The sequence below is a fragment of the Kitasatospora sp. NPDC043949 genome, assembly GCF_056435365.1.
Genome location: NZ_JBWKEQ010000013.1, coordinates 21450 through 136792, shown reverse-complemented (window position 1 = coordinate 136792; position 115343 = coordinate 21450). Strand labels below are relative to the sequence as shown.

The following is a 115343-nucleotide window of genomic DNA, read 5'->3' as shown; positions in this document are numbered from 1 at the left end:
TGAGCGGGGCGTACTGGAGAAGTGGAAGCGCCGTAGCGCGAAGCTCAGACTCACCTCTTGACCCTGGAAGGGGATTCATTGGCTCCCGCCCTCGGGGACAAGAAGAAGACCGACCTGAAGCAGGCTCTTGAAGCCTCGCTGAATCGCTTCAATGACGACTTCGCTCGCCTCTCTTACATCGAGTCCTACCTGAACGGGGACCAGGACCCGCCGTACATCCCGAAGGGTGCGAGTAAGGAGTACAAGGCCATCCTTGACCAGTCGTGCATGAACTTCCTGCCGCTGATCGTGGATGCCGTCGCCCAGCAGCTCTACGTCGAGGGGTACCGCAAGCCGGACTCCCCCGACGATGACAAGTGCTGGGAGTACTGGCGGCGCAACGCCCTGGATGCCTGGCAGCACTCGGCGCATCGGGACGCCCTGTCGTACGGGTACTCATACGTCACCGTTCTTCCCGGCGACAAGGCGCCGGTCATCAAGCCAGTGTCTCCGCTGTCGATGGCGGCGCTCTACAACGATCCGATCCACGACGAATGGCCACAGTGGGCGATGCAGCACAGCATCGACTACAGCACCGGCAAGAAGCGTTCCCGGGTCAAGCTGCTCGACAACGAGAACGTGTACACCTACGTCGGTGACTACATCCACACCTTCACGAATCTCGACTCGTTCGAGCTGAAGGGGGTCGAGAAGCACGGCCTTGGCGTCTGCCCGGTCATTCGGATGCGGAACCGGTTGACGACTTCCCCGAACATCCCCGTACGGGGTGAGGTCGAACCGCTGATCGTCACGCAGGACCGGATCAACTCCTACACCCTGTCGGAGTCGATGATTGTGCACCTCGCGTCGTGGAAGCAGAAGTGGATTGCGGGCATCGAGCTTCCCGACGACTTCACCGACCCGGATTCCGGCATCACGGTCAGCGCCGCGCCGGATGCTGCGGTCAATCGCCTGTGGTCCACCGAGGACCCCACGACGAAGTTCGGGGAGTTCTCCGAGAGCGACGTGACGAAGGTGCTGGCAGCGACCGAGGCCACCATCAAGAAGATGTCCAGCGTCAGCCAGGTGCCGCCGGTCTACCTGCTCGGCGACATCGTGAACCTGTCAGCCGAAGCGCTGGCAGCCTCGGAGGCCGGCCTTCAGCGCAAGGTCCAGGAGAAGCGCACGGTCTTCGGTGAGGCATGGGCCCAGACGATGCGCCTGGCGGCCGTCGCCGATGACGGCCAGGGCGACCTGGACGACCTGTTCGACAACCGGATCGTGTGGCGGGACACCGAGGCCCGGAGCCTGGCTTCCACCGTCGATGCACTCGGCAAGCTGACGCAGATGCTTCAGGTGCCGCCGGAAGCGCTCTGGGAGCGCGTCCCCGGCGTCACATCCTCGGACGTCGCCGCCTGGAAAGAGCTCGCCAAGGAGGCCGATTCGCTCGGCAACATGCTCGGCATGCTCCAGGACCAGGCCGGCCCCGGTCAGGCCGCGGGGCCCTCCCCGAAGGGCCAGGACAACGCGAAGCCGGGCACCAACACCCCGGGCAAGTCCAGTACCGCAAAGGCCGGTTACGGGACGCCTTCCGACCGGAAGGACTACCACCGTTGACCGAGGTGGCAGACACCCTGTCGGCCGGGTACGCGGCCCAGCAGACCGCGATCCGGGCGGCGGCCGTCCGCGAGTTCGTCACCCTGTGGCAGCTGCTCAACCCGGACGATCTGACGGCCGCCTTTCCCGGCTATCACTCGGCGATGCTCAGTTTCGTACGGGCCTACCGCTCCGAGATGTCCGCGATCGGGAACCGGTACTACGCGGGCATGCGGGAGGCCGCCGAGGTGCCGGGCATCTGGACGGCCGGCACGCTGTCACCGCTCGATGAGGAGCACTTCGTCAAGGCCCTGGCCCTGCGCGGGCCACTGGCCATCAAGGCGGCCCTGGCGAAGGGCTGGAGCCTGGAACGGGCACTCGCCAACGCCTTCGTCGTCTCGGCCGGCACCGCCGCCGAGTTCATCCTGAACGGCGGCCGGGATCAGATCACCGACAACGCCCGCCACGACAGCGCGGCGCGCGGAGTCGCCCGGATCGCCTCGCCGAGGGCCTGCGCCTTCTGCCTGATGCTGGCCTCACGCGGCGCGGTCTACCGCTCCAAGCTGACCGCCGGCTTCAAGGCCCATCCGCACTGCCATTGCTACCCCAGGCCCGTCTTCGAGGGCGACAAGACATCATCGGTCACCGAGTGGGCCGAGGATCTGTACGCCGATTCGAAGGGCCGTGGCGGTGGCCACGCGGACGCCAAGCCGGAGAACGACCGGCTCAACCAGCTCCGCCGCGAGCTGTACGCCCAGCGCGGCGAGTAGGCCCGGCGCCTACTCCCCCCACCCACCTGCCCCGGAGGCATCCCCATGTCCGAGAACACCACCGTCACCGAGACCACCGAGACCGCCCCGGAGGCGGACGCGAAGGCCGGTGTCGAGTCCCTGCCCCAGTGGGCTCAGGACCAGCTCCGCAAGGCCCGTACGGAGGCCGCGGGCTACCGCGAGAAGCTGCGGGAGGCCGAACCGCTCGTCACCCGCGCCAGGGAGCTGGAAGAGGCCGGCAAGAGCGAGGCCCAGCGGCTCACGGAAGCACTTGAGGCGTCCAAGGCCGAGAGTGCCGCCCTGCGCCACCAGGTGACCCGCGCGAGCATCGTCCGCGAGGCCGGCCTGAGTGACGAGCTGGCTGAGTTCCTTGTCGGCGACGAGGCCGCGATGCGGGCCGCCGCCGCGAAGCTCTCCAAGCTCGCCACGGCCGCCAAGGGTGCGGCCCTGACGGGTCAGCCGGTCGAGGCGCTGAAGAGCGCCGGCCAGGCCCCGGACGACGACGGCGACGACTTCGACCCCGAGGCGTTCGCCGCGTCCCTCTCCCTCTGATCCGACCTGACCGAGACCCCCGCATCCGTCGGGGGTCTTCGCCGTTCCACAGAAAGAACACCTCTTCGTGGCAAACACCCCCCTCAACACCGTCGGCAAGAACAACGGTGTCATCGTCCAGAACGGCCGACTCGCCTCCGGCGCGGTCGCGGCGCTTCAGCGCGCCATCGTGCTCCCCGCGCTCTTCGACAAGCGCGGCGAGGGCGAGTTCAAGGGTGCGGTGAAGGACACCATCAACATCAAGCGGCCTACCGTCCTGCGAGCGAAGAGCAACAAGTTCCGCTCCAAGCAGGTGTACACCTTCGTCAACCAGCTCAACGAGTGGTCCATCCCCGTGACGCTCGATGACAACCTGTACACCACCATGGCCCTGCCGGACGACTTCGCCACCATGGATCTCCAGAACAAGGGCGATCAGGTCATCGCCCCCCAGATCCGCGCCATCGCGGAGGCGTGGGAAAACTACGTCGCAGTGAAGATGAAGGCAAGCTTCGCGACGGTCGGCACCGGCGGCGTGACCACCATCACCGCCGCCGACGACACCGAGGCCGGCAAGGGCATCCGCAACCTGATCACCAAGCTCCGCAAGCAGCTCAACGACGAGAACGTGAGCGCCAACGGCCGTTACCTGGTGGTCGGTTCCGAGGTCGAGCGTCTGCTTCTCAACGACCCGCACCTGACGAAGATGGACGAGTCCGGCTCGACCACCGCACTGCGCGAGGCCGTGATCGGCAAGCTCTACTCCTTCACCATCTACAGCTCGAACGCGGTCGGCGAGAACGACGTGTACGCCTTCGTCGGCTCGGCGCTCCAGCTGGTTTCGATGGCTCCGGTCAGCCCTCAGGGTGCTTCCTTCGCGTCCTCGCTGTCCGCCAACGGCGTGGCCCTGCGGTACATCCAGGACTACGACATCGAGACCACCACCGACCGGAGTCTGATCAACGTTTACATGGGATGCGGTGAGGTCAAGGACATCCCTGTCAAGGAGCTGGACAAGCTCTTCGACGCGGCAGGCAACTCCAAGAACGGCCTGGCGGCCGTCGAGGACATCGACCCGGCGACTCTCGCCAAGCAGATCCGCGGGCTCCAGACCAGCATCAAGGTCGTCGCTCCGCCCGCCAAGTAAGCCACTAGGGAGGCCAGTTGGACACGCTCGCCTCTCGGGATGAGTTCCTGGCCCGCACCACCGTCCCGGTAACGGAGTCGGATGAGGCGCGGGTTCAGGCACTCCTCGAAGACGCAACCACCGTCATCCTGAGCTATCTCGGGCGGGACGCACTCCCGAATCCGCCGCGCGCGGTCCGGCTGGTCTGCCTGTCGATGGCCCTGCGGGTCTATCAGAACCCCCTCGGGATCACATCGGAGACAGTGGGCGACACCTCCATGCGCCGGTCCGCCGCGAGCGTGGCCGGCATGACGCTGACCGACCCCGAGAAGACCATGGTGGACAAGGCGATGCGCCGATCCCCGCTGCGCTCGCACCGGATCGGCTCCGGCATCACCGATGAGGACCGCGCATACTGGGGCGCCCGGGTACCCGCCGATCGGCGGTACTACCAGTGATCTCCCGGCACCAACTGACGGATGCCGTCGTGGTACTGGAGCCGTCTTGGACGGCAGACCGGTACGGCAACAAGGTCCCGGTCTGGGACAGGCCACTACGGCGGCCGTACGTCGGCCGGCTGTTCATGACGGCCGCCCGCGAGGACGAGAAGTACCGGGATGCGGCAGTGGACACGTTCACTCTTCTGCTGCCGCCATCTGCGGTCATCACCCACCATGACCGGCTGCTCTGCGGCGGCCGGCGCTTCGATGTCCTCTCGGTACAGCCCCGGCACCTGCTCGGCCGCCCGCATCATCTAACCGTCCGCCTGCGATCCGTTGAAGGGTGGGACAGTGGCCCGAGTTGAGGTCAACCGCTCCGAGTTCCAGCGTCTTGCCCAGAGCCCCGAGGCGTACGCCGCCCTGATGGTCAAGGCCCGTCAGGTCCTCGCCCGCGCCCAGGCCACCGCGCCGCGTGGCTCCGGCGACTACGCCGGCCGCTTCCACATCAGCGGCGGAAAGACCCGCGAGAACACCGCGATCGTCTACGTCGGCAACGACGACCCCGCCGCCGCGCACATCGAGTGGGGCACCAAGAAGGGCGGCTGGCGCAACGGGCCGAGCAAGGCCCATCACACCATGTCCCGTGCGCTCGGGTCGGTGGTCGAGGAGTGAAGCCGGTCATCTTCGGCGATGCCGAGGCCGCCACGATTCAGTACCTCAAGGCCCACGTTCCAACGCCCTACACCTACTCCGCGGACTTCCCCGAATCGGAGTCGAGGACACCACACATCGTGGTGCGCCGGTACGGCGGGAACTTCAAGCAACGGGCCATCGACTACGCCCGATTCTCCATCGAATCGTGGTCCACGGATCGCGGTCTCGCCCAGGACGCCATTCAGGAAGTCATCGGCTGGCTTCATGTCGCCAACCACAAGAACTACGTCTCGTTCGACGGCATCGTGCTGGCCCGGGTCTTCGTGGAGTCCGCCCCGCAGTACTTCCCGGACAAGACCAGCGGTGAACATCGCTGGATCTCGACGGTAGCCGTCTACTGCCGCCCCAAATCCGCCTGACCGTAAGCCATCCAGCCCCCGTGACCACCTGTCGGCCGGGGGCTCCGGCATGCCCAGAAAGACTTCATGGCTGACTACAACTTCAATCCGGACTCCGTTCGCGTTGCGATCACCGGTAACGTCTTCTACTCCGAATCCCCCTTCGCATCGGTGAAGACGGCCGTCGAGGACGTGACGTTCGACCTGACCGCCGACCCGCGTTTCAAGTCCCTCGGTGTGCTATCGGAAGACGCGCTGGAGTCGGACTTCTCCGACGAGACCGAGTCCACCGGTTCCTGGCAGTCCGGCAATGTCCGCACGCTGGTCAAGTCGCGTGAGGCGACCGTCAAGCTGGCCGCCCTCCAGACCAGCCGCGAGGCCGTGTCCTTGTTCTACGGCCTGCGCCCGCAGGACATTCAGGGCAGTGTCTTCAACGTTCAAGCGGCGGTGGCCCGCCCGTCGATGGTCGTTGTCTTCGAGTTCAAGGACGGCAACCTTCGGGGCAGTTCGACCGAGCGCGTGTTCCGCATCGTGATGCCGCTCGCCCAGGTCTCCGAGGTCGAGAGCCCGAAGTTCACCTCCGGCGAGGCGATCACCTGGGGCATGACCTTCAGTGCCCTCGGTGGCGCGGCCGGCGCCTCCGGCGCACTGCTCAAGCTGGTCAGCAACGACGAGGCGATGCAGTCCCGCAACGCCGTCTCCCTGTGGGTGGACGACCAGATCACCACGGACGGCAAGCTCTCGGTCTCCGCGACCCCGGGCGCGACCGTGACCGTGGCCGGCAAGTCCATCACCGCGACGGCCGGCCCCGACAAGGTTGACTCCGGCCTGATCAAGGGCCAGGTGGCGCGCGTGCTGGTCACCGCCACCAAGGCCGGCCTGGACGACGCCCGACAGGCCGCCATCGTCGCCTACCCGTAAGACCCCTCCCAGGCCCCTAACTCAGTAACTTAGTTACTGAGTTAGGCCGCCCGGCTCCCCCTCGCTCTTCCCCGATCACAGGAGAACACCATGGCCTACTCCCTTGATGAGCTGCGCGCCCGCCAGGCCGGCACCGCCGCCGCTGACATCCCGTTCACCCTCGGTGCGAACACCTTCTACATCCCGACCCCGGAGCGCTGGCCTGACGCCGTGCTCCTGGCGGGCAAGGATGCCGATGTCGTCGCTATGGGCAAGGCCCTGCTGGGCGCCCAGTACGAGCCCTTCATCGCGGCCGGCGGCCGGTCCCTGGACCTCCCGCTGATCCTGGACGCCTACGCGACCGAGCAGGGCGCGACCCTGGGGGAATAAGGGGGCTCGTTGAAGACCTCCGGGAGTATGAGGCCGATATCGACGCCGATTTCCTCGCCATCTACGGCCTGGACATCCGCTATCTCGGTACGGCCTCCCTCTCCTGGGGGCGCTTCCGCGAGCTGCTGAAGCGGCTCCCGCCGGAGTCCAACACGCTCCGCGCGGTCGAGGGCCGGCACGGGCTTGCCTGGTCGGCCGAAATGCAGCTTCTTGCCGGGCTCACCGACTCCGTTCGGGTCGGCAACTACCTGACCGGCTTCCTCCTTCAGGCCAACGGGATGAAGAAGAACCCCGTCGAGATGCCTGAGCCCATTCCCCGGCCTGGCGTGCAGGCCCGTACGAAGCAGTCCGGTCTACGGGCGATCATCAGCAAGCTAGGGGCCGAAGGGGCTTATTAGTGGGTTACAAGCTCGCCACGGGTTTCGTGGAAATCCGGATCGGCAATGAGCAAGTCTTCATGCAGGCGACGGACGCCGCCGTGCGGCGTGTCATGGCGCGCGCCGAAGCGACCATGCAGTCCGGTTTCCAGCGGGCCATGAACAAGGCTGCGGATTCCGCAACTGCCTTCGGGCTCAAGGCGACTGCCGCTCTTCTGCCGGTCGAGATGGCGTTCAAGAACGCCGTGAAGCAGGGCTGGGACTTCGCTGTACTCGTGGGCCAAACGTCCATGATGTTCCAGCAGTTCGGTCTGTCGGTGAAGGATGCCGACGCGTTCGTTGGCCGTCTTCAGAAGAACTCGATCGCCTGGGGTCAGGACAACCGCAGCACCATCATGACGGCCCGCTCCCTTATGACCTCCTTCGGCGGGGATGTCAAGCAGGTCGAGTACGCGATGGCCGGTCTGGCAAACATGACCGGCAAGTACAAGCTGAACACGGAACAACTCAACGGCGTCACCCGGGCCTTCGTGCAGATGCAGCAGAAGGGCAAGGTCCAGGCCGAGGAGATGCTTCAGCTCGCCGAGAACGGCGTCAACGGCTGGGATCTCTTCTCCAAGGCGACCGGCAAGTCCGTGGTGGAGCTTCAGAAGCTCACGCAGGCTGGCAAGTTGTTCGCCAAGGACACCATGCCGGAGGTCTACAAGTACCTCAACGAGAACCCGGAGTTCGCTGGCAGAGCGACGGCCAACGCGAAGACCCTGAACGGCCAGATGAAGAATCTGGGCAACAACATGCGGGAGATCTTCGCCGGGCCGTTCATCGCCAACAACGACAAGCTAGTTCACGCCTTCCAGGCCATCAACAAGGCGCTTGCGAACATCCGGGACTCGGGGGTTGTCGATCGGTTCCTTCAGCCGATGATCGACGGCTTCGTGAAGCTCGCCACCTGGTTCGGGAACCTCAACCCGGTGACTCAGGCGTTCATTGCCAAGCTCGCCCTGGCGGCCGTGGTCATGGGTCCGCTGGCGCTGATCCTGGGCAAGGTGCTCCGCTCCGTAGGCTCCTTCGGGGCCCGGGTCGGCGAGGCCGCCGGCCGGGTGACCGGATTCGGGGCAGCGATCCAGCCGACAGCCGCTCAGCTTGAGCGCTGGGACTCGGTGATGCTGCGCGTGGCTAACGGAACGTACCGCGTTTCCAACGCCGTTGACCGGCTGCTGCACCCCTTCCAATCGATCCGTGATGCCGCGTCCGCCCTGGCGGACCGCTTCCCGGTCATTGGGCGGGCCATGGATGCCGTGCTGCATCCGATCACCGCACTCCAGGTCGGGGTTCTCAACCTCCAGCGGCGCTTCACCGAGTTCCGCAACGCGGCCGGAGAGGCGGTGTCGAATGCCTTCGACCGCATCCGGTCCAGTGTCCTCCAGCTCGACATCCGGTTCCGCAGCCTGCCGGCCACCATCGGGGCCGTGGCGTCCGCGCTCGGCTCCGGCCTGGCCTCCGCCGCGACCCGTGCGGCCGATGTGCTGCGGCACCCGATCACGTCCGCGCGCCTGCTCGGCCAGAGTCTTCGGGAGTACGCCGTTGGCGGCCTGGACGCCCTCCGGGGCGCGCTCGGTCGGGGCCTGGACGCCGGCCTTCGCGGCCTGGTGCGCGGGATGGACCTGGCCGGCCGGGGTGCCATCACGATGGGCAACGGGCTGAAGCGGCTCGGCGGTGGCGCGCTCGGCATGCTGAAGACGGGCCTTCTCGGTGCGTCGGTCGGACTGTTCGCCTTCGTGGCGTCGGGTCAGGACGTGGGCCCCGCGATTGACGGAATGGTCAATCAGATCACGTCTTTTCTTCGGAATCTCCCGGCAGTCATAAACGCCGTTTCGGCAAAGCTGCCGGGAATGGTGACCGAACTCGTTCAGTCGCTGACTTCGGCCATTCCGGAAATCGCTACGGCTTTCACGACGGCAATACCGGCTATAGCCAGCGCACTGACCGTTGCACTACCCGCGATAGCCAACATTTTCGGAACTGTCGTACCGCAGATCGTCACTCGTTTGGCTCAACTTTTGCCCGGAGTCGTACAGGCGGTACTCAGCGTCTTTCCGATGCTGATAGCTTCGATCACTTCCGCCCTGCCGGTTGTGATCAAGGCTTTTGCGGATATGGTCCCGCAAATCGTCCGGTCTTTGGGAATGGCGCTACCCGGCTTGGTTCAGGCTTTCGCTGACGGCCTGGTGAAAATCGTAGATGCGGTGGCCCAATCTCTTCCGGTCATCATAGCCGCGGTAGTGGGAATCATCCCGCCTTTGGTCAATTCCTTGACCGCTGCCCTACCAGCGCTAGTCACTGCTTTTGCAGAAGCTTTCCCGAAAATTGTAGAAGCGATTGTGAATGCAATACCCGGAATTGTGATGGCTTTTGCTGATGCAATACCGAAAATCGTAGACGCCTTGCTTCGAGCACTGCCTTCGGTAATCCAGACTTTCGCGGATGCCATTCCGAAAATCGTGACTGCCGTGCTCGTGGCGCTACCGCTAATCGTGACGGCTTTCGTAAAAGCGATCCCGCTTATCGTGACCGCGGTGACTCAGAATCTCCCGCAAATCGTACGCGCTTTCGTAGATGCCATTCCGCAGATCGTGAATTCTGTGGTTCAGAATCTGCCTCAAATCGCGTCGGCCTTCGTGAAAGCCGTGCCGCAGATTGTCAAGGCGCTGGCTGATGCTGGCGGCCAGCTATTCGACGCGGGCGTGAATATGGTGAAGAAGCTGATCGACGGACTTGGGTCGATGGCGGGAAGCCTGGCCAGCAAGGCGAAGTCCTTGGCGGGCAGTGTGCTCGATGCGATCAATCCACTGAAGGCAATGTCTTTCTCGATGCCTTTCAGCGCGGATTTTGATTCGGGCTTCGAGGGGTCGTTTGCGGATGCCGATTTCGCACCGATGAGCCTCGCGGCCTTCTCCGCGCCCGTGGCGATGAGCTACCACTCTGAGGGCCTTGCCGGGGCCGCTCAGGACCTTGGCGGGGCGATCACGTCCGGGTTCACCTCCGGCATGAGCGCGCGTGACTTCCGTCTGCCTCGCGCTCGACAGGAAGAGTCCGCCAGCAGCTCGTACAACGTGACGGTCAATGCCCGTACGGACGCGAATGCCACGGATATCGGCCGCGAGGTCGTATGGCAGATGAAGACGAGTGGAGTGTGATCCGTGGCGGCTCTTGAGCCATTCACGATGGAGTTTAATGGGGCCCTCCTCGGAGGGCCCTCCCCTATCTACCTCGAAGAAGTGGACGGCCTCCACGACGCCCCGGATATGCGGGTGTCCGATACCGGGCTCATGCAGCGGGACGGGATGATTCCCGGAGAGGACTACTACGGGGCGAGAACCGTCACGGTGACCGCCAATGTCCTGGACGATGGGAAGACGCTCGACGCTCTGATGCAGGCCCTCAAGCCTGGGCTTCAGAAGCCGCTGCGTTTCTCCTTCCCCGGAGTGGCCGGCGGCCGGACCGTGAGGCTTTACGGGAAGGTGCGGAAGCGCTCGATCAAGGCGGACAACCTCTTTCACAAGGGGCTGGCGAAGCTGATGGTCGAGTTCTACTGTGCCGACCCGTTCATCTACGCCGATGACCAGACAGCGGCCCTGGTCACCCCTCCTCGGGACAGGCCCGGAGTCCGGGCTTTCCCGATGCGCTTCCCGTTCAACCTGCGGACGAAGGATGCGAGCTATGCCGATCGGATGGTCCTGATCAATGAGGGCACCTCGGACACGTGGCCGCTCTTCCGGATGGTGGGGCCGATGGGCAATCCCGTGTTGCACAACACGCTGACTCAGCAGCGCTTGATCCTGAACCTCTATCTCGGGGTCGGCGAAATCCTGGAGCTGGACAGCCGCCGCCGTACCGTCCTTTACAACGGGGCTTCGAGGTACGGCGCTCTCGACTACACCTCGGAATGGTTTCCGCTGATTCCCGGGGTCAACCGAATAGAGCTGTCCGGGTCCGGCGTGCAAACCGATATGACTGCCGATGTGCTGTGGCGCTCGGCCTGGATCTAGGACGACTTCTTGGCAAGTGTGAATTTCCGCCCGCCCGCGCTGGTGACACAGGGCGAGTACGACGCCTCGGATTTCCGGCGGGCGTTCGCCGACCTTCGCGGCCGGCAGAAGGGCGTCATCTGGGAGGACAATCCGAAGGCGCTGAAGGTCGAGGCCGTTGCCGATGCGAACGCCCGGATCAGGGTGTACGCGGGCGACGCCTGGGTGCCTGTGTGGGTCGAGCACCGCGAGAACCCGAAGTCGATGGCGAGGGTCCGGCTGCTCAACGACATCTCGTTCAACCTGACGGGCTCCAGCACCAGCGGCGACCGGATCGACATCATCGTTGCCCAGGTGCACCCCAACGCCGACGACTCCACCACGGTCACGCTCGCCCCCGAGGCCCCGGCCGCCGACTACGACCCGGCATCGTGGGTGGCCCTGTGGGGCGTCAAGGTCATCAAGGGCAACGTCAGTGAGAAGCTGGCCGATGTCCAGAAGCGCATCCCCGAGTCCTGCATCGTCCTGGGCCACGTCACCGTGAAAGCCGGCACCGCTTCGACCCTCGGTGCGGCCTCCGTCCAGGACGCCCGCGGCCTCTACGGGCAGTCGGATACCACCTGCATGTACCCGGCCAAGACAGTCCCCGGACAGGCCCCCGTGGCACTGGCCGGCAGCCTGTTCCCCGGACAGCTCGTCTACCACACCGATTCGGGCCTGTGGTACCGCAAGGAGGCTTCCGGGGATGTCGCCGAGGCGTTTCCCCGGGCATTCCGCACGGACGCTTCCTATCAGGCCCCGGAAGGCGCGTGGGGAATGGAGGCGTGGCACACCTTCACAGCCCCCGCCGCCGCATACCCGCGACTGGTCACCGTGACCTTCGAGGTTTCGTATACCGGCAACTTCGGTGAAGGCTGGTATGCCCCTGTCGTCTGGGGACATGGTGAGCGACGAAGGGCCGGACGGCCGCAGTACACCCGGGCGAACGACGGCCGCGACGCTCGCGGCTGCGCGTCCATCCGCGTGCCCGCCGGCACGCCGCTGGCCGTCTACAGCGGCATCCAGTCGGATAACACTGCGGCTTACAATGCGAAGTTCACGGCGGCCTGGACTTCCTATGCCGAGGCCGTCATCGCTCCGGGCAGCCTCACGTGAGTGGCCAGTACCGGGTACTGATGGCGGAGTTCCGCACCGGAGACATCTGGGCGGAACTCCCCGTCTCTGACCTCACGTTCACGTCCATTCTCAATGCACCAGGCGCGGCCGAGTTCACGCTTCCGCTGGCCGGCACTCCCCTGGCCGGACTCAACTTCAACGCCCTCTCGCCCTGGCGAACGCTGATCTTCGTACAACGCGGACGACAGATCCTCTGGGGCGGGCCCCTGATCACGTACCGCGTGGACATGGAGAAGGAAGAACTCAAGCTCTCCTGTGAGGGCTTGTGGTCCTACTACCGGCGTCGGGTCATCAACTGGCAGTACCTCGCCACGAAGCGCGATGAGCTGGTAATCGCCCGCGAACTGCTGATGCGCTTCGCTGACGGCCAGGGCGCCAAGCTCGACGGCCAGCAGCCAGACCAACGCTGGTGGGACCTCGGAGCCCCGTACGGCAACGGAGTTGGCGCGCTCACCTTCGACACGAATGCCCGATCCGGCGTTCTGCGGGATCGAACCTACTGGCGCTATGAGTGGCGATCGGTCGGTGAGGCCGTCGAACAACTCGCCGCGATCCGCTCGAACCCCTTCTCTCCAACTCCAAGCATCCCCGGAGGCTTTGACTTCCGGATCGACCACCGATGGGAAGGCTCGAAGGTCCGCAATGACTTCAACTTCCTCGTACCCGTCCTCGGACAGGAATCCGGCATCGTGCTGGAGCATCGAGGCAACTGCGATGTCACCGGCGTCTCCGTGGACGGCACGGCGATGACCACCGCCGCCACCGTCACAGGTGCGGGCGAGGGTCACGATCAGCTCGTGAACTGGTGGTACAACCGCGACCTGGAAGAGGACCCCAACCGGCGCATCCCCCGCCTCTACCAGATCGAGTCTCACTCGAACGTAACCGAGATCGACACCATCAACGGGTATGCGCGCAAGCTCATTTCCCAGGGTCAGACCCCGATCACCATTCCCTCGGTCCGGCTGATCCCCGGCCTGTACCCCTCGGTGTCCGACGTCCATGTCGGCGAACTGGTCGAGGTCCGCGTGAAGACTCCCAACTGGCCCGGACTGTCGGGCAAGTACAAGGTCATGCAGATCCAGGCCAAGGCCGGAGAGGGAGCCGAAGACGTAACCCTCGAACTCTGTCCAGCGGAGGTATTCACCTATGTCGGAACTGACGACCCCCAGCCTGGCTGGTGAGCTGGCGGCGCTGAAGCGCCGCATCTCCACCCTGGAACGTACGCCGCAGCGCGCAGCCCGTCAGCAGCAGCTTGTTGTTGCCAACGTCCCCCAGGCCGCCGGCCAGATGCCGAGCCCGACCGCCCAGGGCTTCATCAACATGTGGGGTGTCTCCAGCCGCGCCATCGTCGCCGAGTTCGACATTGGCAAGCTCGGGGCGGGATGGATGGCCGGGTTCCAGGTCTACGACCCCGTGACGGGACGCTCCACCTCGCACTTCACCAATGAGGCTCTGGGCGCGAAGCGCCTTCGCCTGGCCTGGATTCACGGCCGCCCCGTGGGCTGGCAGACCAACCTTGCCAACTCTGCAACACCGATCGAGATCCGCATGTGGGGCAACACTACGGGCGATGCAGCCAATCAGCGCATGTCCCTGCGCTGGGCCGTCGCCCTCGCCCCGGAGGAATGGGACGCCGCCACCGATGCGGGAGCGTTCCAGTACATCTAAGGAAAACCTATGCAAGGACAGTCGTTTGACGTTTCCGTCGTCCTGACCGAAGACGACGTGAAGGCGGTTGCGAAGTACCTCGGATACTCCACCGCCGAGTACTGGAACCCGGACAAGAGCGTCGATGTGGTCCGTGAGCACATCCATCGACTCATCGAGTCCGAGGTGACGGCGCTTCTCACTCGCTCCGCCCCGTACCGTCCTCTCTCCGCCTCGGTACAGGTCATCACCCCGACTAGTTCGGCGAGTTGATTCGTGACCGTCTTCACGAGCTTCGCCGAGATGGCCACCGCGGCCTTCGGGCTCAGTGGCCTCTTCGCAGCCTGCTACGTCAGCTACAAGGCGCGCACGCAGACCGAGACTGTTCGTGTTCTCGCCGAGGAGCGAGACGCATTCAAGGAGCAGTCCGACCGACTGAAGTCCCAGCTTCAAGAGATCAAGGACGAGCTTCGGGCGCTCCGAGCGGAGAACCAGATGCTTCGCCGCGAAATCCTGCTGTTCACCATCAACCGAGGGGGCCTCAATGCCGACTCCGAATGACGTAATCACCCAAGCCCTCAAGCACGTTGACTACCACGAGGGCCCGAACAACGACACCGTGTTCAATCGGCGCTTCGGCCAGATCCCCGGCTACCCGGCGAATGGCTACGGATACCCGTGGTGCCAGTCGTTCCAGTCCATCGTCTTCAAGGACGCCGGCATGCGGCCGAACGTTGACTACCCCTGGACCGCCGCTTGCAGCGTGGCGACGCAGTGGTTCAAGAGCCGTGGCCGGTTCGACCGCACTCCCCGTCCCGGCGACCAGGCGCTCTTCGGCACTGACGGCGGCTCGCATGTCGAGCTGGTGATCGGCGTGTCCAACGGCGGCCGGGACATCGAGGTCATCGGCGGGAACACCAGCTCCGGGCAGTCAGCCAACGGTGACGGCGTCTACCGCAAGCGGTATACCAACTGGGCTTCCACCACCCGCATTCACGGCTTCGGACACCCCCCGTACGCAGAGGCCGGCGGAGGTCAGACCGCACCGCCAATCGGTCCCAGCACGAAGTTCAAGGTGGCCGCCGGCATGACCCTGCTCGGCATCGCCGCCGCACTGGGCGTACCCCTGTCCGATCTGCTCGCCGCCAACCCTGAGATCCGCAACCCGGACCAGATCGCCGAGGGCCAGGTGATCAACGTCCCCCAGAAGCCCGCGCAGCCGACTCCGCAGCCCACAGAGAAGCCAACCGAGAAGCCGACCCCCAAGCCGGTCGAGAAGCCCGCCGAGCGGCCCTCTGTCGGGTCTTACGCGGTCAAGCGGGGCGACACCCTCAGTGCCATCGCCCAGGCCCACCGCGTGAGCCTGGCGGCCCTACTGAAGGCCAACGCCGGACGGTTCCGCGACCCAGACAACATCGTGCCCGGCCAGACGGTCATCATCCCCTCGGGAACCCGTCAGGCACCGCAGTCGCAGCCGTCCGCACCGAAGCCGGCCCCCAGGAAGGCTGAGAGCGGCACCTACACCGTGAAGAAGGGTGACACCCTCTGGGGCATCGCTCACGCTCACGGCGTCGAGCTGCCCGCGCTCCTGGCGGCCAACGCCGACCGCTTCCCGAATCCGAACCTGATCTACCCGGGCCAGCGCGTCTTCCTGCCCGGCCGAGGCGGCGCGACGGCTCCCCCGGCCCAGCCGAATCCCCCGACTGAGCAGCGGCCGGCAACCCCGGCCCCGCCCGCACCGCCCGCCAAGCAGCCCACCCCGCACGGCGGAGCCACCGCGGATTCCCTCCTCCCACTCCCCCTGACCCACAATCAGGTGGGCTTCGAGTTCACGGCGGAGATGCGGGAGAACGCCGCGATCATCCGGCAGGAAGCTCACGCGGTCTTCGGCGCCGGCCTCGGTGACCGAGCGGCCGTGATCGGCATCGCCACAGCGATCCAGGAGAGCGGCCTGAAGAACCTGCGGTACGGAGACAAGGACAGCCTTGGCCTCTTCCAGCAGCGGCCTTCGATGGGCTGGGGCACGGTCGCCCAGGTGACCGATCCGCACTACGCGGCCCGGAAGTTCTTTACCACGATGAAGGAGCTGGCCCCGGCGAAGTACGGACCCGATTTCCTGACGAAGGCCCCGCTCTTCCAGGTGTCTCAGGTGGTCCAGCTCTCCGGCAGCCCGGAGGCCCCGGCCAAGTACGAGCGGGCCGCCGCCCAGCTCGTTTCCCAGCTCAGCGGAGGCAGCAAGTGAAGTGCCTGAAGAACAACCCCGCCTCGATCGTGAGCTTCGTCGGCGCGCTCCTGGCGCTGCTCGCGGTGTACGTCCCGGGTCTGCCGCAGGAAGCGATCCTGGCCGTCGTCTCCACCCTGGTCCTGGGCGGCGTGAAGGCACAGCGGATCGAGGACGAGAAGACCCGGGTCGCGCTCCACCAGATGAGCCCGTTCGAGGCCGCCGCGCTGGCTCAGCAGGCCCTCGCGGAGGCCGAGGCGGAGCGCACTGCCCTAGCGGTCACGGACACCGGTACGCGCCCGATCGTGACCGGCCTGGACCTGGACGACGGTAGCGCCAGCATCCGGTACACCGAGTGATCCGGACATGAAAGAACCCCCACCAGCCTTCCGGCTAGTGGGGGCCTTTCTGCGTTTCCGACGCTAGCTGTCCATCGCGTCGAGGAGTTCCTTCACCTGCGCCTGCCTGACTGCGATCTTGTGGAGCACCGGCACGGCATCGGCAGGCATCGTCTCGGAGGCCATCCACCGGGCGGCCTGCTCACCGCTCGCCCACCATCCGAGGACTTCCCCAGCCAGCTCCGGCTTGCCCTTCAGCTCGGCGAACTTTCGCTCCGCCATGGCCCATTCCACTTCGGCGATCTTCTGGGCAATCTCTTCGTCGGTCACCGCCGGTCAGCTCTCGGTCCGCGCGGCCGGCAGGCTGTACATCCTGGTCGGCCTTCCGCCTCGGGCCTGCTTCGTCTCGACCGCGCCCACACTGGCCATCAGCTCATCGAAGCGGTCGCCGCTGAAGTTGTAGTGCGTAAGCTTCATCAGCTCCATCCGCTTCATCCCCGCCTCGCCGGCCTCTTCCAGGTGGAGCCGGACGTTCTCCTTCGCGTTCTCCCACTGGCGGTTGACGGGGACGGCGCGATTCTTCCGCAGGAAGACGACGGTAGCGAGGCAGTAGTCGAGGACCGCCTTCGCGGCCTTCAGGTCCTTCACACCGATCTTGTCGCGCTGGTCCATCAGGGCGTACACGGCGGCCAGGCGCATGAGGTAAGGAACGTGCCGCTGGACGAACTCCTTGAGTACCGGATCAGTCTCGCCCCGGTAGGAGAGTTCGGCATAGAGCCTGTCCACGTACATCTTCTGTGCGGGGGCCGTCAGTGTGACCTCCGTGACCTTCTTGGCGAACTCCACCGCCGCGCGCAGCTCTTCGGCCAATGCATCCGTCGTCTCTTCCCATCCGGGAATGTTCGGTGGGATCGGCACATCCTTCTCCTTGTGGGTGAACCACGTCAGGAATCGGTTGTACGAGCCACCGGACATGTCGGCGGGCTTGACCTTGGCATCCCACTCCTCGGGAGTGATGTGCCCGAGGACGACGATGTGAGCGCCCGAGGCGGTCTCAGATTCCTTGGTCTTGATGACCAGGTTCTTGCCATCCCAGGCATCTCGCAGAACGCCGCCGAGAATGCCACCACCGGACTTCGACATCACGTTCACGTACTCGGTGGCGATGACCAGGATGCGCTTGTCATCGACGCCGCCGGTCAGCTCTTCTTCCCACTCGCCGGTTTCCGGGTCCTTCTTCTTCTTCATCCGGTGATCTCGGACCGAGTAGATCAGGCCCTCGCCAGTGTTCAGCGACGTGGAGACATTCTTCCCCTCGAAGAACTTCGGCTCCGCAACGCGAAGGAACTCTTCCATCTCATCGGTTGCCGTGCCCTTCCGCCCCTCACCGGTCGGGCCCATCATCAGCGACCAGATTGCCAAGCTCTGCCTGCGCCGGCCCACCCGGACCTTCGGGCCGTTCCCGATCATGGCGGAGAAGCCTGCGAAGAGACTCGCAAACATGCCGGCGTTGTCAGCTTCGGTCATCGGCTCCACGTGCCGGACGATCCTGCCGGCCAGACCGGCGTACACCTCGCTGGCCAGAACGGGAGCACCCACGGGCCTCAGATTCACTACAGCTCTCCCCAAACGTAGATGGGAAGGAACCGGGGCATCCATGACAGGACGAGCCCCGGCCCTTCAACACGTTGAACCTTACCAGGCGTCCGCCCGGCCCAGAAACTTAGTTACTTAGTTAGCCCCCGGCGCACCGGCGCACTTAGGCGGCTGCCTCTACCTCATCGCGCTCCAGGGAGCCGCCCCACTGCTTCGTGGTGACGACTCCGCTTTCGTCGGCCCCCAGCGCGATGGCGTCGGGAACCTGTCGCCCGTACTTCTGGACACGGGCAGCAAGGTCCTTCGGTATGTACCAGCCCATGACCTCCGGGGAGGCGAAGATCTTGACCCCCGCAGAGATAAGCAGCAGCCGCCGGCGCTCGGTGTCCATCTCAGCCCAGACATCCCCGTAGGTCCGGTCAGTGTCCTCTTCAACCCACTCCGAAGGCCGGTGAGGCATGGCTGCGAGCACCTTACGGCGCATCGCCAGGGCGGTGATGCGCTCCTTGTACTCCTCATCGCCGCCGGGGTAGTCGTAGGCCAGCAAGTCCTTCTCCTCTCGAACGTCCGCCATGGCTTGGACCACGGTCTCAAGCTCTTCGGTGTGATCCTCACCAGGGACGAACCTGCGGACAGTCAGCGGCACCCGGCCAAGCTCGAAGGTCATCACGGCGTCGATCACGGCGGTCAACTCGTCGGCCGCGAACGAGTAGCCAGGGCCGCACTTCGGCTTGCCAGCCGTCTTCACGCACCGGTAGTACTCGTAGATCTTGCCGTTCTTGGCCTCGTTCAGCTGACGGTAGAGGCGGTTCGCGCAGGTGTCGCAGTGGACCACCCCGAGGTACGGCGCAGTCCCGTTTGTACGCTCCTTGACGACCGTGCGCGTCTTCAGGGCCTCCTGGAGAGCGTCCCACTCTGCATTGGTGAAGATCGCATCCGCGATGCGGATCGGCATGCCCTTCTCGTCGCGGGCGATCCGCCTGTTCTGGGCGTTGGTCCCGAGGAGCTTGAAGCCCATGGTTGCCGGCGAGCGGAGGATCTTCCCGACGCTGGTCTGATTCCAGATGCTCAGCGGCGGCTTCTTCCGCTTGCTGCGCGAGTTCTCGCCCTGCTGCTTGATCACGTACTGCGCCGGGGTGAGGTGCCCGGCTGCGGTCAAGATCTCGGCAATGTGGTTGAGGCTCTTGCCTTCCAGGTAGAGCTTCCCCATGAGCCGGACGACGGCAGACGAGATCGGGTCGATCTCAAGGGTTCGGCCGCCGCCAACCCGGTCCACGATCCGGTACCCGTACGGCGGCTGCCCGCCCGCCCAACGGTCGGTCTTCCGGAGGTGGCGGTGAGCGCCGGTGACGCGGTTCTTGATCCGCTTGAGCTCCATTTCGGCGAAGATCGCCGCCATCATCAGGAAGACCTTGGCCATCATCGTGGCCATGTCGTCGGAACTCTTGGTGAAGTCCAGAACGATCCCGTCATCGGTGAAGACGAGGATCTTCTTGTTCACTTCTGCCCAGTGGGCCAGGTCAGAGCAGTCCTTCGCCGAACGGAACGCACGGTCCACCTTGGCCCAGACGATCGCGTCCCACTCGTCCTCACGCTCAGTGAGCCAGGGCCCGAGGTCCGGCCGCTTCCAGGGGGAGACCTGGGCGGACACGTCGAGGTCTTCGAACTGGCCAACGATCTCCCAGAAGCGAGCGGCGGCGAAGCGCTCGGCAGACTCGTGCTGGGTGTGGTGGGAGGTCTTCCCCTCGTCCCCGTGGGTATCGGAGACGCGGGCGCCGACGACAGCGCGGACAGTTCGGGTGGCCAGAGAGGTGCGCTCGGCCGTGGTGGTGCTCATCTAGGTAGCCTACGATCTATCCGACCGCCATCAGGTGTGACTTAGGTCCCCTGACCTGGGGACCTTCGTTTGTAAACCTGGCGCCATGCGCTGGCGGATCGACCTAATTATCGCTACTGGAATCCTCGCTAAGAAGTGCGTCGAGGCCTACGTCGAACGCGCAGCCACCCACGCCGAACGGTGGTCCGACCACGCACCGGTCACGGCAGTGTTCGATCTGAACAACTAGGCAGCAGAAACTGGTAGTTCGACGGAATTAAGAGGCGGCCCCGACGCGAGGCATTCCACACGTCGGGGCTTCCTCTCGGTAGCAAATACGCCAGCGGCGAAGGAAGTCGCACGGCACTCCCGGAGTGGATTTTTCAACAAAGCGATTTACGTGACCCTGCTTCCACAAGCGAAACGCCCGTCCGCCCCAGGTCAGCTCCCCCGACGATCCAGACCCAAACATCCCTCTAGATATGGCCACCGCCCGCAACCCCTTGCCCCCAGCCGCCCGGCCATAACCATCGCTACACGTCAGCCGGTAGACAGCCCGCGCTGTTCGTTCGCCGAAAGGCACCTCAGTGATAGTGGTGAACGACGCGTGGTCCCCAGCGAGTCCCCCCGACTCGATCTCGGCTACTCCAGGGAGCGATCGCCACTCTCGTCTCAGGGTCCAGCTCGGCACCGCACCGGAACTGCGATCCTGACCGCCCAAGAGGGCAACCGCCACCACCCTCCGGCGCTGGGTCGCGGACAGCGCGGCATCGCGTTGCGATCCTCGGCCGCCCGGAAAAGCGACCGCCACCGGCCCCGGGCAGATCACCGCCGCCTCGTCCAGGACGTTGCGATCCTCGGTCACCCTGGAGAGCGACCGCCACCCCGCGGCCAGGAGGTGACGCTGTACGTCGCGGCGGACTTGCGATCCTCGGCCGCCCCGAAAAGCAACCGCCACCGCCAGCTGGTCCAGGACGCAGCCGCCAGCCTTCACGTTGCTATCCTCGGCTGTCCGGGAGGACAACCGCCACTCCGTGCTGCCCGCGCGCTGTACGACCAGGCGTGCGCGTTGCGATCCTCAGCCGCCCCGAAGGGCGACCGCCACGACGCGGCGCCGGCCGCGACGGCGGTGACGTAGCCGTTGCGATCCTCGGCTGCCCGGGAGGGCGACCGCCACCCGCGCAGGTCGCGGATGCGGCCGTCGGCGGAGCGGGTGTTGCGATCCTCAGCCGCCCCAGAGGGCGACCGCCATGGCGCCACCGGCGAGCAGCTGGCCCTTGTAGGCGTAGATCTCGGGGTTGCGATGCTCGGCCGCCCGGTAGAGCGACCGCCACCAGGCCGTTGGTCAGCGACGTCGACGACCAGCGGTCATTGCGATCCTCAGCCGCCCAGGAGGGCGACCGCCACGCAGGAGCAGGGCAGCGCTCGGTGAGGGGTTGTTGTGATCCTCGGTCGTCTCGGAGGGCAACCGCCACTTGGCACGCCGTAAGGCTCGGCGTTGCGGAAGTGGTTGCGATCCTCGGCCACAGCGGGGAGCGACCGCCACCGATCGTCGTCCAGGATTGTGGTGCCGGTGCAGTGGTGGTTGCGATCCACGGCCGTCCGGGAGGGCGACCGCCACCTACCCCGTCGGCTCGCCAGCCTCATAGACATAGCGGTTGCGATCCACGGCCGCCCGGGAGGGCAACTGCTATGCCCGCGTCCTGAAGGTGTCCTACACGGCGTTTCAGTTACGATCCTCGACCGTCCCGGAGGACGACCGCCACGGTGTGGCGTGCGGCAGGCCCACCACCCGGCGGGAGCTGTGCCCCTCGGCCACGCCGGAGCGCGACCGCCGCACCGTGCTGTCACGGACAATGGGCGGTCACCGACCAGTTGCGACCCTCGGTCGCCCCGAAGGACGACCGCCACGCAGCTTGGGTGCTGAAGAGCAGGTTCAGGAGGATGCTGTGATCCTCGGCCGCCCGGAAGAGCGACCGCCACCCCAGCTCGACGGCCACCTTGTACGTCTCCAACTAGTTGCGATCCTCGGTCACCTTGAAGGGCGACCGCCACGTCCGGGATGTCGTCGGGAGCGGCCCCAGCGTCTTGTTGCGATCCTCGGTCGTCCCTGAGGGCGACCGCCACCACGCCTCGGTGGTGAAGCCAGCCCGGTAGATGCCGTTGCGATCCTTGGCCGCCGAAGGGCCAACCCGCCACCTCGGGGTCCTCGCCTGGCACCGCCGCGAGCAGCAGTTGCGATCCTCGGCCGCCCGGAGGGCGACCGCCATGGGGGCTCGATGTTGCGGACTCAGTCGATGCCGCCGTTGCAATCCTCGGTCGCCCCTGAGAACGACCGCACGCGGAAACCCGTCCAGTCGTCGAGGTCGAAGCCGTCGTTGCGATCCTCGGCCACCCCGAAAGGCGACCGCCACCCGGTCACGGCCCCGCTTGTCCGGGTCGTTCGCGATGTTGCGATCCTCGATCGCCCTGTAGGACGACCTCCGCCGGGTGTCGAGCGGCGACACCCCCGTGGCCGAACGTCGCGATCCCGATCGCACTCCGGGCCGACCGCCACGTCAAGCCCAGAACAATGCCGTCCGTCTCCCTCGGGCCGTTGCGATCCTCGGTCGTCCAGAAGGGCGAGCACCACGCTGGCCGCCGCGTACGCGGTCGCTAAGTAACGGCAGTTGCGACCCTCGGTCGCTCCGAAGGGCGACCGCCACATCGCCGGGAGCACCTCGTGCGTCGCCCACCGCTTGTTGCGATCCTCGATCACCCCGGAAGGTGACCGCCACGAAGTACCCGTCGTCATCGGAGCGTCCAGCACCAGGTTGCGATCTTCGGCCGTCCCGAAGGGCGACCGCCACGCCGATCCCGGCGGGCTGCCCCACCACCAGCGGGCGCTGGGATTCTCGGCCGCCCGGAGGGTGACCGCCACCTGGAGCGGGTCGAGAACTGCTCACGCAGTTCCGGTGTTGCGATCCTCTGCCTCCCCGGAGGGCAACCGCCACGCCGGGACGATGTGGCCCCGCCCGGATTCCAGCTGGAGTTGTGATCCTCGGCCGCCCCACAGGGCGACCGCCACTTGGCGCTGACGGTGACGGCGTAAATGTAGGCGTGGGTGTTGCGATCCTCGGCCGCCGGAGAGGGCGACCGCCACGCGCGGCAGGCTGGTCGCCGTGCTGCTCGATGCGTGGTTGCGATCCTCGGCCGCCCCGGAGGGCAACCACCACAAGGCAGCCTGGAAGCTCGGCCGGTTGCGATCCTCGCCTCCCCCGAAGGGCGGCCGCCACCAGCGACCGCAGCACGCGGTAGCTCTGGTTGTCCCAGTTGCGATCCTCGGCCACCCAAAGGACGACCGCCACTGCGCCAGGCCCTGGCCGTGCACGCGGACCAGCTGGTGTTGTGATCCTCGGCCACCCAAGAAAACGACCACCATGTGTCCTCAAGACGCGCTGGGTGAGGCGGAACTGCCGGTTGCGATCCTCGGCCGCCCGGGAAGGCGACCGCCAGCTCGCCAAGGGCCTGCTCCGTGCTTGGCGTCAGGCCGTTGCGATCCTCGGCCACCCCGAAGGGCCACCGCCACCCGCCCGCTCCACCGCCCAATGGACCTGGGCCTCGTGTTGCGATCCTCGGCTGCCAGGGAGGGCCACCGCCACTGACCAACACCACCGAGGACTACTCGGACATCGCGTAGTTGCGATCCTCGGCCGCCCCAAAGGTCGACCGACACTGCCCCGTTGATGCCCAGCTTCGCCGTCGGCGTCTTGTTGCGATCCTCAGCCACCCCCTAAGGGCGACCGCCGCAGCTGGTGATGGTCTCACCTGCGACAACGCGGTCCTTGTTGCAATCCTCGGCCGCCCGGAGGGCGACCGCCACGCCAGGGGGATCGCCTTGTTGGCGCCGCCCTTGGGGTTGTGATCCTCGGCCGCCCCGGAGGGCGACCGCCACGTTCGGGGTCCAGGGCGCGCATCGTGACGGCGACCTGGTTGCGATCCTCGGCCGCCCCGAAGGGCAACCGCCACCGGAGCGCCTCGGCAGTGTGCAGGCGAGGTGGAGGGTTGCGATCCTCGGCCGCCCGGGAGGGCAACCGCCACGTCGGCCCCCCACTCGGCGTCGGGGTCGATGTCCAGGTTGCGATCCTCGGCCACCCCGGAGAGCAACCGCCACGAGGCTGGTCTCGCCGCCGGCCGCGCCCCACATCGCGTTGCGATCCTCGGCCGCCCCGAAGGGCAACCGCCGCGAGATCCTGGACACCCTGGTCTGCGCGGAAGTCCTGTTGCGACCCTCGGCCGCCCCGAAGGGCGACCGCCACCCTTCGCTGCCCCTCGCGAGGTCGCGGATCGTCAGCCGGTTGCGATCCTTGGCCCTCGGCTGCCCCGGAGGGCGACCGCCACTTCGACCTCCGCCGTGTACGGGGTGAGGTCGCGAATGTTGCGATCCTCGGCCGCCCCGGAGGGCGACCGCCACGAGGAGCCCGGAGGTCTTCGCGGAGCCGGGCGGGCCGTTGCGATTCTCGGCCGCCCGGGAGGGCGGCCGCCACGTGTGCACGCGGCTGCGGTCCGGCTGACTGTTGGCCAGGTTGCGATCCTCGGCCCCCCGGAGGGCGACCGCCACATGAGGTTCCGCACGGCGTAGTCCTTGTGCTGGTTGTTGCGATCCTCAGCCGCCCCGGACGGCGACCGCCACCCATGACCAGGGTCCGCAGGCTCGCGGGCATGTCGTTGCGATCCTCGGCCGCCCCGAAGGGCGACCGCCACCCCGCAGGTCTGACGCCTTGCCGTCCAGCGGGGTGGAGTTGCGATCCTCGGCCGCCCCGAAGGGCGACCGCCACTAGCGTCGTTGACGTACATCTCCAGCTCGTCGTCGGTGTTGCGATCCTCGGCCGCCCCGAAGTGCGACCGCCACAGCCTGATCGTGGAATTTGGCCTCGGTCTTTGGGGTTGCGATCCTCGGCCGCGAGGGCGACCGCCACCCCCACGATCCGGTCGTAGCCGTTGTCGGTACTGCCGTTGCGATCCTCGGCCGCTCCGGAGGTCGACCGCCACACGGCGTGCAGGCGGGTCGGGTCGGCGTCGAGCAGCGTGTTGCGATCCTCGGCCGCCCGGAGGGCGACCGCCACACGGCGCCCGGCGAGTACGTGCTGATCAACACGGCGTTGCGACCCTCGGCCGCCCCGGAGGGCGACCGCCACCGGGTGGCGCGGACGGTGACGTCCGCGTCGGTCTCATTGCAATCCTCAGCCGCCCCGAAGGGCGACTGCCACCGGCTCGCTGGGCTACGTCCTCACGAATGACAACGTGTTGCGATCCTCAGCCGCCCCGGAGGGCGACCGCCACACCGCGCCAGCAGCGGCAAGCGCTTGGTCCTGACGTGGTTGCGATCCTCGGCCGCCCCGAAAGGCGACCGCCACACCGCTCCACCCCGATCTGACCCGGCATGGCCCTCATGTTGCGATCCTCGGCCGCCCCGGAGGGCAACCGCCATCGAACCGTCCGCGATGTTCGGGGGCATCTTCGGGGTGTTGCGATCCTCGGCCGCCCGGGAGGGCGACCGCCACACCCACGCCGCCGCGCCCGAGCCGATCCCGTTGCGGTCCTCAGCCGCCAGAGGGGTGACCGTCATGAGCCCCGAACGTGCCGGCATTGACTTTGCCGTGGCCCGAATGCGGTCCACTGTTGAGTTCTCAAGTTGCGAGGTAGCTGACTGGGCTGTGTGGCGTCTGGCTAGTCCACGAGCGCGGTAAGAGTGGCTCCTGCCGGGACGTCCGTGTCGACGGTGACCTTGTAGTCGGAGTACGAGCGTGCTGCGGTGTGGCCGAGCGGGGTGACGTGCACGCGATCGAGGAGCTTGTGGGCGGGGGTTTGGCCGTAGGCGTCGGAGTGGCTGAAGACCCAGAGGCCTCGCAGGGCCATGGAGGCGCGGGCGGCGGCGCGGTCGTGTTCCAGCATCATTTCGAAGGCCTGCCAAAGGGCGTGGAGGTCGTCGCTGGTGACGCCGGTCTTGGCGGCGAGCGGGGCTGAGAAGTGGCCGGCGCCGCGGTAGAGGCCGTAGGGGACGATGTTCTTGGTGCCCATCTCCGTCTGCTTGGTGGCCAGGTCCTCGACTCGGGTCGGGGTGACGCGGGTGATGGGGACTTCGATCGTGGTGACGGGGTCGATGGACCTGCTGAACGTGAGCTGCAGGGGGCCCTGGACGCGGCCGGCGGTCCGGTCGCGGTTCTTGCCGGTGGTCATGACGGCGCCCATCATGCGGACGTCGTAGAAGGTCTGGCACATCCAGTCGCGGGCTTCGGACTCGTTGGCGGCGCCGCCGGTATCGTAGGCGCGCTCGTGTTGGGCGTTGAGGGCGACGCCGGCTTCCACGTAGATGTCGTAGCCGGGGCGGCCGGCGTTCAGGAGGGCGACGGTGTTGCGGATCTTCCGCTTGAGGGCGACGTCGGTGACGTAGCCCTGCATGGTGATGGGGTCGGTGCGGGGGGCGCCGCCGTTGTCGGGGTCGCCGTTGGGGTTGCCGTCGACGATGTCGAAGAGGAACACGAAGTCGTGCTTGCGCGCGGGGTCGAGGTGGGCGGGGATCGTCATGGTGGGCTCTCGCTTTCCGGTGGGTGGGTGGTCAGACGGTTTCGGCATCGGCCGGGGAGGCTTCGACGAGGTCCGAGACGTCGAAGAGCGCGCCGGCCCCGGCGGGCTGGGGCTCGGCCGGCCCGGCGGCCTGCTCCTTGGCAGCCTTGTGGGCGCGTGCGGCGGTGATGTCGGCGGCACGCTGGTGTTCGTAGCCGAGGACGAAGCGGCCCTGCTCGGGGACGGTGAGCAGCAGGGGGACGTCGTTGAGGTGGTGGTAGATGTCGCGCATGCGGGCTTCGAGGGCGTTGGCGGTGGGCTGGTTACGGCGGCGGATGATGCGGAGGTGGTTCTCGGCGCCGGCGCGGAGGTTGGCGAGGACGGTGGCGGGGCTGCTCATGGCGGTGCCGAAGTATTTGTCGGTGATGGTGGTGTTGACGGTTCGTCCGGTGTCTTTGGCGGCGCGGCGTTGGACTGCGGCGAGGGTGGCGAAGAGGCGGCCGCACATGTAGGCGGGGTCGGTGGCGTTGGGGTCGAGGCCGGGCATGCCGTGCTCCTGGGCGTGGTGGCGGGTGAGGGCGAGGCGTAGGAGGGCGGTGCGGGGGCCGTCGATGCGGCGGTCGGCGCGGATGCGGGCGAGGAGTCGGGGGAGCATCCAGGCGGGGGGTGGTGTGCCGTGGAGGGCGCTGTGGAGGAGTGCTTCGTCGAGGCCTTCGGGGATGGTCTTGGGGTGGTATTTCTTGTCGGTCTTGACCCATCGGGCGCAGGCGAGGGTGAGTCGCCAGATTGGGTAGGCCTGGTAGCGCGGGTCGGTGTCCGGGGCCGGGTGGTCCTGGGTGGTGTGGGGTGACCAGGGGTCGAGGTATCGGTGGTCGCGGAACCAGCGGCCGAGGCAGTCTTCGATGACGGGCAGGGGGACGTCGATCCAGTCGCGTACGACGACGCGTGAGGAGTTCGCGCCGAGGGTGGCGGAGTAGAACTTGTTGACGTCGGCGGAGTATTCGGTGGTCCCGGTGCCCGGTTTGAAGATCTTCCCGATGAGGTTGGTGACGTCCTCGGGCTGTGGGTCGTCCAGGTTGCCGAAGTGGTTGCATTTGACGGGTTCGCGGGTCCACCAGACCGTCACCGCAGTGTCGGCGCGCCGGCGGTGTTTCGGGTCGGCGAGGAGTTCGCCGAGTGAGGTGGTGGCGGCCGTCCCGCACCTCTCGCACAGGGGCGTGGCGGCGAGTCCGGCGGTGACGCCGGCGCGGCCTTGTGCGGCGGTGTTCACGCTGACGAGTTGGGTGCTCTTGGCCTGCTTGGCGGGGATGGCGCCCATGGCGATCGAGATTGGAACGGTGGCGAGTAGCGGGCGTTCGTGTCCGCAGACGAGGCAAAGTCCGGTGTTGCCGGCTCCTTTGGAGTCGCTGACCTTGTCCGCCCAGAACTGGAGGGCGGTCGGCTGCTGGTGGGCCCACTGGCCGTCGATGCTGATGGCGACCAGGTCGCCGGCGGCCATGTCGGCCGGCAGGTCGATGGTGGTGGCGAGGAAGCGGAGGACGGCTTCAGCGGTGGGGTCGCCGGGGTTGGCGGCTGCCCACTGGCGGGCGAGGTCGGCGAAGGCCGTGCGGCATTTCGCCGCCCGGGCTGCGTCCTTTTCCTTGACCTCTCCGGTTTTGGGGTCGGCCTTCGGTACGCCGAAGACGTACTGGGCGTTGTCGGCGAGCAGGCACGGCGCGATGGCGACCGTGCGGGTGGAGGTCGGCACGGCCAGGCGGAGCGCGGGCTCGCCCTTGGGCATTCGCATGTCCTGGAGGTCCGCCAGGTCGCCGTCGAGGAACACGGCCCATTTGATCGTCGCCGGTTTCGTGTAGGAGTGTTCCTGGTCGGCGACGCGTTCAGTGAGGCGTTGCAGCAGCATGGTCAGGCTCCGGTTCGCCAGGAGCCGGCGGGCATGTGGACCTCGTCGTCGCCCAGAGGGCGTCGCGGAACGTGGAGCACGCCGTTGTCCAGGCGGGCGCGAAACCAGTGGTAGGTCTCCTGGCCGCGGTCGCCGTACCTGATCGAGTGCAGCATCACACCGAGTTCCTCCGTGCGCTCGATGGGGCCGGCCTTCGTGTCGGCGGGGCTGCCGGGCCATGATCCGCGGGGGCCGAAGCCCGCGGAGAACTCCCGGCAGCCGAGGAAGGGCTGCGAGAAGCACCCGCCGCGCTCGGTGCGGCGCCGCAGTTGCTCCCGGTATTTGGCGGCCGGTGCCTTGGCGCTGCGGGTCGGGATGATCTGGGTGTTCACCCGGTAGGCGACGTCGCGCAGCGCCACGGTGTTGCGCTGGTCCCGGTCGTGCTCGACGTCGTAGCGCTCTTTGTGGTCCGCGCGCAGGGCCTTGATGCGGGGTGCGGTGATGACGGACTTGACCTCGTTGCGTCGGATGTTGATCCAGTCGATCGGGGTGAGGATCTCGATCGACTGGATGACGTACTGCATCTCCGGTTTCCAGAAGATGGCGCTGAGCGCTCCGACGGCCGCGGAGGGCGTCATGACGGGGTAGCTGACCCGTTCGACTTTCAGTTCGGGTCGCGTGAAGCAGGCCAGTGGTCCCCACAGCTCGACGGTCACCGGCGGCTCCGGCCAGCGCGTCTGGGCATGGCTCGGCAAGGAAATCACCCTCTCCAGGGCAATGTGACGATGTGTCAGACACGGACCGTAGCATCACTAGCACTCCTATGAAGCTGCTTCCCGGGAGGGCTTGACAGCCTCGACGGCACCGTGATGCCCACGGCCCATGTCGTTGCCGAATGTGTATCAGGGGTCACTGACAATGACGCCCCCGCCGGCAAGCCGACGGGGGCGCGAACGTGCTGACAGACACCAGCACGCCTGTGTTTCGATCCTCGCCACCCCTCCGAGGAGGCGGCGCCACGGTCCGGGAGCCTACCCAACACGCGCGTTCCGACCCGACTGTCCTCGCCGGACCGCAGTCAGGCCTCCGCACGCTCAGGGCGAGGAGGCGCAGGGAGTCCCTCGCGACGTGGCCAGCCGACTCGCTTCCGGGCGAGAGTGGTCGGGGCCGGCAGCCGCCCGGGCACCGCTACCGATTCGGCGGCTCGATGCCACGCTGTGGATGGTAGGGACCGACCCACTCGACGAGGTCGTCGACGATGAGCTTCGCGTGGCCGGCTTCCAGCGCCGCGTCCGCCTCGGCCCTGGGGATGCCGGCGATGTGGGGCTGCAGGACGCGCTGGGTCTCGGGCCCGCAGGGCTGACCCGTGCGAAGCATGTCGATAGCAGCACGGGCCGCAGCCTGCTCCTCGGGCTTCAGCTCGGGCCGGACATGGACGACGCTCGCCGTACTCTCACCGATCATGACGAATTGCTCCGCCACGGCGGGGAAGTCGAGTTCCCGGCGCAGCGCCTCGATCGGGTCCCCGAGGTTGGCGAGGCCCTGGAGCCGGTAGCGGGTCCTGGAGTAGCGGGCGAGTGCGGTGAGGTCGTCCGGATCGGCCCTTCCGGGGCCGTCGCCGAAGCGGTTGGCGGCGATGCCGAGCGAGAGCATGTACGACGGGTCCGGGATCCTGCCGCTGTCGTGGGCTTTGAAGACGACGACCGTCCCGCGGTGCAGGCGGCCCTCACGGTTGCAGCGGCCGGCCGCCTGCTGGAGGTTCTCCGGCGGGGCCCAGGCACGGAAGACGATCGGGAAGTCGAGGTCGACGCCGGCCTCGATCAGCGACGTCGACACAACCCGGACACACTGCTTGGCTGCCAGGAGCGTTCGGATCTCCTCGATCGTCTCCCGGCGGTGTCCCGAGGTCATGCGGGTGGACAGGTGCAGGGCACCCTCGGGCAGTTGCTCGTGGACGGCGTTGGCGTCGCGGGTGGTCGAGACGATCATCAGCGTCTGCTCGTGCCGGGAGGCTTCGCTCGCCATGGCGGCCAGCGTGGTGTCCTCGCGCCACTCGTAGCGGACGCGTTCGAGAGCCGAGAAGAGCGGCGCCGGGTCGGGGATGACGTGCCGGTGCCCGGTGCCGTCGATGCTGCTGAACTCCGGCTGTGTCGCGGACGACAGCAGCACCGTCGTGCCGAACCGCTCGGTCAGACCCCGCAATGCGGACAGGATGGGAACCAGCAGCCGGTCCGGCAGCGCCTGGACCTCGTCCAGGACGATCACCGCTCCGGCCAGCCGGTGGAGCTTGCGCATCCTCGACGGCGAACGACTGAAAAGGGACTCGAACAGCTGCACCGTGGTAGTGATCACGAACGGCGCGTCCCAGTTCTCCGCCGCCAACCGGGCCCACCCCGCACGCTCGAGATCGACGGAGGAGTGGTGTTCGAGGACGTCCCGCTCACCGAGCATCTTCCGGTAGACGGAGGCGTTCTGCTCGGTGATGCTGATGAACGGCACCGCGACGATGATCCGCCGCTGACCGTTTCGCGCGGCGTGGCGCAGTCCGAACGCGGCTGCGGCCAGTGTCTTTCCCCCGCCGGTCGGCACGTGCAGCCGGTAGATCCCCGGCTCACCGTCCGCCGCGGCCACAGCCTGCTCGTAGATGCTCGTGCGGATCCCATCGATCCGCGACGGCTGCCGGCCGGCGAGCATGGCCTTCCGGGCCTCCTCGAACCGCTTGCCCAGAGCGGCCATGTCCGCGTCCGGGCGAACATACGGAACCCGGCCCAGGCGGTGCGCGCGGGTGTCCAGGCGATCGGCGTCGATGACGCAGCTGAAAAGCATCCGGACCATCAGGTCGACATCAGCGAAGTCGCTGTCACTGTCGGGGTCTGACAGCCACTGCGGTACCGCGATCCCCGCAGACTCGATCTCGGGAACCTCCGCCGCGACCCGGCGAATCGCCTCCTCCACAACGCCGGGCCGTGCCCGCAACTCCCTCAGCAAAGCACGCATCTCACCCCAGGACCGCAAACCCCCGTGATGGCCCTCCACCACCCCGGCAAGAGGCCCCGGCAAACACTGCGCCGCAAGACGGACCCCCGCCCTCTTGTGGTCGATCCCGACCGTCCCACCGGTACCAGCAACCTCCACCAGCCGGCCCTGCCACACACACCCGCCCTTCCCCACATCGTGGACCAACGCCAGATACTCAGCCGCGGCACCCGTACCGAACACCGCACCGAACCGGCCAGCCAGTTCAGCCGACCCACGAAGATGATCACCCAGCAGATGCCACCGGCCAGCACCATTGGGCGAATGGGCATAGAGAGGCTCGTCACGCATGACCCACAAGGCTACCCACCCGCCACGACACACGAGTTACGAATGCGACCAAGCCCCAGGCCAGGTCACTGCACAAGCCCAAACTACCTAGAAGAGAAGTAGCCATCCCAGGTGCTGGCGACCACCACCGGCGATGCGCTCGCCCGCCCAGACAGCGACCACCACGTTGGCCTTGCGGCAGGGCCGCATGACCTGGATGTCGTTACGATCCTCGGCCACCCCAGAGGACAACCGCCAGACGGTCTTGCTCCGGCCAGGACAGGCCCTCCTCATCGAGTTGCGACCCTCGGCCGTCCCGAAGGGCGACCGCCACTCCCCGCCCGGGCCCGGACAAGGCCGACGCAGAGGTTGCGATCCTCGGCCGCCCCGAAGAGCGACCGCCACTCGCGCGCGTCGACGGCGTGCGCGAGTGGCGATCCTCGGCCGCCCCGGAAGGCAACCGCCACCAGCGCCGGAGATGGGCGTCCAGCTCGCGCCCTCGGTGTTGCGACCCTCGGCCGTCCCGAAGGGCGACCGCCACGCGACGCCGATACCGATGCCCCACGGCCCGGTCATGTTGCGATCCTCGGCCGCCCCTGGAAGGCGACCGCCACCTGGACGTCCAGACCGTCCAGCGGGCGGACGTGGGAGTTGCGATCCTCGGCCGCCCCTGGAAGGCGACCGCCACGGTTTGTCCTTGGACTTGAGGTCCTTGACGGCCAGGTTGCGATCTTCGAAGGCCCCGGAAGGCGACCGCCACTCGGCAACGCGGGTGGCCTGGCTCGCCTTCATGGCGTTGCGATCCTCTGTCGCCCTGGAAGGCGAGCGCCCTGGTCGACCTCGCCCTGCACGTCGTTCTCGGCATGCAAGTTGCGATCCTCGGTCGCCCCGGAAGGCGACCGCCACTACGAGGTGGTCGATGTCGAGTTTGTTGGCGTCGGTGTTGCGATCCTCGGTCGCCCCAGAAGGCGACCGCCACAGGCCGCGCCGGCGATGTTCGCGGCCAGCGACGAGGTTGCGATCCTCGGTCGCCCCGGAAGGCGACCGCCACAACGTGGACGCGGCCGCAGCGGCCCGCGGAATAGCGGTTGCGATCCTCGGTCGCCCCGGAAGGCGACCGCCACGCCGCCCGAGCAGCGAGAACTTGGGTTCCGATTCACGATGCCGCGGCGTTCCGAGGCCCCGGATCCGTCGGAATCGGACACCTTGCTTCGGTGCGACCCGCGTGTCGCGTGCACACTTCGGGTTCCGAAGCATGCCGCCATTGCAGGCCTGGCAGCAGTAGGGTCCCGGTCAAGGGAGGTCTAACAGGTATGGAGGAGTCAAGCAGCGGTGTGACGCCCCTGTGGGCGCACAGCCGGAACCCATCAGGCCGGCGCCACACCCTGGAGGAGCACCTGCGCGGATCGGCAGCTCTGGCACGACAGTTCGGCGCCGCGTTCGGTTCTGCTGAGCCGGCCGGGTACCTGACCCTGGTGCACGACGTCGGCAAGGGCTCCTGTTCCTGGCAGCACGGCCTGAACACCGCCGAGGCCTGCGGCGGGAAGATCGGCGTTCCCCACAAGGAGACCGGCGCATGGCTGGCGGCCCAGCACGCGGGCCGCCCGTTCGCCGCCATCGTGCAGGGGCGCCACGGCGGCCTGGCCGCGTACCAGGACCTGCAGACACTCATCGGTTCAGTGAAAGCGCGAACCCACAAGCGCCGGGCCCTGATCGACGAACTACCGGAGGAGACCAGCGTCCGTCAGGCAGGCAGCCCAACAGCACCCTTTCAGGTTCAGTAGGACCGGGGGCCAGTTTCGGCGGACGGACTGGAGTGATTCGATACCGGGGTCCTGGCCTGGGCATCAGCCGGGTTGGCGGACGGCACGATTCGGAGCGACGTCCGCCAGCTGCAACAGCTCCCTGCCTGGGTGCTCAGCAATGGCAGGTGACGGCCAGCACCACAGTGTCGTCCGATAGGGCACCCAGGTAAGCATTGACGTACTGCCAATAGCTCGCGTAGTCATCACGCCAGTCGTCGGCATCGACCCAGGAGCCGTCAAGCCGCAGCAGTGCGGAGGCAGGGACAGCGGACGCGCGGGCCTTGGCGATGTTCTCGTCACGGTCCTCGGTGAACCGGAACCAATCCCACCTTGGGGCATCGCCGTTGCCGGCCCGCCAAGCGTCGTGGTCCTCGGCGGCGAGCCGGCCGAGGGTGTCGCGCAGGGTCTCGAGGTCGAGCAGGCCGAGCGGACCGCCGTCGCAACGGGCGGTGAGTCCGGCAAGAGGGCCCCGGGAGGCGAACTCCTCCGGGTCTTCAGTGATCCACAGGCGGGAGTCGCCGACAGCCTCCGGACGGTACGGGAAGTAGGGGCCTTCGTGCCGGTACGTGCCGTAGTAGTCCCACTGGCCGTTCGAGTTCCACTCCCGCAGCCAGTACCGTCGTTGCGATCCTCGGCCGCCCAGAAGGGCGACCGCCACGACGGCGTAGGCACGGGGCCGCCGTCCGGCCCGATGTTGTGATCCTCGCTCGTCCCGGAGGACGGCCGCCACTCCAGGGCCCGCTCGCCGTCGCGTGGGTGACGCTCGTTGCGATCCTCGGTCGCCCCACGTCTGGGCACCAACTGGTTGCGATGCCCGGCCGCCCCAGAGGGCGACCGCCACACGGCCCAGTCCGGTTCGACCCGATCGACCGGGACGTTGCGATCCTTGGCCGTCCCGAAGGCGACCGCCACGTGCCGCAGGATCAGGCCGGCCTCCCAGTGCTCGAGGTTGCGATCCTTGGCCGTCCCGGAGGGCAACCGCCACGCGATCGCCGTCCTCGCCGAGTCCACCCCTGGTGCGTTGCAATCCTCGCTCGCCCCAGAGAGCAATCGCCACCTCACCGACGCGCAGGAACAGCGGGCCCGTACGGCGTTGCGATCCTCGCTCGCCCTGGAGGGCGACCGCCACTACGGCTCCGGCCCGGGTCGCCGGGACGAGCACGAGTTACGATCCTCGGCCCGCCCCAAAGGACGACCGCCACGTCGTCGGCGATCGCGCCGACGGTGGTGAGGGCGTCATTGCGATCCTCGGCCGCCCGCGAGGCCGACCGCCACTCGCTACTCTCGGCATGGCCGACGTGAGCGTCTACCTATTGCTTTCCTCGGCTTCCCGGGAGAGCGACCGCCACGCCAGCTCGACGGCCACCTTGTACGTCTCCAACCCGTTGCGATCCTCGGTCGCCCCGGGGGGCGGCCGCCACGTCCGGGATGTCGTCTGGAGCGACCCCAGCGTCTTGTTGCGATCCTCGGTCATCCCGGAGGGCGACCGCCAGGCCCGGCCCCGTGCTCACCATGGCCGCCCTGGCCGAGTTGCGATCCTCGGCCGCCCCAGAAGGCGACCGCCACGAAGTTCCGGTACAGCGCGGAGGACACGTAGGTGGAGTTCCGATCCTCGGCCGCCCCGGAGGGCGACCACCACGGGGTCTCGATGTTGCGGACCCAGTCGATGCCGCCGTTGCAATCCTCGGTCGCCCCGAAAGGCGACCGCCACCCGGTCACGGCCCCGCTTGTCCGGGTCGTACGCGATGTTGCGATCCTCGATCGCTCTGTAGGACGACCTCCGCTGGGGTGTCCAGCGGCGACGCCCAGGTGGCCGAACGTCGCGATCCCCGGTCGCACTCCGGGCCGACCGGCACGTCAAGCCCAGAACGATGCCGTCCGTCTCTCTCGGGCCGTTGCGATCCTCGGCCGCCCCTAGAGGCGACCGCCACCTCGAAGTCGCCCGGGTGGTCACGAAGCCAACTCAGGTAGTTGCGAGCCTCGGTCGCCCAGAAGGGTGAGCGCCACGTGGCCGCCGCGTACGCGGTCGCCAAGTACCGGCAGTCGCGGCCCTCGGCCGCCCCAGAGGGCGACCGCCACATCGCCGGGAGCACCTCGTGCGTCACCCACCGCTTATTTCCATCCTCGATCACCCCGGAAGGTGACCGCCACGAAGTATCCGGCGTCACCGGGGCGTCCAGCATCAGGTTGCGATCTTCGGTCGTCCCGGGGCGACCCGCCACGCCGATCGCGGCGGGCTGTCCCCACCACCAGCGGGCGTTGGGATCCTCGGCCGCCCAGAGGGTGACCGCCACCTGGAGCGGGTCGAGAACTGCTCCCGCAGTTCCGGTGTTGCGACCCTCGGGTCGTCCGAGGGCGACCGCCACACACTGGCCGAGCAGCGAGAACTCGGAGTCTGATTCGGGATTCTGGGGCGTTCCGCGGGCACGGATGCGTCGGGGTCGGACATTTTACTTTGGTGCGGTCCGTGTGTCACGTGCACGCTTCGGGTCCCGAACCATAACCGCCGCAGTCGGACCAGCGGTAGTAGGGTCCCGGTCATGGGAATATGGAGGAGTCAAGCAGCGAAGTGACGCCGCTGTGGGCGCACAGCCGGAACCTATCAGGCCAGCGCCACACCGTGGAGGACCACCTGCGCAGATCAGCGGTCCTGGCATGGAGTTCGGCTCTGCGTTCGGTGCGGCAGAGCTGGCCGAGTATCTCGTCCTGGTACATGACGTCGACAAGAGATCCTGCTCCGGGCAGCATAGCCTGAACGGTGCCGAGGGCAAGCGGCGGAAAGGTCGGCGTTCCTCACAAGGAGGCCGGCGCATGGCTTACCTCGCCGACCAGTCAGCCTGCGGGACTCAGCTCAGCTCGGGCTCAGCCGCGCTGAATCCTGCGAAGGTCGGCGAGCGTGAACTCCTGCGTCGCGGTGCCTCCTTGCCGGAAGTCCAGGCCAGCAGGTTGCGATCGGGCTGCTCGTCGTAGGCACGGTCCAAGGGACGCGTGTCCCGGCCACCCGTCTCAATGAGCTGGCGAATATAGGAGGCCAGCGCACTCGGGCCGCCCCCGTTGTAGCCGACGCTGTAGCCGCTCGCCCGGCCTTCCAGAATGATCGACAGCAGACCGCTGCTCGTCCTGATCCAGATGTAGGCGCCCCCATCGATGATCAATGACGCGAACGATTCCCCGGCCCGGAGTCCGGCCGACGCGAAGGTGCGGTACGTCCAGTTCTCGATGTTGCCGCTGACGGTCCGGTAGTGGCGTGCGACAACTGGCAGGCCGAACTCCGGGTCCATGAAGGTCTGATGGCAGACGCATCCGTCCTCGGCGATCGCGGACGGGCTCTCGCGATCCTCGTACACGTATGGGTGGAACAGGCTCGGGATCTTGCTGTTCTCGACCAGCAGCGTATGCAGGGGGTTCTAAGAGGAGCTAACAGAACGGCTTCGTGCCCATGTCTGGTTGTCCATCGGCTTGTTGAGTAGGCCGTGGGGAAGAGACCGCCGTGGTTGGTGTCGGATGACCTGTGGGATCGGATCGAGCCGCTGCTGCCGGTGCGGCAGCAGCGGCTTCGCGGGATCGGCCGTCCGCCGCTGGACGACCGGGCCTGCTTGCAGGGGATCCTGTTCGTGCTGCACACAGGGATCCAGTGGGAGTGGCTGCCGCAGGAGCTCGGCTTCGGCTCGGGTATGACCTGCTGGCGCCGACTGCGGGACTGGCACGAGGCCGGGGTGTGGGACCGGCTTCACCAGGTGCTGCTGACCGAGCTGCACCGCGCCGGCGAGCTGGACTGGTCGCGGGCGGTGATCGACGGCTCGCATCACCAGGCCCGTCGCGGCGGCCCAAAACGGGACCGAGCCCGGTCGACCGCGCCAGGCCGGGCTCGAAGCACCACGTGATCACGGATGGCCGGGGCACGCCGCTGGCGATCACTCTCACCAGCGGCAACCGCCACGACGTCACCCAGTTGCTGCCGTTGCTGGACGCGATCCCGCACATCCGCGGGATTACCGGTCGGCCACGCCATCGGCCTGGCCAGTTGTTCGCCGACCGTGGCTACGACTTCGACAAGTACCGCCGGCTGCTGTGGAAGCGGGGCATCAAGCCAGTCATCGCCCGTCGAGGAGTGCCGCACGGCTCCGGGCTCGGAGCCGTGCGGTGGGTCGTCGAGCGAACGAACGCCTGGATTCACGGCTTCCGACGTCTGCGGATCCGTTGGGACATCCGCGACGACATCCACGAGGCCTTCCTCAAACTGGCCTGCTGCGTGATCGCTTACCGCCGCGTCCGGGCCTTGTGTTAGCTCCTCTAAGTCTGCGATGGAGCCGCACCTACGGGGTGCGGGGTGTGACACACGAGCAGTTCGACGTGGCGCGCGCCGTCATGCTGCGATGGTGCCAGACCGGGCGGTGCGGAGCGACGTGGGATGCCGCTCGTCAACGGCCGCTAGGGCCCGAAGCTGCGATAGTGCCGCACCCGGATGGTGCGGAGCGATATGTCGGTGCTCGTGTCGGGCACGTGTTCGAGCCGCCTACGCGCAGCCGAAGACGGCCGACGTCCTGCTCGCCGTCGGGATCAGCCGCCGCTGGGCGGGGGACAGCATCGTCGCCAACTCCTCTGAGCCTGGCTGGATCCACACCAACCTGACGCGCCGCCTCAGCCGGGCCACCATGCAGGCGGTCGGGACGAGGAAGGAAACCTGCTGACTTCCGACTACTGCAAGACTCCCGTGCAGGGGGCGGCCACCAGGGTCCTGCTGGCCGCCTCACCGCTCGTAAAGGGTGTCACAGGCCGCCACTTCGAGGACACGCGAGTCCGAAGTCATAGACCGAGTTCACTATGTCGGGCGTCGCGCGGTGGTCGATCGACCCGGTTCGCTGCGGACAGGCTGTGGGACTACGCGCACGGCCAGTTCGCATAGTACTCCGCTCCCCGGCTCGCGGAACGCCGCCGGTCACCGGTCGTCCCGGTCAGCGGCGTTTCGTGCGTCGTCGGGCTCCTCCTTGCTCAGCCACCGGGGGGTGGTTGCGATCGGCCCGCTCACGGCCCACGTACCTGGTCCGCATGCCGCAGCGCGCCTCGGGATCCCGGTACGCCTTGCGGATGTGCCCCGCCAGCACCGCGGCGACGACCGGCCTCATCCGCCCCCTGGAGTTCTGCGGGACCGCGCAGGAACAGAACCCGGCTTGCGCAGAGACCGTCACCGCGGTCGTCGGCGGCAGCACCTTCGACTCCTACTCAGGCTCGGCGGCCCCGTGCCAACCGATCGGCGGTGTACTCCTCCCCGCGCGCCGCACGGCTGGCGCGACCGACCTGGAAGTTCGCCGCCGCTTCCTCACTCCGGGGCGAGCAGGCCACGGTCGTTCCCGTGGACAGGTGGACCATGTGACTCAAGTCTTCCTATAAATAGTTGAATTGACCACGTGAAGGCAGTGGATCTAGCCTGGGCGTGTACGAGCCCTCCACGACCTAGTGACCGGCATTCGGCAGACGGCCGAACGCTACCCGGAAACTCTGACTGGCGGACCTCACAGACTCGTTGAGTCTCAGCAGGCCGTCGAGACAGGGCCCGGGGAGCCTGGTGGTGGGGAGACGCAGCACGTATCGCCCGAATCCGTGTGTCCGGCCGTGTCTCAGCCCGGTTGGTCGATCAGTTCGAAGCGGTGCAGCCGCAGATCGTCCTGATCATGTTCGGATTCGAGCGAAAGGCCGGGAACCACCATCAACACCCATCAGTCGGTCGACCGTTTGTGGTACGTCGACGATTCCGGGATCCCCAAAACCGGCCTCGCGCTCTACACCGCGATTGGGGCTTCCCCCGTATTGGCCCCTGAAGTCTTAGCCGACTGGCAGAACATGCGCCACCGGTGGAACCACGAGCACAGCGTGCCAGTTGGTTTCGAGCTGCACGCGACCGACTTCCTCGGAGGGCGTGGCCGTCCGGGCGGGTTGAATCCCCGCAAGATCGAGCGGTACCGCATGGCCCAGGAGGCCCTCTCCGTGATCGGCTCCTGGCCCTCGCTCGACATCGTGACGGTCTACGCCGAAGAGCCCTCGCACTGGGGGACGGCCAAGCGGCGGGCTTACGAGGGGCTGCTCCGTCGCCTGAACCGGCGGCTGGCCGAGATCGGTGAACCTGCTGGGCTGATCGTCGACGGGGACGGGACCGAGGGGCTCTACGAAGAGGTCCACCGGCTGGTGAACCCCCGGTGGATCCCACTGCCGGCCGCGCAGGCTCCGGCCGACACCTCGGAGTGGCTCCAGATGGCGGACCTGGTGGCACACGCTGCGTGCCAGTCGATTGCCAGGCAGGAGGCGAAGCGGATGATGTGGGGCTGGTTCGGCCGGTACCTGCCGAAGGCCCTGGCTCCGGAACGGAGTTGACCGAGGGGTCGGACAGGGCGGCGGTATGACGAGACCCCGGCCGTCGGCCGGGGTCCGTGAAAGCAGACCTGGCACGCGCACGGGGCGCGAGCCCTGACTGCGTTCCCAGTCTAACTGTCGAGGCAGTGGCCAGCCAGGGGAGCAATCGATGGAAATCAGTCAACTTTGACAGTCTCTTGAAAGGAAGAACATGTCTGACGTCAGCGAATCCCAGGCCATCGACGAGGAAGATAGCGATCACGGATCCAGTGTCGTGACACCGGCGAGCAACCCCGAGAGCATCTCGTTCCGCTTCGCGGGGGAGGAGTTCACGGTCTCGGGATTCGAGCGGACCCTGCCGACTCCCGCCACCGCGGGTGATCGTTCCGCACTGGTTCGAGCGGGTCTGGCAGCCGAGGGCGCTTCACTGGACGAGGACGGGTGGCACGTCGTGGCTCGTGCCGTCGTCTCCCCCGACACGGCGGCAGCCCAACTGCGCTCCTCCAAGGGGCAGGCGCCCGCATTGATCGAAGAACACGTGGAGGGGGCAACGCTCCGCTCGCTCCACGCCAGGGTATGGCTGACCGAACTGTTCCCGGGGCACCAGCCGCGGACCAGCCAGGGAGCACTGCCCGTGAACGATCCGGAGGTCCACGGCGATGTGGACGAGGACGGACGGCCGTATGCCCGTGTCATCTACCGCTACCGCGACCGCGATCATCTGCGGGACCACCTGACGCAGACGATCGAGCAGACTCGACACGCCAATCCGAATCCCTACGACCGGTCGATCCTGGCCCGGCGGATCACCCGTGCCGTCATCGCGCACCCGTGCCGGCTCGAGTTCGCCGACGGCAGCGAACACATCGACGTCCTCGCCGTACGCGACGGCATTACGCGTCTGACCAGTGCCTGGGCGCTGCTCACCGAAGGGGAAGCACCGTACGCCGACGACATCGCCGCGACTGCTCTCAAGGTGCTGACCGCCGAGAAGCCCCAGCGACGCGGTGCCAGTGAGAAGGCGCTCAGCCAGCGCATGGCGCTCGGCCGGCAGGAGGCACTCGCCGGCTTCCTGGCCGAATTCCAGCGCGGAGTGAACGAGGCACAGCCGACGGACCGCGCGGTGCGCCTTGGCCAGACCCTTGTCCTGCCGGCCCAGGTCACGGTCGGCGTCCACCGGCACAGCTCGGCCGGGCTCTCCGCGGAGGAGGTCTTTGATGACGCGATCCGCTCCATCCTCGCCTCGATCCACGTCGAGTTCCGGCATTGGGACGCGGCAGCGCAGAACGTCGAGGTCGGCACCCGGGCGATCAGCCGCATCCGCCTTCCCGGGCTGCCGCAGCACAATCTCCTGGAGGAGATCATCGGGCTCGCGATCGGTCGCCGGAAGCCAGCGGAACTACCCGTCGTGTTCCAGAACAACCGCATTCCGGGCACAGCACTCTGGCGGGCCGTCTACCTGGTGAACTTCCTCACCCGACCCGAGATCTTCGAGCAGGTCAAGCGGTTCGCCAAGGACATCAAGGGCACCAGCAAGATGAGGACGGCCGGGTACGCGGAACTCCTCGGGCCGGTCATCGACCTGCCCTGGCGCGGGTACAAGGCGGGATCGCTCCAACAAGCGCGGAACGCCTGGGCGAACGGCGGCGTGCTCACCAAGGGCGTCATGGGGAACTGGCAGCCGGTTCCCACGGCGGACTTCGCCGAACTCGTCCAACCCGCGTTGAACGGCAACGAGAGTGCGCGGCAGACCCTCGCGGTGGCCGGAGGGGTCGCGCTCATCACGGACAAACTCATCACGCGCAACGTCGGGTCGGCGGTGGGTCGGACGGTCCCGTTCCGCGCCAACGCGGACCAGATCATCGCCGGGCTCACGGAGTCCGAGGAGGGGTTGTGGACCCTGGCCTTCGCCGCCAAGGCCTTCGACCCGGAGCGGGAGTGCCTCAACGCCTTCACCGACACGCAGCTCCTCGGACGCAACACGGCCACGATGTACTCCGTCCCGGCGGTCGACCTCACGGCTGAGGACAAGATCCGCAAGGACGCGGGGGGTGTGGCCCCCGAAGCACTCAGCCAGTGGAGCATCGTGGTGCTCTCCGACCCGGGGAAGGCTCGCGAGGTCGAGGACGAGCAGAACTCGGAGAAGGAGAAGGCCAGCGCCGATCAGTCCATCCACGCCCAGTTGGCAGCCGAGCGGCGAGCCCTGCGCCATGCCGTGAACGACGCGCGGCAGGCCGTGAAGCGGCTGATGGCCCTCGCGGAAGCTCCTGAGGCACGGGCCACTACCTCGCACCCGTTCGGATCGGCCGAGGAGCAGAACCGCATCATCGACGAGGTACGCAAGTTGGGTGGCGACATCCTCGTGAACTCCCCGGCCGTGGATCGTCGAGATGACGAGGAGCACGAAGACGACGACGAGGAGTACGAGGACGTCGAGTAGCCGGGCCCCGCCGGGACGGGTGGGGTGGGGGTGAAATTGACGGAGTGGGGTGAGGGGTGGGCTGCTCGGGCTCGCCGCGATCGCGGTGGTCCTGATTACCGTCCAGGTAGGCGGCGCCCCGCTGCCCAACTCCACACTGGTTCGCACACGGCGTCACGACTCGGGCAACAGCGCTGACGGTCGGTCGGACCTGACGTATCCTCTGCCGCAAGCAAGCGACGGACCGATCGGGCGGTAACCCAGTGGCAGCAGTCGACAGTCGACGCGTACAGACGGCCGTCATCGGAGGCCCGGACTCGGACCGGCCCGTCATCGCCCCCGAGGAACCGCACAACTTGGACGAGTTCCGACGCCATTTCGGAACCGACCAGTTCTGGTGCGGCACGCACCTGGGTGGCTGCGGCGAGAAGCTGATGACCAAACGGTACGAGTGGAAGGTCTGCCACTTCTCCCACTACCCGGACCGCGACGGCAGCAAGCCCACGTGCCACCGCAGCGCAACCGGCGTGGAAAGCGCCGACCACCTCTTCATCAAACGCGATGTGAAAGCCTGGCTGGCCGACCAGGGTCACCTGGCCCAGGCCGACCTCCGAAGCCTGGGCAACGGGCCCGGGGATGCAGTGGACTTCTGGCTGCGCGCCACCGAACAGCACCTGCGATTCGTGCTCCATCCCGGCGACTACCACAGCTGGCGGCGAGCCGTGGAAAGTCTCGGCGCGAAGACCGGCCGGGTCGAATGGGTCTTCGGACGGGACGGCGTCGTAGTCAACGACATGGTGGCACGGCGCGGCTATGCCCTGCGGGTCCGCTGCGAGACACGGGGAACCGACCGCCGCGTCCTGATCGGGCTGGTGACCGCCAGTGCCGGGGCCATCCCGTGGGCGCCCCTGGAGTCGTGCCGGATGACCAGCGAGGGCCTGATTCCCCCCGCACTGGAGACATTGCGAGCCGAGGGCTCACTGCCCACCCGCGGTGTGGGACAGACCCCGTTCCCGGCGAGTCTGCCACTCCGGGGCGCGGAGGTCGTCTTCGCGGTCGACACGGCCGCGACTCCCCCGGCCGCTTCGCACTTCACCGTGCCCGGCCGTTACCTGATCCGGGCGTTCGTGAAAGCAGCCGCGAGCCGGATCGTCCGCTCCTACGTCTCGCTGCCCGATGCCGTGCCGACACCCACCGAGCAGTACGTCTACCGGCTCAACGGGGTGGCCCGGTTGCTGGTTGACGACCTCGACGCCTCCGGCGGAAACACCGGCTGGGCCGTCCGTGCCGACGGCGTCACCTGCCTGTCCGGGCTGGAAGCAGAACGAACCGGTCTCTGGCGCCCCGAGGTCGCACTGGAGGACCCTGCCCCCGCCCTCCCGCTGGCCCCGGCCGCGCCGAAGGCGGCACCAACCCGGGTCGAGACCACACCCGCCTATGCCCCGCGCAGCCGGCTGGCGGAACTCCTCCGACAGGCGCTGATCGAGGTCGCCCGAACGGGAGAGACCACCTCATGGGAGGAACTCTCTCAGCGGGCCAACTTCGATCTGTCACACCTGCCCGACCCAAAGCGGCGGTCCCTCCTGGTCGAGGTCGACCGACCGCTCCGCCCGGGCCGGGCCCCGCTGTGCGTCCTGGTCCAAGGCCGGTCCGGACGCGTCCTACCCTACCTGCGAACCGTGCTGCGCCAGCTCGACGCGGAGATACCAGTGGCGGAAGCCGCCTTCCAGCGCTGGTGCGAGCAGGCCGTCCGAGCGGCCCACGACCACTACCGGATCGCACCGCCCTCAGCCGCCGTACCGCACTCCCGGGTAGATGACGCGGAACCGTCGAGGATCCGGGAGCTACGACGGGTACTACGCGAGGCCCAGGACCTCCAACCCCGCACCCAGGGCAGACGGGCGGAACGACTGGCCACCGCGGTCCAGCAGGCGGAACGACAACTGCACAACTTCGAGACAGCCCGTGCCGGGGGCAGCCTCGTGCTGCCCAGTCCCGCTCTCCTCGAAGAATTCGCCCGGGTGCTCGGGCACACCGTCCAGGCACGGCTGGCGACCGCCCGCCCCAATCCGACCCGATCCGCAGGAACCACGGTCACCGGTCGGGCGGGCACCCCCGGCTCGGGGAGCCACCCGACCCGACCCGACAGCCGCGCTATCGAGGTGGCACGCACCACCAAAGCCGAGAACGCCGACCGGCCCGCACTCATCGCCAAGGCTGGAGACGCCGCAGGAGTGCGGCAAGTCGGAATCCCTGCCGCCCGCCAGGCGGAGCATCCCTCGCCCGGCCACGCCGCACGAGCCGATGACCTGGTGTCCCGTTTCGCGGGGGCCAAGGCTGCGGACGACGTATCTGCCGCAACCGAGATCCGCGAGGAGGCGGTGCGTGTCCTCGGCGCCCCCGGGGTGCCGGGCTCGACGGCCAGAACGCTTCGGCGGCTGCTGAGGGACCTACACAAGTGGATCAGTTCGCGCGAGGCGGACGACATCCTGGCCCGCATCCACGGCTTGCTGGAGAACGCCCGCCGGGCTGGCGAGAACGGGGACTCACTTGCCCTGCGCAGCGATCTCGCCCACGCCAAGATCCTCCGGCGCAAGCTCGTTGGTGGTGTCTCTAAGGATCTTCAGGAGCTGTTCGAGATCTGCTTTCGGCTGCAGGCCACTGTGGCGGGACCGACCTCCCCGCGCCCGGAACCCACCGGCTCGACGCCGCCGGCTGCCGCCACCACGGCGACCAGGGAGGTGAGCGTAACGGCCGAGGCGCCCTCCGGGGACGTGACACAGCGTCATGCCCTGACGCGAGCCGCGCTCAGCGAACTCGCGGGGGCCGTGGGGCACGTTCTCCGTGATGTCGCCCGTCACCAATCCACCATCACCTGGTCGGGAATCAGCCGCCGGTTGAATCGCGACCTGCCCTGGTTGCGGGGATCGGAGCAGTGTGAGCTGCTCATCCGCGTCGACGGTGACACGCCAGCTGGCGAGCCGTTGCTGTCCGCCCTTGTCGTCGCGGGTGACCACGCCCCGACGGGGGTCTACCGCGAGGTCGCGGCTGCGCTCGGCAGGGAGCTTCCGCACCCGCAGAACGGACTCCAACAGCACTGGCAGATGGACGTCCTGCGGCTGCACTCGCTGTGGCGTCACCGCTGAGCCGACAGCAACATGCACCTCACAAAGGTTCACTCGCACGTGCCTCATTTCTGCCGCTGTCCCCACGCTCCGCTGCCGCTGCCCAGCCTCACGTCTGATCATGAGACAGCCAATATGGAGAAGGATCCAGACCACCCAAGCTATGCCGGGCTTCCGGTGCACTCCAGTTTCGCTATTCGTGCTTCGAGTTCGGCGGGTAGGTACCAGCCTTCGATGGTGGGTGTCATGTAGAGGCGGGCCTTGAGGCCGAGAAGGAGTTGGCGGCGGGCTTCCTGATCGGCTTGGGTCCAGGCGTCGGCGAAGGTCTGGCCGGTCTCGACCTCGACCCAGGCGGAGGGGCGTTGTGGGAGGGCGGCGAGGCGGCGGCGTTCGTCGACGAGGAGTTCGAGGGCTTCGGCGTACTCGTCGTCGCCGCCGGGGTAGTCGAACAGGTTGCGGCGCTTCTCCTCGCGCAAGTCCTTCATGGCCGCCGTGACGTGGTTGAGCTGCTCGGTGTGGTCCTCACCCGGGATGAACCTGCGCACCGTCATCGCCAGCCCGGCCAGGCGCTCCACCAGGGCGGTGATCGCGGCGGTGACCCGCTTGCCCTTGACGGACTGGCCCTTGCAGGCGGGTTTGCCGGCCGTCTTCGCGCACCGGTAGTACTCGTAGATCTTGCCGTTCTTGGCGAGGTTCACCTGCCGGTAGAGCCGATCGCCGCAGCGGTCGCAGTGCGGCACGCCCAGCCAGGGCGAAGCGCCGTTCGAGCGTTCCTTCGTGACCGACCGCTCGTCCATCGCCGCCTGGATCGCCGCCCACACCTCGTCCGTGAACAGCGGGTCGGCCATCCGGATCGGAAGACCTTTGGCGTCGCGGGCGATCTTGCGCGCCTTGACGGAGCGGCCGGTCAGCTTCAGGCCCATCGTCGCCGGTGAGCGCAAGATCTTCCCCACGCTGGTCGGGTTCCAGTGGTTCGACGGAGCAGTCTTTCGCTTGCTCGAGTACGACTCGCCCTGGTTCTTGAACGCGTGCATCGACGGCGTGTCGAAGCCGGCGGCCTCCAGGGCCGCGGCGATCATCCACTGGCTCTGCCCCTCCAGCAGGAGCTTGCCCATGTACCGGACCGCCTCGGACGTGACCGGATCCGGCTCCAGCGTTCGGCCACCACCGGGGCGGTCGACGATCCGGTACCCGTACGGCGGCTGCCCGCCGGCCCACCGGTCGGTCTTACGCAGGTGCTTGTGCGCGGCCGTGACGCGGGCCTTGATCCGCTTGAGCTCCATCTCCGCGAAGATCGACGCCAGCATCAGGAACGTCTTGGCCAGCTCGTTCCCGAACGACGACTCTCGGCCCTCGCGGTAGTCGAGGGTGATGCCGTCGTCGGTGAAGACCAGGACTTTGTGGTTCTCCTCGGCCCAGTGGGCGACGTCCGCACAGTCCTTGGCCGAGCGGAACGCCCGGTCGACCTTGGCCCACACCATCGCGTCCCACTCGCCCTGGCGCTCGGTGAGCCACGGCCCCAGGTCGGGACGCTTCCACGGCGTGATCTGGGCCGAGACGTCCAGGTCCTCGAAGGACCCGACGATCTCCCACTCCTTCGACAGCGCGTGCCGGGTCGCCGACTCCGCCTGGACCAGGTGCGAGACCTTGCCCTCGTCCCCATGCGTGTCCGACACACGCGAACCAACCACCGCCCGAACCGGCGCCAACAACGTCATACTGCTCACAAGAGGCCCCTACCGCCCAGGCCAGCCGACACCCTCGAACAGCCCACACTCGAACGGGTGGACCTTTTACAAAAGGCGTCGTTCCGCTGGCGCATCGACCTCCAGGTCGCCACCCCGGGCCTCGCCGCCCGCGCCACTGACGCCCGCGTCGAACGCGCCGCCACCCACACCGAACGCTGGAGCGACCACGCCCCCGTCACCGCGGCCTACGACCTCGGCGACAACTGACCCACAGGCAGCCACAGTTGAGCAGAGCCCAGGGGCGGCCTCGACCGACGGCGCCTCCCCGGGTTCAGGGCCGCTCGCATCACCTGACGAGGCCTGCCAGCTCGCCCGGGCCGGTTTGACAAGTCGGTTCGTTTCACCGCTTCTCGACGATGGCAGCTTCAGACCGCCCGTCGTCCGACAAATCTCCCGCGCTCCGGACGGCGCCGCCGAACGGTCTACCCGGGTGCATCCGCCTGTTCGGGGTCGTCGCGGAGCCAGGTGCCGCGGTCGTGAATGGTGGCAGGCGGGGAGTTCGGCGGCGAGGACACCGACGTGGGGCGCGCGGTCGCCGATGACGTAAAAGCGGCGTTTGACGCGGCTGGCGGCGACGTCGAGGAGGTCGGTGGTCCAGGCGGTGAGGCTGCGGCAGGTTCCGCGGGCTTCGCGGCCGAGGGCGCGGAAGGGGCGATGACGCGCAGGCGTTCGGGGGTGACGCCGTGGCAGTCGAGTTGCCGAAGGGCGGACGGCGTCGGCGTCCTCGTCGTCTCCACGCTCGGGGCGTCCCACAGGGCGGATTCGTAGCGCAGGTCGGAGATCAGCTCGTCCAGTCCCCTGTGGGGCAGGCCGGCGGCGCGTTCGACCGCGATGTGCAGGACCAGGGACAGGGACAGTTTGGCCCAGACCCGGGCGAGTTCGGCGAGCTGGGCGGGGTCGCCCCGCGGCCGGTGGCCCGCGGTGACGGTGCGCAGCAGGGCGACGGCTTCAGGCCCCGGCAAGGTGCCGGGGATGAGGCGGCGGGCGCCGTCGCACACGGCGAGGCCGGAGAGCCGGCTGCGGCTGACAACGACTATCCGGCTGCTGGCGCTGCCGGGTAGCAGGGGGCGAACCTGGCTGACCGTGGCGACGTTGTCGAGGACGACCAGGACACGGAGTTCGGCGAGCAGGGAGCGGCAGAGGGCGGCGGCTGCGTCAAGGTCCTGCGGGGGGGACTGGGTGCGGCCCCCGAGGGAGGTGAGGAGGCGGTGGCGGCCCGGACAGATCCTTTCACCACGCCTGGCGAACAGCCGGCCCACCTGCCGAAGGCGCCAGCCGCAACAACCACTTCCGAAACCGCCACGGGAAGCACGAACTGTTCCCGATCGGACCCACGCCAACCCTGGTTCCGCGCACCTCACGTCACCTCCCCCACGGCCTCGCGCACCCGCTGCGCCCGGATCCCACCCGGCCCAGCAGGCGCAGTCCACACCTCCCAGCGCTTACGAAACTGGGCGGTCCGCGGGCCCGGCGGCAGCGAACCGTACGTATAGGGCGATCGGCCCCGCACGTCACCGACACGTGGGATGATTCGCAAGCCCTTTGACACCTCAACACCTCGCCAGCGACGTTGAGACGTCCCCACAACAACGCGCCAAGCCATGCAAAGAAATGGCAAAGCCGCCACAACGTCCCAGGTCGCGAAGGGTTCTCCCCGCACCCGCGGGGATGGCCCGACCGGTGTGACGGGGGCCAGGCATGCGGCCGCGCCCTGGGCGGGGCGCGGCGCCCTAGGCGGGCGGGGTGGTAGAGGCGGGTGTGGGGCGCTTCGGCGTGTGAGTGTCGGGGCGGGGCGGCGAGGGTTCATCCTTCGGGGGGTGTGCTGGAGCGTCGTGGCGCGTGATCGCGCGGGGGCGAACGGCGGGCGGGTTTGATTCGGGCTTCGGGGTGGTGTAGTTCGTTCACCCGGCGAGTCGAAACGGGCGGGTGCCGGGGCCGTATCTGCTGTTCATTGCTTGTTTATTGCCAGGAGCCAGAGTCATTCCTGATCTTCCTGACTCGGGCGGCCGGACGGTGCCCGGCAGGCAACTCTGGAGAACGTACATCATGCCGCGCACGCTACTTGGAGCCCTGGTCGCCGCCGCTCCGGCGGCCGCCGGGCTCTCGCTCGTCACGCCGGCCCGGGCCTCCGCCGCCGCCATGGGGTGGGACGTGTCGACGGAATCAGCGCGCCGATCGTGCGTACACCGACCCGGGTTCGGCGGCCGGCGGCGCCTTCTCGGAATCGACTTCGTGAAGCCGCCGATCGACGAGGCCGGAAAGAGCGCCGAAGTTCGCGGAAAACCGGCCGAATCGCGTGAGGGCGTGTCCGAATCGCCGCGACACCTCACCATGAGCGAGTACACCATCAGCGCCTTCCGGTGAGACGAGGGCTTCCCGTCGCGTCGCAGCCGAGGCGGAGCACCGACGCCAGGCCGATCGGGCCGACCCGCGCGCGTGAAGGGCCGTGAACCGGCCCCGGAAGCCCTCCGCCGATTCCCTGAGTCGAACCGGAGACTCCGCTTCCCGCCGTCCGTCTGACCGGCATTCTCCGAACGACCACGACGTTCCCGTACGTCAACACAGATAAGGCGACCGGCCCTCACCCCGGTCGTACCACCGGTCGACCGGGTTGCCTCCCCCACAGGCCTGGCCCGACCGACCCCGCCAGTGCGTTCGCATCCTGTTACCCCCACGAAGAAGGAGGGTTTCCAACATGACCGAGATTTCCACGCTTGCCGTCGTACGCTGCCTCGGCGGCTTTTCACTGGACTTGGGGGGACTCCCGGTCAGACGCTGGCGGGCCGGCAAAGCGCGCACACTGTTCCTTTACCTCCTCATCAACCGGGGCCGCACGGTCGACCGCGACGAACTGCACGCCGCGCTGTGGCCCGACCGCACCCGGTCGGCGGGCTCCAGTTCCCTCAAGGTCGCCAAGCACGCGGTGCACCAGATACTCAGCGGGCAGCAGGCCGCGGAGGAGCAGCCGGCCGCGGAGATCGTCTGCAGCGAGTACGGGTACTCCCTCAAACTCCACGACGCCTGGCTGGACTTCGAGGAGTTGGAGCGGCTGTGCAACGAAGGGCACCGAGCGGCGGCCCGAAGTGATCCGCGCGCGGCCGCGGAGTACTACCGCAGCGCACTGGATCTCCACGCCGGGGACTTCCTGCCCGGTGAGCCCGCCGACTGGGCCAGGGAGCAGCGGGACTGGGTACGGTCCCTCGCGCTGGGAGCGGCGGACTTCCTCCTCCAGGAGGCACTGGACCGGGGTGAGCTGCCGAAGGTCATCGACATGTGCCGCCGCACGCTGGACATCGACCCGTACCAGGAGGACGTCTACCGGACCCTGATCCAAGTGCACGGCGACCTGGGCCAGTTAGGGCAAGCCAGGTCCTGGTACAAGCTGTGCCGGGCCCGGATGTCGGACGGTCTGGACATCGATGTCAGCCCTGACACCCAGCGGCTCCTGGACCGGGTTCTGCGCACCCAGGACGCGCCCGCCCGGACTGCGGACCAGACCTCCGGCCCAGGCGTAACCAATGCATAACCCACGCATAACCAGCTCATAACCAGCGCATAACCGCCCTGTCTAGACTCCGAAAACCGCGACCGGTCAAGGAGATTGGTGTAACCGTGCTGGAGACGAACCAGGGTTCCGTTCTTTCGGTGGAGAATCCCGGTGTTGGTGCCCCAGCCGATGCCGGGCCCCTGATCGTCGGCATCGGGGGCACCGTGCGCTCCGGTTCCTCGACGGAACGGGCGGTCCGGGCGGTACTCGCGGCCTCCGCGGCGGCGGGGGCCCGGACCCTGCTGCTGGGTGCCGAGGAACTTCAACTGCCGCTCTACGCCCCGGGGGAGTCACTGCGCACCCCGGCGGCCCGGCGGCTGGTCGAGGCCGTCGCCCTCGCCGACGGCCTGGTGATCGGCACGCCCGCGTACCACGGGGGCGTTTCCGGTCTGGTGAAGAACGCCCTCGACTACCTGGAGGACCTGCGTGAGGACGCGCGTCCCTATCTGCACGGCCGCGCCGTCGGCTGTGTCGTCACCGCACGCGGGACGCAGGCTGCTTCGACGCTGGCGGGGCTGCGCTCCGTCGTGCACGCCCTGAGGGGCTGGCCCACTCCCCTGGGCGTGGCCATCAACACGGAGAGCGTCACCCTGGCGTCCGACGACAGCACCGGCGGCAGCACCGGCGACCCGCATCTCACCGCGCAACTGGCCACCGTCGGACGGCAAGTGGTCGAGTTCGCCCGGATGCGCACGCCGGCCGGCTGAGCGTCCGGGGGCCTACCTCCGACCGCTGCCGCCCCCGTACGTCCGCCGTCACGATCCCCGCCCACCCCTTTGGTTCCGGCTGCCCTGACACCGGATCCTTCGCATCCGCATTCCACGTCCGACCGTGATTCCGAATGGAGCGCGCCATGGAAGACACCGCGAAGTCCACCGCGAAGTCCACAGAGCCGGAGGAGACCGCCGAGGCTCTCGCCCTCGAAGCGGAAGCCCCCGAAGCGCAAGCCCCCGAGGTGGAAACCGCCGGGACGGAAACCCCCCAGGCGGAGACCGCCGGGACGGAATCCGCCGAGGACACCGAACTGGACGCGCTGGACGAGCTGGACGACGTCGACTTCGACCTCGACGAGGTCGAGAACAAGATCGCGCCGCTCGCCCTCGCCACCACCGAGCCCTCGCGATGGTGACGCGGGCGGCCGAGGTGAGCCGCGTATCCACCGACTCCGTCCTGGTCGACGTGAACACCGGCCCGGCCGCCTCGTACACGGGGCTGCGGGCGGGCATCGACGCCCTGCGTGCCGAGGGCGCCGACTTCACCGGCCTCGCGGCCGGGCACCCGTCCGAATGGGCGGAGCTCTTTCCCGCCGAGACCGCGCCCGGCACCGCGCCGCTGGAGGAGATCGCGCTCGCGCCCTCCGAGCGGCGGCTGCACCGGGAGAGCGAGCAGGTCTACCGCGTGCTGACGGTGGCCGCGACCGCCCTCTGCACGGGCACCGCGCAGTTGGGCAGGCCCCTGCTGCTCAGCGGGATGGGCGGCACCGACCTGTCCTCGCTGCGCGGTTTCATGCGGGCCTTCGAGCACGCGCAGCTCGTCGAGGGCGCCGAACTGCTGCTGGACGCACCGACGTCCGTGCGCGAGCCGGTCGGCCGGTACGCCGACTACCGCGGGGAGCGGGTGCGCTGTCTGCGCCGCATGGGGCTGCCGGTCACCGAGGGCGACCTGGCCGTGGACCTGGGTACGGCTCCCGACGCCGGATTCGAGCCGGTGTCCGAGGAGGGCGAACTCTTCCTGCGGGCAAGGGACTCCGAGGGCTCCGCCGTGGACCGGGTGGCCGCCGCACTGGCCTACTGCCGCCGGGCGTTCTTCTCCACGAACTGGGAGGGCATGGCGGTCGTCGCCGACGAGGCGATCGGGCTGCTCGCCGGCATCCCCGAGTCGGGCATACCCGGGCTGCTCGCCGAGGCGGAGCGCGAGGAGGAACTCGTCCACGCCATCGAGTTCGAGACGGCGATCCTGCGCGGCACCGCCGACGTACGCGGTTTCCTGCTCAAGGTGCTCGGCATCCAGGCGGGCTTCCGCGGGGACCAGGACACGGCCCTCGCCTGCTTCCGGGCCATCCGGGAGGACGCCGCCGGCCTGTCCCCGGAGCTGCGTGCCCAGTCGCACCTGTACTCCGCGCTCACCCTGTCCAAGCGCAAGAACCGGCTGGCGGAGGCCGTCGCCGAGGTGGAGCAGGGCTTCGAGGTCGTCGGGGAACGTCCGGGCGAGGCCGAGAGCGTACGCCGCGAGCGCGGCTGGCTGCACAACCTGCGCGGGCTGACCCTGTTCGCGGAGCGGCGCCTCGGGGCGGCCTTCGAGCACGAGAAGCAGGCGCTGGCCTGCATGGCGGGTCTGACCGACGCCAGTGCCGCGCATCTGCGGATCAACCTGTACTCGAACATCAGCGTGCTCCAGGAGAAGGCGGGCAAGCACGCCTCGGCCCTGACGACCTGGGAGAAGTTCAAGCAGGCCGCCGGCTCGTCGAACGCGGGCTTCCGCAAGCACCACGCGTACCGCAGCGCCGGGCTGCGGCTGCTCGTCGGCGAGCGGGACGCCGCCCTGGCGGACCTGGACACCACGCTGGAGAACGCGGCCGAGCTCGGTGACCGCTTCCACGAGACCGAGGTGCGTCTCGAACTGGGCATGCTGCACGCCTCCGGCGGTGACGCGAGGACGGGCGCCGAGCAGTACGAGCGTGCCGAGTCCGCGGCGCGGCTGCTGGGCGACCCGTACCGCATCGCGCTGGCCCAGGCGGGTCGGGTGATGACGACCGGCTCCGTGGCCGCGGCCGGGTCGGTGGCGGCCATGGCGCCGCTGAGCCTCACCCGTCCCGGTGCGGCGGACGCCCTCGCCAAGGCCGTCGCCGACGGCGGTGACCTGCAAGGGCTGCTGCCCAAGCCGCGGACCAAGCTCAACCGCCCGTTCGACCTGATCAACTTTCAGGACTGAGGCCATGACCGACCATGCGACCCAGGGGGAGACGGGACAGCGGGCCAGGTGGCAGCTCTACGATCGGCTGCTGCTGCGGAGGGCGGGCTTCGGCATCGGCCTGCTGACCGCTCTCGGTGACGGGCCGGCGGGTGCCGCGGCCGCGGAGTACCGGGAGGTGGTGGCGCGGTTCGAGCGGAGCCGCGCCCGGCTCCAGGAGGCGATCGCCAAGTCCGTCACCGGCGCCGACCGCGAGCGGGACCGGGCCGGACTGCGCGAACTGTCGAAGCTGCGCGGCCGGGTGGGCCGCCGGCTGCCGGTGGAGCCCGACCCGCGCGGCGGCGACGTGGCATCGGCGGTCGACGGCTACCGCGCGGCGCACTCCGCTCAGCAGCAGGCGGGCGAGCGGCTGACCGCCGCGCTGGGTGAGGAGGTGCTGCGGCGGCCGGAGCGGGTCCGCGACCTGCTCCGCGACGAGCGGGTGTGCGACGCCCTGCTCCAGCTGTCGCCGTCCTTCCACACCGAGGCGGTGCGCTGGGTCGACGGCTGGCAGCAGCAGGACAGCGCGACGGGCCGCAACCGCGCCAAGGACCGGTCCTTCTACCGCCGGGTCTACCTGTACGGCCAGCGGCTCGGCGCGAAGAACGAGACGACCAGCTTCTTCGGTCCGCTGGTGCACGGCCGGGTCGACCGTGGGGCCGAGGGCACCGTCCTCGGCCCCGAGACGGCCTGCGGCTACCACGTCCTGGAGGCGCAGACCGCGTTCTGGGCGGTGTGCGAGCTGGCCAAGCTCATCGGTACGGACCCGCAGGTGCGGGACCGCCCGCCCGTGGCCTGGATGCCGTCCTGCCGCAGGACACCGGGCAGGACACCGGGCAGGACACCGAGCGGGACACCGGGCGGGACACCGGGGTCGGGCGAGGTGCCGGGGACGGCGTCGGGGACGATCCAGTCCGCCGACGGCCGCCGGATCACCCTGTCCGGGGTGCGGTGGCAGCTCGCCGAGGCCGTCGACGGGCGACGTTCCCCCGTCGAACTGGCGGCGCTGGCGGGGCTCGACCTCGCGGAGACGCGCCGGGTCCTGGACCGGCTGCGGCAGGCCGGGGCCGTCCGGCTCTGGCCCGAGCCGCCGTCCACGGCGGCGCGGCCGCTGGACTGGCTGGTCTCCTGGGCCGACCGCTACGCGGAGGGCACCGCCTGGCCGGTGCGGCTGCGGGAACTGCGCGACCTGGGCGACGCCTACGCGGCGGCCGACGGCCACCGCGCCCGGGCGGCCGCGCTGGAGCGCGTCGAGGAGTGCTTCACCCGGCTCACCGAAGTCGACGCACGTCGCGCCGGCGGCCGGATGTACGCGGACCGGCTGGTGGTGTCCCTGGACGCCAAGGGCGACCAGAGCCCGGTGGTGGTCGGTGGCGACGTGGCCGGGCGCTGGGAGTCCGAGCTCAGCCCGGTGCTGGACGTGGCCGCCCGCTACGGCGAGCTCCAGCAGCACGCGGCGGCCGAGCTGTGCGCGGGGATCCTGCGCGAGGCGGGCGGCGGCGCCATGCCGTACGACGAGCTGATCCGCCGGATGCGCGCCTCGGTCGAGGCGGGCGGTCTGGACCGGCTCGCCGGGCCACTGATCGGGTTCAAGCGGGACTACGCGGCACTGGTGGAATCCGCCGTGCGGGGCCAGGAGGCCCGGCTCTCCCCCGCCGAGCTCGCGGGGTTCGCGCCCGAGCCCGGCCGGCCCCGTTTCGTCAGCCCTGACCTGATGCTGGAGAGCCGGGAGGACGGCGGCGGACTGCTGGTGCTGGGCGAGCTGCACCCGTACGTCTTCGCCTGGGGTTCACAGGGGCTGTTCAGCGACGAACAGGACCGGATGCTGGGCGACTTCGCGGCGGGTCTCGAACCGTGGGGCGGCCCCGAGCGGCTGGCCACGGTGATCCGCCGCAGGCGCCACAAGGGCCTGGTGGCCGACTGGTTCCCGGGCCGCTTCATCGAGATCACCTCGGTGGCCACCGACGACCGGGAGCGGACCGTGCCGCTGACCGATCTGAGCGTCGTCCTGGTGGACGGCACGCCCCGGCTGCGCACCCCGGACGGGGAACTGACCCTGTACGCCGGCGAGGACGACCACGTGCACCTGCGGGCCTTCGCCGCACCCGGAGTGGGGCTGCCGCTGGTGCGGATCGGGGACTTCGCGCCGAGGATCGTGGTCGGGGACCTGCTCGTGCAGCGGGCGCGCTGGTGGTTCGACCGGGCCGACCTCGGGGTCGACGCGGCGCGCGACCCCGCCGCCGCCTTCCTCGCCGTCCAGTCGCTGCGGGCCCGGCACGGAGTGCCCCGGTTCTGCTTCGCCTCCCTCGCGCACGAGCCGAAACCGGTCGGAATCGACCTGGACAGTCCGCTGGCCGTCGACGCCCTGGTGGCGATGGTGCTGGCCGGTGACAGCGCGACGGTGTCGCTGGCCGAGATGAGGCCTGCGCCGGACGCGCTGTGGCTGCGCCACGGCGGGGCCCCCGTGACCTCGGAGTTCCGGATCGCCATGAAGAGGGCATCGTCATGACCCACCGATCCCACCGATCCGACCGATCCCACCGGTCCGACCGATCCGACCTGTCCGACCGATCCGACCTGTCGCCGCAGGAGTCGGCGCCGGCGCCGCGGCGGCACGGCTGGGAGCTGCTGCCCACGGTCGTCCTGCGCAGCGCCGGGTTCCCCTGGCAGATGGTCGAGCGACTGGCCTGCGAACGGACCCGTCTGCTCATCGAGGAGCTGTTCGCCCTGGAGGCCCGGTCGGGCGACGTGGCGTCACGGCTGCACCCGGCGGGGCGGCTGTCCCGGGGCCAGCAGGCGAAGTTGCGCGGTCTGCGGCCGCTGCCCGCGTCGGACAACCTGCCCGCCGACTGGCTGGCCGAGTGGAACGCCGCGGCGGAGCGGGTGAGCGCGGTGCGGGAGCGGCTCGCCGCCACCGTCGAGGCCGACACGGCGGCGGTCGACGAGGCGCTCGCCGCCGTCCGCACCGATCCGCGGGTCAACGACGCCATCGTCTGCTCATCGCCCGCCGTCCACCGCGATCTCGCACGGGGTGCGACCGGCGGCCGGATCCGGCGCCAACTCGCCTCCTACGCACAGCGGCTGGCGTCCAAGAGCGAGACGATGAGCTTCTTCGGGCCCATCAACTACGGCAGGCTCAGCCCTGGCTCCGACGCCGCCACGGCGCTGGACTGGGAGGGCCACACGGCGATCCGGGTCCGCCAGGCGCACACCGCGGCCCGGGTCAACGACGCCGTGCAGGACCTGCTGCTGGGCGACCCGGCGCTGGCCGAGCGGCTGGCACCGGTGCGCAAGACGATGACGGGGCCGCCCCGCGGTACGGGCGTCGGCGCGGCGCTGCTGCGGGAGGCCGACGGCGTACGGACGGTGGCCGGGATCGCGTCCGGGTGCGGCGCCGGTGCCCTGGAGGCGGTGGAGGCGTTCGCGGCCGCCGTGGCGAAGGGGACGCTGACGCACACCCTGTGTCCGCCGGCGACCGTGGTCGACCCGCTGCGCTGGACCCTGGAGCGCATCGACGCCTCGGACACCGAGACGGCCGCCCGCGCGGCCGGGGTGCGGGCCCTGCTGGTGAAGGTGCTCGAACTGCTCGACGGCTACCCGTCGGCGCCGCCCGAGCGGAAACTGACCGTCCAGGCCGAACTGGAGTCGCTGCTGCCCGTCACCGACCGCTCGGCGGAACGCGGACGCTTCTACAACGACCGGGTCATCATCCACGAGGCCGCCGTCGGCACGGCTGGGCTGGAGGTCCGTGGACCGCTGGCCCGCGACATGTGCGACGCCGTCGCGCCGGTGCTCGACCTGCTGGCCCACGAGGCCGAGGCGACCCGCGTACGCACCAACCGGGCGGTCGCGGCCCGGCTCGGAGCGGGAAGGATCCCGCTGCTGCGGGCGCTGCGGGAGTGCGCGGACCTCGCCATCGAGCCGGGTGGAGAGCTCGGCGCCGAGCTGAGCCGGGTGGTCGAGGCCGAAGGCGCGGACCGGGCCGAACTCGACGTGGCGGGGCTGCTCGCCGCACCGCCACCGCCTGCCGCCCCGGTGCTGTGCTCCATCGACGTCCTGATCGCGGCGCCCGACCTGGCCGGGTACGAGCCGGGGGTGACCCCGCTCGTGCTCGGCGACATCCACGACGCGGCGCTGCTCACCCCGTGGGCGCTGCAGTTCCATCCGGACGCCGCGGCGCTGCTCGCCGAGCGGGACGCCGGGGTGCGCAGGGCCCTGGGCGACCAGCTGGCCGTCAACGTGATCTCCCGTCGTACGACCGGGCTGCCGCCGCTGGAGTTCCCCGGCGTGGTGCTCGAACTGGGCGGCAGGGCCGGCGCGGACCGGGAGCGGATCGGCCTGGACCAGCTGTGGCTGGAGAGCGACGGCGAACGGGTCGTCCTGCGCGGCGAAACCCACCCCGGCCGGAGCCTGCTGTTCCACAACGGCGAGCTCGACACCGCCGTGCACACCGCGCTGGCACTGCCCCGGATCCGCCGCCCGGTGCTGCCGGACCTGCCGCACGTGCCGCGGCTGCGCTGGGGCAACGTGGTGTTCTCGCGGCGCCGCTGGGCGCTGCCGAGCGCGGCGCTGCTGGAGGCGCACGGCAGCCGGCAGGAGGCCGAGCGGCTGCTCGCCTCGGCCCGGCTGCTCCGGGAACGGGGCCTGCCCGACCGCTTCTTCGCGAAGTCACCGGCCGAACGCAAACCGGTGTACGTGGACACCGCGAGCCCCGAACTCCTCAAGGGCATGGCCCGGCTGGCGGGCACGGCGGAACAGCTCCTGCTGTCCGAGACGCTGCCCGCACCCGAGGACGCCTGGCTGCGGGACGGGGAGTTGCGCTTCGCCTCCGAGCTGCGCTGTGTGTATCTGCGGGGCGGTGGTGAGCGGTGACGCGCCGGGTGGTGCTCCCTCCCCTGTTCGATCCGAGTCTGGAACCGGAACTCGGGCCGGACGACGAACTGATCGACGTGAACGCGCACTTCGTCGCACGCCTCGCGGGCACCGGGGCACTCGCCGCGCTGGCCGACGACTACGCCCTCGGCAGGCGCGGCGGGAGCGACCCCGCGGAGGACCGGACCAGGGCGCTGTTCGCGCGGGCCGCCGCACGGGTCACCGCGCTGGTCACCGCGCGGGGCGGCCATGGCGCGGGCCGGCTGCGCGCCATGGGCATGGCGCTGCGGCTGGCGGGCGAGGCCGATCCGGCCCTGCGGCTGGCCGCGGACGACGTGGAACTCGTCGACGGCACCACCGAGTGCGGCGCCGATGTGGTGCTGGCCGCGCAGCGGACCGAGTTGCTGGGGCCCGAGGCGCGGTGGACGCGCGCGGCGGCCCCGGACGGGCGGGTGCACCTGGTGATCGAGACCGACCAGCAACTCCCTGCGGCCGCGGTGCTCCTGGAGGCGCTCGGCCCCGGAAGGGTCGTGCTGTGCGGGCGTTTCGCCACCGCGCACCGGGAGGCGCTGCGCGCGCTCGCCCCGTTCTCGGCGGCGGCGGGCTTCGACGACTGGGCTCCGGCCTGGCGGCTGGGCAAGGAGTGGTCGGGGGACGACACGCCGGTCCGCTGGGTCCGCCGCGCGGCCGACTGGCAGGCCGGCGCCCCCTGGGCGGGCTGGCTGGCCCCGGACGAGGCGGCGGCGCTGCCCGCCGGGGCGTGGCGCGAGTGCCGGGGCGCGGCGCTGACCGTGGCACGGCTGGCGTCCTGGGCCGAGGTGACGGGGGCGGACGGCAGCCGTACCGATCTGCGGGCCGTCCTGGACGCTGCGGACGCGGTGGACGGGGCCCTGCTCCGGGTCGAACTGCTCGTCGGGGCGCCCGGGGTGGGTGCCGAGGAGACGACCGGCACGGCGCGGAGCCTGCTGTCCGGGCCCGGCCCCCGGCTCGCGGGGCTCAGCCCGTTCCGACTGCCGACGGCCGGTGGCGGTGCGGCACCGCAGGCCTGGAACGGCGTGCCGCTGATCCGGCACCCGGCCCCGGGGCACGATCTGCCCCGCTGGGACCGGTTCAGCGGGCCCGGGACGCTCGACGAAACGGCGCGCACCGCGGCGATCGGCGCACTCAACGGCGAACTCGGTGCCGTGGCCGATCTGTTCCCCGGCCGGTTCGCCTGCTGCGTGCTCGCCGCACCGGACGGGACCGCGGTGTGGGAGCCGTCGGCCGCCGTCGTGGCCGGGGAGGGGCCCGGCCCGGACGGCCAGGGCCCGGGTTCGTTCGTGGTGAACCTGCGGACGGGCAGCGCGTTCCGGCTGCATCCGAAGCTGACGCCGGTCGTGGAGCGGCTCTCGTCCGGCGACACCGCCGTCCTGGACCGGATCAGCGACGGTGCCCGAAGGAAACTGACCGACCGGCTGGTCCAGGCCGGTGTGATGCGGAGGAGCCAGTGAGCCGACAGTGGCGCATCGGGCGGGAGTTCATCCTGCGCCATGCGGGAATGCCGTTCGACTGGCTGGAGGAGCTGGGCGCGCCCCACTCCCTGCTGGAACTCGCGGACGAGCTGCTCGACCGCGAGCGGACCGTACTGGAGCTGGTGGAGGCGCAGTTCAGCGGGCCCCGCGCCGAGTCGCTGCGCTCCGACGTGCTGCGCGGACGGGCGCGGCAGCTGCCGGCGTCCGGCGGGGCGCAGTGGAGCCCGGCGGTGAGCGCCTGGGCCGACGCCTGGGAACGCTACGCGCTCGCCTGCCGGCAGGCCGACGACGAGGCCGGCAAGCGGCTGCGGGACCTACTGGCGGATCCGCGGGTCTCCGAGGCCGTGTTCCTGTCCAACCCGGACGCGTACCGCAACATGCTGCTCCCGCTGCTGGCGTACGAAGGCCCGCTGACCTCGCGCTGGCGCCGGGTGCGCCGGCAGATGTTCACGTACGTGCAGCGGTTCTGCGCGAAGAACGAGACGGTGAGCTTCTTCGGGCCCATGGCGTACGGCACGGTGGGCGAGGGTGAGGGCGCCGTACTGCGCGACGACGTGCCCCGCGTCCGCCGGGTGTTCTTCTCGCACTGGGCGACGCGTGCGCTGGCCACGGCGATCGCCCGGGACCCCAAGATCCTTCCGCATCTCGCGTTCCACTCCACCGGACGTGGTGACCCGGCGCGGGAGCCGCTGCTGCCGCTCGTGGCCCCGGACGGAACGGTGTTCCGCGACGTGGTGCGCGCCGCCGGGCAGCCGGCCCGCGACGTGGCCAGGACGCTGATGCGGCTGGTGGCCGAGGAGGCCGTCACCATCGGCCTCGGCGGCGGCGACTACGACCTGGAGCCCCTCGCGACCCTGCGGGACCAGCTCTCCGCGCTGCCCGCCTCGCCGGCCCGCGAGCTGTGGCTCGACCGGACAGCCGAACTCTCCTCCCTCATCGGCGAGTTGGCGGAGGTGCCGCTGGAGCGCAAGGCGGCCGCCGTCGCCGCCCTGGAGGAGCGGTTCACCGAGTTCACGGGCAGGCCGGCCAGACGGGGCGCCGGTGCGGCGTACGCCGACCGCGCGGTGTTCTTCGAGGAGTGCGCGTCGCCCTTCGCGCTGACCCTCGGAGCCGGGCTGGTCGGCGACTGGGAGCGGCAGCTCGCCCCCGTGATGGAGGTGTGTGCCGCGCACGGGCAAGCCGCCCAGCGCGCGGCGGCGGCCGCGGTGCGCGACGCCTTCACGGACGGCACCGCGGGAGGGGCGGGCGCCGAAGGCCGCGACGGATCCGGGCCACCGGCGGCCACGGAGTTGGACCTCCTCACGTACGCGACCCGAGCGGCCGCGAGCCGGTCCGACTCGACCAGCACCTTCCAGGCAGCCCACGCACCCGTCTACCCCGGCGCCGACTGGCGGGCCGAGGTCGAGCGGCTGACCGAGGAGGCCGGGGCGCTGGACGGCGACCGGTACGCGGTCATCGACCTGTGCCCCGCGGCGCCGGACGCCTCCGGGCTCGGCGCCGCCGCCCCGCTCGTCCTCTCCCGCGCCCACCACCACCTGCTGGTGCGCAGCTGGCTGAGCACGATGCACCCGGATCCGGACCGGCTCGGCGCGGACGCCGCCGCCTGGACGGCGGCGCAGGACGGCGCGGTCGTCGGCCTCGACTTCGGGCGCCGCAACAAGGGCTACTACCGCTTCCCCGGCCGTGAGGTCGCGATGCGCCCGCTGACCTGGACCGACCACGATCAGCCGGAGCTGCTGAAGCCGGAGGACCTCACCGTCCGCATCGGGCCGCACGACGTCACCCTGCACGATCCGGACGGCAAGGCGGTCAGCGCGTACGTCCCGCTGAGCGACTTCGTCAAGTACGCCCCGATCGCCGCCCTCTCGCATCCGCAGGTGCTCCACCCCACCTTCACCACCGAGGACGCGCAGCCCGAAGTGGCCCTGGGGTCGGTCGTCCTGCAACGGTCCCGGTGGCAGGTGCCCACCGCGGCGCTCGCGGCACCGGAACCCGAAGCGCGGTTCCTCGCGCTGCGCAGGCTCGCCCGGGAGACCGGAACGCGGTTCGTCTTCGGCCGCAGCGCCCATGAGCGCAAGCCGTACCTGATCGACCTGGCCTCACCGCTCGCGGCCGACCTGGTCAGCCATGTGGCGCGCGGCGCCGAGCAGTTGGGCGTGGAGCGGATGGCGCCGGGGCCGGACGAGCTGTGGCTGCGCGACGGCGAGGGCCGGCGCTACACCAGCGAGCTGCGGATGCAGATCATCGGCAGCAGCGGCAGCAGGAACAGCAGGAACAGCGACGGCAGCACCAACAGCGACGGGAGCAGCACGCGATGACGCACACCACGCTCTTCGCCGAGCACTCGCTGCGGATGCGGGCCGACGTGCTCCCGGACGGCGCCGTCTCCACCGAGCGGACCTCGGTGCGCGGAATGAGCGTCGAACGGCACCTCGACCGGGGCGTCACCGAGCACCGCTTCGCCGACGGCGACGACCTGCTGGCCTCGGGCGCCGCCGGAGCGGGCCCCGAGGCCGCCGACGCGCTGCGCGAGGTGCAGGAACGGCCGCTGTTCGAACTGACCCCCGAGCTGCGCGCCGAGCTCGCCGGGATCGCCGCCGAGACCGGCGCGGAGCTGACCCTGGGTGTGGCCCAGCAGCACGTCGCCGCCGGCAGCGCGGACCGCGTCGCCACCACGGAGCGGATCGTCACGACCCTGGAGACCAGGCTGACCGGCGACGACGGCACCGTCCACTCCCGGTCGCTGCTGTGCGCCCCCGCGGGCTCCGCCCCGGACGGGCTGAGGGACGCGGCCGTGCGGACGGCCGACGCGGTGCGCGAACGCCTCGCACTGCCGCTCGCCACCGAACTCCCGGACGGCGCCGACCTCGTGCTGCTGCCCGGTCTCGCCGGGGCGTTCTTCCACGAGATCGTCGGGCACCCGATGGAAGCCGACGTGGTCGCGTCCGGAACGAGCTACCTCGGGGCGCGCGCCGGGCGGCGGGTCGCACCCGCGTGGCTGTCGGTGGTCGACGGCGGTGCGCACGACGGGCCGGGCTACCGCAGTCCGTTCGACGACGAGGGCACCCCGTGCCGCACACTGCGGCTGATCGACCGGGGCACGGTGGGGCGGCCGATGACCGACCGGGCGCTCGCCGCCCTGCTCGGCGGCGGCCCCGGCACGGGCCACGGGCGCAAACAGAGCTACCGGCATCCGGCGATCCCCCGGATGACCCACACCGTGGCCCTGATCGAGCCCGCGGCCGAGCCGGAGCCGCCCTCGGGCGACTGGATCGCCCCGTACGGGCTGCGGCTGGACATGATGAACATCGCCTCGGGCGCCTTCGTCTTCCACGCCCCGTTCTCCCTGCTGCACCGCGTCGACGGCAGCACCGCCCGGCTGGGCCCGCTGACGGTGACCGGTGACGGAGCGCGGGTGCTCGCGGGCCTGCGGCCCTACGAGCACCGGGTCGCCGCCTACCTGCGGGCCACCGGAGGCTGCGGGAAGCTGGGGCAGTACCCGGTGCCGGTGTCGTTCGCCAACGCCGGATTCCGGCTGCCGGCCGGACTCGTCGGGCTGCGGGCGGTGGCCCGTGGCTGAGACCAGGACACGTGCCTCCGGAATCGTCACGCCCACCCGCGACGCGGCGCGGCTGACCGTCTCGCTCGACACCCTGCGCCTCGAACGGGACGCGAAGGGCCGGGTCACCGGCTCCCGCCGGGTCGCCGGGTCGCCGGACCAGGACGCGGGCAAGGAGACCGGGCTGCTGCTCACCGAGGCGGCCGAACGGACGGCGTCGGCCGTCGCCGGACTCCAGAGCGCGGTGGCGCAGGTCCACGAGTGGCGTGACGGCGACGGCCTGCCGGTGTCGAGGCGGGCCGAGCTGCTGGCCCGCGTCGAGACCCCCGGCGGTCCGGTGCTGCTCGGCACCAGCGGCCAGGGGGATCCGGCCGGGCTCGTGGAGGCGCTGCCCTGGGGCGAACTCGGGGCGCTCTCGGAGCCGTTCGTGCCGGCCGACCCGCCGGACGACTGGCGCGAGCGGCCACTGCTGCTGCGGCCCTCCGCGGCGGCGGTGCTGGTGGCCGGTGCGGCCTTCTCGCTGACCTCGCGCGGGGGTCGCGCGACCGCTGCCCGGCTGGCGGGGCGGCGCATACTGCCGCAGCTGACCCTGACCGATCTGCCGTCGGCGCCGCCCGAGTCGGGGCTGGACGACCGGGGCGACCCGGCGGCGGCCACCGTCCTGGTCGACGGCGGCCGGATCTGCCCGCCGCCCCCGCTCGCCGAGGGCATCGCGCTCGGCCGGGCCGTGTGGGACCACGACACCGGCGGGTTCGGCCCGCCGCCGCTGGCCCGGCTCGAACTCGGCGGGCCCCGGGCCGAGGTGCCCCCGGACGCGGTGGAACTCGTCTGGTGCGTGGAGGGCCTCCAGCGTTACCACGGCGACGGCACCGTCCGGCTCCAGTGCCTGGCCAGGGTCGCGGACCGGCCCGGCGGCTGGTTCCGCCTCGCCCTACGGGGCAAGCCCGTCCACCTGCTGCGCCAGGCCCGCGGCCTGGCCGGCCCGCCCATGGCTGTCCACAGCGACAGCGACGTGACCACCCGCTCGCTGGTACTCGCCGGCGCGGCCGAAATGGAAGGTGCAGGACATGCCGTCGTCACCGTCATCACCCCCTGACTTCACGCTCATCGGCGGAGGGATCGTCGGCGCCTGCCTCGCCGAGGAGTTGAGCGACAGCGGGGCGTCGGTCCGGGTGCTCGACTCCGGTGCCGAACCCGGGCACGCGACCAACCGCGCGGCGGGGGTGGCGGTTCCCTCGCTGCGCTACCTCACCGACCGGGAGTTCTACGACTGGCTGCGGACCGCCAAGCGGGACCTGGACGCCGACGTCGCCCGGCTGGAGCCGGAGTACGGCGCGTTCAGCGTGGCCAGGCCCATCCTGCGCGCCCTGCGCGAGACGGACGTGGAGGCCCACGGCGACGTGCTGAGCGGGCTCGGCGTCGGCGACTGGGTGGAGGGCGGCGCCCTCGCGCAGGCCGCGCCCGGGCTCAAGCTGCCGACCAGCAGGCGCTACCTCCTCGACCCGGACGGGCTGATGATCGACGGCCGCCGCTACCTGGACGCCGTACGGCGCCGGTGCCTGGCCCGGGGCGTCGACTGGCGGCAGGGCGTCACGGTCCGGGAGGTGCGCGAGGAGGGCGCGGCCGTCTCGGTGGTGACCTCCGACGGGACGCTCCGCGCGGACCGGGTGGTGATCACGGCCGGTGCCTGGAGTTCGGGCAAGGGCCTGGCCGAGGCGACCGGAGTCCGGCCGCAGCGCGGGCAGATGGCGGTGCTGCGGACCGACGAGGAGCTGAACTGCATCCTGTCCTCCGCCTACTACCTCGCGCCCGGGGTCGGTGACGACGTGATCGTCGGTGCGACGGAGGAGGACACGGGGTTCGCCGAGCACGTGACCACCCAGGGCATCGCGCACCTGCTGCGGTTCGCCACGACCGTCATGCCGGGGCTCGCGGACTCGGTGCCCGTGGAGCTCCGTGCCGGACTGCGCCCGGTGTCCGGCACCGGACGGCCGCTGGCGGGCGCGCTGCCCGGCCACGAGCGGATCTTCCTGTCGGCCGGCCACGCCGGGCACGGGCTGCTCTCGGCGCGCGCCACCGGCAAGGGCATGGCCGCCGGCCTGGTCGGCGACGACTGGGAGGCCCTGCCGTACAGCATGTGCCCCTCGCACGCCCTGGGCGGTGCCTCCTGATGCGCATCGACCACGTGATCCTCGGCGCGCGGACCATCGAGCCGCTGCGCGAACTGCTGTGGGACCAGTACGGGTTCGGCATCACCGACGGCAGTCCCAACCCGGACGGCACGGCGAGCTGGGTGGTGCCCTTCGACACGCCCGACGTGCAGTACCTGGAACTGCTCGTCACCCACGACGAACGGCGGCTGGCGGGCGAGGACTTCGGCCGGCTGTTCCTGGAACGGACCGCGGACGGGCCGGACTTCCTCAACTGGGCGGCACTGACCGACGACATCGAGTCCACCGCGCGCGAGGTGGAGACGGTCACCGGAGCGGATCCGGACCTCTTCCGCGGCGAGTCGGTCCGGGCCGACGGCCTGAGCGTGCCGTGGGCGGAGGCGGCGTTCGACCTGTCGTGGCGCAGCCGGGTACTGCCGTTCTTCCTGAGCTACGGCGACCCGCAGGCGCGCGCGGCACGGGTGCCGGGCGATCTCGAGGCGGCCGGGCACCGGGTGTGCCCGACGTCGCTACGGCTCCTGGAGACAGGCCCGGCGCCGGAGCGGGACTGGGCGGACCGGTGGCCCGGACTCGCCGCGCTCGACGTCCTCGTCGACCCCGCGGCGGGCCCCCGCATCTCGGCGGTGCACATCGACACCGCCGAGGGCGAGACGGTGGTGCGGCTTCCGTGACCCCCGCACGCCCCGCACCCGCGGGGGCACCGGGCGGCCTCCGCCGCAGCACCGCCGCGGCCGGGGCGTCCGGACCCGCCCGGCCGGGCGGGTCCGGACGGCGGCGGTCAGCCGGCCGTGCGGCCCGCGTCACGACGAGCCGCGTGGGCCGTGAGCAGCCGCTCCCGGGCCTGGTCGTCCTCGGCGGCCCGCGCCGCCGTCCAGGCCAGTGCGACGGACGCCTGGAGCAGCGCCCGGTCGGCGGCCGGGCTCACGCAGGCCCGGGCGAACTCCGGCTGGTGGTTGACCGCGCCGCCGGTGTCGATGCCGATGCTGGGGTGCACGCTGGGCAGGACCCGGCTGACGTTGCCCATGTCGGTGCTGCCGGTGGGCATCGCGCGCTCCTCCTCCGGGGACACCAGGGGGCGGCCCAGTTCGGTCGCCGCCGCCCGGTAGGCCGCCACCAGGAACGGGTCGTGCGCCAGTTCGGCGTACGCGGGTGTCGAGCGGACCTCGTGGGTGCAGCCGGTGGCGACGGCGCCGCCCTCGAAGCAGGCTCTGACGCGTGCTTCCAGGCGCCCCAGGGACTCCATGTCGGCGGCCCGCAGGTTGTACAGCGCGCTGGTGTGCGCGGGGACCACGTTGGGCACCTCGCCGCCCCTGGTCACGATGCCGTGCACCTGCTGCCGCGGCTCGAAGTGCTGGCGGCCCACGCCGACGGCGACCTCCGCCACGGTCAGGGCGTCGGCGGCGTTGACGCCCAGGTGCGGGGCGAGGGCGGAGTGCGACTCGCGTCCGGTGTAACGGACTTCGAGCTCGACCAGGGCGAGGGGGCGGGGAGCACAGTTGTCCTCGGGGGCCGGGTGGACGAGCATCGCCATCGACACCTCGTCGAAGACACCGGCCTCCAGCATGGCGATCTTGCCGCCGCCCTCCTCCTCGGCCGGGGTGCCCAGCACCATGACGGTGATGCCGAGGTCGTCGGCCACGTCCCTCAGCGCCAGGGCCGCGCCCACCGACGAGGCGGCGATGATGTTGTGGCCGCAGGCGTGGCCGAGGCCCGGCAGCGCGTCGTACTCCGCGCACAGCCCGACCGTGAGCGGGCCGCTGCCGTAGCGGGCGGTGAACGCGGTGTCCAGGCCGCCGGCGCCGTGCACCACCTCGAACCCCTCGTCCCGCAGCAGGCCGCTCACCTTGGCGGCGCTGCGGTGCTCCTTGAACGCGGTCTCCGGCTCGGCGTGAATACTCCTCGACAGCGCGATCAGTTCGTGTTCGGCGCGTTCAACGCTTTCGCGACAACCACGCATGATCCGAGACGAGATTCGCATCTTCTCTTTCCCCTCCGAATGACCTGGATCGCCGCCGGCCGGATGGCCGGACAATTCCCTGGCCTTTTCCTTCCTACCGGAGTCTCCGACGAAAAGCGAGACCAGTCTGGAGAATTGACATGACGTCACTGAAAACGTCACTGAAAACGTCACCGGCAACGTCACTGACAGCGTCACTGACATGGAAGGTGCGGGCGGGCGACGGGGAACTCTCGGTCGAGATGATGCCCTGGTCGCTGCTGCGCGCGACCGGCTTCCCCGCCGGGCTCCTGGACGGGCTCGCGTCCGAGGAACTGCTCGGCACCGCCGCCGGGGTGCTCGCGGCGGAGCAGGCGGTCGCCGCCGAGCGTGCGCACTTCCTGGACCTGCTGTGGCCGGGGCTGCGCAAGGCCGTACGGACGGTCGAACCGCGCCAGCGGTCGCTGCGCGCCCTCCAGAGCTGCCGCCGGCTGGTGGACGGGGGCGCGCCCCTGGACGAGCGGTGCGCAGCGGTCCTCGCGGCGACCGGCGCGCCGGACTGGGCGCCCCGCTGGAACGCCCTGGTCGCCGCGCTCGACGAGCGGCTGGCGGCGGCCGGGACCGCGCTGGAGGCGGCCCTGCTGCGGGCCCGGCTGCACACCGCACGGGCCGCCGGCCGCGACGACTTCGGGCACGCCGTGTTCGTGTCGAACCCCTCGTTCCACCACACGGCCCTGGAGACCCCGCCGCTGACGCACCCGGGCTGGGCGCAGGCGCGGGACGAGGGCGGCGCCCTGCCGCAGACCCTGCGCCGCCGGGTCGACACCCTGCACCGCTATCTGCGCCGGTTCGCCACCAAGTGCGAGACCGTCTCGTTCTTCGGCCCGGTGCTGTTCGGCCGTCTGGTGCCGGAGCAGGAGGAGACCCTGCTGGTCGGCGCGCCCGGCCGCGAGAAGGTCGTGGTGGAGGCGAGTGCCTGGCTGGTGGAGGAGCTGCGGGAGCAGGCCGCCCGCGAGGTGCCGCTGACGCGGCAGCGCGTGTGGCCCAGCCCGCTGTTCCGCCGGCCGGACTCGTCCCCGGCGCTGGAACGGGCCGTGGACGGGCGCAGGTTCAGGGTCGCGGCGCCCGCGCTGGCCCTGTGGAGTGCCGCCGCCGCGGCGCCGGGGAGCCGGCTCGACTCGCTCGTCGGCGCCGCCGGCCCCGTGCCGGCCCCGCATCGGGCGGGGGCGGACGACGCGTACGCCGCCGGGCTGGTGAAGGCACTCGGACCGGCGCTGGTCGTCTCCCCCTGGCGGCTGCCGGCGACCGAGCTGCACGCGCTGACCAGGCTGGCGGCCGAGCACCCCGCGGACACGGTGGTGGACCTGGCGGAGGTCCGCGACACGTACGCGCAGGCGCCCTGGCCCGAGCGGGCGGCGCACCTCCTCGCCGTGCGGGCGGCCCGCGCGGCGGACGGCGGGCGGGTCTCGCAGGACAGCGGACGGCACTACGCCGACCGCGAGCTGTTCCACGAGGACAGGTCGAGTCCGCTGAGCGAGCGGGTCGGCTTCGGGGCGCCGGTCGTGGAGCGCATCCGGGAGGTCACCGAGGCGGTGTTCCCGCTGGTGTTCCTCGCGGCGCTGCTGGCCAGGGAGGACGCCCGCGACGCCCTGCGCGCCGAGCTGGCGGGCGCCCCGGCGCCGCTCGCCGCACTGGCCGCACGGGAGATACCCGCTCGTTCACCGCGCCGGGACCGGCTGGACGCGGTGCTGCGCCGGCTGGTCGGGCGGGCCGTGGAGGCCGCGGGAACGACCGACGGCCGCCCCCCGGTCGTGGAGCTGAGCCGTAGCGAACTGGCCGAGGCGCTGGCGCCGCTGTGGGACACCGTGACGTACGGCCCCGACGACGCGTGCCTGCCGAGCCCCGACCTGATGGTGGCGGGCCCCGACCCGGCCACCGCCGACTGGGTGCTCTCGGAGCTGCACGACGACTGCAGCTCGATCTTCGGGGGGCTGGAGCGTCCGCTGCACAGCGACCCGGACGGGCTGTGGGCCGGCTTCACCGAGCGGGTGGCGCGAGCCGTGCCGTCCGGGACCGCCGCGACCATCGTCTCGCGCCGGCGCAGCGCCCACGTGACCCCCGAACTCCCCGGTGCCGCCATCGAACTGAGCGGCCTCTCGGGCAAGGACCGGGCCGACGTGGTGCCGATCGCGGATGCCGTCGTGCCCGCTTCGGCCGACGCGGTGGTGGTGGACGGCCGGCGGCGGCTGCTCTACCCCGGTGACCTGTCGTCGACGCTGCACCGCGCGGTGTCCCGGCCCGCGCTGGTCCCGGTGCCGGTCGACCTCGGGGCGTACACCCCCAGGATCGTGGTGGACGGTGTCGTGGTCCAGCGGGCCCGCTGGCGGCTGAGCATTCCGGAAAGGGCTCCGGAGAAGACCGCGGACACCGTCACCCAGTGGTTGTCCGTGCAGCGACTCCGGGCCGCCCGGGGAATTCCGCGCCACGTCTACGTGAAGCATCCGGCCGAGCCCAAGCCGCTGTACGTCGATTTCGCCGATCCGCTGTCGGTGATCGATATCGCGCGACTTCCCGGAGGGGAAGTCGTCGTGTCCGAGATGCTGCCCACCCCGGATCAGTTGTGGTGGCGCGTGGCGGACGAAACGCATTGTGCCGAATTCCGTCTCGGCTGCATCGTGCGGCCGGTGACGTCCGACAATCCGCTGACCCCGGAACAACAGGAAGAGAGCGCGTCATGACCGAGGACCTCCGCATCACCTCACTGGTGAGGGACGCTTACGACAAGGCCGCCGAGCAGTACGAGTCCGCCGGTCAGATGATCTTCCACCCGCTGGGGAAGATGATCGCCGACACCCTGGAGCTCTCGCCGGGCGAGCGGGTGCTCGACATCGGCTGCGGGCGCGGCGCCTGCCTGTTCCCGATCGCCCACGCGGTGGGGCCGGAGGGCTTCGTGCTCGGCATCGACCAGGCCCAGGGCATGGTCGACGCCTGCACGGCCGACATCACGGCCCGCGGGGTGTCCGGCTGGGCCCGCGCGGAGCTGGGCAACGCCCAGGACTTCGCCTTCGCCGAGCCGTTCGACGCGGCGAGCGCCGGGATGGTCCTGTTCCTGCTGCCGGAGGCGGAGAAGGCCCTGTCCTGCGCCGTCGCGGCGCTGCGCCCCGGGGGCAGGTTCGCCGCGACCACCTTCCCCACCGAGAACGGCAGGCTGGCCGCCGGCTGGGAGTCCGCCGAGATCCTCGCCGGAGTGCTCGCCAAGCACCTCCCCGAGGGTGTGGACGACCCGTGGCAGGTGGTCCTGGGCCTCGGCGGCCCGCTGGCCGGTGAGGAGTCCACGGCTGCCGCCTTCCTCACCGCCGGCTTCAGCGATGTGCGGATCCGCCACGTCCCGGCGGACTCCCGCTTCGAGACCATCGACGACTACCTGGCGTGGACCAAGACCGTGACCACCCGCGTGCAGTGGGACCTGGTGCCCGCGGAGCGGGTGGCCGAAGCGACCGACGAGGCGCGCGAGGCGCTGCGGGTGCTCGCGGGGCCGGACGGCTCCCTGGAGTTCTCCTGCCCGACCAGGACCGTGCTGGCCGTTCGCTGACGGCACGACCGCAACCGTCTACCAAGCGCTGAACACAGAGCCGAGAGGTGCGATGACATGGCTCCTGACACGACCCCTTCGCTGATCCGTCCGCTGTCCGAACTGCTCGGCGGACACGCCGCCCGGATCGGGGACAAGGTGGCCTTCACCGACGCCCGGCGGGGCGTCGGCTACCGGGAACTGGATCTGCGGACCTCTCGGCTCGCCGGCCGGCTTGCCGCGCTGGGACTGGAGAAGGACGGCCGCGCCGCCGTCCTCATGGGCAACAGCGTGGAGATGGTGGAGAGCTGCCTCGCCGTCATCCGGGCGGGCGGCATCACCGTGCCGCTGAATCCGCAGGCGTCCGAGGCCGAACTGGTCCACTTCCTGCGGGACTCCGGGGCGTCGGTGGTGCTGTGCGACCCGGCACGGCTCGACGTGCTGCTGCGCGCGGTGGCCGCGTCCGGCCTGCCCCGGCCCTCGATCGTGCTCACCGGCGACTCCCCCGGCGCCACCGCGCACGACACCGCGGACACCGCGGACACCGCGGACACCGCCGGGTACGACATCACCGCGTACGAGACGCTCGCGGCCACCCCGTACGACGGGCCGGCGCCCGAGGAGAACCCGCTCGACGCTCCGGCCTGGATGCTCTACACCTCGGGCACCACCGGCCGTCCCAAGGGGGTGCTCTACTCCCTGCGCAGCTCGCTGTGGCTGGTGGAGGCCTGCCACGTGGGTGTGCTCGGGATGACGCAGGACGACCGGCTGCTGTGGCCGATGCCGCTGTTCCACGGCCTGGGCCAGAACCTGTGCGTCATGGCGGTCGTGGCCGTGGGCGCCGGCGCCCGGCTGATGAGCGGCTTCGCCCCTTCCGAGGTGCTGGACGCCCTGCGCGACGACGGGGTGACCTTCCTCGCCGGGGTGCCGACGACGTACCACTACCTGCTGGACCGCGCCCGCCAGGAGCACACCCGGCTGCCTTCGCTGCGGCTGGGGTTCGTCGCCGGTTCGGCCGGCGGCGCCTCCCTCGGCAGCCGTTTCGAGGAGGCGTTCGGGGTCCCGCTGGTGGACCAGTACGGATCGACCGAGACCGGCGCGATCACCTCGAACCGGCCGACGGGCGACCGGGTCGCCGGGGCGGCCGGGCCGCCCGTTCCGGGGGTGGACATCCGCCTGGTGGACGGCGGTTCCGGTGCCGAGGTGCCCGACGGCGAGCAGGGCGAGGTCTGGGTCAGCGGCCCCAACCTGATGCTGGGCTACCACGGGCAGCCCGGCGCCACGGCGGAGGTGCTGCGGGACGGCTGGTACCGCACGGGCGATCTGGCCCGCCGGGACGCCCTCGGGCAGGTGACCCTGACCGGCCGTCTCAAGGAGCTGATCATCCGGGGCGGCGAGAACATCCACCCCGTGGAGATCGAGGACGTGGTGCGCGCGGCGCCGGGCGTGGCCGACGCGGCGGTGGGCGGGGAGCCCCACGAGGTGCTCGGCGAGGTGCCCGTCGCGTACGTGGTGCCCGGTCCCGAAGGCGTCGACGTCCAGGCGCTGTTCGAGCACTGCCGGACGCGGCTGTCCTTCTTCAAGGTGCCGGAGAAGGTGTACGCCGTCGAGCGCGTTCCGCGCACCGCGTCCGGGAAGGTCACCCGGCATCTGCTGGCGGACGCGGATGCCCGGTTGCTCGGTACGGCGTCCACCGGCGCGCCCGGGGAGCACGGGGAGCGCGGGGCCGAACCCGACCGGGGCGAGTGGGCGGGCCGTCTCGCGGCGCTCACGGCGGCCGAGCAGGCCCGGACGGTGCTGGACCTGGTCCGCGCCGAGGTGGCGCTCGCGCTCGGCGTCGAAGCCGAACGGGTCATGCCCACAAGGCCGTTCGTGGACCTCGGCCTCGGCTCCCTCGCCGTCGTGGCGGTCGGGCGGCAACTGTGCGCGCTGGTCGGGCTGCGGCTCCCGGCGACCGCCGTGTTCGACCACCCGACGCCAGCCGCCTTCGCGGACCGGCTGGTCTCCGAGCTGACGGAGCCATCGGAGCCGACAGAACCGTCGGAGCTGACGGAGCCGACGGGCACCCGCACGGCCGCCGAAGCGTTCCCGGCCGAGCGCACGACCCCCGCGGGGCCCGACCCGGACGGCGCCGAGCCGATCGCCATCATCGGCATGGCCTGTCGCTTCCCCGGCGGGGTGGAGTCGCCCGAGCAGCTGTGGGACCTCGTCGCCGCAGGCCGGGACGCCACCTCGGACTTCCCCGCCGACCGGGGCTGGGCGCTGGACACGCTGTTCGACCCCGACCCCGACCACCACGGCACCAGCTACGTCTCACGCGGCGGCTTCCTGACCGACCCGTCCGCGTTCGACGCCGGATTCTTCGGCATAGCCCCGCGCGAGGCGACCGCGATGGACCCGCAGCAGCGGCTGATGCTGGAGGTCGCGTGGGAGGTCTTCGAACGGGCGGGCCTCGACCCGACCGGCCTGGCCGGCTCGGAGACCGGCGTCTTCGTCGGCACCAAGGGACAGACGTACAGCACGCTCGCCGCGCCCGGATCCGAGTACGAGGGCCATCTCGGCTTCGCCACCTCGGGCAGCGTGATGTCCGGCCGGGTGGCCTACACCCTCGGTCTGCACGGCCCCGCCGTCACCGTCGACACGGCCTGCTCCGCGTCCCTGGTGGCCCTCCACCTGGCCTGCGGCTCCCTGCGCTCCGGTGAGTCGCGGCTCGCGCTCGCGGGCGGGGTCACGGTGATGTCCACCCCGGACGACATGATCACCTTCAGCAGGCACCGGGGCCTCGCCCCGGACGGCCGGGTGAAGGCCTTCGCCGGCGCGGCGGACGGCACCGCCTTCGGCGAGGGCGCGGGGGTGCTGCTGCTCGAACGGCTCTCGGACGCGCAGCGGGCGGGCCACCGGGTGCTCGCCGTGATCCGGGGCAGCGCCGTGAACCAGGACGGCGCGTCCAACGGGCTCACCGCGCCCAACGGCAGGGCGCAGCAGCGGGTGATCCGCCGGGCGCTCGCCAATGCCCGGGTGGCCGCGCACGAGGTCGACCTGGTCGAGGCCCACGGCACGGGGACCACGCTCGGCGACCCGATCGAGGCCGAGGCGATCCTCGCCGCGTACGGGCGCGGCCGGGACCCTCAACGGCCGCTGTGGATCGGCTCGGTGAAGTCCAACATCGCCCACACCCAGGCCGCCGCGGGCATGGCCGGTGTCATCAAGCTGGTGGAGGCGATGCGGCACGCCGTACTCCCGGCGACCCTGCACGTGGACCGGCCGTCACCGCACGTCGACTGGTCGTCGGGGAACGTACGGCTGCTCGACGAGGCGCGGCCGTGGACGGCGGCCGACGGACGGCCCCGGCGCGCCGGGGTGTCCTCCTTCGCCATCAGCGGCACCAACGCCCATGTCGTCCTGGAGGAGGCGCCGCACTCCCCCTCGGCCGAGGGGACCCCGGCCCCGGTCCGGGCGCTCACCGCCGTACCGTGGCTGCTGTCCGCGAAGTCCCCGGCCGCGCTGCGCGACCAGGCCCGCCGGCTGGAGTCGTTCCTGCGCGCGGCGCCCGAGCGGGATGCCGTGGACGTGGGGCGCACCCTGGCACTGTCCCGGGCCGGGCTCGAACACCGGGCCGCCGTCGTCGCGGACCTCGGTCGCGGCGCGGACGGAGCGGGCAGCGCGGAGGGCATGCTGCGCGCCCTCGGCGCGCTCGCGGAGGGCGAGCCCGCGGCCGGGCTGACCACGGATCACGCCGGTGCCGCCCGGACCACGGCGTTCCTCTTCACGGGCCAGGGCTCCCAGTGGGCCGGCATGGCCCGTGAACTGTACGAGGCGTTCCCGGTGTTCGCCGAAGCACTGGACACGGTGTGCGACCATCTGGCACCGCAGGTAAGGCAGTTGCTCCTCACCGCCGGCGACGCGGCGGACGGCGGACGCATCCATCGCACCGGTATCGCCCAACCCGCCCTGTTCGCACTGGAGGTCGCGCAGTTCGCGCTGCTGCGGTCCTGGGGGGTGCGTCCCGACGCGCTCGTCGGCCACTCCCTCGGCGAGCTGACCGCCGCGCACGTCGCCGGGGTGTTCTCGCCGGCGGACGCGGCCAGGCTGGTCACCGCCCGGGGCGAGCTGATGCAGGCGCTGCCCGAAGGCGGTGCCATGATCGCGCTGGAGGCCACGGAGGACGAGGTCCTGCCGCTGCTCGCCGGCCGGGAGTCCCGGCTGGCGATCGCCGCCGTGAACGCGCCCCGGTCCGTCGTGGTCTCGGGCGACGAGGACGCCGTGGCGGAGGTCGCCCGGGCGGTGTCCGAACGGGGCGGCAGGACCAAGCGTCTGACGGTGAGTCACGCTTTCCATTCGCCCCGGATGGACGCGGTGCTGGAGGAGTTCGAGGCCGTGGCCCGGACCGTCGTCTACCGTACGCCGGACGTGCCGATCGTCTCCACGGTCACCGGTGCCGTCGCCGGTGCGGAACTGCTGACACCCGCGTACTGGACCGGGCAGCTGCGCTCGGCCGTCCGGTTCGCCGCCGCGGTGGGGACCCTGCGGGAGCGGGGCACCGACACCTTCGTCGAACTGGGCCCGGACGCGTCCCTGACGGCCCTGGTGCGTCAGATCGCCGACGACGCCGACAGGGGTGACGGGGGTGACGGGGGTGGCCGCACGGGCGGCCACCGTGCGCTGCCGGTTTCCCGGCGTGACCGGCCCGGTGCCGCGACCGCCGTCGGTGTCGCCGCCGCGCTCCACACCGCCGGCGTCCCGGTCGACTGGGCGGCGTTCTTCGACGGCACCGCCGCCCGCCACGTCACGCTGCCGACCTACGCCTTCCAGCGCAAGCGTTACTGGCTGCCCGCACTCGCCGCCCCCGCCGCGTCACCGGTACCGACCGTGGCCGTGGAGTCGGCGGCCGGGGAGGCGGCCGGGGAGACGGCCGCGGATACGGCCGGGGAGGCGGCCGGGGAGGCGGCCGGGGAGACCGCCGGGGAGACCGCCGGGGAGACCGCCGAGAAGACGACCCCGTCCGGGCGGGTGCTCAAGCCGGGTGAGCGCCCGGAGGTCGCCGCCCGTCTGGCCGGCGTGCTCGCCGGACTGGACGAGGAGAAGCAGCTCCTCCACATGGTGGACCGGATCGCCACTCGGGTCGCGGCGGTGCTCGGCCATGACAGCGCGGACGCCATCGACCCCGACGTGCCGTTCCTCGAACTCGGCGTCGACTCCCTCATGGCCGTGGAGATGCGCAACCAGTTCAGCGACTTCTGCGGGGTGAGCCTGCGCCCGACGCTCGTCTTCGAGCACCCGACCCCGGCGGTGCTCGCCGACCACCTGCTCGCGAAGGTGCTGGCCGCGGTGTCCGCCACGCCGGGCGTCGACGAGGACGCGGTGGACTTCGCCGCCGAGGTCGTCCTGGCGGCGGACGTCTCCCCCGCCGACGAGGTGATCCGGGTCGCGGACGACCCGCGGGAGGTGCTCCTCACCGGTGCGACCGGGTTCCTGGGCGCGTACCTGCTGCGCGACCTGCTGCGGACGACCCGTGCGACCGTGCACTGTCTGGTCCGCGGGGCCGACGAGGCGGACGCGTGGGCGCGGCTGCGCAAGAACCTGGAGTGGTACGAGTTCTGGGACGGCATCGACCCGAACCGGTTGTCCGTGGTCGTCGGCGATCTCGCCCGGCCGCTGCTGGGGCTGGCCCCCGAACGCTTCGACGCCCTCGCCCGCAGCGTGGACAGCGTCTACCACGCCGCCGCGACCGTCAACGGCCTCTACCCGTACTCGGCGTTGAAGGACGCGAACGTCACGGGCACCGCGGAGATCCTGCGCCTGGCCGCACGGCACCGCACCGTGCCCGTCCACCACGTCTCGTCCACCGGCGTGTTCGCCGCGGAGGCGGTCCCCGGGCAGGCCCTCCAGGTGACCGATCCGCCGGGCCCCGCCGAGGCGCTGTCGTCCGGCTACCGGCAGACGAAACTGGTGGCGGAGCAGATCATCGAACTCGCCAGGGGGCGGGGCCTGCCGGTCTCGGTCTACCGGGTGGACGAGATCTCCGGCGACTCGGAGCGCGGCTTCTGCCAGACCCACGACTTCGTCTGGCTGAGCATGAAGGGCATCGTGCAGGCCGGCGCCGTACCGCAGGATCCCGCCGGCATCTTCCACCTGGTGCCGGTCGACCACGTCAGCGCGGCGATCCTGCGGCTGTCCCGCGACGACCGGGCGGCGGGCCGCAACCACCACCTCGCCAACGGGACGCACCTCCCGTTCTCCGCGATGACGGAATCCCTCCGCTCCCTCGGCTACCACCTGGACGAACTCCGCTGGGACGCCTGGGTGCGGCGCATCCGCGCCGACCGCGACAACGCGATGGTCCCGATGATCGACGCGTTCGAATCGACCATCTACAGCGGACGCAACCACTACCTGTCCGTCGACACCTCGCAGACCCGGGAGCTGCTGGCCGGTACCGGCGTCGACTGCCCGCCGATGACGCGTGAACTCTTCGAGAAGTACGTCGGGTTCTTCGTCCGCGTCGGCTACTTCCCCGAGCCGGGCGTCGGCCGCTTCCCCGAGCCGGGCGCCGGCTACTTCCCCGAACCGGGCGCCGGCGACCTTCCCGGCGGCGACGCCGTGGACGGCGGTGCACAGGCCTTCCGGGTCCGGAAGGCGGCGCGGGAGGACCTTCCGGCGATGGTGGGCATCTGCTTCGAGGCCTTCAACACCCTGAACGCCTCGCTCGGTCTCGCTCCGGAGTGGTCGTCGGTGGACGAGGTGACGGAGATGTTCCGGGACCGGCTCGCGGCCCCGGGCTGCCTCGCCTACGTGGCGGTCGACGGCGCGGGCTCCGTGACGGGCTCCAACTTCCTGGTCCTGGGCGAGTCCGTCGCCGCCTTCGGCCCGCTCAGCGTCGCGCCCGGCGCGCAGGGCGGCGGTGTGGGCCGGCTGCTGATGGACGAGGTGATCGGCGCGTCCGCCCGGCACGACCGGGACTCGGTCCGGGCCGTCCAGGTGACCAACAACCTGGGCGCGTACCGGCTCTACTCCTCGCTCGGCTTCGTCCCGTACGAGCAGCTGTCCCTGGTCGCCGGGTACGCACCGCCCACCCCGGCGAACATGGCGGGCTTCACGGTGCGCGCGATGACCGAGGACGACGTGCCCGCGTGCCAGGAGCTGTACCGCTCGGTCAACGGCCATGCGCGGGACGGAGAGATCCACATGGCGGCCAAGCGGGCCTTCGGCTGGTCGCAGCCGTACGTGGTCGTGGACCGGTCGAGCGGCGCGCTCGCCGGCTACACCACGGGCCTGTCCGACCTGGGCCATCTGACCGCGGCCTCGGAGGCCGCGGCACGGGCGCTGTACACGGGCGCCGGCGAGCTGATGCGCCGGGCCGTCCCCGACGGCGCGCCGCCCCGGCTGCGGATCCCGGGCCGGCTGCTGCCCGAGACCCTGAGCTGGGCGTTCCGCACCCGGGGCATCGCCCTGGAGCGGCTGGAGACGCTGGTGGTGCGCGGCTCGTACACGGCGCCGCAGCAGGGGGTGTACTGCCCGGGGCTGTCCTACTGAGGCACCGTCCCTACCGAGGCACCGCCGTACAACGCCGCGCACCGTCGTACAGGGAGCACGCGAGGGCGCTCACCCCGTAGCCGTCGAGGGCAGGGTGAGCGCCTTCGTGCGTCCGGAGGCCGCCGTTCGGTCGCCGTTGTTCGGTCGCCGCCGTTCGGTCGCGCGTCCGGAGGCCGCCGTTCGTCAGACCGGAGTGACCGGCACGTCCTCGCGCACGGAACGCTCGCCCCTGGGTACGGCCAGCAGGGTGATGAGCACGCCGAGCAGGGCGAAGCCCGCCCCGACGGCGAACGCGAGCCGGAAGCCCTCCGTCATCGCGTCGGCCGTGGCCGGGCCACCGGCCTGCTTGCCCTCAAGGAGCTCCCTGATACGGGCGTTGGCCACCGAGGAGAGCACGGCGAGGCCGAGCGCGCCGCCGATCTGCTGGGTGGTGTTGATGAGGCCGGAGGCGAGACCCGACTCCTGCGGTGTCACACCGGAGACGGCGACGATGGTCACGGGCACGAACGAGAACCCGAGTCCGAGTGCCGCGACCACCGAGGGCAGGAGCACGTCCCCGGCGAACGTGCCGTCGGCGGGGATGCGGGTGAACAGCAGGAGCCCCACCGCGGTGAGCGCCAGACCGCAGGCGAGGACGGGCCTGGGCCCGACCTTGGTCACCAGCTGCGAGGCCGCACCGGCGGCGACGATGCTCGCCACCGAGAAGGGCAGATAGGACAGTCCGGCCTCCAGCGCGGAGAAGCCGAGCACCTGCTGGAGGTAGAGGGAGATGAAGAAGAACATCGACAGCAGCGCGGCGCCCACCAGCAGGGACACCGCGTTGGCGCTGGAGAGGTTGCGGTTGCGGAAGATCCGCAACGGCATCACCGGGTGCTTGACGAGGCGCAGTTCGACCAGGGCGAAGACCAGCAGCAGGACGGCCGCGAGGCCCAGCAGCCCGATGGTCCTGGCCGAACCCCAGCCCGCCCGCTCGGCGTCCACGAGCGCGTAGACCAGCACGCTGAGACCGCCGGTGACCAGTGCGGCACCGGCGAAGTCGATGCCCGTGCGCTCGTGGCCGCGGCTCTCGCGGACGAACCCCGGCGTGAGGACGGCGGCCACGACGCAGATCGGCACGTTGACGAACATCACCCACTCCCAGCCCGCCCACTGGGTGAGCACACCGCCGAGCAGCACGCCGATGGCACCGCCCGCTCCGGCGAGCGCGCCCCAGATGCCGAGGGCCTTGTTGCGTTCGGCGCCTTCGGTGAAGGTCGTGGTGACGATCGACAGGGCGGCCGGCGCGATGATCGCGGCGCCGAGGCCCTGCCCCACCCGCGCGGCGATCAGCAGGCCCGCGGTCGGTGCGAGACCGCCGAGCAGCGACGTGGCGGCGAACAGGCCGAGTCCGGTCATGAACACCCGCCGCCGTCCGAGCAGATCGGCGGTCCGGCCGCCGAGCAGCAGGAAGCCGCCGAAGGCGAGTGCGTAGGCGTTGACGATCCACTGGACGTCGGAGTCGGCGAAGTGCAGGTCCCGCTGGATCGAGGGCAGCGCGACGTTCACGATCGAGGCGTCGAGCACCACCGTCAACTGGGCGACGGCCAGGACGACGAGCGCCTTCCAGCGGAGAGGATCCGGGGAGGAGGTCGAGGTCGAGGTCGATAAGGAGGAAGTGGGAGGCACGGCCATGGGAGGGATACGCTCCTGTGGGTTAAAGTGGTAACCGGAATCGGACTCACGGTTCCGGATGGCGACGATACGGAGGCGCGGTTCCCCTTGTCAAACACCCCTTCCCCTCCCCCTTCCCGTTCCAGCACACCCACCGGCGGCAAGCTGCGCTCCGACGCCGCCCGCAACCGGCTCAAGGTGCTCGACGCCGCCCGAGCCGCCTTCTCCGAGTCCGGGCGGGACGCACAGATGGGCGACATCGCCCGCCGGGCCGGGGTGGGCGTCGGGACGGTGTACCGCCACTTCCCGACCAAGGAATCGCTGGCGGAAGCGATCGTGGAGCACCGGTTCCAGCAGACCCTGGACTTCCTCAGGAACGAGGTGCTCCCCGACCCCGACCCCTGGCACGGCCTCGCCCGCTCCCTGGAGTTCTGCGGAACCATGCAGGAACAGGACCGGGGCTACGCGGAGACGGTCACCGCGATGGTCGGAGGCAGCACGTTCGACGCAGCGGCGATCGCCGAACTCAACGAACTCACCGACAAGGTGCTCAAGCGCGCCCAGGCCGAGGGTTCGGTGCGAGAGGACCTGACCGTCGCGGACGTGTCACCGCTCTACATCGGCCTCTGCCACGTCGTGCAGGCCGGGGTCACCGACTGGCGCCGCTACCTGGGCATCATCCTCGACGGGCTGCGCCCGCGACGGTGCGCGGACTGCTCCGGCGACTGACACCGTCAGCCGCCGGGGGGGGCGAACCAGGAAAGCCGGGGGGGGGCGAATCAGGAAATCCGCTGGCAAATCCCCCCACCTCCCCGAGCCTCTCGACAAGAACCTCCCCCGACAGTGAACCTGATGGGGAGCCGGCTGCGTGTCTACGTCTGTAGGGCGACTGCAGAGTCGGCTTACGTTCGCTCAGCCACCTGGTAACGAAAGGGAGACCCAAAGATGAAGATCCTGTTCGCCATCCGTGACGCGTCCTTCGCCAAGAAGAGCCTGAAGGCCAGCGCTTGGTACATCTGGTACTAAGCCGGCTGATCGGTACCTCCGGTACCTGAACAGCTGATCCGCCCCCGCCCCTGCCCCCCTCGCGGCCTCCGCCGGGAGATCGGGCCCGGGGCGGGGGCGGAGACCGGTCCCGGCAAAGTCTCGGAGACATCACATGGCACTCTCCCCCGCCTCCGCCCGTTCGCGAACCACCGTGCTCTCCCCCCGGCTTGAGGCCCTGCTCAGGGACCATCTGGGCAAGGACGCCGTCCGGCTCGAACCCGACACGATCGGGGTCGCCGGGCCCGAGCTCACCGACCGGATCCTCGCCGCCCGGCGCGCCACCGAGATCGAACGGCCCACCTTCAAACCGCTGCACGGACGTTCGATCACCCGCACCGAGGCGTCCTCGGTGACGCGGACGATCGGCAGCGACGTGCGCGAGGCACTGAAGGCCCCGCTGCCGCCGAACATCGACCTGTCCGGCCCGTGGCCGCTCACCGGACACCTCTTCCTGCGCGACCTCATCCTCGGCCGGGACCCGCGCCGGCTGCGGATCCTGATGAGCCGCAACCTCGAACTGACGCCCCTGCTCACCTGGTTGGTGATCTCGGCCGGCGCCGCACTGCCCGGCAGGCCCAAGCCCGGCGACGACCTCACCGAACTCGGCAAGCTCACCGCGAAGGCCGCCAACTACCAGGACCGACGGTACGCGCTCGGCATGTACCGCCGAGCCGCCGCACCGGTCTGCTTCACCATCTCCACCCTGGTCGCGAACGCGCTCTGGCTCGGCGCGCCGTTCGACGACAGCACGCCGAACCGGAACATCATCTTCGAGTCGCTGCGCCTGCTGCCGCCGTCCTGGAACATCCTGCGCCGCGCCTCGCCCGAGTACCCCGCGATCGACCCGCGGATCGGCGCGGGCGACGACGTCCTCGTCCTGCCGCTGCTCTCGCACCGCGACCCGGCCCTGTGGGAGGACCCGCACGAGTTCCGCCCGGAGCGCTGGGACCACCTCGACCCGGACAGCACTCCCGGCTACCTGCCGTTCGGGCACTCCTCCGAACGCTGCTGGGGCCGGCACATGGTGATGCCGCTCGCCGAGCTGCTGCTGGACCAGATCCGTACGGCCGGCCTGGTCGTCGACCCCGAGCAGCGGACCGCCAAGGTGCCACTGCTCGGCCTGCTCGGCGTCAGCGAGGTCCGCGTCCTGAAGCCACGCGATACACACTGATCACATGCACGCCGAACACATACGCACCGAACACAGCGCCACCGAACACAGCGCCACCGAACCGGAGCTCGCCGACGGCCAGTTCTACGCCGACCCGCACGCCGCGTACCGCCGCTGGCGCAGCGAGGGCGGCGCCCGCAAGGTCCGGTTCGGCGGCGCGGCCGGACTCGAAGGCTGGGTCGTCACCGGCCACGCCGAGTGCCGGGCCGCCCTCACCGACCCCCGGCTGAGCAAGAAGGCCGTCACCGAGGCGTTCGCCCGACACGTCGGGAACTCCGAGGGCGGCCCGGGCCGCGACCTGATGTCGCACATGCTCAACTCCGACCCCCCGGAGCACACCCGACTGCGCAAGCTGGTCCAACAGGCTTACACCGCGCGGCAGGTGGCGACCCTGCGACCGATGGTCGAGCGCCACGTCGGCGCACTGCTGGACCAGCTCGACGGGCCCGACCCGGTCGAGCTGATCAGCGAGTTCGCGCTGCCGCTGCCACTCGCGGTGGTCTTCGAGCTGTTCGGCGCGCCGCAGGCCGAACGGGAGAACCTCCAAGTGCGGGGCAACGCGGTCGATGCCGGCCCGGAGGCGGACGGCGAGGCGGACGGCGGAGCGGACGGCGAAGTCTCGGTGGAGACCGCCGAAGGCATGGCGGACTACCTGCGCGCCCTGGTCGACCACAAGCGCACCCACCCGGGCGACGACCTGATCTCCGAACTCCTCGCCGCCCAGGCGGACGGCGACCGGCTGACCGAGACCGAGATCACCTCGATGGCGTTCCTGCTCGCCATCGCCGGCCACCAGACCACCGTCAACCTGATCGCGAACGGCATCCACGCTCTGCTCAGCCACCCCGAGCAACTCGCGGCGCTGCGCGCGGATCCGGCACTGCTTCCCGGCGCGATCGAGGAAGTCCTGCGCTACGAGAGCCCGTTCAGCATCGCCTCGCTGCGCCGCACGACCGAGCCGGTGACCATCGCGGGCACCACGATCCCGGCCGGCGAGTTCGTCCAGATCGCCCTGCTCGCCGCCAACCGCGACCCGGCCGTCTTCACCGACCCCGACCGCTTCGACATCACCCGCCCGGACGCCACCCGACACCTCGCGTTCGGCCACGGCATCCACCACTGCCTCGGCGCACAACTCGGCCGCCTCCAGGCCGAGGTAGCGTTCACCGAACTGCTGCGCCGCTTCCCCGCCCTGCGCCTGGCCGAACCGGCCGAGGCCGCGCAATGGCAGGAGAACCCACGACACCGCGGGCTGCTCAGCCTGCGGCTGCTGCTGCACTGACGCCGGCAGGCCCCCACCCGCCCAGCGCCGGTGGGGGCCGAGCACATCACCTGCTCGGTCCGGGCCCGCCCATCCGACGCACCCCGTCGAGGACCAACTCCACACACCAGAACGGTCTCCACCGCGGTAAGTGGCAACTCCCCCTGATAGCCGTGCTCCCACGCGCCGACTTCCAGGCCTCACTGCGGCGGCGCTGAAGCTCTACGACCTTCCCCATGCCCGGGGCCGACTACCCCAAGGCCAGCAACACTCACCGTGGCAACCGGCGACCTGCCCCGCCCCACTTCGCTCCGCCCAGCAGCACCCGCCGCGCACCTGTCCCACATGAACACCACCCGGCGGACAACCTCCTCAGCCGCGCATCCCGCACAACCAGGCGAACAGACCTGGCCCCGCAAGACCATTCAGGCGCCGCCACGTCACCATCGGCAGGCAGCGGCCCCGAATAATCTCGGCCACTGCCCCAGCGTCCAGCATCTACGACAGCAACAGGCTGCCCCTGACCTCGGACGGGTATCACTGCCGACGGTCCTCAACCTCCACGTGCGAGTACGCTTCGAGAACTCAGGCCACGACACCGACAACCGCCCCTGAGGCAAGGAAAGATGGCAACAGCACATCGGCCGTTCGACGGATCCTCCACCAATCGAACTGAACCAATCAGGCCCCTCGACCGCTAATCACCCCAGGTCAAAAAGCATCGGCCCCGCGCCCGCGGGGATTGCTCCTTCTCCGCGGCCACCGTGAGCCCGCCAAGATCATCGGCCCCGCGCCCGCGGGGATTGCTCCTTCTCCGCGGCCACCGTGAGCCCGCCAAGATCATCGGCCCCGCGCCCGCGGGGATTGCTCCACGGCCCTGGATGATGAGCTGATCAAGCGCAAATCGGCCCCGCGCCCGCGGGGATTGCTCCGGTCACGGTGGTGACTCCTGTGGTTGGTGTGGATTGGCCCCGCGCCCGCGGGGATTGCTCCTCCTTCAGCCGGCTGACCGGCGCGGCTCCGGGATCGGCCCCGCGCCCGCGGGGATTGCTCCAGCTCGATCGTCTGCAGGGGATCGAGGACGTTATCGGCCCCGCGCCCGCGGGGATTGCTCCCCCGAGGGCCTGCGGTGGGCGCCGTACGGGGTATCGGCCCCGCGCCCGCGGGGATTGCTCCGCCCGAGAGCTCCTCACCTCCGAGGGCTGGGAATCGGCCCCGCGCCTGCGGGGATTGCTCCCGGGCCGGGGAGATACTCCTGCGCGACACCCGGTCGGCCCCGCACACGCGGGATCGCTCCGAGCTTGCGGCGCTGCGGAGTCGGGGCGCCCTGTCGGCCCGCGCCCGCGGGGATCGCTCCGCCCCCGCTCGGCTTCGGCCGGGCGGGGGCGCTTCGTCGTTACGGGGTGTCGTGCGTCCACTGCCACACGCCGTCCGCGTCCGGCTCATACCAGGACCGTCCGTCGGCGTACCGGCCATGCCGCCACCGTACGACCGGCATCGGACCATGCAGGTCAGGAACGTGGGGCGCGCCCGTACTCAGCAACCCAGCGCGAGGTGAGCACGATGTCTGCGGTCTCAACTGGGCGCCCGGTGGCCTGGTCGTAGTAGGTCCGTTCAATTGCCATCACCGGGACAGCGGGTGCAACGCCGAGGGTCTGAGCCTCAGGTCGCGTGGCAGCCCTGGCACTCACGCGCTCAACGGGCACGCCCACGTCGATGCCGATGATCGCCATGCGGTCGGCGACGCCGATACCAGCGTGTGGACCGGCCTCGGGCAGGACAACCAAGCTGCCGCCAGTGGTGGCCATCGGTTCCCAGCTCTCTGCGAGCTGCACCGGGTCTCCGTCGGCCAGGTACACGTAGGTCGTGTGCATCACCGGATCGCCGGGCTGGATTTCCAGCCGGGCCGCGATGCGGGCCTCGGCGGCACGAGGCTGAGATTCGTGCCGCCAAGTACCGGCGACACCCTGTCTGGCGAGGGTGGCCTCCGTCGGGCCGCCGTCGCCGCGGGGTACGCGTTGACGGCGCACCAGGACGGTGGGCGGTTCCTGGCTGCGGACGTAGTAGCCGCGGCCATGGCGGGCGACGACCAGGCCCTCGGATTCGAGTAGCCGGTAGGCGTTCTGGCCGACGCCGTGGGAGTAGCCGAATTCCTCACGCAGTGCAGCGAGAGACGGCAACTGGGCTCCGGCTGCGAGCTGGCCGGTGAGGATCCGTTCGCGGATGTGGTCTGCGATGCGGAGGTAGGGGGATTCGGCGTCGCCTGCCATGCATGTCCTCCTACGTTCCGTGCTCGGTGGGTGACAGAGTATGCGGCCAGGTCCTGCTGTATGTGTAGACCTAATCCTTACATGTACTGTGGGATCGGTGCAGATCGGCATGTGCGCAGGAGCCGTGAAGGCTGCGCTCGGTCAGGCCACAGGCGCCCACGTACGCGTTACGCGCCCCAACGCTGGAGTAGTGCGCCTGAGCGTCCCCGCGCCTGTCGACGAATCAGTCGAACGCTGGGCTGATGTCCTGGCCATCGTGCAGTCCTGCACCTCATGGGGATCCACGGACGCAACTGGCGCGGTGGTCGTTTGGGCCGAACTGGAGGAACCGCAATGATCGCCAGACCGGACGTCCCGTCCGGCATCGTCATCACTCTGGACACAGCCCGGGCCGGGCACTACGTCAGCGCAGAGTGCCAACTCGGCGTCCACCACGGGTGTCCCGGCGGCCTGTGGGACGAGTGCGGTGCTCGGGTGCTGGTATGCCTCTGCGGCCGATCGGGGTGCCCCTGCGTTCACAACCTGCCGAGCGGATCTCCCACCCGTGGCCCGAACCAGCCCCTCGCGATCAGGTCGAAACGCCCTGATCAACCCTCCGTCCCCTCCCGAGCCTGACGACGACGTCGGCCCAGGAGGTTGCACCACTCGACACACCGAGAGGAGCACTACCATGATCATTCCCGAACCCACCCCGGCGCTGGCGCCGCCCCCGACCGCTCCGGACCAGTTCGTGAGCACGGCGACGTTCGACTCCGCCATCTCCACCGTGCTCTCCAACAACGAGGGCATGGACGTCGCGATGACCACCCGGATCACCCGGGAGGCCATCGCGTTCGTGGTCGTGGGCGCCCGCCGCCCGCACCTGGCCATGGCGCCGTCCAGGATCGTGGACGAGGGCTGGCACGCGTTCCTCGTCCACACCGAGGCGTACGCCGAGTTGTGCGAGCGCGAGGGCCGGTTCGTGCACCACAGCCCGGGATTCGACCCGGGCAACTTCGACCAGGACATCATGGAGCAGACCCAGGCTGCCATCCGGGAGGCGGGCTTCGAGGTCGACCAGGAACTGTGGCGGCCGCCGACGGACGACAGCCTGGTGACCGTAGCGGCGAGCTGTCAGCACTCGCCCAGCTGTTCAATCAGGCCGATGAAGAAACCGGAGAAGCCCTGCACCAAGCCCGCTGAATAGCGGACTCGGAACGCGTAGGCTGCCGGCACACGAGCAGGAGGCATCCGATGGAGTGGATCGATCCGCGGTACGCAGACCTGGTCGCGTGCTACCGGCAGCAGGACTTCGAAGCTTTCGGGCCATTGCTCGAACGTCCCGACGGCGAGCCTGTACCCCCGCGGCTCGGGTTCGTCATGGAGCCGCTTCGAGACGAGTAGCAGCAGGTCAAGGCCCTGACCGGCCCGATGGCCGGCCAGGGCTACTCGTCGCGGACCAGGCGCCAGAGTGGCACGCCGATTGCCCGCGCGATGGCGCCGAGTTGGTCGAGCGTCGCAGGTGCGAGGCCGTTCTCGATCCGCCCAATCGTGCGCCGGTCAAGTCCGGCGCGCTCCCCAAGCCGCTCCTGCATGGGGTCCGCCTGTCGCCTGAGCGAGAGAATCCGGGCCCCGACGTCTCGCCGGTCGCGGATCTGCTGTTCGTCGGGTGGTACGGGGCAGGCACCCCTTGATGCCGACCGGATCATGATCAAAAGTCTGTACGATATGCCGCCACTTATAGAGCATCCGTTCGATAGGCTTGACCCACCGCAGCCCGAAGGGACCAGCCGGGAGCACACTCTGAGCGCCACCTACGCCATACCGGCCCCGCGCCCGCGGGGATCGCTCGCTGCGTGCCGCTGGCTGAACGAACTCCCGGCCATCGGCCCCGCGCTCGCGGGGATTGCTCCGACCTGACCCGGACCCAGCTGCTCACAGTCTCGTCGGCCCAGCGCTCGCAGGGATTGTTCCGCACATTGCCATCGCCGAACTCACGCTGCTGGCAACACACTTGCGTGGGCTGCTCTGCGGCAGACCCCCAACCCGCCCGGCGGACTTACCCCACAGCGCACCCAGCCAGCCCCTGACCTCGGGCAGGTACCGCTGCCAGCGGTCCTCAATCATCGTCTCAATCTCCACGCGCGGGTACGCTTCGGGGAGTCAGGCCACGACACTGACAATCAGCCCTGGGGCAAGGAAAGATGGCAACAACGCATCGGCTGTTCGACGGGACTTCTACCGATCGAACTGAACCAATCAAGCCCCTCAGCCGCTATTCACCGCAGGTCAGGAAGTATCGGCCCCGCGTTCGCGGGGATCGTTCGGCCGGCGCCACCTCGCGCTGGCCGGGCCGGGCATCGGCCCCGCGCTCGCGGGGATCGTTCCTGGCGGCTGTGCGTCCACCACGAGCACACCAGATCGGCCCCGCGCTCGCGGGGATCGCTCCCGCCCGGACCACCCTCCTGTCCGGCATCACCGATCGGCCCCGCGCTCGCGGGGATCGCTCGCGGCGGAGGAGGTCAACGCCCTCACCGGCGGCATCGGCCCCGCGCTCGCGGGGATCGCTCCTGGTCCCAGGGTTCGCGGTGGTTGAGGATGGCGTCGGCCCCGCGCTCGCGGGGATCGCTCCCGGCCGCTGGAGGTCCGACTACTTCCCCACGGGTCGGCCCCGCGCTCGCGGGGATCGCTCCACTCACCGACGCGCACGGCGGCACACCGGTTCGTCGGCCCCGCGCTCGCGGGGATCGCTCCCGTGAGATCAGCCGCCTGCTGCTGGCCGAGCTGTCGGCCCCGCGCTCGCGGGGATCGCTCCCGGCGACGGGACGGACCTGGTCTACGTCGGACGTCGGCCCCGCGCTCGCGGGGATCGCTCAGTGGGGCTCGACACCGTGACATCCCGTCACCGGTCGGCCCCGCGCTCGCGGGGATCGCTCCGCTGTCGGTCTACCGAGTCGGGGTCCGCTCGCGTCGGCCCCGCGCTCGCGGGGATCGCTCCCTTGCCCGGTGGGCGGGCTACCAGCAGGAGGGGTCGGCCCCGCGCTCGCGGGGATCGCTCTGGCCAGACCAGCGACACCTCCGCGCTCAAGTCGTCGGCCCCGCGCTCGCGGGGATCGCTCCAGGCCCGGCTCCCCGGCCCGCAGGCCGTTTCCGCCTCGCGCCTCCGGGTGGGGGTTGTCGGCATCAGGGGGATCTTGGTCGGCTCGCTACCTGGGCGACGGCTTCCGGCCCTCCCGGCAGTTGGGGGGATGCCGTCGTCGGTGGAGGCCAGGACTTTCTGGTGCTGCTCCTTCGTCCCGTGTGCCACGTTCGCGTGGTCCTTGGTCGACGGGAACGCCCGGTTGACCTTGGGGCATGCCGTCGTATCCCGCTAGTTCTGGTGCTCGGTCAGTCATGGGCCCGGATTCGGGCCCATGGCGTGATCTCTGGGGAGACATCCGGGTCTTCGGAAGCCGCCATGGTGCCCACACGGGCTCAATCGAACGCGTGCTTCTCTCTCCTTCGGAAAGGTGTCGACCTCCAGGTCGGGGTATGACACCCCCGTCGCCAGCGTGGGCAACTGGCTTATAGGCGAGACTATTTGTGGCCGACAAGAGGTGGTCCCGTTGTGCGGTATGCCGCACAACGGGACCACCGGCCACCAGCAGCCGAGCTGTCAGCGGGAATCCAGCTTCCGGACCCCGTGGCTCCGGAGGTGGGATTCGAGGGGCCCCCTCGGGCCGGCCGTGGGGGGCGCTCACGGCCGGCCCGGTCATGCGGGTGGGGGGTCAGTGCGGGAGGTTCCACTTCTGGTTGTCGGCGCCGTTGCAGTCCCAGATGCCGAGCTGGTTGCCGTTGTTGGTGGCGAAGCCCAGGTCGTCCAGGCAGCGGCCGGACTGCGGGTTGAGCAGCGAGCCGTCGGACTGGGCCTTCCACTGCTGGGCGCCGCCGCCGTTGCAGTCGTAGAGCTGGATCATGGTGTGGTTGGCGGTGCCGCCGCCCTGCACGTCCATGCACTTGCCCAGGGCGCGCAGCGTCCCGTCCACCCCGACGGTCCACTTCTGGGCGTTCGTGCCGTTGCAGTCGTAGATCTGGACCGCGGTGCCGTTCTTGTTCTCGCCGCCCTGGACGTCGATGCACTTGCTCGCGTAGCCGCTGATCTGGCCCTGCGGCCCGGAGACCGGCGGCGGCACCGTCCCGAGGAAGACGACCTGCGGGAACATGACGGTGTCGCCGAAGTTGCACATGGCGGTGCTCATCCCGCTGCCGACGACGGCTCCGCCGATCGCCATGCGCATGTACGGGCCGGTGTGGTTGACGTAGTACTGGCACTGCGCCTGCACGCGCCAGATCTGCAGGGGGCTGATGTCCGTACAGGTTCCGATGACCTGGCCGCCGCCGGTGGCGATGGCGTTACACCCGCCGGCCAGCGACGCGCCCGAACTCGACTGCTCCGCCTGGGCGGTGGCGGGCGCAGCTTGGCGCGCGGCGGCGGATGCGGCCTGGGCGGTGGCGGGGACGGTGAGTGCCGCGGCGGAGGCCAGCAGCGTGGTCATCATGACAACAGCGGTACGGCGCATGAGGGTTGGACCCTTTCCGTGATGACAGGGTGATGGCACTGCTCAGATGTTGCGCAGGTTTGGTCATGAGCATTGCAGTGCCACCTGGGGCCGTCAACGGATGTGAGCCGACAAGATGTCGCCATTCACCTCAGCTCATCCGCGACCTGCTCGTTCCCGCCGAACGGGAACCGGACGGGAGCCGAACGGGAACCGGACGGGAGCCGGACAGCAGCAGAAAGGGAGCCGAACAGGGGCTGGATCCAGCCGAATTGACGCAATCTCAGCCCAGCGCGCGGTCGAGGTTGAAGGCCGCGCTGATCAGCGACAGGTGAGTGAAGGCCTGCGGGAAGTTGCCGAGTTGCTCGCCGGTCGGGCCGATCTCCTCGGCGAACAGCCCGAGGTGGTTGGCGTAGGTGAGCATCTTCTCGAAGGCGAGCCGGGCCTCCTCCAGGCGGCCGGCGCGGGCCAGTGCCTCCACGTACCAGAAGGAGCAGATCGAGAAGGTGCCCTCCGAGCCGCTCAGGCCGTCCGGGCTGGTGGCCGGGTTGTAGCGGTAGACCAGGGAGTCGGAGACCAGGCCCTTGGTGAGCGCGTCCAGGGTGGAGAGCCACTTGGGGTCGGTGGGCGAGATGAATTTGGCCATCGGCATCATCAGCAGCGAGGCGTCCAGCTCGCCGTCGTCCAGGGACTGGACGAACGCGCCCAGCTCGCTCGACCAGCCGCGCCGCATGATCTGGTGGTAGATCGCGTCCCGGGTCTGCCGCCAGCGGGGCAGGTCGGCCGGCAGGCCGCGGCGGTTCGCCATCCGGATCGCCCGCTCCAGCGCCACCCAGCACATCAACCGCGAGTACACGTAGTTCCTGCGGCCCCCGCGGGTCTCCCAGATGCCCTCGTCGGGCTGGTCCCAGTGGTCGCAGAGCCAGTCCGCCACCATGCCGACGTCCTCCCAGCCGTCGCTGCTGATCGGCTGCCCCCACTTGTCGTACAGGTAGATGGAGTCGATCATGGCTCCGTAGATGTCCAGCTGGAGCTGGCCGGTGGCGGCGTTGCCGACCCGGACGGGTGCGGAGCCCAGGTGGCCCTCCAGGTGCGGCAGCGCGTACTCGGGCAGCTCGGTGCGCCCGTCGATGCCGTACATGATCTGCAACGGGCCGTTCGCGGCGGTGTCGCGCATGCGCTCGAAGAGGAAGCCCATGAACGCCTCGGCCTCCGAGGTGAACCCGAGGCGCAGCATGGCGTAGACGCAGAAGGCGGCGTCGCGGACCCACATGTACCGGTAGTCCCAGTTGCGCTCGCCGCCGACCTGCTCGGGCAGGCTGGTGGTGGGTGCGGCGACGATCGCGCCGGTCGGCGCGTAGGTGAGCAGCTTGAGCAGCAGGGCGGAGCGGTGGACCATCTCCCGCCACCGCCCCTGGTAGCGCGACCCGGCCAGCCAGTGGCGCCAGAACCGGACGGTCGCCTCGAACTGCTCCTCCGCCTCGGCGCGCGGACACGACCGGGCCGGGACGTCGTCGCCGATCTGGTCGAGGGCGAACACGACGGAGTCGCCCTCCAGGAGCTTGAAGTGCGACCACACGTCCAGTCCGTCGGTCTCCAGCGGCGCGGTGGCGGTCAGCGCGAGCGTGAGCGACGGGGAGCGGAAGACCGCGACGTGGCCTTCGAGGGACACGGTGTGCGCCTCGGCGCCGTAGCCGAAGCGCGGGGCGATCCGCGCCCGGAACGGGAGGATTCCCCGGACGCAGACCAGCCGGCGGATCAGCCGGTGCCGGGCGACCTCGGGCGACTCGTCGGCCACGGGCATGAAGTCCTGGATCTCCGCCACGCCGTCCGCGGCGAAGAAGCGCGTGATCAGCACGTTCGTGTCGGGGAAGTAGAACTGCCGGGTGCGGGTCGGGACGTCCGCGGCCAGCTCGAACGATCCGCCCCGGTCCGCGTCGAGGATGGCCCCGAACACGCTGGGCGCGTCGAAGCGCGGACAGCAGTACCAGTCGATGGTGCCGTTCGTGCCGACCAGGGCGGTCGTCCGGAGGTCGCCGATCAGGCCGTGCTCAGAGATCGGCAGGTACCGGCCGCTGTCCGCCTGCTCGAACCCCGTCGTGTCGAACGCCATGCCGACCTCCCCGCCGCTGTGGCGCGGGCTTGGAGACGAAGCCTTCCCAGCCATGGTAGATCGCCGTCGGCATGAAGGCCGGGCCGAGCACCGGCCGGGCCTCGCGGGCCCCTGCCGGTGCGGGCCCGGCCGGGGCGACCTCCGGCCGGTGCGGCTTCCGCCGTGGGCGCGGCCCCTCCCGTCCCGGCCGGGCAGGAGGGGCCGGACACGACGGGCCGGGCACGACGGGCCACGCCCCGTGGTCAGCGGGTGACGCTCCAGACCAGGCTGCGGGTCAGCGCCGGGGTCAGGGCCGGGTCGATGACGGCCGAGGTGGGGTCGTTCGCGACGGCCTTGAGCTCGTGGGCGGCGGGCTTAGGGCCGGTGGGGCCGAGGTCGGAGACGGCGATCGTCTTGCGGTCGCGCAGGGCCGTCACCTCCTTGCCGTCGAGGTACCACCGCAGCTTGGTGCCGGAGACCGGGAGGTCGACGGTGAGGCGGTCGGTCGCGGTCAGCCGGGTGGTGACGGGCGTGGCGCTGGAGAGGGTGGAGGCGCGCCGGTAGAAGCCGGCGATCATCGCCTCGCGGCCGGGGAGGTTGAACTCACGGCCGAGCGAGCGCATCACCGAGTTGTCGGTCGGCCGGTTGAGGCCGGACGGGTAGTTGCTGGCGCCCTGGTAGGCACCGACCTTGCCGCCGTCGGGCGAGGTCTTGCCGAGCCAGCGGTACCACTTGGTCTTGTCCTGGCGCATCCGGTCGGCGCTCAGGGTGGTGATGTTGGGCTGCCCGGGCTCCGCGCCCTGGTAGGGCCCCGCCCCGTCGGCCCAGTACTCGTCCGCGAGCTTGCCCAGCGAGTGGCCGGTCTCGTGCACCGCTATCTGCCCGGACGCGCCGTTGCCGCCCGCCACGGTGGCGATGCCCTCGTACCCGAGCGGCGACTGGGTGCTGCCGTAGCCGGCGCCGCCGTACTTGGCGGTGTTGGCGACGACGATCACGAGGTCGGCCTGCGGGGCCTTCGCGGCGTAGGCATCGACGGCCTTGACGTCCACGCACAGCAGCCGCTCGATGGAGTTGCACCAGAAGTGCGAGCCGAGGGCGGTCTTGCGGACGGTGTTCTGCTTCGGGTCCCCGGAGACCCCCGACTGTGCGGAGACCGCGCCCACGGCCCACACGTTGAACAGCTTGCGGTAGGTGGCGTAGGGCTCGACGGCGCTGATGTCCTTCCACTTCGCCGCGGCGTCCTTGCGGAACTTGTCCTGCTCCGAGGCCGTGTAGCCGTCGCCGATCATGACCACGTCCAGCTTGCTGTCCGTGCTCCCGTTGTTGACGACCTTCGTGACGGCGCCGTCCCCGGCAGCGGCCCCGGCGGCGTCCACGCTCATGGACTGCTCGGCGACGAAGGGGGACGCCGAAGGGACCTTGGTCCGGCTGATGGCGCCGTCCTCGGCGAAGACCTCGACGTCCTGGTCGCCCGGGAAGGCGCCCGGGAAGGCGTCCGGGAAGGCGGTGACGGCGGCCGGGTCGGACGGCACGTCGACCGGCTCGGACGGGGCGGCGACCGCCGGGCCGACGCCGACGGCGAGGGCCGCCAGCGTCGTGACGCCGGCCAGGAGGACCGAGGTGAACCTGCTGTTGCGCAAAGGAGTTTCTCCGAAATCGATGGGCAGCGAGGGCCGGTGACGAGCTTTCCGGGACATGACGCGCGGTGCCGCACGGTTCCGCGCCGTGACACCGCCGCCCCCGCCAACACGGCCGCACCAGGCACGAGCTGACTGGGCGACATCGCCCGGTCGCCACCTCACCGGTGGATACGGCCGGTCCCCCACGAACGGTTCACACCGGCTGCCGCCATGGTGGTGACGGCGTCCTCGAAGTGGTCGACGACGGCCAGGCGGCCTGCGATGTCCACTCGTACGATGCCGCCTGCGCGCAGCCGGCCGAACGAAGGAAGATCGGGCCCAGTCATGAGTAATCCCCGCGTGTGGCACGGGACTTGAGCACACTCCCGGCCCGGGCTGTCGCGAGCACGACCGGCGACAGCCGAGTGGCCAGGTTCCTGGCCAGGATGCCGCCGCGGCCGGCCGGGACGAGCAGCGCGAAGGCCGCTCGTACGGACTGCCGGGCCTGGTCCACCAGCCCCCGGTGCGCGGCCTCGTAGCGGGCCAGGGCCGCGCGGTGGTCGGCGGGATCGGCGGCCAGGGCATCGGCCAGGCTGTAGGCGCCCGCCATGGCCAGGCTGGAGCCGCCGCCGAAGAGCGACACGCAGGACGCGGCGTCGCCGAGCAGCGTGACCCGGCCCCGCGACCACTGCGGCAGCCGGACCTGGCTCACCGCGTCGAAGTACAGTTCCTCGCTCTCGCGCACCTGCGCCAGCACCTCGGGCGCGCGCCAGCCCATCCCGGCGAACGCGGCGGTCAGCAGTCGCCGGTGCTGCTCGGTGTCGCGGTGGTCGAAGTCCGGCACGGCGGCGGACCGGACCATGAACGCGGCCAACGGCCTGCCGCATCCGGGATGCACGCAGAGAGCACGGCCCGGCGCGTTGTGGATCGCCACTTCCCGCAGGTCGCCCGCCGCCCCGGCCAACGGCATGGTGGCCACGTACATCCCCAGGTGGCGGACGAACCCGGACTCCGGGCCGAAGGCCAGCCGGCGGACGGCGGAGTGCAGGCCGTCGGCGCCGACCACCAGGGCGAAGCGGCGGGGGCGGCCGTACTCGAAGGTGACGTCGACACCCGCCTCGTCCTGGCTCAGGCTCGCGATCGAGTCGCCGAACACGAACTCGGCGTCGTCCCGGCTCGCTTCGTGGACGATCGCGGCGAGATCGCCGCGCGGCAGCTCGACCGTGTCGGCCCGGGCCGCGCCCGACAGGCCCCGCAGGTCGATCCTGCCCACCCGGCGGCCCGCGCCGTTGTAGAAGCCCACACCGGTCACCTGGGTGGCGGCCGCACGGAGGCGGTCCCTGATCCCCATCCGCTCGGCGACCTCCATCGCGCGACCGGCGACATCGACCGGGCTGCCGCTGGAGCGCACGGCCGCAGCCCGCTCGACCACGGTCGGCTGGAAGCCGTGGCGGGCCAGCCAGTGGGCGAGCGTCGGTCCGGCGATGCCGGCCCCGGAGATCAGCACGGTGCGATCGGCCGTCTTGGTCGAGGCGTTCATGGACGCTCCTTCTGTCATCGCCTGATCGCGTGTCATCGCCTGATCGCGGTCAGGCCGACTCGCGGCAGCCGTCGCCGGTCAGCGGTCGCGTCGGCGCTCCCGGACTGACCATCGGTCAGTAATTCGACGCTACGCCCTGACCGCTGGTCAGGCAAGGGGCAGCGACTAGGCTCCCCGTATGACTGCCGAGAACCCCGACACCCGGGCACGGATCCTTGCGGTGGCCCTGGAGGAGTTCGCCGCGCACGGCTACCACGCCACCTCGGTACGCGGGATCGCCGAGCGGGTGGACGTGACGAAGGCCGCGGTGCTGTACCACTTCCCCAGCAAGGCGGACATCCTCGGCGCGCTGATCGAACCGATGCTGGACGACCTGGACGCCGCGCTGGCGCCCACCGGCCCGCCGGATCCGGCCGCAGTCCGCTGGGCGGCGATCGAGGGGCTGCTCGACGTCTGGCTGCGCCACCGCGACCTGCTGCGGATGAGCCTGTACGACGCGGCGCCGGGCCTCTCGGGCCCGGGCTTCACGCGCTTCCGCGACGGGATGATGCGCGCGAACGTCCTGGTGGCGGGGCCCCACCCGGACTTCGTCGCCCGGGTGCGCGCCGCCCAGACGATCGCCATGCTCTCCGACCCGGTGATCCTGCTCGCCGACGCCCCGCCCGAGGACCTGCGCGCCTGCGTCCTGGCCGGGGTGCACCGGCTGCTGGACGGCCCCGAACCGCCCGCCGCCGGCCCTGGGCGCGTCGGCGGTGAGCGGCGCGGCCGACCGAGCGCGATGAGCCCGGCGATGGTCGACACCGCCCGGCGCCTGCACGCGGCCGGCCGCACCGCCGAGCAGATCGCGGCGGCACTCGGAGTCTCCCGGGCGACGGTCTACCGCCACCTGCCGACGTAGCCGGAGACACGAGAACCGCCGCCAGGCAACGGCTAATAATGAGACTTCATTGAGACACCGGAGGTCATCTCAGCGGTGATGCCGGTCGGACAGGCGCAGGAAGTCTCCACCCCACCGGTGCTCCGGGTCTCGCGGTGCGTCACGCGCCGCTGGCCTCCTCGATGCCCGATCTCGCGGCGGCGTCCTGCTGTTGACGGGGCAGAGCGACCGGCCCGGTCCCGGGACGGGCGTCAGGAGCGCGGATGAGGCGCCGCACGAGCGGGTTGACGGGCAGGGTCGCGGCGAAGGCGGTGACGAGGAGAACGGTGAACAGCCGGTCGCCGATGATGCCGAGGTCACGGCCCAGCGTCAGGATGAGGACCTCGCCGAGGCCCTTGGTGTTGAGCAGGACCGCCACCGTCGTGGCCTCACCGCGCGGCACGCCGATCAGCCGGGCACCCAGTCTGGCGCCGGCGAACTTGCCGCCCCACGTGACGACCAGGAACACCACCACCGCGACCAGGCTTCCGGAACCCAGCCCGCCGATGTCCACGGACAGCCCGGTGAGCGCGAAGAAGACCGGCACCAGCAGCGCCCCCGCGTGGCGCATCGGCGCCTCGACGGCGTGCCGCAGTTCCTCGGCGGCGTCGCGCGGCATGGCCAGCCCGAAGGCGAAGGCGCCGATCACGGCGTGCATGCCGAGCCACGAGGTGGTCCACGCGGACAGCAGGATCCCGCTGCCGAGGGTCAGCAGGACGAGCAGGGGATGTCCGTCGGCGCGGACCGGCCGGCGCAGCAGGCGCCGCAGCAGCGGGCGGATCACGAAGGCCATCGCCGCCGCGTAGCAGGCGAGTTCGGCGAGCGAGAGGAGGACGTGGTCCGAGCCGCCGCTCCGGGCCACGGAGGCGATGCAGGCGACGCCGCACCAGGCGGTGATCTCGGTGAGCGCCCCGCAGGCCGTGGCCATGGCCCCGGTGCGGGTCGCCTGCAGCTGGTTCTCCCCCACGATGCGCGCGAGCACCGACAGCGCGCTGGCGGACAGCGCGATGCCCAGGAACACGGCCAGCAGCACGGGGGACGTCTCCGTACCGATGAGGCGGGGCCACCTGGCCGCGAGGACGGCCGCCAGGGCGACCGCGAGGGCGAAGGGCACGGCGACGGAGGCCGCGGTGACCGCCACCACGGTGCGGACCCGCCCGTTCAGCTGCTTCAGGTCGAGTTCCCAGCCGACGGCGAACATGAAGAGCGCGATGCCCAGTTGGGCGATCACCGACAGGTGCTCACGGACCTGGGGCGGGAAGAGGACGTGCGGGAGGTCGCCCGGCAGCAGCCCGAGGACGCTCGGCCCCAGGATCACCCCGACCGCGATCTCGCCGACCACCACCGGTTGACGCAGGCGAGTGCGCAGCGGCGACAGGGCGAGCCCGATCAGCAGGATGGTCGCGATGTCGGCCAGCGCGGTCGAGGAGGAGCCTTCCATGGTCGTGCGCCTTCCTGGGAACGGGGACGTGCGCGGCCCGGGGGCGCGGCCCCTGCATTATCGGGAAGGGCCCGTTCGTCGACGTAGCGTTCCCTGCGTGTCGCGGGCGCGCGGCTCCTCCCCCGCGCCCCGACCCGGACCTTCACGCCCTAGTTGGTGCCGGCGGTCAGCTCGCTGAACAGTTTGTTTGCCGACTCGGAGGCGAACTGGCGCTGGAGCTCGGCGCGGGCGATCTGCTTCTTGAACTCGCCCTCGTAGCCGGTGAAGCCCGCGTTGTGCATGGTGTCGGTGATCCACGTGGCGAACGCCTGGTAGTTCCAGATGTGTGGCAGGCAGGTCTGCGAGTAGCTGTCGAGGAGGCCGGAGTCGCCCTCCTTGGCGTGGCGGATCACTGCGCGGGCGAAGACCTCGGTGTCGTGCAGAGCGAGGTGGATGCCCTTGGCGCTCATCGGCGGCACGATGTGCGCGGCGTCGCCCAGGAGGTAGAGGCTGCCGTAGCTCATCGGGTCGAACACCACACTGCGCAGCGGAACGATCTGCTTGGACAGGATCTGCCCGCGCGAGGGCGGCGTGCCGAAGCGGGCCTCCAGCTCGCTCCAGATCCGCTCGTCCGGCCACTGCTCGGGGGTGTCGTCGACCGCGCACTGCAAGTAGATCCGGCTGGCTTCGGGGCCGCGGGGGATCATCCCGGCCAGTCCCAGTTCGTGGATCGCCATGCCCGAGGGCTTGGTCTCGGTGGCGGCCAGGACGCTGAGCCAGGAGTAGCCGTACTCGTGGGAGTACTCGGTCAGCGCGGAGGCGGGGATGGAGCGGCGGGAGACGCCGTGGAAGCCGTCGCAGCCGGCGATGAAGTCGCAGTCGACGGCTCGCGCCGCACCGTCGGCGTCCCGGTAGCGCACCACGGGGTGGCCCTGGGTGAGGTTTTCCAGGGTGACGTCTGCGGCTTCGTAGCGCAGGTCACCGCCCTCGCGGAGGAAGACCTCGGTGAGGTTGCGCACCAGGACCTGCTGCGGGCAGTACAGGCTCTCGTTGTTGTCCTCGTCCACGTCGATCGGCATCGCGTGGCCGTCGATGTAGAAGCCGCCCTCGCTGTACGGGATGGGGTCGCCTGCGAGGACCTCCTCCAGGCCCCATTCGCGGAGGAGGCGCACGCCGAAGGTGTCGATCGTTCCGGCGCGCTGGCGCTTCTCGACGTAGGCGCGAGGGTGCTTCTCCAGCACGACGCAGTCGACGCCGTTGCGCAGCAGGAAGTTGCCGAGAGTCAGACCGGCGACGCCGGCCCCGATGATGACGACGGCCGTGTCGTCGTGTGTCTCAGTCATGCGTGCGAGCCCTTCATGATCCGTGCAGTGGTCGGTACGCGCCGAGCGCGTACGTCGCGGCGGCGGCCGTGAGGTCGGAGGGCCGGCGCTCGCTCGCTGTCCACTATGGAAGACCCGGCGGGCCGCGAACCACTGGTAAGTCGACACCCGATACCGGAAACCCGCCAAGCTGGCTCTGGCGTCGCGCGCTGTGCACCTGACCAGCGCGAACCGCCCGGGTGGGGGCTAGCGCGCGTGGAAGCGCAGGCCGGCCTGATAGCGGCCGGGGGTCTGGCCGACGACTTCGGTGAAGGCGTCGATGAAGGTGGACGGATTGGACCATCCGCACGCGACCGTGGTCTCCGTCACCGTCATCCCGTCGGTCAGGTGCGCCAAGGCGTGGTGGATGCGCAGCGTGGTCCGCCAGCGGTGGAAGCTCATGCTCAGCTCGGCGTGGAACAGGCGGCTGAGCGTGCGCTCGCTGGCTCCCACCGCCTGGCCGAGCTCGGCCAGGGTGCAAGGCCGGGCGGGGTCCGCGCGCAGCAGGTCGGTGGCGGCGCGCAGCCGGTCGTCGCTCGCTTCGGGAAGGTGGAGGGAGGTCTCGGCGGCGTCGGCCAACTCGTCCACGATCACGGCGAGCAGGCGCCGGTGGGCGCCAGGCCGCCGTTCTGGCTCGTCGGTGAGCGCCAGAAGGGCCTCGCGCAGCAACGGGCTTACCGCGAAGACGCTGGGGTGATCGATGAGCACGGCGCACAAGTCGAGTGGGACGGACACCAGCCGTACGTCGGTCTGCCCGTAGAAGCGGTGCGAGTGGGCAAAGCGCGGAGGCGTCCAGGTGATCCGGTCCGCCGGGGCGACCCACGTGCCGCGCTCCGTCGCCGTGACCAAGGCGCCGGCGGCGGCGTAGACCAGCTGACCGTGGACGTGGCTGTGTGGATCGAGCTGAAAGCCGTGCGGCAGCCAGGCACCGCCTTTCAGGATCTCCTCGTCTGCATCGGCGGGCAGCGGTGAAGTATGGCGGGTTGTCGGCATCGGGCGTCAGTTTACCGGTGGTCTCGCGCAGAGCGTCGCGCCGACAGTGGTCGCATGACCACGGTGACGCTCAAGTCCCGTCCCCGGTGGAGGTAGCGGTGGCCTCCCGGATCCAGCGCCCGCGCAAGCGGCGGATGCTGTCGTTGACCGTGCAGGGAAGCGAGCAGCCCAGTCCGCATTTCATGACCGTCACGCTCGGCGGCGAGGACGTCCAGCACCTGGAGCGGGCAGGCTTTGTCGCCTTCCCCGCCGCCGTATGGGGCGCCTTTGCCGCGGCCGTTCGCCAGGGGGAGTTCCCGGCTTGGCGCACCCGGGCCGGGCCGGTCAGTCGTGGGGGCGGGCCAGCAGGGCGGCCGAGTTCGGGTCGCCGACGAAGGTCGCGGCCACTCCCTTGACCACGGCCAGCGCGGCCGGCAGTGCCGCCACGGCCGCCGCCTTGAACGCGCCGATCGACGTCAGGTCGAATCCGTCCGCCAGCAGCAGGCCGAGGAACGCCACGGCGTAGGTGGCGACGGTGCGTTCGGCCAGGTCGATGATGAACTTCCGCATGGTCGGGACTCCTTCGCGGTGAAGGTGCAGAGGTACACGGGGGGCGCTCGGAATCGCCGTCCCTGGTGTACACGTTCACGCTGCCGAGTTCCGACGACGGGCTCGGCGGTCCAGTCCGGTGCCCCGCACACGCGTGGTGTGCGGGGCACCGGTTCCAGAGGCCACTTGGCCGTCACCCTTCGTGCAGGGCCCACTTGCTGCTGTCGACCTGCACCGTTCCGGGCAGCGCGATGAGTTCGGGTTTGAACAGCGGTGGCGCGCCCATCGCGGGCTCCCAGGTGGCCAGCTTCTCGTCCTGCGGGACTTCGATCCGCCGGTCCGCGGTGAGGTCGGTGACCACCTTCAGGAGCAGTCGCACGCCGAGCGGCGCCAGGTGGTCGCGCCACAGGCTCTGCGCGGTCGAGCCCGGGGGCACGAACAGGTGCTCCTGGGCGGCGAGCGGGCCCGCGTCGGTGCGCTCGGTGAGGTGGTAGACGCTTCCGCCCGTCACCTTGTCGCCGTCGCGGATCGTCCACCGGATGGCGTCCCGGCCGCGGTGCAGCGGCAGCAGGCTGGGGTGGTACCCGATGGTGGCGACGGCGGCCCGGGCGCGGGTCTGGCGGCCGAGGAAGGCGTGCGAGTGCGCGGCGACGATGATGTCCACCCCGTCCGGGATGTGCCGCGCGCGCAGTTCGGCCGAGTCCGTCCACGGGACGTCCTTGTGGTACGCCCAGGAGCGCAGGCGGTCCCAGCACATCGCGTCGCCCTCGTCGGACTTCCCCTTGCGCAGCCGGGGGGCGGCTGCGCCGACGATCTTGTGCCCGTCGTCCGACAGGGCTTCCGCGACCGCGACCGCGAATCCCCCTTGTCCTGACATGTAGATGTTCATCCGGATCAGTCGACCTCTTTCAGTCCGCGGTGGTCGGGCTCGAACCGCACCGGCATCGTGGAGAACCCGGTCAGGAAGTTGGACCGGATCCGCAGCGCCTCCTCGGTCTGCTCGAACCCGGTGGTGAAGTCCCGCAGGGCCGTGAGCAGTTCGGCGATCTCCACCTTGGCCAGGTACGAGCCGACGCAGAAGTGCGGGCCGTAGCCGAAGGCCAGGTGCTTGTTGGGGGTGCGGCCGAGGTCGAACACCCCGGGCCGCGCGAAGACCCGTTCGTCCCGGTTGCCGGAGGCGTGCCAGAGCGTGACGATGTCGCCCGGGCGCAGCCGTACGCCGTGCAGTTCGGTCTCCCGTACGGCGCTGCGCCCGAAGTGCATCGTGGGCGAGGCCCAGCGCAGCACCTCGTCCACGGCGGTCTCGACGGCGACCTCGCCGTCCTTGAACCGCCGCCACTGCTCGGGCCGGGCGGCGAGCGTGTGGACGCAGTCGATCATCGTCAGCCGGCTGGTCTCGTCGCCGCCGATGATCAGGCTGTAGCAGTTGAGCACGACGTCCTCGTCGGACAGCGGCACACCGTCGATGGAGCTGCCGATCAGCATGCTGATCACGTCGTCGCCCGGGGACTCGCGCCGCTCCTCGACGACGTCCAGGAAGTACATCAGGATCTCGTTGCGGGCCATCTCGGAGTCGACCTCGTCGACGTCCTCGTCCTCGGCCGACAGCGCGGTCTTGGTCAGGCCGAGCAGGTAGTCCCGGTCCTGCTCGGGCACGCCGAGCAGGTTCGAGATCGTGGTCATCGGGATCCGGCCGGCGATCTCCTCGGCGAACTCGCAGCCGCCGGACTCGACCGCCTCGCGGATCCACTGCCGGGTGTTGACCCGGACCGTCCGCGCGACCTCGTCGAGCACCCTCGGCGAGAGCACCCGCTGGAGGATCTTGCGCAGTTCGTGGTGCCGGGGCCCGTCGGTGACGGCCAGCATCCGGCCGGCCCCGGCGTCGCCGCCCTCCAGGAGCGTGACGAGCACGTTGCCGCGCTCGGACGTGAAGTTCGCGTTGTCCCGGTAGGTGGCCATGATGTCGTCGTGGCGGGAGAGCACCCAGAACCCCCGGCGGCCGTCGACGGGCGGGTTCCAGTGCATCGGGGCGGTGTCCCGCAGGGTGCGCCAGAACCCGTCGAGGTCGTGGTCCGCGAAGGTGGCCGGGTCGCCCAGGTCCACGGTGTCCAGTGCCGGCGTGCTCATGGTCACCAGTCCGTGCGCCAGAACCGGCGCGGCTGGAACGGGTAGGTGGGCAGCGGCACGCGGCGGCTGGCCTCCCCCAGGTGCAGGGCCTCGAAGTCCACCTGCTGGCCGGTCACCCAGGCGGCGGCCAGCTCGGACAGCGCCCGCGCGTCCTGGCCGGACGGCACGATCCCGTTGTCGTTGCGGGAGAAGCGGGAGAAGGAGCCCGGGTCCGCCTGCGGGGCGGCGGCGGTCGTGGTGGCGGGGCCGCGGACGGCGTCGTCGGACAGCGCCGCGATCAGCTCCGCGCGGCTGCGGACCACGGCCGCCCACCGGCGGGCCATCACCTTGCGGCCGAGGTTGAGGCTGAAGCAGACGTCGTCCAGGCGCAGGTCGGGGTCGGCCTCCAGCCGGTCCTTGAGCCGCGCGCGCTGGCGGGCCAGCGCGTCATCGTCCAGGGCGGACAGGGTGGCCAGCCGCGGCCGGCCCTCGTCCTCGGGGGCGCGTCCGGCGGCCGTCGGGGCCTCCTCCAGCAGCAGGTGCGCGTTGTAGCCGCCGCCACCGATCGAGGTGATGCCCGCGCGGCGGATGCCGGCCTCCGGCTCCCAGTGCGCCCCTTCGACCTGCGGCACGAAGGGGGTGCTGGGGAAGTCGAGGTCCTGGTTGACCTCGGTCAGGTTGATCGTCGCCGGGAGCGTCTTGTGGTGCAGCGCCAGCGCGGCCTTGATCGCGCCGAAGCCGCCCGAGACCACGCCGCCGTGGCCGACGTTGCCCTTGACCCCGCCGATCGAGGTGGTCGCGGTCTGCTTCCCGAACGCCATGGTCGCCGCGTGCACTTCGAGCTCGTCGGTCATCGGCAGGCCGAGGCCGTTGGCCTCGTACATGGACACCGTGTCCGGGGTGACGCCGCCGACCTCCATGGCGTTGGCGATGCAGGCGCTCAGCCGCTCGGGCTGGGCCAGGCCGTACGCCATCGCGCTGACGCCGTTGTTGTTGACGGCCGAGCCCTTGACCACGGCGTAGATGTGGTCGCGGTCGGCGACGGCGTGGCCCAGCGGCTTCAGCAGCACGGTGACGACCCCGCTGGACAGCGCGGTGCCGGTGCCGTTGGCGTCGAACGGGCGGCAGTGGCCGTCCTTCGACAGGATGCGGTTCTCCTCCCACAGGTGGCCGCGCGGGTGCGGCAGGCGGACCATCGCGCCGCCGGCGATCGCCAGGTCGGTCTGGCCGAGCAGCAGCGACTGACAGGCCAGGTGCACCGCGTAGTGGAAGCCCGCGCAGACGGCGGCGACGGTGACGGCCTCGCCGATGAGCCCCATGTAGTACAGCGCGTTGGAGGTCATGGTGTCCGGCGACCACGCCAGGCTGGCCTCGATCGCCTCGGGGCCGACCGACACCCGGTCCGGCGGGGAGCTGTAGAGCGCGGCGGTCTGCGGGTTGTTGGCGCCGTACATGCCGATCTCGGCCCTGAGCCGGTCCGGGTCGTAGCCGCCGTCCTCCAGCGTCTCCCAGGCGCTCTCCAGGAACAGCCGGTTCTCCGGGGTCATCGCGGCCGCCATCCGGTCGCTGATGCCGAACACCGACGGGTCGAACTTGTCGTACGTGTCGAGCACGCCGCAGGCCCGCACGTAGAACGGGCTGTGGATCAGGGTCTCGTCGACGTGGATGTCGTCCTTGGCCAGGAACGACACGGACTCCCGGCCGTGGACGAGGTTGTCCCAGAACTGCTCCTTGGTGCGGGCTCCGGGCGCCCGCAGGGACATGCCGATGACGGCCACGTCGCCCGGGTCGTAGTCCTGCTCGGGGTTGTCGGTCATGGGGAGGCTCCTGCTTCGTTTCGAGTGAGGGTGACTCAGCGGCCGCTGTACGCAGACGTCGGCGGCTCAGCGGCCGGTGGCGCCGCCGCGGCCGCGCAGCGCGGCCCGACGGGTGTTGGCGCGCGCACGGGCGGACTGGACCGCCTCGGGGGTGGCGCCGCTCTCGTCGTCGAGCCAGCGGGCGAGGGAGGAGATGTCGCGGAAGCTGAAGAGGTCGGGCACCCGGACGCGGCGGTCGAAGCGCCGGGTCATCAGCCGGGCGAGGCGGATGAGCAGCAGGGAGTCCCCGCCGAGGTCGTAGAAGGCGGACTGCACGTCGATGCTCGACGGTTCGAGGTCGAGCAGCTGGCCCCAGATCTCCGACAGGGCCACCTCGGTCGACGTGCCGGCGGCCGTCAGGGGCCCGCCGCTGTCGGCGGCCGGCGGCTCGGGCAGCGCGTTGCGGTCGAGCTTGCCGCCCGGCCCCAGCGGAAGGACGGCCAGGACCACGAGCGTCGCGGGCACCATGTAGTCGGGCAGTTCGACGGCGAGCCTGCCGGTGACGGCGCTCTGGAGCGCGGCGTCCAGCCGGGGGCCGCCTTGCGGCGCGTCGTCGCCGGCGGGCACGACGTAGCCGACGAGCCGGTTGCCCCGGACGACGGCGGCGGCCTCCCGGACTTCGGGGCAGCCGGTCAGCCGGGCCTCGACCTCCTCCAGCTCGATGCGGTAGCCGCGCAGCTTGACCTGGTGGTCGGTGCGGCCGAGGAAGCGGAGTTCGCCGCCGTCGGTGAACTTGACGACGTCCCCGGTGCGGTACATCCGCTCGCCGTTGCGGAACGGGTCCGGCACGAAGCGTTCGGCCGTGGTGCGCGGCCGGTTGACGTAGCCGTGCGCGAGGCCGGCGCCGCCGAGGTAGAGCTCGCCTGGCTCGCCGGCCGGGAGCGGCTTCAACTGCTCGTCGAGCACGTAGACCCGGTCGCTGGTCGTCGGCGGGCCGATCGTCGGTTCGTCGGTCCCGTCCTCGGGCACCGGCCCGAACGAGCAGAAGACCGTCCCCTCGGTGGGGCCGTAGGCGTTGAACACCCGGTCGGCGCCGGTCTCCCGGTAGGTGCGGTCCACCAGCTTGCGGCGCAGGGCCTCGCCGCCGAACACGACCGTGCGCACGTTCGGCGGCAGGGCTCCGGCGTCGAGCAGGCTGTTCATGACCGAGGGGACGACGTTCAGGTGGGTGATCCGGTCGGCGTACCGGCTCTCCGGCAGGTGCACGGCGCTCTCGACGAGCACGACGGCGCCGCCGCGGCACAGCGCGTTGAAGATCTCCATCACGGACAGGTCGAAGCAGACCGAGCTCGCCGCCGAGACTCCGCTCAGGTCGCAGCCGTCGAGGACCCGGTCCATCTCGGCGAGCATCGCCACGCAGCCGCCGTGCCGGACGGCCACGCCCTTGGGCCTGCCGGTGGAGCCCGAGGTGTAGATGACGTACGCGGTGTCGCCGGGCACGACCGCGACGGGCTTCGCGCCGGGCTCGGTCGTGACGTTCTCCCCGAGCACGACCACGGTCGGGCCGGGCGGGCAACTGGCCCGGGACGCGGGGGTGGTGAGCAGCAGACGGGTCCCGCTGTCCTGGACCATGAAGGTCAGCCGGTCGGCGGGGTAGTTCGGGTCCAGCGGCAGGTAGCAGGATCCGGCGCGCAGGGCCGCCAGGATGCCGACGAGCAGGTCGGGGGTGCGCTCGACGCAGATGCCGACCGGGACGCCGGGGCCCGCGCCGTCGGCGACCAGCCGTTCGGCCAACTCCCGGGAGCGCTCGTTCAGTTCGCCGTAGGTCAGGACGCCGGCGTCGGAGTAGACGGCGGTCGCGTCGGGGTTCTTGAGGGCCTGCTCGACGAACGCGGAGTGCAGGGTTTCGGTCACCGGTCCGTCTCCTCGGGGAGGCCGGTCGGCGCGAAGTCGCCGATGGCCCGGTCGGGTTGGGCGATCGCGTCGAAGAGCACGGTGCGGTACAGCGCGAGCAGTGCCGTCACGGTCTGCCTTTCCAGGTAGCTCGGTTTGAACTGGACGTGGCCGGCCACCTCGCCGTCGATGTCGGCCATCGAGATCTCGAGGTCGAACTTGGCGAGGTGCCTGCGCACCTGAAGCGGTTCGAGCGGCAGCGCGCCGTCGGGCGTGATGGTGTCGCCGATGCCGTGGAAGAGCTTGACGGACCGGGGGAACGCGTCCGAGGAGAGCCAGTTGACGACCACGTCGAACCACGGGGAGCGGCCCTCGGCCCTCGGCGGCCGCAGCTGGGAGGCCAGCAGGTCGAGGGGGTAGTTCATGTGCTCCAGGAGGCCGAGCGAGAAGGCGTGGACCTCGCGCAGCAGCTCGCGGAAGCTGCGGTCACCGGCGGGGTTCGCCCGCACCAGCACGGTGTTGAGGTAGTAGCCGATGGCGGATTCCCAGCCGGGTTCGGCGCGTTGGGCGATGGCGGTGGCCAGTACGGCGTCCTCGGTGCCGACCGCGCGGTTGAGCGTGGCGAAGAACCCGGCCAGCACGACGGTGCTGATCGACACGCCTTCGCGCACCGCGAACTCCCGCAGCAGGCGGGTCTCTTCGGCGCTCCAGCGGAAGGCGAGGTCGCGGCCCTCGTAGGTGACGCCCGGCGGCCGCTCCTTGGTGGACAGGTCGAGGTGGGCGGGCGGGTCGGCCAGCTTCTGCGACCACCAGTCCAGGGCCGCGCCGGCCGCCGGGCCGGCCAGCCACTGCCGCTCCCACGCGACGAACTCCGTGTACGGGGCGACCGGCGCGCTGTCGGCGGGGTCGGCGCCCTCGTAGAACTCCTGGAGTTCGCGGATCATGACGTCGGCCGACGCCGCGTCCGACGCGATGTGGTGGACGAGCACCAGCAGGTAGTGGTCCGCCGGACCGCGCGTCAGGAGGACGATCCGCACCAGCGGCCCGTTGTCCAGGTCGAGCGGCTCGTGCCCGTAGCGGGCCAGTTCCTCGCGGGCCTGTTCGTCGTCCAGGTCGGTGCCGTCCGCCACGACGAACTCGTACACCGGTTCGTCCAGGATGACCTGGTACGGGCTGCCGCCCGCCTCCACGAAGAGGGTGCGCAGGGCGGGGTGGCGCTCCATCACGGCCCGTACGGCGCGGTCCAGGGCCTTCTCGTCGACGGCGGTCCGGATCCGGGCGGTCACCATGAAGTTGTAGGGCACGGCGTCCGGCGCGACCATCTGCATGAACCACAGCGAGGCCTGGCCGTGCGAGGCCGGTGCCAGTGCGAGGCCGAGGCCGTCGGCGCGCAACTGGTCCAGGGCCGGTGCGTCGGTGGCCTCCAGCAGTCCGCGCGCGTCCAGTTCGTCCACCAGCTCCTCGGCGTCCAGTTCGGACAGCTCGTCGAGGTACGTCCGGTCCGGCTCGGCCTCGGGGGCCGAGGCGGGGGCGGGGGCGGGGGCGGGGGCGGCCGACGGTACGGGCGGTGCCGTCGCGGGCGCGGCCGGTCCGGCGGTGAGCTCGACGAAGTGGCCGACGACCTCGGAGATGGACCGGCCGTCCAGGAACACCACCGGCGACACCCGGTGCCCGAACAGCGACTGCAGCCTGTTGACGAGGCGGATCGCCAGCATCGAGTCGAGGCCGAAGTCGAGCATGCTGGCGTTCACGTCGAACCTGCTCACCGGCACGCCCAGCGCGTCGGCGAGCTCGGCGAGGACGACCTCCGCCACCGGCCGGATCTCCGTCGGCTGCTCCTCCTCCACCACACGGGCCACGGGCGCGGACGCGGCTTCGACGGCCGGGGCCGGCGCGTGGGCGGGGCGGGGCTCGGTGTCGATCCAGTAGCGGTCCTTCTGCCACTGGACGAGCGGCGTCTCCACGACCTCGACGTCGTCGGCGAACAGCGGGTCGAAGGTCAGCGGCAGGCCCCTGACGTACAACGACGCGGCGGCACCCAGCAGGCAGCGGAGGTCGCTCTCGTCGCGCCGCAGGGAGTTGATCGCGTGCACCTGGGCGCCACGGGTCAGCGCGATCTCCTCGACCGCGCCGCGCAGCGTCTCGTGCGGGCCGATCTCGATGAAGGTGCCGACGCCCTGGTCGACCAGCGCGCCGATCGTCTCGGCGAACCGGACCTGGTTGCGCAGGTTGTGCACCCAGTAGTCGACGTCGGCGACCGGGTTCACCGTGTCGGCCAGTGCCGTGGAGTGGAAGTCGATGCCGGGCGTCAGCGGGGTGATGCCGTCGATGCCCGCGCGCAGCGGCTGGAGCAGCGGGTCCATGCCGGGGCTGTGCACCGGCCGTTCGACCCGGATCCGCCGGGTCGAGATCCCGTCCCGCTTGAGGTCGGCTTCCAGGGCGTCGACGGCTTCGGGCGAGCCGGAGACCGCCGCGCTGGTGGGGCTGTTGACCACGGCGACGGCCGCGTGCGCGGCGTAGGGGGCCAGCCGCGGCAGCAGCTCCGCCTCCGGCAGGTCGACCGAGATCATGGCACCCGCGGCGGCCTTGCGCTCCAGCAGGTGCGACCGGGCGACCACCACGCGGGCGGCGTCCTCCAGCGACAGCGCGCCGGCCACGCAGGCGGCCGCGACCTCGCCCAGGCTGTGCCCGACGACGGCGGTCGGCTGGATGCCGAGTCCGAGCCAGACCTTCGCCAGCGAGACCTGGAGGGCGAACAGCACCGGCTGCTGGAAGTCCATCTCCTCGTACCCGGCCTCGTCGGCCGGGGCGGCGAGCCGGTCGAGCACCGAGCAGCCGCCGGCCGCGCGCACGGCGGCGTCGCAGGCGTTCATCCAGGTGCGGAAGCCGGCGTGCGAGCGCAGGAGTTCGCGGCCCATGCCGACCCACTGGGTGCCGCCGCCGGAGAACACCAGCGCGACCCGCCGGTCGACGCTGCCGGAGACCGTGCCCGTGACGACGTCGGGGTGCGGCTGGCCGGCGGCGACCCTGGCGAGGCCGTCCAGGACGTCCTGCCGGTTGCGGGCGAACAGGGCGATCCGGTGGTTGTGGTGGGTGCGCCTGGCGGCGAGCGTGTAGGCGAGGTCGGAGACCCGCAGGCCCGCGTCGCGTTCGACGTGGTTGGACAGCTCGCGGCAGGTGTCGGCCAGCGCGCCGGCCGTACGTGCGGTGACGGGGACGAGGTGCACCTGCTCGTCGGCGGCGGCGTCGCTCCGGCCGGGCGTGACGTGCCGCCCGCGGTCGCCCGCGAGGAAGGGGTGGGCCGCGACGGGGAGGCCGGCGGTGTACAGGGCGCCGAGCGAGCCGAGCAGGGTCGAGGCCTCGTCGGCGCCGCGGCGCAGCGAGGGCAGGGTGGTCGCCGTCAGGATCTCCGACACCGACTTGAGCAGGACGGGGTGCGGGCTGATCTCGATCACCGCGTCGACGTCGTGGTCGCGCAGCTTCGTCAGGGCGTCGACCACCCGGATCTCCCGGCGCAGGTTGTCCGCCCAGTAGTCCGGCCCGAGCTCGGCACCGTCGACGCGTTCGCCGGTGACCGTCGAGATCATCGGGATGCGGGTGGTCCGGGGCCTGATGCCGTCGAGTTCGACCTTCAGCGGGGCGAGGACGTGGTCGACCAGCGGGGAGTGCGGGGCGTGGCCCATCCGGACCCGGTGGTTGGTGACGCCCGCCGCGGTCAGCCGCTGGACGAGGTCGTCGATCTCCTGCGGTGTGCCGGTGACCAGGGTGGAGTTCAGGCCGTTGTGGCCGGAGACGGTGAGCCGGCCGGTCAGGTACGGCCCGACCTCGTCGGCGGCGGTCATCACCACGATGCCCTCGCCGCGCCCCACGGCGAGCTGCTGGAGGAGCCGGCCGTGGTGGGCGGCCAGGCGGGAGGCGTCGTCGAAGTCGAGCGCGCCGGCGATGTGGGAGGCGGCGAACTCGCCGACGCTCTGCCCCACGACGACGTCCGGCTCCACCCCCAGCGAGCGCCAGGCTTCGGCCAGCGCGACCTGGAGGGAGAACAGCAGCGGCTGGAAGACGTCCATGTCGTCGATGCGGCCGTCCGGGGACATCAGCTGCTCGACGAGCGAGAAGCCCAGCAGTTCCCGCATCCGCCGGTCGGACTTCATCATGGACCGGCGGAACACGGGCATTCCGGCGAGCAGTTGCCGGCCCATGCCCACCCACTGCGAGCCGTTGCCCGAGAACAGGAAGGCCACCCGCGGCCTGCGTCCGGTCCGTTCCCCGACGCTCAGCCCGGCGGCCGTCGCCCCGCTGCCGAAGGCGTCCAGCTGGGAGCGGAGTTCGGGCATGTCGCGGGCGGTGGCCGCGAGCCGGAACGGGCCGTCGCCGGGCGTCCGGCGGCAGAGCTCGCGCAGGTCGCTCTCGTCGCGCAGCGCCCGGGCCCGCTCGGCCAGCGCCTCCCGGGAGTCCGCGGCCAGCAGGAGCAGCGAGCTCTCGGGGCGCGGCAGTTCCTCGACGGCGACGTGACAGATCGCGCCGCCGAACCCGAACGAGCTGACGCCGCCCCGGCGGGCGTCGGAGCGTCGCGGCCACGGCGTCAGCCGGTCCTGGACGGTGAGGTTGTACTCGTCGAACATGATCTGCGGGTTCGGCGCGCTGTAGTGCAGGCTCGGCGGCAGCACACCGTTGCGCATCGACATCGCGAGTTTGACCAGGCCGACGATGCCGGCGGCCGCCTCCAGGTGCCCGACGTTGGACTTGACGGACCCGAGCCGCAGCGGCTCCGTACGGCCGCCGCCCAGCACCGCGCCGATCGCGTTGGCCTCGATCGGGTCGCCGAGGGGCGTCGCGGAGCCGTGGCACTCGATGTAGTCCACGAGGTGCGGGGCGATGCCCGCCCGCTGGTACGCGGTGCGGAGCATCTTCTCCTGCGCCTGGGGGTTCGGCGCCGTCATGCCGTTGCTCAGACCGTCGTTGTTGGAGGAGCTGCCCTTGATCAGGCAGTACACCGGCAGGTCGCGTTCCAGTGCCACGCTCAGCGGGGCGAGCACGACGACGCCGGCGCCCTCGCCGCGGACGTAGCCGTTGGCGCGGGCGTCGAAGGACTTGCAGCGGCCGTCCGGGGCGAGCGCGCCCATCGCGTCCATGGCGGTGTAGTAGTCGGAGACGAAGCTCAGGTTCACGCCGCCGGCCAGCACCAGGTCGCTCTCGCCCAGCCAGATCGACTGGCACCCCACGTGCACCGAGACCAGCGATCCGGCGCAGGCGGCGTCGATGGCCATGCTCGGGCCCTGGAGGCCGAGGACGTAGGAGACCCGGTTGGCGATGATGCCGTCGTGCATGCCGGTCGCGGTGTGCGGGGTGATCTGGCTGTCGGGGCCGCGGTAGTGCGCCAGGGCGGCGTAGTCGCCCCAACAGGAGGCCATGAACACGCCGGTGTCGCTGTCGACCAGGCTGTGGGGCGCGATGCCCGCGTCCTCCAGCGCCTCCCAGGACAGTTCCAGGATCAGGCGCTGCTGCGGGTCCATCTGGACGGCTTCGCGGGGCGAGATACCGAAGAACAGCGGATCGAACCGGTCGATGCCGTCGATGAATCCGCCCCAGCGCACCCTGTCGTTCAGCAGCTCGCGTCGCGCGGCCGGTACCGGCCCGACGGCGTCGCCGCCCTCGACCAGCAGCTGCCAGAACGACGACGGGTCCGGCCCGCCGGGGAACCGGCAGCCGATGCCCACGATCGCGACGGGCTCGTGCGAGGGCAGGCGGCGGCGCTCGGCACTCGGGGCGGGCTCCGCGGCACGCGGACCGTCGACGAGCGCACGCGCCAGCCCGTCGACGGTCGGGTACTGCCACATCCAGGTGGCCGGGACCTGCCAGCCGAGGAACTCGGACAGCGAGGCCGCGAGCGTCACCGATCTCAGCGAGTCCAGTCCGTACCGGTGCAGCGGCGCCGAGCGGTCCACCGCGCTCGCGGACACGTCCAACAGCTCGACAACACGGGAAAGCAGGAAATCCGTTACGGCGGAAATGTCTCGCGCTGCGCGCTCTCGGGGCACGGCGACTCCCTCAACAGGGCGGATGGAATGGACGGGTGGAGCTTCACGGCCGACCGGTCGGGGGGGTTCGGTCCGCACCCGGGCAGCCGGACACGGGGGCGGCTCATGACGCGGAGGGTCCCCTTCGCCGCATCACGTTCCTGGGTGGGGCCGACGGTTGGCGTGCGGATGGGGTCGGCGTTTCCGACCTCCGCGTTCACAGCGAGTGAGAACTACCGTTCGTGTACCGCTGTTTCGGCTGGCGGCGCAGCTCGCTCTCACCGCGGGAGAAATCACGGGCATCTCTGGGTCACATCGGTCCGCGAGTGCATCGACGACAGGATCACGTACGCGGATTCTTCACCTGCACGGCTACTGTCGATGGGCTCCAAGGTCCATTTGGTCAAGCGCGACGAGTATGCTGATGGAGGCAAAATGGATCGTCAGTGCTAATCCGACCGGCGGACAGCAGAGTGCCAGTTTGTTAATGGTGAGACAAGCGCCATTCGAGGGCCGGTTGAGGCAGTGGCGAGATTTGATCTCCAAGTGTCCGGTTCGAGTTGGAGCTGTCGGCGGTCCGAAATGGCGCCTCGACTCAGCAGCGCCCCCGCGTCACCGCGCCCCGGCCGGGACAGGCGCACGACCCCGCGAAAGGCGCGCTCCACCGGCACGCGATTGGGGTAGACAGCGGCTGAGTGACCCATGCAAGCTGACCCCCATGGCAGTTGAGAATCTTGATGCGGCGTCAGTCGATGCCGACCGTTCCTTAGCCGGTCCCACCGGCCGCGACGTCGACGGCAGGCCCGCATGACCGACGCCACCGATACCACCGACAGCACCGACACCGCGGTCAAGCCGGCGCTCCGGCCGGGACTGGCACTCGGCGTACTGGCCGGGGCGCTCGCCCTGGACGTGAGCGGTCTCGGAGTCCTCAACGCCGCCCTGCCGTCGGTCGGAGCGCGCTTCGACCTGGACGAGACCACGCTCCAGTGGGTCATGACCGCCTACGCCGTCACGTTCGCCGGCTTCCTGCTGGTGGGCGGCCGACTGGCCGACGTCCTCGGCCGGCGGCGGGTGTTCGAGATCGGGGTCGCCCTGTTCACCGTGTCCGCGCTGGTCGGGGCGCTGGCCCCGGACACCGCGGTGCTGCTGGGCGCGCGCGCCGCCCAGGGCATCGGCGCCGCCCTGTCCGGGCCGGCCGCGCTGGCCCTGCTCACCGAGACGTTTCCGGCCGGTCCGGCGCGCAACCGGGCCTTCAGCGTGTACGCGGCGGTCGGCGCCGCGAGCTTCAGCGGCGGGGTGCTGCTGGGCGGCGTACTGACCCAGTTCTTCGGCTGGCGTTCGGTGCTGTGGTTCTCGGTGCTGCTGGGGCTCGCCGTGCTGGCCGCGACCCGCGCCGGACTGCCCGGTGGCGCCGGGCACAGCGGCCGACTGGACCTGCCCGGCGCGATCACGGGCACGCTCGGACTCACCCTGCTCGTCGTCGGCGTGAGCAGCGACGGCGCGACGGCGTGGATCGTCCTCGGCGCCGCGGTGGCCTTCCTGGCGCTGTTCCTCGTGCGCGAGCACCGCACCGCCGACCCGGTGCTTCCGCTCGCCCTCTTCCGGATCAGGTCGGTCCGGGCCGCGAGCCTGGCGGCCTTCCTCCAGTACATGGGATCGGTCGGGCTGCTGTTCTTCGCGCCGCTGTACCTCCAGGGGATGCTGGACTACTCCCCCTTCGAGTCCGGTCTCGCGCTGGTGCCGATGTCCCTGGCCGTGTTCCTCACCGCCAACTTCGCCACCGGACGCCTGCTGGCCCGGTTCACCCCGCGCACGCTGATGGCGGTCGGCCTCGTCCTGATCGGCGGGGGTGCCGCACTGTGGCTGGGCACACCGCACGACGGCGGCTACGTGCAGTACGTGCTGCCCGGCCTGGTGCTCAGCGGCATCGGCCAGGGGCTGAACTTCCCCTCGATGACGTCCGCCGGGCTCACCGGAGTCCCGGCGCGGCAGCACGCCGTCGCCGGGGCGGTGAACGTCGTGGCGCAGCAGATCGGCGCCAGTGCGGGCGTCGCGGTGATGGTCCTGGTCGCCGCGACCGGCACGGACCAGCTCGCCGGCTACCACCTCGCCTACCTCACCGCCGCCGGCGCGTGCGTCCTCGGTGCGGCGGTCATCGCCGTACGACGGCAGGCCTGAGGGGCCCGGCCGACCGGCGGCCTGGCCGGGCGAACTCCGAGGCGGGGGGGGGGGGGGGGGGGTGGGCGGGGGGGGGGGGGGGGGGGGTTCCGCTCCCTGTCCGCCTCCCCCCACCCACCCGTTTCCCCCCCCCGGCACCCCCCCCCCCCCCCCC

79 protein-coding genes, 3 pseudogenes and 2 CRISPR repeat arrays (1 of these 84 only partly in view) are annotated in these 115343 nt (G+C 70.5%); of the genes and pseudogenes, 52 read left to right on the top strand and 30 right to left on the bottom strand.

What is annotated here, in order from left to right:
- The 21 genes from AC07AL_RS13840 to AC07AL_RS13740 all read left to right on the top strand — a co-directional run.
- Window positions 1-61, top strand: the final stretch of a protein-coding gene (locus AC07AL_RS13840) for a terminase (protein WP_478317502.1). Its footprint begins 1589 nt before the window's first position; only the last 61 of its 1650 coding nucleotides appear in the window; its start codon lies beyond the left edge, outside the window; the stop codon is at window positions 59-61.
- Complete coding sequence (locus AC07AL_RS13835) at window positions 58-1596, top strand: phage portal protein (protein ID WP_478317501.1); 1539 nt, start codon at window positions 58-60, stop codon at window positions 1594-1596. The genes AC07AL_RS13840 and AC07AL_RS13835 overlap by 4 nt, the downstream gene beginning before the upstream one ends.
- Window positions 1597-1601: 5 nt before the next feature.
- Window positions 1602-2345 carry a VG15 protein gene (locus tag AC07AL_RS13830; RefSeq protein ID WP_478317548.1) on the top strand — a complete coding sequence of 248 codons (744 nt, stop codon included), beginning with the start codon at window positions 1602-1604 and terminating at the stop codon, window positions 2343-2345.
- A 45-nt stretch (window positions 2346-2390) separates the two neighbouring features.
- On the top strand, window positions 2391-2897 hold the full coding sequence (locus AC07AL_RS13825) for a hypothetical protein (protein WP_478317500.1): 507 nt from the start codon (window positions 2391-2393) through the stop codon (window positions 2895-2897).
- Between the two features lie 67 nt (window positions 2898-2964).
- A complete protein-coding gene (locus tag AC07AL_RS13820; RefSeq protein WP_478317499.1) occupies window positions 2965-4023 on the top strand; it encodes a major capsid protein in 1059 nt (352 codons plus the stop codon).
- Between the two features lie 17 nt (window positions 4024-4040).
- Entirely contained in the window at window positions 4041-4460 is a 420-nt protein-coding gene (locus AC07AL_RS13815) for a hypothetical protein (RefSeq protein WP_478317498.1), read from the top strand.
- Between the two features lie 29 nt (window positions 4461-4489).
- The gene (locus tag AC07AL_RS13810) at window positions 4490-4807 is read left to right on the top strand and encodes a head-tail adaptor protein (RefSeq protein ID WP_478317497.1); all 318 of its coding nucleotides are present in this window, start codon (window positions 4490-4492) and stop codon (window positions 4805-4807) included.
- Window positions 4794-5114 (top strand): hypothetical protein, encoded by a 321-nt coding sequence (locus AC07AL_RS13805; protein ID WP_478317496.1) that lies wholly within the window; start codon window positions 4794-4796, stop codon window positions 5112-5114. Before AC07AL_RS13810 ends, AC07AL_RS13805 begins: the two co-directional genes overlap by 14 nt.
- Window positions 5111-5515 carry a hypothetical protein gene (locus AC07AL_RS13800; protein WP_478317495.1) on the top strand — a complete coding sequence of 135 codons (405 nt, stop codon included), beginning with the start codon at window positions 5111-5113 and terminating at the stop codon, window positions 5513-5515. Before AC07AL_RS13805 ends, AC07AL_RS13800 begins: the two co-directional genes overlap by 4 nt.
- A gap of 66 nt (window positions 5516-5581) precedes the next feature.
- Window positions 5582-6415 (top strand): phage tail tube protein, encoded by an 834-nt coding sequence (locus tag AC07AL_RS13795; RefSeq protein WP_478317494.1) that lies wholly within the window; start codon window positions 5582-5584, stop codon window positions 6413-6415.
- 90 nt (window positions 6416-6505) lie between these two features.
- Window positions 6506-6784 (top strand): hypothetical protein, encoded by a 279-nt coding sequence (locus tag AC07AL_RS13790; RefSeq protein ID WP_478317493.1) that lies wholly within the window; start codon window positions 6506-6508, stop codon window positions 6782-6784.
- Between the two features lie 200 nt (window positions 6785-6984).
- Window positions 6985-7182 carry a hypothetical protein gene (locus tag AC07AL_RS13785; protein ID WP_478317492.1) on the top strand — a complete coding sequence of 66 codons (198 nt, stop codon included), beginning with the start codon at window positions 6985-6987 and terminating at the stop codon, window positions 7180-7182.
- Window positions 7182-10358, top strand: coding sequence for a tape measure protein (locus AC07AL_RS13780; protein WP_478317491.1), 3177 nt, complete (start codon window positions 7182-7184; stop codon window positions 10356-10358). The genes AC07AL_RS13785 and AC07AL_RS13780 overlap by 1 nt, the downstream gene beginning before the upstream one ends.
- 3 nt (window positions 10359-10361) lie before the next feature.
- Window positions 10362-11210: a phage distal tail protein gene (locus tag AC07AL_RS13775; protein ID WP_478317490.1), complete on the top strand. Its 849-nt coding sequence runs from the start codon at window positions 10362-10364 to the stop codon at window positions 11208-11210.
- 9 nt (window positions 11211-11219) lie between these two features.
- Window positions 11220-12344, top strand: coding sequence for a hypothetical protein (locus AC07AL_RS13770; RefSeq protein ID WP_478317489.1), 1125 nt, complete (start codon window positions 11220-11222; stop codon window positions 12342-12344).
- Between the two features lie 20 nt (window positions 12345-12364).
- Complete coding sequence (locus tag AC07AL_RS13765; protein WP_478317488.1) at window positions 12365-13549, top strand: hypothetical protein; 1185 nt, start codon at window positions 12365-12367, stop codon at window positions 13547-13549.
- Complete coding sequence (locus tag AC07AL_RS13760; protein WP_478317487.1) at window positions 13515-14036, top strand: hypothetical protein; 522 nt, start codon at window positions 13515-13517, stop codon at window positions 14034-14036. The genes AC07AL_RS13765 and AC07AL_RS13760 overlap by 35 nt, the downstream gene beginning before the upstream one ends.
- A 9-nt stretch (window positions 14037-14045) precedes the next feature.
- Window positions 14046-14288 (top strand): hypothetical protein, encoded by a 243-nt coding sequence (locus AC07AL_RS13755; protein WP_478317486.1) that lies wholly within the window; start codon window positions 14046-14048, stop codon window positions 14286-14288.
- 3 nt (window positions 14289-14291) lie between these two features.
- Entirely contained in the window at window positions 14292-14576 is a 285-nt protein-coding gene (locus AC07AL_RS13750; protein WP_478317485.1) for a hypothetical protein, read from the top strand.
- On the top strand, window positions 14560-16257 hold the full coding sequence (locus AC07AL_RS13745; RefSeq protein ID WP_478317484.1) for a LysM peptidoglycan-binding domain-containing protein: 1698 nt from the start codon (window positions 14560-14562) through the stop codon (window positions 16255-16257). The genes AC07AL_RS13750 and AC07AL_RS13745 overlap by 17 nt, the downstream gene beginning before the upstream one ends.
- Window positions 16254-16595 carry a hypothetical protein gene (locus tag AC07AL_RS13740; protein ID WP_478317483.1) on the top strand — a complete coding sequence of 114 codons (342 nt, stop codon included), beginning with the start codon at window positions 16254-16256 and terminating at the stop codon, window positions 16593-16595. Before AC07AL_RS13745 ends, AC07AL_RS13740 begins: the two co-directional genes overlap by 4 nt.
- 63 nt (window positions 16596-16658) lie before the next feature.
- Here AC07AL_RS13740 and AC07AL_RS13735 read toward each other — a convergent pair whose 3' ends face one another.
- The 3 genes from AC07AL_RS13735 to AC07AL_RS13725 all read right to left on the bottom strand — a co-directional run bounded on the left by AC07AL_RS13735 (window position 16659) and on the right by AC07AL_RS13725 (window position 20007).
- The gene (locus AC07AL_RS13735; RefSeq protein WP_478317482.1) at window positions 16659-16904 is read right to left on the bottom strand and encodes a hypothetical protein; all 246 of its coding nucleotides are present in this window, start codon (window positions 16902-16904) and stop codon (window positions 16659-16661) included.
- 6 nt (window positions 16905-16910) lie between these two features.
- Window positions 16911-18173 (bottom strand): YfjI family protein, encoded by a 1263-nt coding sequence (locus tag AC07AL_RS13730; RefSeq protein WP_478317481.1) that lies wholly within the window; start codon window positions 18171-18173, stop codon window positions 16911-16913.
- Window positions 18174-18333: 160 nt separating this feature from the next.
- The gene (locus AC07AL_RS13725) at window positions 18334-20007 is read right to left on the bottom strand and encodes a recombinase family protein (protein WP_478317480.1); all 1674 of its coding nucleotides are present in this window, start codon (window positions 20005-20007) and stop codon (window positions 18334-18336) included.
- 91 nt (window positions 20008-20098) lie between these two features.
- Between AC07AL_RS13725 and AC07AL_RS13720 the strand changes: the two are divergent.
- Window positions 20099-20236: pseudogene (locus AC07AL_RS13720) on the top strand (exodeoxyribonuclease III); the annotation flags it as partial.
- A gap of 1597 nt (window positions 20237-21833) precedes the next feature.
- Here the strand turns inward: AC07AL_RS13720 and AC07AL_RS13715 are convergent.
- The 5 genes from AC07AL_RS13715 to AC07AL_RS13695 form a co-directional block, all read right to left on the bottom strand.
- Window positions 21834-22001, bottom strand: a complete 168-nt coding sequence (locus AC07AL_RS13715) for a hypothetical protein (protein WP_478317479.1) — start codon at window positions 21999-22001, stop codon at window positions 21834-21836.
- A 3694-nt stretch (window positions 22002-25695) separates the two neighbouring features.
- Window positions 25696-26553, bottom strand: coding sequence for a type I-C CRISPR-associated protein Cas7/Csd2 (gene cas7c / locus AC07AL_RS13710; protein ID WP_478317478.1), 858 nt, complete (start codon window positions 26551-26553; stop codon window positions 25696-25698).
- A 31-nt stretch (window positions 26554-26584) separates the two neighbouring features.
- Window positions 26585-28432, bottom strand: a complete 1848-nt coding sequence (gene cas8c / locus AC07AL_RS13705) for a type I-C CRISPR-associated protein Cas8c/Csd1 (RefSeq protein ID WP_478317477.1) — start codon at window positions 28430-28432, stop codon at window positions 26585-26587.
- Between the two features lie 2 nt (window positions 28433-28434).
- Window positions 28435-29166 carry a type I-C CRISPR-associated protein Cas5c gene (gene cas5c, locus AC07AL_RS13700; RefSeq protein WP_478317476.1) on the bottom strand — a complete coding sequence of 244 codons (732 nt, stop codon included), beginning with the start codon at window positions 29164-29166 and terminating at the stop codon, window positions 28435-28437.
- A gap of 433 nt (window positions 29167-29599) precedes the next feature.
- Window positions 29600-31738 (bottom strand): CRISPR-associated endonuclease Cas3'', encoded by a 2139-nt coding sequence (locus tag AC07AL_RS13695; protein WP_478317475.1) that lies wholly within the window; start codon window positions 31736-31738, stop codon window positions 29600-29602.
- Between the two features lie 1292 nt (window positions 31739-33030).
- On the opposite strand from AC07AL_RS13695, the gene AC07AL_RS13690 reads away from it, so the two are divergent.
- Window positions 33031-33501 (top strand): CRISPR-associated endonuclease Cas3'', encoded by a 471-nt coding sequence (locus AC07AL_RS13690; RefSeq protein ID WP_478317474.1) that lies wholly within the window; start codon window positions 33031-33033, stop codon window positions 33499-33501.
- Window positions 33502-33634: 133 nt separating this feature from the next.
- On the opposite strand, the gene AC07AL_RS13685 is transcribed toward AC07AL_RS13690, so the two are convergent.
- Together AC07AL_RS13685 and AC07AL_RS13680 are read right to left on the bottom strand one after the other, a co-directional pair.
- Window positions 33635-34180 carry a hypothetical protein gene (locus AC07AL_RS13685; protein WP_478317473.1) on the bottom strand — a complete coding sequence of 182 codons (546 nt, stop codon included), beginning with the start codon at window positions 34178-34180 and terminating at the stop codon, window positions 33635-33637.
- A gap of 2188 nt (window positions 34181-36368) precedes the next feature.
- Entirely contained in the window at window positions 36369-36869 is a 501-nt protein-coding gene (locus tag AC07AL_RS13680; RefSeq protein WP_478317472.1) for a hypothetical protein, read from the bottom strand.
- Window positions 36870-36995: 126 nt separating this feature from the next.
- Here AC07AL_RS13680 and AC07AL_RS13675 point away from each other — a divergent pair.
- The 5 genes and pseudogenes from AC07AL_RS13675 (at window position 36996) to AC07AL_RS13655 (ending at window position 45435) form a co-directional block, all read left to right on the top strand.
- A protein-coding gene (locus tag AC07AL_RS13675; RefSeq protein WP_478317471.1) for an IS5 family transposase occupies window positions 36996-37810 on the top strand; the annotation gives its coding sequence in 2 pieces (ribosomal slippage) (window positions 36996-37350 and window positions 37350-37810; 816 coding nt in all).
- Window positions 37811-38033: 223 nt separating this feature from the next.
- Window positions 38034-38428, top strand: a pseudogene (locus tag AC07AL_RS13670) (SDR family NAD(P)-dependent oxidoreductase); the annotation flags it as partial.
- An 827-nt stretch (window positions 38429-39255) separates the two neighbouring features.
- The gene (locus AC07AL_RS13665; protein WP_478317470.1) at window positions 39256-39891 is read left to right on the top strand and encodes a hypothetical protein; all 636 of its coding nucleotides are present in this window, start codon (window positions 39256-39258) and stop codon (window positions 39889-39891) included.
- Between the two features lie 190 nt (window positions 39892-40081).
- Window positions 40082-42310: a hypothetical protein gene (locus AC07AL_RS13660; RefSeq protein ID WP_478317469.1), complete on the top strand. Its 2229-nt coding sequence runs from the start codon at window positions 40082-40084 to the stop codon at window positions 42308-42310.
- 335 nt (window positions 42311-42645) lie between these two features.
- The gene (locus AC07AL_RS13655) at window positions 42646-45435 is read left to right on the top strand and encodes a competence protein CoiA family protein (RefSeq protein WP_478317468.1); all 2790 of its coding nucleotides are present in this window, start codon (window positions 42646-42648) and stop codon (window positions 45433-45435) included.
- Window positions 45436-45575: 140 nt separating this feature from the next.
- Here AC07AL_RS13655 and AC07AL_RS13650 read toward each other — a convergent pair whose 3' ends face one another.
- Complete coding sequence (locus tag AC07AL_RS13650; protein WP_478317467.1) at window positions 45576-47090, bottom strand: recombinase family protein; 1515 nt, start codon at window positions 47088-47090, stop codon at window positions 45576-45578.
- 138 nt (window positions 47091-47228) lie between these two features.
- Here AC07AL_RS13650 and AC07AL_RS13645 point away from each other — a divergent pair.
- Window positions 47229-47369, top strand: a pseudogene (locus tag AC07AL_RS13645) (exodeoxyribonuclease III); the annotation flags it as partial.
- A 215-nt stretch (window positions 47370-47584) separates the two neighbouring features.
- Here the strand turns inward: AC07AL_RS13645 and AC07AL_RS13640 are convergent.
- Window positions 47585-48421, bottom strand: coding sequence for a hypothetical protein (locus AC07AL_RS13640; protein ID WP_478317466.1), 837 nt, complete (start codon window positions 48419-48421; stop codon window positions 47585-47587).
- 787 nt (window positions 48422-49208) lie between these two features.
- Here AC07AL_RS13640 and AC07AL_RS13635 point away from each other — a divergent pair.
- The 13 genes from AC07AL_RS13635 (at window position 49209) to AC07AL_RS13575 (ending at window position 66442) form a co-directional block, all read left to right on the top strand.
- On the top strand, window positions 49209-49526 hold the full coding sequence (locus AC07AL_RS13635) for a hypothetical protein (RefSeq protein ID WP_400802919.1): 318 nt from the start codon (window positions 49209-49211) through the stop codon (window positions 49524-49526).
- Between the two features lie 331 nt (window positions 49527-49857).
- Window positions 49858-50688, top strand: coding sequence for an AfsR/SARP family transcriptional regulator (locus AC07AL_RS13630; protein WP_478317465.1), 831 nt, complete (start codon window positions 49858-49860; stop codon window positions 50686-50688).
- Window positions 50689-50774: 86 nt separating this feature from the next.
- Entirely contained in the window at window positions 50775-51416 is a 642-nt protein-coding gene (locus tag AC07AL_RS13625; RefSeq protein WP_478317464.1) for an NADPH-dependent FMN reductase, read from the top strand.
- Window positions 51417-51562: 146 nt separating this feature from the next.
- A complete protein-coding gene (locus tag AC07AL_RS13620; RefSeq protein WP_478317463.1) occupies window positions 51563-51838 on the top strand; it encodes an ammosamide/lymphostin RiPP family protein in 276 nt (91 codons plus the stop codon).
- Window positions 51839-51852: 14 nt separating this feature from the next.
- Window positions 51853-53640: a hypothetical protein gene (locus AC07AL_RS13615; RefSeq protein WP_478317461.1), complete on the top strand. Its 1788-nt coding sequence runs from the start codon at window positions 51853-51855 to the stop codon at window positions 53638-53640.
- Window positions 53641-53644: 4 nt separating this feature from the next.
- Window positions 53645-56167 (top strand): hypothetical protein, encoded by a 2523-nt coding sequence (locus AC07AL_RS13610; RefSeq protein ID WP_478317460.1) that lies wholly within the window; start codon window positions 53645-53647, stop codon window positions 56165-56167.
- Window positions 56164-58530: a lantibiotic dehydratase gene (locus AC07AL_RS13605; RefSeq protein WP_363586673.1), complete on the top strand. Its 2367-nt coding sequence runs from the start codon at window positions 56164-56166 to the stop codon at window positions 58528-58530. The genes AC07AL_RS13610 and AC07AL_RS13605 overlap by 4 nt, the downstream gene beginning before the upstream one ends.
- 8 nt (window positions 58531-58538) lie before the next feature.
- On the top strand, window positions 58539-60020 hold the full coding sequence (locus AC07AL_RS13600; protein ID WP_478317459.1) for a hypothetical protein: 1482 nt from the start codon (window positions 58539-58541) through the stop codon (window positions 60018-60020).
- The gene (locus tag AC07AL_RS13595; protein WP_478317458.1) at window positions 60017-62359 is read left to right on the top strand and encodes a lantibiotic dehydratase family protein; all 2343 of its coding nucleotides are present in this window, start codon (window positions 60017-60019) and stop codon (window positions 62357-62359) included. The genes AC07AL_RS13600 and AC07AL_RS13595 overlap by 4 nt, the downstream gene beginning before the upstream one ends.
- Entirely contained in the window at window positions 62356-63621 is a 1266-nt protein-coding gene (locus tag AC07AL_RS13590; RefSeq protein WP_478317457.1) for a metallopeptidase TldD-related protein, read from the top strand. Before AC07AL_RS13595 ends, AC07AL_RS13590 begins: the two co-directional genes overlap by 4 nt.
- Window positions 63614-64696: a hypothetical protein gene (locus AC07AL_RS13585; RefSeq protein WP_478317456.1), complete on the top strand. Its 1083-nt coding sequence runs from the start codon at window positions 63614-63616 to the stop codon at window positions 64694-64696. The genes AC07AL_RS13590 and AC07AL_RS13585 overlap by 8 nt, the downstream gene beginning before the upstream one ends.
- The gene (locus AC07AL_RS13580; protein ID WP_400802944.1) at window positions 64668-65771 is read left to right on the top strand and encodes an NAD(P)/FAD-dependent oxidoreductase; all 1104 of its coding nucleotides are present in this window, start codon (window positions 64668-64670) and stop codon (window positions 65769-65771) included. Before AC07AL_RS13585 ends, AC07AL_RS13580 begins: the two co-directional genes overlap by 29 nt.
- Window positions 65771-66442: a VOC family protein gene (locus AC07AL_RS13575; protein ID WP_363586667.1), complete on the top strand. Its 672-nt coding sequence runs from the start codon at window positions 65771-65773 to the stop codon at window positions 66440-66442. Before AC07AL_RS13580 ends, AC07AL_RS13575 begins: the two co-directional genes overlap by 1 nt.
- A 107-nt stretch (window positions 66443-66549) precedes the next feature.
- Here the strand turns inward: AC07AL_RS13575 and AC07AL_RS13570 are convergent, their stop codons facing one another.
- Entirely contained in the window at window positions 66550-67749 is a 1200-nt protein-coding gene (locus AC07AL_RS13570) for a M20 family metallopeptidase (protein ID WP_400802947.1), read from the bottom strand.
- 221 nt (window positions 67750-67970) lie between these two features.
- On the opposite strand from AC07AL_RS13570, the gene AC07AL_RS13565 reads away from it, so the two are divergent.
- The 3 genes from AC07AL_RS13565 to AC07AL_RS13555 are packed head-to-tail and all read left to right on the top strand — an operon-like array spanning window position 67971 to window position 78811.
- A complete protein-coding gene (locus tag AC07AL_RS13565) occupies window positions 67971-70445 on the top strand; it encodes a lantibiotic dehydratase (protein WP_478317455.1) in 2475 nt (824 codons plus the stop codon).
- The gene (locus AC07AL_RS13560; protein ID WP_363588654.1) at window positions 70442-71299 is read left to right on the top strand and encodes a class I SAM-dependent methyltransferase; all 858 of its coding nucleotides are present in this window, start codon (window positions 70442-70444) and stop codon (window positions 71297-71299) included. The genes AC07AL_RS13565 and AC07AL_RS13560 overlap by 4 nt, the downstream gene beginning before the upstream one ends.
- A gap of 57 nt (window positions 71300-71356) precedes the next feature.
- Window positions 71357-78811, top strand: coding sequence for a thioester reductase domain-containing protein (locus tag AC07AL_RS13555; protein ID WP_478317454.1), 7455 nt, complete (start codon window positions 71357-71359; stop codon window positions 78809-78811).
- Window positions 78812-78994: 183 nt separating this feature from the next.
- Here the strand turns inward: AC07AL_RS13555 and AC07AL_RS13550 are convergent, their stop codons facing one another.
- Window positions 78995-80482, bottom strand: a complete 1488-nt coding sequence (locus AC07AL_RS13550; protein WP_478317453.1) for an MFS transporter — start codon at window positions 80480-80482, stop codon at window positions 78995-78997.
- A gap of 87 nt (window positions 80483-80569) precedes the next feature.
- On the opposite strand from AC07AL_RS13550, the gene AC07AL_RS13545 reads away from it, so the two are divergent.
- The 4 genes from AC07AL_RS13545 (at window position 80570) to AC07AL_RS13530 (ending at window position 83961) form a co-directional block, all read left to right on the top strand.
- Complete coding sequence (locus AC07AL_RS13545; protein WP_363588660.1) at window positions 80570-81190, top strand: TetR/AcrR family transcriptional regulator; 621 nt, start codon at window positions 80570-80572, stop codon at window positions 81188-81190.
- A gap of 216 nt (window positions 81191-81406) precedes the next feature.
- Window positions 81407-81487: a tryptorubin family RiPP precursor gene (locus tag AC07AL_RS13540; protein WP_224285092.1), complete on the top strand. Its 81-nt coding sequence runs from the start codon at window positions 81407-81409 to the stop codon at window positions 81485-81487.
- Between the two features lie 133 nt (window positions 81488-81620).
- A complete protein-coding gene (locus AC07AL_RS13535; RefSeq protein WP_363588662.1) occupies window positions 81621-82679 on the top strand; it encodes a cytochrome P450 in 1059 nt (352 codons plus the stop codon).
- A gap of 4 nt (window positions 82680-82683) precedes the next feature.
- Window positions 82684-83961, top strand: a complete 1278-nt coding sequence (locus AC07AL_RS13530; protein WP_478317452.1) for a cytochrome P450 family protein — start codon at window positions 82684-82686, stop codon at window positions 83959-83961.
- 699 nt (window positions 83962-84660) lie between these two features.
- A CRISPR array of direct repeats spans window positions 84661-85177; the repeat unit is 29 nt; unit sequence ATCGGCCCCGCGCCCGCGGGGATTGCTCC.
- Between the two features lie 274 nt (window positions 85178-85451).
- Here AC07AL_RS13530 and AC07AL_RS13525 read toward each other — a convergent pair.
- Window positions 85452-86210 carry a GntR family transcriptional regulator gene (locus AC07AL_RS13525; protein ID WP_478317451.1) on the bottom strand — a complete coding sequence of 253 codons (759 nt, stop codon included), beginning with the start codon at window positions 86208-86210 and terminating at the stop codon, window positions 85452-85454.
- 670 nt (window positions 86211-86880) lie between these two features.
- On the opposite strand from AC07AL_RS13525, the gene AC07AL_RS13520 reads away from it, so the two are divergent.
- Window positions 86881-87396 carry a glycine-rich domain-containing protein gene (locus tag AC07AL_RS13520; RefSeq protein ID WP_478317450.1) on the top strand — a complete coding sequence of 172 codons (516 nt, stop codon included), beginning with the start codon at window positions 86881-86883 and terminating at the stop codon, window positions 87394-87396.
- A gap of 238 nt (window positions 87397-87634) precedes the next feature.
- On the opposite strand, the gene AC07AL_RS13515 is transcribed toward AC07AL_RS13520, so the two are convergent.
- From AC07AL_RS13515 to AC07AL_RS13490, 6 genes are all read right to left on the bottom strand, one after another.
- The gene (locus tag AC07AL_RS13515; RefSeq protein ID WP_478317449.1) at window positions 87635-87898 is read right to left on the bottom strand and encodes a helix-turn-helix domain-containing protein; all 264 of its coding nucleotides are present in this window, start codon (window positions 87896-87898) and stop codon (window positions 87635-87637) included.
- Between the two features lie 589 nt (window positions 87899-88487).
- Window positions 88488-89308: direct repeats of the CRISPR family, unit length 28 nt; unit sequence GTCGGCCCCGCGCTCGCGGGGATCGCTC.
- Window positions 89309-89956: 648 nt separating this feature from the next.
- Window positions 89957-90727 (bottom strand): ricin-type beta-trefoil lectin domain protein, encoded by a 771-nt coding sequence (locus AC07AL_RS13510; RefSeq protein WP_363588769.1) that lies wholly within the window; start codon window positions 90725-90727, stop codon window positions 89957-89959.
- A gap of 283 nt (window positions 90728-91010) precedes the next feature.
- On the bottom strand, window positions 91011-92840 hold the full coding sequence (locus AC07AL_RS13505; RefSeq protein WP_363588771.1) for a glycoside hydrolase family 15 protein: 1830 nt from the start codon (window positions 92838-92840) through the stop codon (window positions 91011-91013).
- A 242-nt stretch (window positions 92841-93082) separates the two neighbouring features.
- A complete protein-coding gene (locus AC07AL_RS13500; RefSeq protein ID WP_363621531.1) occupies window positions 93083-94459 on the bottom strand; it encodes a M64 family metallopeptidase in 1377 nt (458 codons plus the stop codon).
- Between the two features lie 158 nt (window positions 94460-94617).
- Entirely contained in the window at window positions 94618-94785 is a 168-nt protein-coding gene (locus AC07AL_RS13495; RefSeq protein WP_363633465.1) for a hypothetical protein, read from the bottom strand.
- Window positions 94782-95978, bottom strand: coding sequence for an FAD-dependent monooxygenase (locus tag AC07AL_RS13490; protein WP_363633463.1), 1197 nt, complete (start codon window positions 95976-95978; stop codon window positions 94782-94784). Before AC07AL_RS13490 ends, AC07AL_RS13495 begins: the two co-directional genes overlap by 4 nt.
- Window positions 95979-96156: 178 nt before the next feature.
- Between AC07AL_RS13490 and AC07AL_RS13485 the strand changes: the two genes are divergently transcribed.
- Window positions 96157-96876, top strand: coding sequence for a TetR family transcriptional regulator (locus AC07AL_RS13485; RefSeq protein ID WP_363588779.1), 720 nt, complete (start codon window positions 96157-96159; stop codon window positions 96874-96876).
- 139 nt (window positions 96877-97015) lie between these two features.
- Here AC07AL_RS13485 and AC07AL_RS13480 read toward each other — a convergent pair whose 3' ends face one another.
- The 9 genes from AC07AL_RS13480 to AC07AL_RS13440 all read right to left on the bottom strand — a co-directional run bounded on the left by AC07AL_RS13480 (window position 97016) and on the right by AC07AL_RS13440 (window position 112951).
- The gene (locus tag AC07AL_RS13480; protein ID WP_363588781.1) at window positions 97016-98335 is read right to left on the bottom strand and encodes a cation:proton antiporter; all 1320 of its coding nucleotides are present in this window, start codon (window positions 98333-98335) and stop codon (window positions 97016-97018) included.
- A 149-nt stretch (window positions 98336-98484) separates the two neighbouring features.
- On the bottom strand, window positions 98485-99657 hold the full coding sequence (locus AC07AL_RS13475; protein WP_363588783.1) for a 4-hydroxybenzoate 3-monooxygenase: 1173 nt from the start codon (window positions 99655-99657) through the stop codon (window positions 98485-98487).
- Window positions 99658-99882: 225 nt separating this feature from the next.
- Complete coding sequence (locus AC07AL_RS13470; RefSeq protein ID WP_363588785.1) at window positions 99883-100668, bottom strand: AraC family transcriptional regulator; 786 nt, start codon at window positions 100666-100668, stop codon at window positions 99883-99885.
- A 324-nt stretch (window positions 100669-100992) separates the two neighbouring features.
- On the bottom strand, window positions 100993-101217 hold the full coding sequence (locus AC07AL_RS13465; protein ID WP_350880880.1) for a holin: 225 nt from the start codon (window positions 101215-101217) through the stop codon (window positions 100993-100995).
- A gap of 172 nt (window positions 101218-101389) precedes the next feature.
- Window positions 101390-102085 carry a formyltransferase family protein gene (locus AC07AL_RS13460; RefSeq protein WP_363588788.1) on the bottom strand — a complete coding sequence of 232 codons (696 nt, stop codon included), beginning with the start codon at window positions 102083-102085 and terminating at the stop codon, window positions 101390-101392.
- A gap of 5 nt (window positions 102086-102090) precedes the next feature.
- Entirely contained in the window at window positions 102091-103329 is a 1239-nt protein-coding gene (locus tag AC07AL_RS13455; protein WP_478317448.1) for a cytochrome P450, read from the bottom strand.
- Complete coding sequence (locus tag AC07AL_RS13450) at window positions 103326-105119, bottom strand: type I polyketide synthase (protein ID WP_363588792.1); 1794 nt, start codon at window positions 105117-105119, stop codon at window positions 103326-103328. Before AC07AL_RS13450 ends, AC07AL_RS13455 begins: the two co-directional genes overlap by 4 nt.
- A gap of 66 nt (window positions 105120-105185) precedes the next feature.
- Complete coding sequence (locus AC07AL_RS13445; protein WP_478317447.1) at window positions 105186-107012, bottom strand: non-ribosomal peptide synthetase; 1827 nt, start codon at window positions 107010-107012, stop codon at window positions 105186-105188.
- Window positions 107009-112951, bottom strand: coding sequence for an acyltransferase domain-containing protein (locus AC07AL_RS13440; protein ID WP_478317547.1), 5943 nt, complete (start codon window positions 112949-112951; stop codon window positions 107009-107011). The genes AC07AL_RS13445 and AC07AL_RS13440 overlap by 4 nt, the downstream gene beginning before the upstream one ends.
- Before the next feature lie 864 nt (window positions 112952-113815).
- Here AC07AL_RS13440 and AC07AL_RS13435 point away from each other — a divergent pair.
- Window positions 113816-115189: an MFS transporter gene (locus AC07AL_RS13435; RefSeq protein WP_363588798.1), complete on the top strand. Its 1374-nt coding sequence runs from the start codon at window positions 113816-113818 to the stop codon at window positions 115187-115189.
- The last annotated feature ends 154 nt before the right edge of the window (window positions 115190-115343 follow it).

Bases quoted from the DNA above. Each gene is read 5' to 3' on its own strand.
- AC07AL_RS13825 (WP_478317500.1), top strand. From the start codon at position 2,391: ATGTCCGAGAACACCACCGTCACCGAGACCACCGAGACCGCCCCGGAG.
- AC07AL_RS13795 (WP_478317494.1), top strand. From the start codon at position 5,582: ATGGCTGACTACAACTTCAATCCGGACTCCGTTCGCGTTGCGATCACC.
- AC07AL_RS13790 (WP_478317493.1), top strand. From the start codon at position 6,506: ATGGCCTACTCCCTTGATGAGCTGCGCGCCCGCCAGGCCGGCACCGCC.
- AC07AL_RS13785 (WP_478317492.1), top strand. From the start codon at position 6,985: ATGCAGCTTCTTGCCGGGCTCACCGACTCCGTTCGGGTCGGCAACTAC.
- AC07AL_RS13765 (WP_478317488.1), top strand. From the start codon at position 12,365: ATGGCGGAGTTCCGCACCGGAGACATCTGGGCGGAACTCCCCGTCTCT.
- AC07AL_RS13760 (WP_478317487.1), top strand. From the start codon at position 13,515: ATGTCGGAACTGACGACCCCCAGCCTGGCTGGTGAGCTGGCGGCGCTG.
- AC07AL_RS13755 (WP_478317486.1), top strand. From the start codon at position 14,046: ATGCAAGGACAGTCGTTTGACGTTTCCGTCGTCCTGACCGAAGACGAC.
- AC07AL_RS13745 (WP_478317484.1), top strand. From the start codon at position 14,560: ATGCCGACTCCGAATGACGTAATCACCCAAGCCCTCAAGCACGTTGAC.
- AC07AL_RS13725 (WP_478317480.1), bottom strand. From the start codon at position 20,007: ATGAGCACCACCACGGCCGAGCGCACCTCTCTGGCCACCCGAACTGTC.
- cas7c (WP_478317478.1), bottom strand. From the start codon at position 26,553: ATGACGATCCCCGCCCACCTCGACCCCGCGCGCAAGCACGACTTCGTG.
- cas8c (WP_478317477.1), bottom strand. From the start codon at position 28,432: ATGCTGCTGCAACGCCTCACTGAACGCGTCGCCGACCAGGAACACTCC.
- AC07AL_RS13695 (WP_478317475.1), bottom strand. From the start codon at position 31,738: ATGCGTGACGAGCCTCTCTATGCCCATTCGCCCAATGGTGCTGGCCGG.
- AC07AL_RS13690 (WP_478317474.1), top strand. From the start codon at position 33,031: ATGGAGGAGTCAAGCAGCGGTGTGACGCCCCTGTGGGCGCACAGCCGG.
- AC07AL_RS13660 (WP_478317469.1), top strand. From the start codon at position 40,082: ATGTCTGACGTCAGCGAATCCCAGGCCATCGACGAGGAAGATAGCGAT.
- AC07AL_RS13635 (WP_400802919.1), top strand. From the start codon at position 49,209: ATGCCGCGCACGCTACTTGGAGCCCTGGTCGCCGCCGCTCCGGCGGCC.
- AC07AL_RS13630 (WP_478317465.1), top strand. From the start codon at position 49,858: ATGACCGAGATTTCCACGCTTGCCGTCGTACGCTGCCTCGGCGGCTTT.
- AC07AL_RS13620 (WP_478317463.1), top strand. From the start codon at position 51,563: ATGGAAGACACCGCGAAGTCCACCGCGAAGTCCACAGAGCCGGAGGAG.
- AC07AL_RS13610 (WP_478317460.1), top strand. From the start codon at position 53,645: ATGACCGACCATGCGACCCAGGGGGAGACGGGACAGCGGGCCAGGTGG.
- AC07AL_RS13605 (WP_363586673.1), top strand. From the start codon at position 56,164: ATGACCCACCGATCCCACCGATCCGACCGATCCCACCGGTCCGACCGA.
- AC07AL_RS13590 (WP_478317457.1), top strand. From the start codon at position 62,356: ATGACGCACACCACGCTCTTCGCCGAGCACTCGCTGCGGATGCGGGCC.
- AC07AL_RS13580 (WP_400802944.1), top strand. From the start codon at position 64,668: ATGCCGTCGTCACCGTCATCACCCCCTGACTTCACGCTCATCGGCGGA.
- AC07AL_RS13575 (WP_363586667.1), top strand. From the start codon at position 65,771: ATGCGCATCGACCACGTGATCCTCGGCGCGCGGACCATCGAGCCGCTG.
- AC07AL_RS13570 (WP_400802947.1), bottom strand. From the start codon at position 67,749: ATGCGAATCTCGTCTCGGATCATGCGTGGTTGTCGCGAAAGCGTTGAA.
- AC07AL_RS13565 (WP_478317455.1), top strand. From the start codon at position 67,971: ATGATGCCCTGGTCGCTGCTGCGCGCGACCGGCTTCCCCGCCGGGCTC.
- AC07AL_RS13560 (WP_363588654.1), top strand. From the start codon at position 70,442: ATGACCGAGGACCTCCGCATCACCTCACTGGTGAGGGACGCTTACGAC.
- AC07AL_RS13555 (WP_478317454.1), top strand. From the start codon at position 71,357: ATGGCTCCTGACACGACCCCTTCGCTGATCCGTCCGCTGTCCGAACTG.
- AC07AL_RS13550 (WP_478317453.1), bottom strand. From the start codon at position 80,482: ATGGCCGTGCCTCCCACTTCCTCCTTATCGACCTCGACCTCGACCTCC.
- AC07AL_RS13540 (WP_224285092.1), top strand. From the start codon at position 81,407: ATGAAGATCCTGTTCGCCATCCGTGACGCGTCCTTCGCCAAGAAGAGC.
- AC07AL_RS13535 (WP_363588662.1), top strand. From the start codon at position 81,621: ATGGCACTCTCCCCCGCCTCCGCCCGTTCGCGAACCACCGTGCTCTCC.
- AC07AL_RS13530 (WP_478317452.1), top strand. From the start codon at position 82,684: ATGCACGCCGAACACATACGCACCGAACACAGCGCCACCGAACACAGC.
- AC07AL_RS13525 (WP_478317451.1), bottom strand. From the start codon at position 86,210: ATGGCAGGCGACGCCGAATCCCCCTACCTCCGCATCGCAGACCACATC.
- AC07AL_RS13520 (WP_478317450.1), top strand. From the start codon at position 86,881: ATGATCATTCCCGAACCCACCCCGGCGCTGGCGCCGCCCCCGACCGCT.
- AC07AL_RS13515 (WP_478317449.1), bottom strand. From the start codon at position 87,898: ATGATCCGGTCGGCATCAAGGGGTGCCTGCCCCGTACCACCCGACGAA.
- AC07AL_RS13510 (WP_363588769.1), bottom strand. From the start codon at position 90,727: ATGATGACCACGCTGCTGGCCTCCGCCGCGGCACTCACCGTCCCCGCC.
- AC07AL_RS13505 (WP_363588771.1), bottom strand. From the start codon at position 92,840: ATGGCGTTCGACACGACGGGGTTCGAGCAGGCGGACAGCGGCCGGTAC.
- AC07AL_RS13495 (WP_363633465.1), bottom strand. From the start codon at position 94,785: ATGACTGGGCCCGATCTTCCTTCGTTCGGCCGGCTGCGCGCAGGCGGC.
- AC07AL_RS13490 (WP_363633463.1), bottom strand. From the start codon at position 95,978: ATGAACGCCTCGACCAAGACGGCCGATCGCACCGTGCTGATCTCCGGG.
- AC07AL_RS13485 (WP_363588779.1), top strand. From the start codon at position 96,157: ATGACTGCCGAGAACCCCGACACCCGGGCACGGATCCTTGCGGTGGCC.
- AC07AL_RS13480 (WP_363588781.1), bottom strand. From the start codon at position 98,335: ATGGAAGGCTCCTCCTCGACCGCGCTGGCCGACATCGCGACCATCCTG.
- AC07AL_RS13475 (WP_363588783.1), bottom strand. From the start codon at position 99,657: ATGACTGAGACACACGACGACACGGCCGTCGTCATCATCGGGGCCGGC.
- AC07AL_RS13470 (WP_363588785.1), bottom strand. From the start codon at position 100,668: ATGCCGACAACCCGCCATACTTCACCGCTGCCCGCCGATGCAGACGAG.
- AC07AL_RS13465 (WP_350880880.1), bottom strand. From the start codon at position 101,217: ATGCGGAAGTTCATCATCGACCTGGCCGAACGCACCGTCGCCACCTAC.
- AC07AL_RS13460 (WP_363588788.1), bottom strand. From the start codon at position 102,085: ATGAACATCTACATGTCAGGACAAGGGGGATTCGCGGTCGCGGTCGCG.
- AC07AL_RS13450 (WP_363588792.1), bottom strand. From the start codon at position 105,119: ATGACCGACAACCCCGAGCAGGACTACGACCCGGGCGACGTGGCCGTC.
- AC07AL_RS13435 (WP_363588798.1), top strand. From the start codon at position 113,816: ATGACCGACGCCACCGATACCACCGACAGCACCGACACCGCGGTCAAG.